This window comes from Bradyrhizobium sp. 134, assembly GCF_023074155.1.
Taxonomy (GTDB): domain Bacteria; phylum Pseudomonadota; class Alphaproteobacteria; order Rhizobiales; family Xanthobacteraceae; genus Bradyrhizobium.
In genome coordinates, this window is sequence record NZ_JADPKX010000073.1 from 113440 (window position 1) to 224370 (window position 110931).

At 64.4% G+C, this 110931-nt stretch carries 118 protein-coding genes, 1 tRNA gene and 1 riboswitch (2 of these 120 cut by a window edge); of the genes, 59 read left to right on the forward strand and 60 right to left on the reverse strand.

Annotated elements, in window-relative coordinates; translation table 11 throughout:
• Together IVA75_RS28425 and IVA75_RS28430 are read right to left on the reverse strand one after the other, a co-directional pair.
• Positions 1–573 carry the 5' portion of a LysE family translocator gene (locus IVA75_RS28425; RefSeq protein ID WP_027565292.1) on the reverse strand. It extends 39 nt beyond the left edge of the window, so 573 of the gene's 612 nt are visible here — the first part of the coding sequence; the start codon lies at positions 571–573; the stop codon falls past the left edge of the window.
• Between the two features lie 56 nt (positions 574–629).
• Positions 630–1004, reverse strand: a complete 375-nt coding sequence (locus IVA75_RS28430) for a response regulator (RefSeq protein WP_027520278.1) — start codon at positions 1002–1004, stop codon at positions 630–632.
• A 130-nt stretch (positions 1005–1134) separates the two neighbouring features.
• Here IVA75_RS28430 and IVA75_RS28435 point away from each other — a divergent pair, with 130 nt between their 5' ends.
• Positions 1135–1971 carry an SDR family oxidoreductase gene (locus tag IVA75_RS28435; protein ID WP_027565293.1) on the forward strand — a complete coding sequence of 279 codons (837 nt, stop codon included), beginning with the start codon at positions 1135–1137 and terminating at the stop codon, positions 1969–1971.
• Between the two features lie 129 nt (positions 1972–2100).
• Here IVA75_RS28435 and IVA75_RS28440 read toward each other — a convergent pair whose 3' ends face one another.
• Positions 2101–2907 (reverse strand): lytic murein transglycosylase, encoded by an 807-nt coding sequence (locus tag IVA75_RS28440; RefSeq protein WP_247282501.1) that lies wholly within the window; start codon positions 2905–2907, stop codon positions 2101–2103.
• Positions 2908–3082: 175 nt separating this feature from the next.
• Here IVA75_RS28440 and IVA75_RS28445 point away from each other — a divergent pair, with 175 nt between their 5' ends.
• Both IVA75_RS28445 and IVA75_RS28450 read left to right on the forward strand, forming a co-directional pair.
• Entirely contained in the window at positions 3083–4021 is a 939-nt protein-coding gene (locus tag IVA75_RS28445; RefSeq protein ID WP_247282562.1) for an OmpA family protein, read from the forward strand.
• 594 nt (positions 4022–4615) lie between these two features.
• Positions 4616–4852 carry a hypothetical protein gene (locus IVA75_RS28450; protein ID WP_007614643.1) on the forward strand — a complete coding sequence of 79 codons (237 nt, stop codon included), beginning with the start codon at positions 4616–4618 and terminating at the stop codon, positions 4850–4852.
• A gap of 166 nt (positions 4853–5018) precedes the next feature.
• Here the strand turns inward: IVA75_RS28450 and rpoD are convergent, their stop codons facing one another.
• On the reverse strand, positions 5019–7169 hold the full coding sequence (gene rpoD, locus IVA75_RS28455; protein WP_027565297.1) for an RNA polymerase sigma factor RpoD: 2151 nt from the start codon (positions 7167–7169) through the stop codon (positions 5019–5021).
• Positions 7170–7545: 376 nt separating this feature from the next.
• Positions 7546–9567: a DNA primase gene (gene dnaG, locus IVA75_RS28460; RefSeq protein ID WP_247282502.1), complete on the reverse strand. Its 2022-nt coding sequence runs from the start codon at positions 9565–9567 to the stop codon at positions 7546–7548.
• 191 nt (positions 9568–9758) lie between these two features.
• On the opposite strand from dnaG, the gene IVA75_RS28465 reads away from it, so the two are divergent.
• Positions 9759–10322, forward strand: a complete 564-nt coding sequence (locus IVA75_RS28465) for a chlorite dismutase family protein (RefSeq protein WP_247282503.1) — start codon at positions 9759–9761, stop codon at positions 10320–10322.
• On the opposite strand, the gene IVA75_RS28470 is transcribed toward IVA75_RS28465, so the two are convergent.
• Positions 10319–10717, reverse strand: a complete 399-nt coding sequence (locus IVA75_RS28470; RefSeq protein WP_247282504.1) for a gamma-glutamylcyclotransferase family protein — start codon at positions 10715–10717, stop codon at positions 10319–10321. The genes IVA75_RS28465 and IVA75_RS28470 overlap by 4 nt on opposite strands.
• A 45-nt stretch (positions 10718–10762) precedes the next feature.
• Positions 10763–11674, reverse strand: coding sequence for a transglutaminase family protein (locus IVA75_RS28475; protein WP_247282505.1), 912 nt, complete (start codon positions 11672–11674; stop codon positions 10763–10765).
• A gap of 91 nt (positions 11675–11765) precedes the next feature.
• On the opposite strand from IVA75_RS28475, the gene IVA75_RS28480 reads away from it, so the two are divergent.
• A complete protein-coding gene (locus IVA75_RS28480) occupies positions 11766–12572 on the forward strand; it encodes an N-formylglutamate amidohydrolase (protein WP_247282506.1) in 807 nt (268 codons plus the stop codon).
• 11 nt (positions 12573–12583) lie between these two features.
• Here IVA75_RS28480 and IVA75_RS28485 read toward each other — a convergent pair whose 3' ends face one another.
• Positions 12584–13204 carry a LysE family translocator gene (locus tag IVA75_RS28485; RefSeq protein WP_247282507.1) on the reverse strand — a complete coding sequence of 207 codons (621 nt, stop codon included), beginning with the start codon at positions 13202–13204 and terminating at the stop codon, positions 12584–12586.
• Between the two features lie 166 nt (positions 13205–13370).
• Here IVA75_RS28485 and IVA75_RS28490 point away from each other — a divergent pair, with 166 nt between their 5' ends.
• The 3 genes from IVA75_RS28490 to IVA75_RS28500 are packed head-to-tail and all read left to right on the forward strand — an operon-like array spanning position 13371 to position 14657.
• Entirely contained in the window at positions 13371–13685 is a 315-nt protein-coding gene (locus IVA75_RS28490) for a metalloregulator ArsR/SmtB family transcription factor (RefSeq protein WP_027565303.1), read from the forward strand.
• Positions 13678–14148, forward strand: coding sequence for an SRPBCC family protein (locus tag IVA75_RS28495; RefSeq protein WP_247282508.1), 471 nt, complete (start codon positions 13678–13680; stop codon positions 14146–14148). The genes IVA75_RS28490 and IVA75_RS28495 overlap by 8 nt, the downstream gene beginning before the upstream one ends.
• On the forward strand, positions 14145–14657 hold the full coding sequence (locus IVA75_RS28500; RefSeq protein WP_247282509.1) for an SRPBCC family protein: 513 nt from the start codon (positions 14145–14147) through the stop codon (positions 14655–14657). The genes IVA75_RS28495 and IVA75_RS28500 overlap by 4 nt, the downstream gene beginning before the upstream one ends.
• Before the next feature lie 18 nt (positions 14658–14675).
• Here IVA75_RS28500 and IVA75_RS28505 read toward each other — a convergent pair whose 3' ends face one another.
• The gene (locus IVA75_RS28505; RefSeq protein ID WP_027565306.1) at positions 14676–14867 is read right to left on the reverse strand and encodes a hypothetical protein; all 192 of its coding nucleotides are present in this window, start codon (positions 14865–14867) and stop codon (positions 14676–14678) included.
• Positions 14868–15261: 394 nt separating this feature from the next.
• Here IVA75_RS28505 and IVA75_RS28510 point away from each other — a divergent pair, with 394 nt between their 5' ends.
• Together IVA75_RS28510 and IVA75_RS28515 are read left to right on the forward strand one after the other, a co-directional pair.
• Positions 15262–16068, forward strand: a complete 807-nt coding sequence (locus IVA75_RS28510; protein WP_027565307.1) for a transglutaminase family protein — start codon at positions 15262–15264, stop codon at positions 16066–16068.
• On the forward strand, positions 16068–16259 hold the full coding sequence (locus IVA75_RS28515) for a hypothetical protein (protein WP_247282511.1): 192 nt from the start codon (positions 16068–16070) through the stop codon (positions 16257–16259). The genes IVA75_RS28510 and IVA75_RS28515 overlap by 1 nt, the downstream gene beginning before the upstream one ends.
• A 27-nt stretch (positions 16260–16286) precedes the next feature.
• On the opposite strand, the gene IVA75_RS28520 is transcribed toward IVA75_RS28515, so the two are convergent.
• Complete coding sequence (locus IVA75_RS28520) at positions 16287–17060, reverse strand: DUF2189 domain-containing protein (protein ID WP_247282512.1); 774 nt, start codon at positions 17058–17060, stop codon at positions 16287–16289.
• A 313-nt stretch (positions 17061–17373) separates the two neighbouring features.
• Between IVA75_RS28520 and IVA75_RS28525 the strand changes: the two genes are divergently transcribed.
• Complete coding sequence (locus IVA75_RS28525) at positions 17374–19602, forward strand: ATP-binding protein (RefSeq protein WP_247282513.1); 2229 nt, start codon at positions 17374–17376, stop codon at positions 19600–19602.
• Positions 19603–19616: 14 nt separating this feature from the next.
• On the opposite strand, the gene IVA75_RS28530 is transcribed toward IVA75_RS28525, so the two are convergent.
• From IVA75_RS28530 to IVA75_RS28545, 4 genes are all read right to left on the reverse strand, one after another.
• Complete coding sequence (locus IVA75_RS28530) at positions 19617–21227, reverse strand: acyl-CoA synthetase (RefSeq protein ID WP_247282514.1); 1611 nt, start codon at positions 21225–21227, stop codon at positions 19617–19619.
• A 119-nt stretch (positions 21228–21346) separates the two neighbouring features.
• Positions 21347–22483, reverse strand: coding sequence for an epoxide hydrolase family protein (locus tag IVA75_RS28535; RefSeq protein ID WP_247282515.1), 1137 nt, complete (start codon positions 22481–22483; stop codon positions 21347–21349).
• A gap of 205 nt (positions 22484–22688) precedes the next feature.
• Entirely contained in the window at positions 22689–23144 is a 456-nt protein-coding gene (locus tag IVA75_RS28540) for a GatB/YqeY domain-containing protein (RefSeq protein WP_247282516.1), read from the reverse strand.
• A gap of 33 nt (positions 23145–23177) precedes the next feature.
• On the reverse strand, positions 23178–24008 hold the full coding sequence (locus IVA75_RS28545) for an alpha/beta hydrolase (RefSeq protein ID WP_346658445.1): 831 nt from the start codon (positions 24006–24008) through the stop codon (positions 23178–23180).
• A gap of 44 nt (positions 24009–24052) precedes the next feature.
• On the opposite strand from IVA75_RS28545, the gene carA reads away from it, so the two are divergent.
• Positions 24053–25243, forward strand: coding sequence for a glutamine-hydrolyzing carbamoyl-phosphate synthase small subunit (carA, locus tag IVA75_RS28550; RefSeq protein WP_027565314.1), 1191 nt, complete (start codon positions 24053–24055; stop codon positions 25241–25243).
• A 128-nt stretch (positions 25244–25371) separates the two neighbouring features.
• Complete coding sequence (locus IVA75_RS28555; RefSeq protein ID WP_247282518.1) at positions 25372–25893, forward strand: hypothetical protein; 522 nt, start codon at positions 25372–25374, stop codon at positions 25891–25893.
• Between the two features lie 122 nt (positions 25894–26015).
• On the opposite strand, the gene IVA75_RS28560 is transcribed toward IVA75_RS28555, so the two are convergent.
• Complete coding sequence (locus tag IVA75_RS28560) at positions 26016–26540, reverse strand: DNA starvation/stationary phase protection protein (RefSeq protein WP_027565316.1); 525 nt, start codon at positions 26538–26540, stop codon at positions 26016–26018.
• Between the two features lie 113 nt (positions 26541–26653).
• Here IVA75_RS28560 and IVA75_RS28565 point away from each other — a divergent pair, with 113 nt between their 5' ends.
• The gene (locus tag IVA75_RS28565) at positions 26654–27355 is read left to right on the forward strand and encodes a class I SAM-dependent methyltransferase (RefSeq protein ID WP_247282519.1); all 702 of its coding nucleotides are present in this window, start codon (positions 26654–26656) and stop codon (positions 27353–27355) included.
• 280 nt (positions 27356–27635) lie between these two features.
• Here IVA75_RS28565 and IVA75_RS28570 read toward each other — a convergent pair whose 3' ends face one another.
• Positions 27636–28007, reverse strand: coding sequence for a helix-turn-helix transcriptional regulator (locus IVA75_RS28570; protein ID WP_247282520.1), 372 nt, complete (start codon positions 28005–28007; stop codon positions 27636–27638).
• Between the two features lie 111 nt (positions 28008–28118).
• On the opposite strand from IVA75_RS28570, the gene IVA75_RS28575 reads away from it, so the two are divergent.
• From IVA75_RS28575 to greA, 3 genes are all read left to right on the forward strand, one after another.
• Positions 28119–29288, forward strand: coding sequence for an MFS transporter (locus IVA75_RS28575; RefSeq protein ID WP_247282521.1), 1170 nt, complete (start codon positions 28119–28121; stop codon positions 29286–29288).
• A 144-nt stretch (positions 29289–29432) separates the two neighbouring features.
• The gene (gene carB / locus IVA75_RS28580) at positions 29433–32897 is read left to right on the forward strand and encodes a carbamoyl-phosphate synthase large subunit (protein WP_027565320.1); all 3465 of its coding nucleotides are present in this window, start codon (positions 29433–29435) and stop codon (positions 32895–32897) included.
• Positions 32898–33109: 212 nt separating this feature from the next.
• Positions 33110–33583: a transcription elongation factor GreA gene (greA, locus tag IVA75_RS28585; RefSeq protein ID WP_247282522.1), complete on the forward strand. Its 474-nt coding sequence runs from the start codon at positions 33110–33112 to the stop codon at positions 33581–33583.
• 89 nt (positions 33584–33672) lie between these two features.
• On the opposite strand, the gene IVA75_RS28590 is transcribed toward greA, so the two are convergent.
• Positions 33673–34152, reverse strand: a complete 480-nt coding sequence (locus IVA75_RS28590) for an Lrp/AsnC family transcriptional regulator (RefSeq protein ID WP_007596676.1) — start codon at positions 34150–34152, stop codon at positions 33673–33675.
• Positions 34153–34417: 265 nt separating this feature from the next.
• Between IVA75_RS28590 and trxB the strand changes: the two genes are divergently transcribed.
• From trxB to IVA75_RS28615, 5 genes are all read left to right on the forward strand, one after another.
• On the forward strand, positions 34418–35383 hold the full coding sequence (gene trxB, locus IVA75_RS28595; protein WP_247282523.1) for a thioredoxin-disulfide reductase: 966 nt from the start codon (positions 34418–34420) through the stop codon (positions 35381–35383).
• A 5-nt stretch (positions 35384–35388) separates the two neighbouring features.
• Positions 35389–36312 (forward strand): LysR family transcriptional regulator, encoded by a 924-nt coding sequence (locus IVA75_RS28600; RefSeq protein ID WP_007614700.1) that lies wholly within the window; start codon positions 35389–35391, stop codon positions 36310–36312.
• A 461-nt stretch (positions 36313–36773) separates the two neighbouring features.
• Positions 36774–37682 (forward strand): 4-hydroxy-tetrahydrodipicolinate synthase, encoded by a 909-nt coding sequence (locus tag IVA75_RS28605; RefSeq protein WP_247282524.1) that lies wholly within the window; start codon positions 36774–36776, stop codon positions 37680–37682.
• Positions 37683–37861: 179 nt separating this feature from the next.
• The gene (locus IVA75_RS28610; RefSeq protein ID WP_166517545.1) at positions 37862–38008 is read left to right on the forward strand and encodes a hypothetical protein; all 147 of its coding nucleotides are present in this window, start codon (positions 37862–37864) and stop codon (positions 38006–38008) included.
• A gap of 96 nt (positions 38009–38104) precedes the next feature.
• Positions 38105–38284, forward strand: coding sequence for a hypothetical protein (locus tag IVA75_RS28615; protein ID WP_247282525.1), 180 nt, complete (start codon positions 38105–38107; stop codon positions 38282–38284).
• Positions 38285–38414: 130 nt separating this feature from the next.
• On the opposite strand, the gene IVA75_RS28620 is transcribed toward IVA75_RS28615, so the two are convergent.
• Positions 38415–39092, reverse strand: coding sequence for a ParA family protein (locus tag IVA75_RS28620; protein WP_007596685.1), 678 nt, complete (start codon positions 39090–39092; stop codon positions 38415–38417).
• A 447-nt stretch (positions 39093–39539) separates the two neighbouring features.
• The gene (locus tag IVA75_RS28625) at positions 39540–39902 is read right to left on the reverse strand and encodes a hypothetical protein (RefSeq protein WP_027565324.1); all 363 of its coding nucleotides are present in this window, start codon (positions 39900–39902) and stop codon (positions 39540–39542) included.
• A gap of 320 nt (positions 39903–40222) precedes the next feature.
• Between IVA75_RS28625 and IVA75_RS28630 the strand changes: the two genes are divergently transcribed.
• The 3 genes from IVA75_RS28630 to IVA75_RS28640 are packed head-to-tail and all read left to right on the forward strand — an operon-like array spanning position 40223 to position 43224.
• Entirely contained in the window at positions 40223–41389 is a 1167-nt protein-coding gene (locus tag IVA75_RS28630; protein ID WP_247282526.1) for a CaiB/BaiF CoA-transferase family protein, read from the forward strand.
• A gap of 2 nt (positions 41390–41391) precedes the next feature.
• Positions 41392–42315 (forward strand): CoA ester lyase, encoded by a 924-nt coding sequence (locus IVA75_RS28635; protein ID WP_247282527.1) that lies wholly within the window; start codon positions 41392–41394, stop codon positions 42313–42315.
• A gap of 6 nt (positions 42316–42321) precedes the next feature.
• Positions 42322–43224 carry an AEC family transporter gene (locus IVA75_RS28640; RefSeq protein ID WP_247282528.1) on the forward strand — a complete coding sequence of 301 codons (903 nt, stop codon included), beginning with the start codon at positions 42322–42324 and terminating at the stop codon, positions 43222–43224.
• A 33-nt stretch (positions 43225–43257) separates the two neighbouring features.
• Here IVA75_RS28640 and IVA75_RS28645 read toward each other — a convergent pair whose 3' ends face one another.
• From IVA75_RS28645 to tenA, 3 genes are all read right to left on the reverse strand, one after another.
• Complete coding sequence (locus tag IVA75_RS28645) at positions 43258–43737, reverse strand: RES family NAD+ phosphorylase (RefSeq protein WP_247282529.1); 480 nt, start codon at positions 43735–43737, stop codon at positions 43258–43260.
• 9 nt (positions 43738–43746) lie between these two features.
• Positions 43747–44268, reverse strand: a complete 522-nt coding sequence (locus IVA75_RS28650; protein ID WP_247282530.1) for an antitoxin Xre/MbcA/ParS toxin-binding domain-containing protein — start codon at positions 44266–44268, stop codon at positions 43747–43749.
• Between the two features lie 321 nt (positions 44269–44589).
• The gene (gene tenA, locus IVA75_RS28655; RefSeq protein WP_247282531.1) at positions 44590–45285 is read right to left on the reverse strand and encodes a thiaminase II; all 696 of its coding nucleotides are present in this window, start codon (positions 45283–45285) and stop codon (positions 44590–44592) included.
• Positions 45286–45773: 488 nt separating this feature from the next.
• Between tenA and IVA75_RS28660 the strand changes: the two genes are divergently transcribed.
• The 3 genes from IVA75_RS28660 (at position 45774) to IVA75_RS28670 (ending at position 47892) form a co-directional block, all read left to right on the forward strand.
• A complete protein-coding gene (locus IVA75_RS28660) occupies positions 45774–46178 on the forward strand; it encodes a nuclear transport factor 2 family protein (protein WP_247282532.1) in 405 nt (134 codons plus the stop codon).
• 154 nt (positions 46179–46332) lie between these two features.
• Complete coding sequence (locus IVA75_RS28665) at positions 46333–46968, forward strand: hypothetical protein (RefSeq protein ID WP_247282533.1); 636 nt, start codon at positions 46333–46335, stop codon at positions 46966–46968.
• 183 nt (positions 46969–47151) lie between these two features.
• Complete coding sequence (locus IVA75_RS28670; RefSeq protein ID WP_247282534.1) at positions 47152–47892, forward strand: hypothetical protein; 741 nt, start codon at positions 47152–47154, stop codon at positions 47890–47892.
• Positions 47893–48127: 235 nt separating this feature from the next.
• Here IVA75_RS28670 and IVA75_RS28675 read toward each other — a convergent pair.
• Together IVA75_RS28675 and IVA75_RS28680 are read right to left on the reverse strand one after the other, a co-directional pair.
• A tRNA-His gene (locus tag IVA75_RS28675) sits at positions 48128–48204 on the reverse strand.
• 194 nt (positions 48205–48398) lie between these two features.
• Positions 48399–48833 (reverse strand): phasin, encoded by a 435-nt coding sequence (locus tag IVA75_RS28680; protein WP_247282535.1) that lies wholly within the window; start codon positions 48831–48833, stop codon positions 48399–48401.
• A gap of 513 nt (positions 48834–49346) precedes the next feature.
• On the opposite strand from IVA75_RS28680, the gene IVA75_RS28685 reads away from it, so the two are divergent.
• Both IVA75_RS28685 and IVA75_RS28690 read left to right on the forward strand, forming a co-directional pair.
• Positions 49347–52814 (forward strand): PAS domain-containing protein, encoded by a 3468-nt coding sequence (locus tag IVA75_RS28685; protein ID WP_247282536.1) that lies wholly within the window; start codon positions 49347–49349, stop codon positions 52812–52814.
• 220 nt (positions 52815–53034) lie between these two features.
• Positions 53035–54204 (forward strand): AI-2E family transporter, encoded by a 1170-nt coding sequence (locus IVA75_RS28690; protein WP_247282537.1) that lies wholly within the window; start codon positions 53035–53037, stop codon positions 54202–54204.
• A gap of 90 nt (positions 54205–54294) precedes the next feature.
• Here the strand turns inward: IVA75_RS28690 and IVA75_RS28695 are convergent, their stop codons facing one another.
• The 11 genes from IVA75_RS28695 to IVA75_RS28745 all read right to left on the reverse strand — a co-directional run bounded on the left by IVA75_RS28695 (position 54295) and on the right by IVA75_RS28745 (position 65390).
• Entirely contained in the window at positions 54295–55467 is a 1173-nt protein-coding gene (locus IVA75_RS28695) for an acetyl-CoA C-acyltransferase (protein ID WP_247282538.1), read from the reverse strand.
• Between the two features lie 153 nt (positions 55468–55620).
• Positions 55621–57210: a phosphoglycerate dehydrogenase gene (gene serA, locus IVA75_RS28700; RefSeq protein ID WP_027565337.1), complete on the reverse strand. Its 1590-nt coding sequence runs from the start codon at positions 57208–57210 to the stop codon at positions 55621–55623.
• Between the two features lie 133 nt (positions 57211–57343).
• Positions 57344–58516 (reverse strand): phosphoserine transaminase, encoded by a 1173-nt coding sequence (locus IVA75_RS28705; protein ID WP_106940732.1) that lies wholly within the window; start codon positions 58514–58516, stop codon positions 57344–57346.
• A gap of 79 nt (positions 58517–58595) precedes the next feature.
• Positions 58596–58787, reverse strand: a complete 192-nt coding sequence (locus tag IVA75_RS28710; protein WP_245286332.1) for a hypothetical protein — start codon at positions 58785–58787, stop codon at positions 58596–58598.
• A gap of 173 nt (positions 58788–58960) precedes the next feature.
• On the reverse strand, positions 58961–59425 hold the full coding sequence (locus tag IVA75_RS28715) for a GNAT family N-acetyltransferase (RefSeq protein ID WP_247282539.1): 465 nt from the start codon (positions 59423–59425) through the stop codon (positions 58961–58963).
• Positions 59426–59450: 25 nt separating this feature from the next.
• A complete protein-coding gene (locus IVA75_RS28720) occupies positions 59451–60041 on the reverse strand; it encodes a glutathione S-transferase family protein (protein ID WP_247282540.1) in 591 nt (196 codons plus the stop codon).
• Between the two features lie 75 nt (positions 60042–60116).
• Positions 60117–60944, reverse strand: a complete 828-nt coding sequence (locus IVA75_RS28725; protein ID WP_247282541.1) for an outer membrane beta-barrel protein — start codon at positions 60942–60944, stop codon at positions 60117–60119.
• Between the two features lie 167 nt (positions 60945–61111).
• Positions 61112–61939, reverse strand: coding sequence for an outer membrane beta-barrel protein (locus IVA75_RS28730; RefSeq protein ID WP_027565342.1), 828 nt, complete (start codon positions 61937–61939; stop codon positions 61112–61114).
• A 234-nt stretch (positions 61940–62173) separates the two neighbouring features.
• On the reverse strand, positions 62174–63421 hold the full coding sequence (locus IVA75_RS28735) for an MFS transporter (RefSeq protein ID WP_247282542.1): 1248 nt from the start codon (positions 63419–63421) through the stop codon (positions 62174–62176).
• A gap of 236 nt (positions 63422–63657) precedes the next feature.
• Positions 63658–65001: a phosphoglucosamine mutase gene (gene glmM, locus IVA75_RS28740; RefSeq protein ID WP_027565344.1), complete on the reverse strand. Its 1344-nt coding sequence runs from the start codon at positions 64999–65001 to the stop codon at positions 63658–63660.
• Positions 65002–65222: 221 nt separating this feature from the next.
• Positions 65223–65390, reverse strand: coding sequence for a hypothetical protein (locus IVA75_RS28745; RefSeq protein ID WP_007596725.1), 168 nt, complete (start codon positions 65388–65390; stop codon positions 65223–65225).
• A 145-nt stretch (positions 65391–65535) separates the two neighbouring features.
• Between IVA75_RS28745 and IVA75_RS28750 the strand changes: the two genes are divergently transcribed.
• Positions 65536–66672 (forward strand): alpha-hydroxy acid oxidase, encoded by a 1137-nt coding sequence (locus tag IVA75_RS28750; protein WP_027565345.1) that lies wholly within the window; start codon positions 65536–65538, stop codon positions 66670–66672.
• 210 nt (positions 66673–66882) lie between these two features.
• Here IVA75_RS28750 and IVA75_RS28755 read toward each other — a convergent pair whose 3' ends face one another.
• The 8 genes from IVA75_RS28755 to IVA75_RS28790 all read right to left on the reverse strand — a co-directional run bounded on the left by IVA75_RS28755 (position 66883) and on the right by IVA75_RS28790 (position 75483).
• Positions 66883–67506: a hypothetical protein gene (locus IVA75_RS28755; RefSeq protein ID WP_027565346.1), complete on the reverse strand. Its 624-nt coding sequence runs from the start codon at positions 67504–67506 to the stop codon at positions 66883–66885.
• 15 nt (positions 67507–67521) lie between these two features.
• Positions 67522–68148, reverse strand: coding sequence for a hypothetical protein (locus IVA75_RS28760; protein ID WP_007596731.1), 627 nt, complete (start codon positions 68146–68148; stop codon positions 67522–67524).
• A gap of 65 nt (positions 68149–68213) precedes the next feature.
• Positions 68214–69047 carry a shikimate dehydrogenase gene (locus IVA75_RS28765; protein WP_247282543.1) on the reverse strand — a complete coding sequence of 278 codons (834 nt, stop codon included), beginning with the start codon at positions 69045–69047 and terminating at the stop codon, positions 68214–68216.
• 93 nt (positions 69048–69140) lie between these two features.
• Positions 69141–70895 (reverse strand): SulP family inorganic anion transporter, encoded by a 1755-nt coding sequence (locus tag IVA75_RS28770; RefSeq protein ID WP_027565349.1) that lies wholly within the window; start codon positions 70893–70895, stop codon positions 69141–69143.
• Between the two features lie 110 nt (positions 70896–71005).
• Positions 71006–71278, reverse strand: coding sequence for a helix-turn-helix transcriptional regulator (locus IVA75_RS28775; RefSeq protein WP_007614761.1), 273 nt, complete (start codon positions 71276–71278; stop codon positions 71006–71008).
• Between the two features lie 176 nt (positions 71279–71454).
• Positions 71455–73503 (reverse strand): elongation factor G, encoded by a 2049-nt coding sequence (locus IVA75_RS28780; protein ID WP_027565350.1) that lies wholly within the window; start codon positions 73501–73503, stop codon positions 71455–71457.
• A 137-nt stretch (positions 73504–73640) separates the two neighbouring features.
• Complete coding sequence (locus IVA75_RS28785; protein WP_247282544.1) at positions 73641–74120, reverse strand: DUF992 domain-containing protein; 480 nt, start codon at positions 74118–74120, stop codon at positions 73641–73643.
• A gap of 160 nt (positions 74121–74280) precedes the next feature.
• On the reverse strand, positions 74281–75483 hold the full coding sequence (locus IVA75_RS28790; RefSeq protein WP_007596745.1) for a pyridoxal phosphate-dependent aminotransferase: 1203 nt from the start codon (positions 75481–75483) through the stop codon (positions 74281–74283).
• 611 nt (positions 75484–76094) lie between these two features.
• Here IVA75_RS28790 and IVA75_RS28795 point away from each other — a divergent pair.
• The 6 genes from IVA75_RS28795 to IVA75_RS28820 all read left to right on the forward strand — a co-directional run bounded on the left by IVA75_RS28795 (position 76095) and on the right by IVA75_RS28820 (position 79991).
• Complete coding sequence (locus IVA75_RS28795) at positions 76095–76745, forward strand: glutathione S-transferase family protein (RefSeq protein ID WP_007596746.1); 651 nt, start codon at positions 76095–76097, stop codon at positions 76743–76745.
• A 152-nt stretch (positions 76746–76897) separates the two neighbouring features.
• Positions 76898–77074 carry a hypothetical protein gene (locus tag IVA75_RS28800; protein WP_197031094.1) on the forward strand — a complete coding sequence of 59 codons (177 nt, stop codon included), beginning with the start codon at positions 76898–76900 and terminating at the stop codon, positions 77072–77074.
• Between the two features lie 37 nt (positions 77075–77111).
• The gene (locus IVA75_RS28805) at positions 77112–77306 is read left to right on the forward strand and encodes a hypothetical protein (protein ID WP_155809328.1); all 195 of its coding nucleotides are present in this window, start codon (positions 77112–77114) and stop codon (positions 77304–77306) included.
• 129 nt (positions 77307–77435) lie between these two features.
• A complete protein-coding gene (locus IVA75_RS28810; protein WP_247282545.1) occupies positions 77436–78251 on the forward strand; it encodes a PAS-domain containing protein in 816 nt (271 codons plus the stop codon).
• A gap of 65 nt (positions 78252–78316) precedes the next feature.
• On the forward strand, positions 78317–78772 hold the full coding sequence (locus tag IVA75_RS28815; RefSeq protein WP_247282546.1) for a GNAT family N-acetyltransferase: 456 nt from the start codon (positions 78317–78319) through the stop codon (positions 78770–78772).
• Positions 78773–79049: 277 nt separating this feature from the next.
• Positions 79050–79991, forward strand: a complete 942-nt coding sequence (locus IVA75_RS28820) for an aldo/keto reductase (RefSeq protein WP_027565354.1) — start codon at positions 79050–79052, stop codon at positions 79989–79991.
• Positions 79992–80009: 18 nt separating this feature from the next.
• Here the strand turns inward: IVA75_RS28820 and IVA75_RS28825 are convergent, their stop codons facing one another.
• The 3 genes from IVA75_RS28825 to IVA75_RS28835 form a co-directional block, all read right to left on the reverse strand.
• A complete protein-coding gene (locus IVA75_RS28825; protein WP_247282547.1) occupies positions 80010–80333 on the reverse strand; it encodes an antibiotic biosynthesis monooxygenase in 324 nt (107 codons plus the stop codon).
• Between the two features lie 77 nt (positions 80334–80410).
• A complete protein-coding gene (locus tag IVA75_RS28830) occupies positions 80411–81628 on the reverse strand; it encodes a DUF1501 domain-containing protein (protein WP_247282548.1) in 1218 nt (405 codons plus the stop codon).
• A gap of 2 nt (positions 81629–81630) precedes the next feature.
• A complete protein-coding gene (locus IVA75_RS28835) occupies positions 81631–83205 on the reverse strand; it encodes a DUF1800 family protein (protein WP_247282549.1) in 1575 nt (524 codons plus the stop codon).
• A gap of 114 nt (positions 83206–83319) precedes the next feature.
• Between IVA75_RS28835 and IVA75_RS28840 the strand changes: the two genes are divergently transcribed.
• Positions 83320–83532: a cysteine-rich CWC family protein gene (locus tag IVA75_RS28840; RefSeq protein WP_247282550.1), complete on the forward strand. Its 213-nt coding sequence runs from the start codon at positions 83320–83322 to the stop codon at positions 83530–83532.
• 64 nt (positions 83533–83596) lie between these two features.
• Here IVA75_RS28840 and IVA75_RS28845 read toward each other — a convergent pair whose 3' ends face one another.
• The gene (locus IVA75_RS28845) at positions 83597–84295 is read right to left on the reverse strand and encodes a glutathione S-transferase family protein (RefSeq protein WP_247282551.1); all 699 of its coding nucleotides are present in this window, start codon (positions 84293–84295) and stop codon (positions 83597–83599) included.
• Positions 84296–84494: 199 nt separating this feature from the next.
• On the opposite strand from IVA75_RS28845, the gene IVA75_RS28850 reads away from it, so the two are divergent.
• Together IVA75_RS28850 and IVA75_RS28855 are read left to right on the forward strand one after the other, a co-directional pair.
• On the forward strand, positions 84495–85610 hold the full coding sequence (locus IVA75_RS28850) for an MBL fold metallo-hydrolase (RefSeq protein WP_247282552.1): 1116 nt from the start codon (positions 84495–84497) through the stop codon (positions 85608–85610).
• Complete coding sequence (locus IVA75_RS28855; protein WP_247282553.1) at positions 85610–86215, forward strand: SCO family protein; 606 nt, start codon at positions 85610–85612, stop codon at positions 86213–86215. The genes IVA75_RS28850 and IVA75_RS28855 overlap by 1 nt, the downstream gene beginning before the upstream one ends.
• 33 nt (positions 86216–86248) lie before the next feature.
• On the opposite strand, the gene IVA75_RS28860 is transcribed toward IVA75_RS28855, so the two are convergent.
• Both IVA75_RS28860 and IVA75_RS28865 read right to left on the reverse strand, forming a co-directional pair.
• On the reverse strand, positions 86249–86479 hold the full coding sequence (locus tag IVA75_RS28860; protein WP_247282554.1) for a hypothetical protein: 231 nt from the start codon (positions 86477–86479) through the stop codon (positions 86249–86251).
• Entirely contained in the window at positions 86476–87258 is a 783-nt protein-coding gene (locus IVA75_RS28865) for a sulfite exporter TauE/SafE family protein (protein WP_247282555.1), read from the reverse strand. Before IVA75_RS28865 ends, IVA75_RS28860 begins: the two co-directional genes overlap by 4 nt.
• A gap of 23 nt (positions 87259–87281) precedes the next feature.
• Between IVA75_RS28865 and IVA75_RS28870 the strand changes: the two genes are divergently transcribed.
• The 4 genes from IVA75_RS28870 (at position 87282) to uvrB (ending at position 91926) form a co-directional block, all read left to right on the forward strand.
• Positions 87282–88199 carry a LysR substrate-binding domain-containing protein gene (locus tag IVA75_RS28870; protein WP_247282556.1) on the forward strand — a complete coding sequence of 306 codons (918 nt, stop codon included), beginning with the start codon at positions 87282–87284 and terminating at the stop codon, positions 88197–88199.
• A 124-nt stretch (positions 88200–88323) separates the two neighbouring features.
• Positions 88324–88551 (forward strand): hypothetical protein, encoded by a 228-nt coding sequence (locus IVA75_RS28875; protein ID WP_007614796.1) that lies wholly within the window; start codon positions 88324–88326, stop codon positions 88549–88551.
• 58 nt (positions 88552–88609) lie between these two features.
• Positions 88610–88840 (forward strand): hypothetical protein, encoded by a 231-nt coding sequence (locus tag IVA75_RS28880; RefSeq protein WP_027520348.1) that lies wholly within the window; start codon positions 88610–88612, stop codon positions 88838–88840.
• A 107-nt stretch (positions 88841–88947) separates the two neighbouring features.
• Positions 88948–91926 carry an excinuclease ABC subunit UvrB gene (gene uvrB, locus IVA75_RS28885; protein WP_247359549.1) on the forward strand — a complete coding sequence of 993 codons (2979 nt, stop codon included), beginning with the start codon at positions 88948–88950 and terminating at the stop codon, positions 91924–91926.
• Between the two features lie 64 nt (positions 91927–91990).
• Here uvrB and IVA75_RS28890 read toward each other — a convergent pair whose 3' ends face one another.
• The 3 genes from IVA75_RS28890 to IVA75_RS28900 all read right to left on the reverse strand — a co-directional run bounded on the left by IVA75_RS28890 (position 91991) and on the right by IVA75_RS28900 (position 93113).
• The gene (locus IVA75_RS28890; protein WP_247284281.1) at positions 91991–92356 is read right to left on the reverse strand and encodes a hypothetical protein; all 366 of its coding nucleotides are present in this window, start codon (positions 92354–92356) and stop codon (positions 91991–91993) included.
• Between the two features lie 7 nt (positions 92357–92363).
• Positions 92364–92750 carry a hypothetical protein gene (locus IVA75_RS28895; protein WP_247284283.1) on the reverse strand — a complete coding sequence of 129 codons (387 nt, stop codon included), beginning with the start codon at positions 92748–92750 and terminating at the stop codon, positions 92364–92366.
• A gap of 120 nt (positions 92751–92870) precedes the next feature.
• Entirely contained in the window at positions 92871–93113 is a 243-nt protein-coding gene (locus IVA75_RS28900) for a hypothetical protein (protein ID WP_027520351.1), read from the reverse strand.
• 262 nt (positions 93114–93375) lie between these two features.
• On the opposite strand from IVA75_RS28900, the gene IVA75_RS28905 reads away from it, so the two are divergent.
• From IVA75_RS28905 to IVA75_RS28925, 5 genes are all read left to right on the forward strand, one after another.
• A complete protein-coding gene (locus IVA75_RS28905) occupies positions 93376–93828 on the forward strand; it encodes a nuclear transport factor 2 family protein (RefSeq protein ID WP_247284317.1) in 453 nt (150 codons plus the stop codon).
• A gap of 217 nt (positions 93829–94045) precedes the next feature.
• Positions 94046–94486 carry a nuclear transport factor 2 family protein gene (locus tag IVA75_RS28910; RefSeq protein ID WP_247284320.1) on the forward strand — a complete coding sequence of 147 codons (441 nt, stop codon included), beginning with the start codon at positions 94046–94048 and terminating at the stop codon, positions 94484–94486.
• Between the two features lie 214 nt (positions 94487–94700).
• Positions 94701–95618, forward strand: coding sequence for a hypothetical protein (locus IVA75_RS28915; protein WP_247284322.1), 918 nt, complete (start codon positions 94701–94703; stop codon positions 95616–95618).
• Positions 95619–95954: 336 nt separating this feature from the next.
• Positions 95955–96377: a hypothetical protein gene (locus tag IVA75_RS28920; protein WP_007614810.1), complete on the forward strand. Its 423-nt coding sequence runs from the start codon at positions 95955–95957 to the stop codon at positions 96375–96377.
• A 284-nt stretch (positions 96378–96661) separates the two neighbouring features.
• Positions 96662–96799, forward strand: coding sequence for a hypothetical protein (locus tag IVA75_RS28925; protein ID WP_197031095.1), 138 nt, complete (start codon positions 96662–96664; stop codon positions 96797–96799).
• Between the two features lie 41 nt (positions 96800–96840).
• On the opposite strand, the gene IVA75_RS28930 is transcribed toward IVA75_RS28925, so the two are convergent.
• The 3 genes from IVA75_RS28930 to IVA75_RS28940 form a co-directional block, all read right to left on the reverse strand.
• A complete protein-coding gene (locus IVA75_RS28930; RefSeq protein WP_007596790.1) occupies positions 96841–96987 on the reverse strand; it encodes a hypothetical protein in 147 nt (48 codons plus the stop codon).
• A gap of 198 nt (positions 96988–97185) precedes the next feature.
• Positions 97186–97668, reverse strand: coding sequence for a MaoC family dehydratase (locus tag IVA75_RS28935; RefSeq protein WP_247284324.1), 483 nt, complete (start codon positions 97666–97668; stop codon positions 97186–97188).
• Positions 97668–98120, reverse strand: coding sequence for a MaoC family dehydratase (locus IVA75_RS28940; RefSeq protein ID WP_247284335.1), 453 nt, complete (start codon positions 98118–98120; stop codon positions 97668–97670). Before IVA75_RS28940 ends, IVA75_RS28935 begins: the two co-directional genes overlap by 1 nt.
• 177 nt (positions 98121–98297) lie before the next feature.
• Here IVA75_RS28940 and IVA75_RS28945 point away from each other — a divergent pair, with 177 nt between their 5' ends.
• The gene (locus tag IVA75_RS28945) at positions 98298–98594 is read left to right on the forward strand and encodes a DUF4282 domain-containing protein (RefSeq protein ID WP_007596805.1); all 297 of its coding nucleotides are present in this window, start codon (positions 98298–98300) and stop codon (positions 98592–98594) included.
• Between the two features lie 47 nt (positions 98595–98641).
• Here IVA75_RS28945 and ychF read toward each other — a convergent pair whose 3' ends face one another.
• The 4 genes from ychF to IVA75_RS28965 all read right to left on the reverse strand — a co-directional run bounded on the left by ychF (position 98642) and on the right by IVA75_RS28965 (position 101665).
• Positions 98642–99739 (reverse strand): redox-regulated ATPase YchF, encoded by a 1098-nt coding sequence (gene ychF / locus IVA75_RS28950; protein WP_027565368.1) that lies wholly within the window; start codon positions 99737–99739, stop codon positions 98642–98644.
• A gap of 5 nt (positions 99740–99744) precedes the next feature.
• Positions 99745–100350, reverse strand: a complete 606-nt coding sequence (gene pth / locus IVA75_RS28955; RefSeq protein ID WP_247284338.1) for an aminoacyl-tRNA hydrolase — start codon at positions 100348–100350, stop codon at positions 99745–99747.
• Between the two features lie 58 nt (positions 100351–100408).
• Positions 100409–101128, reverse strand: coding sequence for a 50S ribosomal protein L25/general stress protein Ctc (locus tag IVA75_RS28960; protein WP_027565369.1), 720 nt, complete (start codon positions 101126–101128; stop codon positions 100409–100411).
• A 285-nt stretch (positions 101129–101413) separates the two neighbouring features.
• Positions 101414–101665 carry an accessory factor UbiK family protein gene (locus IVA75_RS28965; RefSeq protein ID WP_011090176.1) on the reverse strand — a complete coding sequence of 84 codons (252 nt, stop codon included), beginning with the start codon at positions 101663–101665 and terminating at the stop codon, positions 101414–101416.
• A gap of 169 nt (positions 101666–101834) precedes the next feature.
• Here IVA75_RS28965 and IVA75_RS28970 point away from each other — a divergent pair, with 169 nt between their 5' ends.
• The 8 genes from IVA75_RS28970 (at position 101835) to IVA75_RS29005 (ending at position 109397) form a co-directional block, all read left to right on the forward strand.
• Positions 101835–102566 carry a dienelactone hydrolase family protein gene (locus IVA75_RS28970; RefSeq protein ID WP_247284340.1) on the forward strand — a complete coding sequence of 244 codons (732 nt, stop codon included), beginning with the start codon at positions 101835–101837 and terminating at the stop codon, positions 102564–102566.
• Between the two features lie 14 nt (positions 102567–102580).
• A complete protein-coding gene (lgt, locus tag IVA75_RS28975) occupies positions 102581–103426 on the forward strand; it encodes a prolipoprotein diacylglyceryl transferase (protein WP_247284358.1) in 846 nt (281 codons plus the stop codon).
• Between the two features lie 21 nt (positions 103427–103447).
• Complete coding sequence (locus IVA75_RS28980) at positions 103448–104566, forward strand: SAM-dependent methyltransferase (RefSeq protein ID WP_247284369.1); 1119 nt, start codon at positions 103448–103450, stop codon at positions 104564–104566.
• A complete protein-coding gene (gene pgeF, locus IVA75_RS28985) occupies positions 104563–105330 on the forward strand; it encodes a peptidoglycan editing factor PgeF (RefSeq protein WP_247284381.1) in 768 nt (255 codons plus the stop codon). The genes IVA75_RS28980 and pgeF overlap by 4 nt, the downstream gene beginning before the upstream one ends.
• Before the next feature lie 113 nt (positions 105331–105443).
• Positions 105444–106058 carry a hypothetical protein gene (locus IVA75_RS28990; RefSeq protein ID WP_247284383.1) on the forward strand — a complete coding sequence of 205 codons (615 nt, stop codon included), beginning with the start codon at positions 105444–105446 and terminating at the stop codon, positions 106056–106058.
• 193 nt (positions 106059–106251) lie between these two features.
• A complete protein-coding gene (locus tag IVA75_RS28995; RefSeq protein ID WP_007614838.1) occupies positions 106252–107205 on the forward strand; it encodes a ribose-phosphate pyrophosphokinase in 954 nt (317 codons plus the stop codon).
• Between the two features lie 132 nt (positions 107206–107337).
• Positions 107338–108366, forward strand: a complete 1029-nt coding sequence (locus IVA75_RS29000) for a putative zinc-binding metallopeptidase (protein WP_027565375.1) — start codon at positions 107338–107340, stop codon at positions 108364–108366.
• Complete coding sequence (locus IVA75_RS29005; protein WP_027565376.1) at positions 108363–109397, forward strand: ATP-grasp domain-containing protein; 1035 nt, start codon at positions 108363–108365, stop codon at positions 109395–109397. Before IVA75_RS29000 ends, IVA75_RS29005 begins: the two co-directional genes overlap by 4 nt.
• 76 nt (positions 109398–109473) lie before the next feature.
• On the opposite strand, the gene IVA75_RS29010 is transcribed toward IVA75_RS29005, so the two are convergent.
• Positions 109474–110052: a 6,7-dimethyl-8-ribityllumazine synthase gene (locus IVA75_RS29010; RefSeq protein WP_247284393.1), complete on the reverse strand. Its 579-nt coding sequence runs from the start codon at positions 110050–110052 to the stop codon at positions 109474–109476.
• A gap of 76 nt (positions 110053–110128) precedes the next feature.
• Positions 110129–110287, reverse strand: a riboswitch (FMN riboswitch).
• Positions 110288–110698: 411 nt separating this feature from the next.
• Here IVA75_RS29010 and IVA75_RS29015 point away from each other — a divergent pair.
• Positions 110699–110931 carry the 5' end (the start) of a YbjN domain-containing protein gene (locus IVA75_RS29015; protein ID WP_007614845.1) on the forward strand. 268 nt of this gene lie beyond the right edge of the window, so 233 of the gene's 501 nt are visible here — the first part of the coding sequence; it begins with the start codon at positions 110699–110701; the stop codon falls past the right edge of the window.

A 110931-nucleotide genomic window follows, 5' to 3' on the forward strand; every position in this document is an offset into this window, starting at 1 on the left:
GAAGCCGGCGGCAAAACTCCGGCGCAGCCAAGCCATGACGCGCGGGCGGGAGATGACGCGCTCGCGCACCGAGGCTGCGCAGAGTCCGTAGACCACGAACACCGCAAACGTCATCGCCATGAAGGCGCCGCTCAATTCCAGCATCCGCGCCAGCACATGGCCCTCGTCCGCGGCGATGAACTGCGGCAGGAAGGCGAGGAAGAAGATCGACAGCTTCGGATTGAGGATGTTGATCAGAAAGCCGGTCACGATCACCCGGCCGGCCGAACGCTCGCGGATCTCGCCGTCCACCGCCAGCGCCCCGGTCTCGCGCAGCGCCTGCCAGGACATGTAGAGCAGATAGGCGACGCCGCACCATTTCAGCGCGGCGAAGGCGAGCGCGCTGGTGTGGAGCACGGCGGCGAGCCCCAGCATCGCGGCCGTCATGTGCGGCACGATCCCGAGGGTGCAGCCGAAGGCAGCCGCGATGCTCGCGCGCGAGCCGCGGGTCAGCGCGGCGGCCAGCGTGTAGAGCACGCCGGTGCCGGGCGAGGCGACGACGATGAGCGAGGTGAGCAGGAAGGACAAGGTCATGGACCGACCTTATCACCGCGCTCCGGACCACGAAAGCCGGCCTGCCGGATCGACCGTCAGGACAGCTGCGCGATCTCGGCCTCGCGGAGCACGTCGAGCGGCGCCCAGGGCTTGGCCCAGAACTTTGCGCCGTTCGGCAAGGGCTGCATCAAGGGGCGGCCGGAGGTGACGACGATGTCGAGCTTGGGGTTGCGGTCCTTGGCGACATGCGCGAGCTCGACCCCATTCATGCGGCCGGCGAGTTGCACGTCGGTCATCATCAGGCAGAGCGCGCCGGCGCTCTTCTCCAGCACAAGCTCGGCCGCCTCGGCGCTCTCGCACTGAATGACGTCGTAGCCGCTTTCTTCGAGAAGAAGACTGAGCATCTCCCTCTGCATGAGGTCGTCTTCCACGATCAGTGCGGTGGCGCGAAATGGCTGTGCTTGTCCCATCGGCGGCTCCCAATGCTGCCTGTCTTCATGAAGTAACGTAGGTTAAGGTGGGAACCGCCATGCGGTTCGGTTCCAATATGAAAAAATGTAAATCATAGTTCCGCTGGAGAGCGCTCGACGGGGGATCATCATGACTGCAATCGGCGGCGCCGCCGCCATCACCGGAGCGGCAAGCGGCATCGGCCGCGCGCTGGCGACCGAGCTTGCGCGGCGCGGCTGCGATCTCGCGCTCGCCGATCGCGACGAGCCCGGGCTGAAGACGCTCGCGGCCGAGATCGGAGCCGCATGCAAGGTCAGCCTGCATCGCGTCGACGTCGGCGAGCCCGACGACATCGCGCAGTTCGCGCGTGAGGCGACCATCGCGCATCCCGCGCTCGGCATCGTCGTCAACAATGCCGGCGTGGCGCTGATGGGCTCGTTCGAGGAGATCGACCAGGCGCAGATGGACTGGCTGTTCGACATCAATTTCTGGGGCGTCGTGCACGGCACGCGCGCCTTCCTGCCGCATCTGAAGACGCTGGGCGAGGCGCACATCGTCAACCTGTCCTCGATCTTCGGCATCATCGCCCCGCCCGGACAGTCGGCCTATGCTGCGGCGAAATTCGCGGTGCGCGGCTTTTCCGAGAGCGTGCGGCACGAGCTTGCAGTCGCGGGCAGCCCTGTCAGGCTGTCGGTCGTGCATCCCGGCGGCGTCGCCACCGCCATCGCCCGCAATTCGCGCACCGGGGTCGGCGTTACCGACAACGCACGCCGGTCGCAATCGATCGAGCGGTTCGAGAACGCGGCAAAGACCACGCCGAGAGATGCCGCGCTGCGCATCATCAAGGGCATCGAAAGAAACGAGCCGCGCATCCTGATCGGCAACGACGCCCGCTTCATGGACCTCCTGCAGCGCTTCCGCCCGGCAACGTACTGGGCACCGTTGCAGCGCAAGCTGGAGAGGATGGCGAAGGGGCTGGCGAAGTAGGTCAGGGGCGCGGCACTGTCTCCGCTCGTCATTGCGAGGAGCGCAGCGACGAAGCATTCAGACCGTCTCCACGGAAAGATTCTGGATTGCTTCGCTGCGCTCGCAATGACGACTGTGGTTAGCTCCCCCTCACTGCCCCGCCAGCCGATCGGCAAAATACCCGATCGTCTTGCGATAGATCACCGCTCTATTCCATTCGCGCATGGCCTCGAAATTTGCGGTGCCTTCGCCGTAGGGCTGGCCCATCTTGAAGCCGCTGGTGTGGAGAAGGTTCGCGGTCGAGGCGAGCACGTCGGGGACGCTGTGGCGGAGATCGACGTGGCCGTCGCCGTCGAAATCGACGCCGTACTTGATGTAGGAGGACGGCAAGAACTGGGTCTGGCCGATCTCGCCGGCATAGGCGCCAATGAGGTCGCGCAGCGGCAGGTCACCGCGCTGCACGATCTTCAGCGCCGCAAGCAGCTCGCCCTGGAATAGCTCGGTCCGGCGGCAATCATGCGCCAGCGTCGCCAGCGTGCGGACCACCGGCAGCTTGCCGATGTCGCCCTTGCCGAAATCGCTCTCCAGCCCCCAGATCGCGACCAGGATATAGCGGGGCACGCCGAACTGCTGCTCGATGCGGGACAGCAGCGCGGCGTGGCGCTGCATCAGTGCCTTGCCGCCATTGATGCGGCCGGGGCCGACGCGGGTTGAGACGTACTGCTCGAAGCTCTTGTTGAAGGTGTAGCGCTGGCGCCGGTCGAAGGCGAGCACCGCGCCATCCTGCTGCACACCGCTGAGCGCCGCACTGGTCACGCTCGCCGAGACGCCGGCAGCTTGCGCTTCCGCGGTCATGCTGGCGACAAAGCTGTTGAAGTCGCCGCCGCAGCGCGCGGCTTGCGCCGATCCGCCGGCCAGACAGGCGATGAAGGCGATGGCCAAGGCGTATTTCGACATTCGGATGAATCCTACAGGGAATGGGCGGGGGAGCAGCGCGCGATCATGCCCGGGAACCGGATTCGCGTCAAAGCGGCAAATCCTCGCCAGAACCGATCGCTGCCTGCCTGCGACAAATCAAATGCGCTCGCCCCCTCCCCAACCGATCGAGATGACCATGACTATGCGGATCTCCATGCTCATGTCCATGTCGCGCCGGATGCTCGCCGTCCTCGCCTTGCTCTGCCTCACCGTGATGGCCGCTTCCGCGCAGACGCGCGATGTCGCCGGCAGCCGCGACTATCCCGGCATCGGCCGGTTCGCCGGCAGCATCATCACCGGCTATGTGATGAAGGATTTTGACGCGGTGCGGATGCAGGCGGCGGCCTTCAGGGACGGCCAGCCCGTCGACGCCCGGCGGCTCGAGGGACGCGTCTTTCGCATCGCCTATCGCACCAATCCCGGCCCCTCGATCCTGGAAGTGTCGCGCAATTTCGAGACGCAGCTTGCCAAAGCCGGCTTCGAGACCCTACTCGCCTGCGACACCGATGCCTGCGGCGCCATTCCCTTTACCGAAGCCGTCGACACGCTGCCGGTCCCGCAGATGTGGGTCGATGGTTTCAACTATCGTTACTACGCCGGCCGCAAGACCGAGGGCGGGCGCGAGACCTTTGCCAGCGTCCTGGTCAGCCAGAACAATCAGGACATCACCGCGCAGGTCACCGTCCCCGAGCTCGGCGCCATCGCGAACAAGATGGTGGACGCCGCCGCGATGGCGAAGGGGCTCGGCGAGACCGGCCACATCGCGCTCTACGGCATCTATTTCGACACCGACAAGGCCGTGCTCAAACCGGAGAGCCGCCCGATGCTGGAGCAGATCGCAAAACTGCTGACGAGCCAGCCGCAGCTCAACGTCTTCATCGTCGGCCACACCGACAGCCAAGGCGCCTATGAGTACAATCTCGACCTGTCGAAGCGCCGCGCCGAAGCCGTCGCAGCCGAGCTGGTGAAGAACTTTCGCATCGCGCCGACGCGATTGCGCACAGCCGGCGTTGGATTGCTGGCGCCGGTCGGCCCGAATGCAACGGACACCGGCCGCGCGCTCAATCGGCGCGTGGAGCTGGTGGCGCCGTGAGATTGGTGCATGCTGCGCGCGCAGCATGATGGGAACAATGTGAAGGCGAAAACGGATTAACATATGTTAGTCAGCGCAACTTCTGCACGCACGCGGAAATACGTGCAGGCAAACGCGTTTTCTAACAAGGCGCGCGCCGGTCTCATTGCGAGAGCAGGAAATATGAACAAAGTGATTTGGCCATCCAAACAATTGCTTTGGCGCTGATCGAAACGCGATGTCGCGACCGCTGCATATCTGATGCGTTCGCTACGACATCGCAGCGCCAACGATTTGCCTTGCCACGGCATGGCGCCGGTTATAAACTTCTATTCTAGGTTGTCGCCCCGCCAGCCCCGGGCGACACTGAAGACCAAAATAAACGGCGGGCTTCGCGGCCCGCCGTTTGTTGAGGCAAGGGTGAGACAAGGGTCTCCTCGAAGGAGCGCATCGGGTTTTACGAAGCTATGGACGTTCCACCCGACAGCCAGGCGCCTCGCAAACGGGCTCGTCGATCGATCGCAGGCGGTTCTGCCGCTGCAGGGCCGGGCACCGGCCTCCGGAAGCCTGCCAAAGTCATTTGACTATGGCCCCCTGATCGACGAAAAGCCGGCCATGGCCAAAAAACCCGGAACCAATCCCAAGGGCGAATTCGCCTTTTTCAACGTCTTCTATGAAGACGGCTCCCAACGCTCCAACCGGCGCGTCCCCGCCGAATTGCTCGGCGGCCTCGACGGCGACGAGCCGGCCCGCGCCTACATCATGGAGCAGGACCGCGAGATCGCCGAAAAATCCGGCCGTCCGGCGCTGGAGATCAAGAACCTCGAGCGGGTCGGCGCGAAGAAGAAGTAGGTTCAGCCCCATCCCCGCCATTGCGAGGGAAGCGAAGCAATCCACGTCTCCACATGCTGCGCGAATGGATTGCTTCGCTTCCCTCGCAATGACGGGGCGAGAGCGGAAGCTAAAACAAAAACGGCGGGCCTTGGCCCGCCGTTTTGCTTTGAATCGATGTTCGCGATCAATTGTCCAAGAAGCTCCGCAGCTTCCTTGACCGCGACGGATGCTTCAGCTTCCGCAGGGCCTTCGCCTCGATCTGGCGAATACGCTCGCGCGTCACGCTGAACTGCTGACCGACTTCTTCCAGCGTGTGGTCGGTGTTCATGCCGATGCCGAAGCGCATGCGCAGCACGCGCTCTTCGCGCGGGGTGAGCGAGGCCAGCACGCGCGTGGTGGTCTCGCGCAGGTTGGACTGGATCGCGGCGTCGATCGGGAGGATCGCGTTCTTGTCCTCGATGAAATCGCCGAGGTGTGAATCCTCTTCGTCACCGACGGGCGTCTCCAGCGAGAGCGGCTCCTTGGCGATCTTGAGGACTTTTCGCACTTTCTCCAGCGGCATGCCGAGCTTTTCGGCCAGCTCTTCCGGGGTCGGCTCGCGGCCGATCTCGTTGAGCATCTGGCGCGAGGTGCGCACGATCTTGTTGATCGTCTCGATCATGTGCACGGGGATGCGGATGGTGCGCGCCTGGTCCGCGATCGAGCGGGTGATCGCCTGCCGGATCCACCACGTGGCGTAGGTCGAGAACTTGTAGCCGCGGCGGTACTCGAACTTGTCGACCGCCTTCATCAGGCCGATGTTGCCTTCCTGGATCAGGTCGAGGAACTGCAGGCCGCGGTTGGTGTATTTCTTGGCGATCGAGATCACGAGACGGAGGTTGGCTTCCACCATCTCCTTCTTGGCCTGACGGGCCTCGCGTTCGCCCTTCTGCACCGAGTGCACGATCTTGCGGAACTCGATGATCTCCAAGCCGGTCAGCGCCGCGAGCTGATGCACCTCGTGGCGGAGGTCCTTGATGCGGTCCTTCTCGTGATGGACGAAGTTCTTCCAGCCCTTGGCCGACAGCTTCGAGACACGGTTAAGCCAGCGCGGATCGAGCTCCGAGCCGGTGTAGTTGCGCAGGAAGTCCTCGCGCGCGACGCCGTGGCTGTCGGCAAGGCGCATCAGGCGGCCCTCATGCGAGACGAGGCGCTTGTTGATGTCGTAGAGTTGCTCGACGAGTGAGTCGATACGCGCCTGGTTCAGGCGCAGCGACTTCACCTCGACGATGATCTCGTCCTTGAGCTTGCGGTACTTGCGCTCCTGGTGCGGCGAGAGCGAAGGGCCGTGCGAGGTGCTCTCGAGCTGGTTCTGGATGTCCTGCTCTTGCAGCTTGCGCAGCTTCTTGTAGCTGTCGGCGATCTTGTCGAAGATCTCGACGACCTTCGGCTTGAGCTCGGCCTCGATCGCCGCAAGCGACATCTGGTTCTCGAACTCGTCGTCCTCGTCCATGTCGGCTTCGGCGGCGGACTCCGCCGGATCCTTCGCGGCGTCGCCGGCATTGCCGGGCGCGGGCGCGGCGCGGAACGGGGTCGGCGCCGGCGGTGCGGCGGGCGGGGCGACATGCGCGGGCGCGGCACCGGTGGCCTGGCTGCCTTCGGCCGTCGCTTCACCGGTCTCGCCGTTCGGACCGGCGATCATCGCATTGTTCATGCCGGCCTTGGCATCGGGCCCGGCATAGGTGGCTTCGAGATCAATGATGTCACGAAGGAAGATCTTTCCTTCGTTGAGCTCGTCGCGCCAGATGATGATAGCCTGGAAGGTCAGCGGGCTTTCGCACAGCCCTGCGATCATCGCCTCGCGGCCGGCCTCGATGCGCTTGGCAATCGCGATTTCGCCTTCGCGCGACAGCAGCTCGACGGTGCCCATCTCGCGCAGATACATGCGCACGGGATCGTCAGTGCGCTCGCCCGGCTCGCTCTTCTTGACCTCGGTGACGGCCTTCTGGGTGACTTCGACGAGCTCGTTGTCGGTCTCGTCCTCGCCGCCCTCGTCCTTGTCCTCCTCGCCTTCGCTATCGTCGGCTTCGGTGACGTTGATGCCCATGTCCGAGAGCATGGACATGATGTCCTCGATCTGCTCGGGAGAGGTCTGGTCGGACGGCAAAACTTCGTTGAGCTGATCGAAGGTCACGAAGCCGCGCTTCTTGGCCTGCTTGATCATCTTCTTCACGGCCGCGTCGGACAGATCGAGCAACGGCGAGGGCGCGTCCTGGGAGTCCTTCTCCGGCGCGTCCGCTGCCTTGTCGTCTTTTTCCTTGTCCTTCGCCTGCAGCGTCTTTGCCTTGGTGGCCATCCATTGCTCCTAAACGCGTTTCACACAGACGTTCGCCGCGCCCGCGTGAAATCACTTGAACCTGTTGCTCGATGCTCTCGCTTCGTCATATCTCGACACGGAAAGGGCGGCGCGGACCTCTTGTCGCCACCCCCGACCTTTCACTCGCCGGATTTGCCTAACGCTTCGTAGAGCCTCTTTGTCGCAGCGGATGCAGGTGTAGTGCCAACAGCAATTGCGCGGATTCATTCCTGACGCGTCTGTTCTGCCTGCGGCCGCCTGGTGGCCAAAGTGCTACAAGACCGTTAAGCCTCGATTAACCCTGTTTTTGCGCCAAACCTCGGATTTGGCGAGTCTTTTAGCGGTTCAGGCCTCGGCCGTCCGCATGATTCTTTCATCACACGCTCTTCTGGAACCGGCCTGACAGCTCGCCAAAACCCTCGATCAGGGCCTCGGTGCCGTCGACTTCGCCTATCCGAGCCTTGACGTCGCGCAGCCACGCCATGTTGGCCTCGCTGGGATCATTCCCCAAGGCCAGCTCGGCGTCTTTCAGCTCTCTAAGTAGTGAATGGTACTGCCGATGCAAGGCGACCAGCTGATGCCAGGTGGAGAGAACGTCGTCCCGTGCGGCGCCCTCGCGGGCGCCCCACACCGCCGCCGTCGTGATGCCGCCCTCAACCCTTTGAAGAGCCTGCGAAAATCCGCCCTTCTCGAGGTCGCTGCGCATCTTCTCGGCCAGCTCGCCGGGGTCCGGCGAATGGTGATGGTCGTTGGCAAAAGCGGCGATGATGCCGGCCCTGAGCTTATGGACCTCGGGATGGGCGAGCTCCAGGGCCGCGACTTCCTCGAGGTGATCGTGCAGCAGCCAGGGGTGGTTGATCAGGATCTGCAGGATCAGGGCCTCCCGGCGAGAGATGGCGCTGCGCTGGCCGCGCATGATCGGGCTTGCCGCGAGCTGCGCGCTCGCCGCCTGATAGGGCCCCGAGGGCAGCTGGATCGGACCGGGCGGGCCGCGGCGGCCGCCAAATCCCTGGCCGAATCCTTGGCCGCCGAATCGATTCGCGCCTCCCCCACCGCGGGGCTGGAACTGACGGCCGGCCGAGCCGGGGCGGAAATTGCCACGGCCGCCAAAGCCGCCGCGCCCGCCTTCGGGGGCAAAGGCGCGCTGAAGCCGCTCGGCAAGATCCTGCCGATAATAGCGCCGCACCACCTCGTCGCGGATGCCGTTGGAGAGCTCCTTGATGCGCGCCTCCAGCGCGGCGCGGCGCTCGGGCGTGGCGAAATTGCCGCCTTCGAGCTCGCGCGACCAGATCATCTCGGCGAGCGGACGCGCCGCCGCGATCACCTCCTCGATCGCGCCGCGACCGCCGGAGCGCACGAGATCGTCGGGATCCTGCCCTTCCGGCAGCAGCGCAAAACGAAGACTCTTGCCTGGTGCGAGGAACGGCAAGGCGAGGTCCGCGGCACGATAAGCCGCCTTCTGGCCGGCGCGGTCGCCGTCGAAGCAGAGGATCGGCTCGTCCGCCATCTTCCAGAGCAGCGCGAGCTGGTTTTCGGTAAGCGCGGTGCCGAGCGGCGCCACGCTGCCGGCAAAGCCCGCGGTGACCATGGCGATGACGTCGACATAGCCCTCGACCACGATGAGGGCGCTCCCGTCATGGGTGGCTTTGCGCGCCGTCTGGTGGTTGTAGAGATTGTCGCCCTTGTGGAAGAGCGGCGTCTCCGGCGAATTCAGGTACTTGGCCGGAACGTCCTTCTCCAGCGCGCGGCCGCCGAAGGCGATGACGCGGCCGCGCAAATCCGTGATCGGAAACATCACGCGGTCGCGGAAGCGGTCATAGGGCACGGGGATGTCGTTGCCGGCCACCAGCATGCCGGTCTCGACCATGTCGTCGACGGAGACGCCGAGCTTACCGAGATGCTCTTTCAGCGCGAAACGATCTGGTGGCGCATAGCCCAGCCGAAAGTGCAATTGCGTCGCCGGCGAGATAGCACGGTCGGCGAGATAGCCCCGCGCCTTGGCGCCGACGCGCGAGGCCAGCGTCTCGGCAAAGAACTTGGCCGCGAGATCCATCACGTCGTGCAGCGAGCGGCGCCGCTGCTCCTGACGCGCCGCATCCGGCGTCACCGCCGGCAGCGGCAGGCCCGCCATATTGGCGAGTCGCTCCACGGCCTCCGTGAACGGCAGGCCATCGGTCTCCATCATGAAGCTGATGATGTCGCCGTGCTTGCCCGAGGAGAAGTCGTGGTAAAAGCCCTTCTGGTCGTTGACGTAGAAGGACGGCGTCTTTTCCTGCTGGAACGGCGACAGCCCCTTCCACTCCCGCCCCGCCTTCTTCAGCTTGACGCGCTTGCCCACGACTTCGGAGACCGAAAGCCTGGCACGCAGCTCGTCGAGGAATTGGGGCGTGAAGCGCATGGGCTCTGTGTAACGCGAAACCGTGTGAGTCGGGCGAAGGGATCAGGGATATAGGGACGGCCCGTCCAGAAGTCAGGTTTGTCAGGCTTATACGCGCTGTTCACAGCCCTTCGGTCATCCCGGGGCCCGCGGAGTGTGAGCCCGACTGCCAGAGGCCTTGAACCCGCCCCGGTTCCACGCTTCCATGGGCGATGTTCAGGACCTTCCGAGGCGGCCAGAGTGGGGGGTGGCGCATCACCTCGATTTCGCCTGTGACGGGCGAACCCCTCGCCTTCATGCCGGCGCTGTCGGTCACCGACAGTGAGGCCATCGCGTTGCCCCTGGTGCCCTCGCGCAATGCCTGGCGGCTGGTCGGCGCCGCGAGCAACTTGCGCTACACCGAGCGCGCCGAGAAGCAGCAGCTCGCGGCCGTGCAGGCCGGCCTCGGCCGGCTGGAAGCGACCAGCGCGGCGCTGATCCCGATCCGCAAGTCGCAGGCCTGGTGGGATCTGACCCAGGAAGAGCGCCGCAGGATCTTCGAGGACAAGTCGCACCACATCGCGAGCAGCCTGCGCTTCCTGCCTGCGATCGCGCGCCAGCTCTATCATTGCCGCGACCTCGGCGGGCCTTTCGATTTCCTGACCTGGTTCGAATTCGCGCCCGCGCACGCCTCGCTGTTCGAGGAGCTGGTTGCGATGCTGAGGCGGACGGAGGAGTGGACCTATGTCGAGCGCGAGGTCGACGTCCGCGCGGTGAAGGAAGTGCTGTCGGCCTAGTGATCGAGGAAGCGGCCGGATTCGATGCGCGGCAGATCGGTGACGGGCCAGTTGTAGATGTAGGTCCAGGCCGGTGCCGTCGCGCCGTCCGGGCCTGTCACGTCGACCAGCTGGCGCAGATATTCGGTCGGCTCCGGAAAGCCCTCGCCGCAGGCTTCGTACATGTCGAGCTCGCGCAACAGCTCGTCGGGCACGCCCAGGTGAAAGAGTTCGCCGTGGACGCGGTCGGACGGCACATCGGAGAGCAGCAGCCCCGGATAATGCTTCACCAGAACGAGCCGGCCGCGGCAAGTCGCTTCACCCAGAAAATCAGCGTGGCCCGCAAGCAACCGCGCCATCGGATGGTCGAAGCCGCGCATCAGCGTGCCGTAGACGAAAAGACGATCGGAGGTCATGGCCTTCTATAACCGTCAATCGGCAGCGTGCAAATCGCAGCAGATCTACGAAGCCTCAGCCTCGAGTTTCTCACCGCTGCGCTGCTCGTCCGACACCACCCTGATGGTGACGTCCATGGCGTCGAACGCGCCCGCAGCGCCGATATAGACGCCGTGCAGCGGGATCGCCTGGCGCGGATCGCGTGCGACCGCGACGCGGATGAGGTCGCGGGTGCCGACGATGCCGTTGGTCGGATCGAATTCAATCCAGCCCGCGCTCGGCAGGTAGACCTGCACCCAGGCATGCGTCGAACCACCGCCGACATGGCGCTGCTCGATATCCTCCGGCAGGAAGATATAGCCGGAGACGAATCGTGCGGCGATGCCGAGATGGCGTAGCGCCTCGATCATGAACAGCGCGTAGTCGCGGCAGGTTCCGCTACCGGACTGCAAGGTGTCGAGCGGATGCTGCGTGCCCAGCTCGTGGCGCTTGCGGTACTTGAACCGCTCGCGGATGCCGTGGGTCATGCCGCTCAGGATCTTGAAGGTCGGCGTCGGCGCGTCCTCGTCGAGAAAGCCGCGCGCCCATTCCGCGATCTCGCCGTCGGGATCGGTGTATTGCGGCGTGATGTAGTGGACGAGGTCGGGAAATTCCTCGTCATCATACGCGAACGGATAGAAATAGGCCGAGTCGTCCGGCGTCAGCGCGAACTCCTCGACCGGATTGTGCTCGACGGTGACGTGCCAATCGAAGACCAGCGTGTCCGCGCGCTCGTCGAAATTCGCGATCGCGACGGAATTGCCGAACACGTCGTGGATCCAGTGCAGCGACATCGGCTCGGGCGAGATCTCGAGCCTGGAGTCGAGCACGCGCAGATCATGCCCGTCGCGCGGACGCAGCATGATCCTGTGTTCGCCGAACGCCACCGGGCGGGTGTAGCGATATTCGGTCTTGTGATGAATCGTCAGCAGCGGCATCGTCAGGCAATCATGGTGAGGTCGGGCGGACCAATCTATAGCAATCCCGCCCGATTCTTCGGGGTGACTGCTGTTTCATTAGGCAATCAGGATGGCTTTAGACACAATCGAGGCGACCAATCAACTCCTCAGCGAGGGTGACGTCCCCCCAGTGCACGAGGTGAATGCGCAAGGGACATCGCCTTTTCTGCTCACCTCGGACCACTACGGACGGGTCCTGCCGCGTGCGCTCGGCGATCTCGGCGTCGCGGGAGGCGAGCTGACGCGGCATATCGCCTGGGACATCGGCATTGCGGGGGTCGCCGACCGGCTCGCAGAGATGCTGGGCGCACATCTGATCGCCCAGCGCTATTCGCGGCTGGTGATCGACTGCAACCGCCCGCCCGGCGCCGTGAGCTCTATCCCCCTGATTTCCGAAGCAACCGCGATCCCGCGCAACGAGGGAATTTCGGAGCAGGAGCGCAAAGCGCGCCGGCGCGAGATCTTCGAGCCCTACCACCGCCGTATCGAGGCCGCGATCGACCGCCGCGTGCACGACAAGTGGCCGACAGTGCTGGTTTCGCTGCACAGCTTCACCCCCGTTTACGCCGGCGTCGCGCGCCCCTGGCACATCGGCGCGCTCTACAATCGCGACACCGTGCTGCCGCAGCTGCTGCTCAGGCATCTGCGCAGAGAGAGCGATCTCGTCGTCGGCGACAACGAGCCCTACGCGGTCAACGACCTCACCGACTACACCATCCCCGTGCATGGCGAAGCCCGCGGCCTCGTCAACACCGGCATCGAGATCCGCCAGGATCTGATCGCCGACCAGTCCGGCCAGCAACAATGGGCCGAGCGTCTGGCGAGGATTTTTGCGGAGATCGAGCTGGAGCTGCGGGCGGAGAGGCTTATCGACTAGCCCGATGGCGGTTATTTTGCCCTGGTCAGCGCCAGCCAGATGCCGCCGCCGATCATGAAGCCGCCGGAGATGCGCGACATCATGCGGGTGCGGCGAGCCGAAAAGAACTTTCGGGCCCGCCCCGCGGCGATGGCGTAGAGCGCGTCCGTCATCACCGCAGTGACCATGAAGGTTGCACCCAGCAGCGCGACCTGCGGGAAGTGGTCGCGATCCATGTCCATGAACTGCGGGATGAAGGCGCCGAAGAACACCAGCACCTTCGGGTTCGACAGCAGCACCAGGAAACCTTGCAGGAAGAATCCGCCGCGCGGCGGCGCCGGCGGTTGGTCGACATTGACGCCCTCGACCGGTGCCCAGATCAGCTTGATGCCGAGCCAGACCAGATAGGCGGCGCCGGCAAAGCGCACCCAGTCGAACCAGTAGCCCATGGTCGCCATCAGCGAGGTCAGGCCAACCGCGACGATGCCGATGACGATTGCGAGACCGGCCTGTGCACCGGCCACATTGGTCAGCGCCGCACGCGTGCCGTGGCGCAGCCCGTTGGCGATGACGAGAGTGACGATCGGCCCCGGCAGCAGCGCCAGCGCGATGCAGGCGGCAAGGAAGGCGAAATAGGCTTGCAGAGACATCATGGGGAGGACTCGCTGAGAGCGGTTTGGGGCATTAATGCATGACACTCAATGTCCGTCCAGCGCCGCAGCTCCCACGTCTTCATCTCCGGTGTCTGCCGGAACACGAGCCGCGCGCGATGCATCACCGTCTTGACAGGCAACCGTTTGGTTGCATATGATCGTCGCCATGGATGAGGTCTTCAAAGCGCTCGCCGATGCGTCACGACGGTCGCTGCTCGACAGGCTTCACACCAGGAACGGCCAGACGCTGAACGAGCTCTGCGAAGGCCTCGCGATGACGCGCCAGGCGGTGACCAAGCACCTTGCGATTCTGGAACAGGCCAACCTGGTCACGACCATCAGGCACGGCCGCGAGAAGCTGCACTATCTCAATCCGGTTCCGATCCATCAGATCGGCGAGCGCTGGATCAAGAAATTCGAGCGCGGCAAGCTCGCCGCACTCGGCGAGTTGAAACGCCAGTTGGAGAAGCGTGATGAGTAAGCCGCAATTCGTCTATGTCACCTACATCGAGACCACGCCAACGAGGCTGTGGGAGGCGCTGACATCAAGCGAGTTCAGCAAGCAATACTGGTTTGGCGCCGAGGTCAGGTCCGACTGGAAAATCGGCTCCCCTTTCGCGCTGCTGCTGGACGGCGAGACCACCGATTCCGGCGAGATCCTCGAAGCCGATCCACCGCGGCGGTTATCCTACAGCTTCAAGCATCAGAAACACGAAGAGCTGCGCGGCGAACCGATCTCGCGCGTCGTGTTCACCATCGAACCGTTCGGCTCGCTCGTGCGTTTGACCGTGCTGCATGACGGATTCGTCGAAGGCGGCAGATATTTCGGCGCCGTTTCCAACGGCTGGCCGGCGATCCTGTCCGGGCTCAAGAGCCTGCTGGAAAGCGGCAAAGCGCTAGCCATTCCGCACGCGGCCCTCAACAAGGGATTCGATGCAAAATGAACCTCGATCAGTTCGAGCCGCTCACCGTCTACACGATTTACATCGCCGCGACGCCGGAGAAGGTGTGGGAGGCGCTGACCTCCGCCGAGTTCAGCCGCAAATACTTTTCCGGATTTGCGGTCGAGATGGAGCCAAGACTCGGCGGCAAATTCATCGTGCGCGCGCCTGACGGGTCGGAACACATCTCGGGCGATGTATTCGAATACGATCCGCCGAACAGGCTGACGGTGACGTGGAACGTCAACTGGCCCGACCTCGTCGCGAAGCTCGGCACCACGCTTGTCACTTATGAGATCGAACAAGCCGGCGAGGCCGTCCGCCTCACCATGAGCGAACGTCACGACCGCCCGCTCAGCGACGACATCCTTTCCGGCGGCCGCACCGGCTGGCCCGCAATCCTGTCGGGGCTGAAGAGCCTGCTGGAAACGGGCAAGGCGCCGCAGATCAAGATGGCGCCGCCGGCGCAGATGCTGGAAGCGTTGAGGGCGATGGGGATCAAGACGCCGTAGCGGACGAACCCTGCGCCGTCACCGCTTCTTCTTCACCGGCGGATTGATTTCGTCGATCTTGCGACTGCAATCCGCTTCCGAAACGTGCGGGCCCGAGACAAAGGTCCCGCTGACCTTGATCGCGTACCAGCCCGACTCGACGCCGAGCCGGAGCGCTTCTTCTGTCTTGACGTGCCGTGGCGAGAGAGCTTGCATCGGTTGAGTTTGCATCGGGTGCTTTCGGTTGGCGTTCGATCTCATGATAGAATCGCGGTGAAACCTTCAGGCGTCCGCGGCACGGGCGTGCCGCGTCCGCCTCACCGCTGGAGCGGGCAATATACGCAACGACCGCTGTTGCGACGTCGCGATGAGTCGGCTCCGCCAGTGCGAGGGAATGAGGCGCTTCACGTCGCGCGAATAGTCGTGGCGCTGCATATGCGCAGAGACGACAGGTTCTTTCCGACGTTGTCGGCACCGTGCGCGCAATCGCCGCAATTAGCTATCGTTTTCTCGCCCGTGCCGCGCTTTTGAAGCGCAAATTGCCGTTCGCGACCGAATAAGCCGTCGAAGCCTTGTGATCGGCCGCTTCGTAGCCATGTTGGGAGCTTAGCCAAGGGAAAAACGTATGAAGCTCCGCGTCGGGTTTGAGATGCTGTACGAATTCCCGCAGCCCACGCCTATGATCATGGTGTTGGGCACGCACTTCACCCGCGCCTCCGATGTCATCGTGCCCGACCTGGTGACCACCAGACCCTCGGTGCCGATCACTCCCTATCGCGACCTCTTCGGCAATTGGTGCAGCCGCATCGTAGCGCCGGCCGGCACCTTTCGCCTTGCCGGCGATGGGGTCGTGAGTGACAGCGGCCTGCCCGACCCGGCGTTCCCGAACGCAGTTCAGCACGCCGTCGAGGCGCTGCCGACCGACACGCTCGTCTATCTGCTCGGCAGTCGCTACTGCGAGACCGATCGCCTGTCGGATATCGCATGGAAATTGTTCGAGCACACGCCGCCCGGCTGGGCGCGGGTCCAGGCCATCTGCGATTTCGTTCATCGTCACATCGCCTTCGGCTATGAGCACGCGCGCGCAACCAAGACGGCTCGGGAAGTCTACGACGAAGGCAAGGGTGTGTGCCGCGACTATGCTCATCTTGCCATCGCGTTCTGCCGCTGCATGAACATCCCGGCGCGCTACTGCACCGGCTATCTCAGCGACATCGGCACGCCGAAGCCCTGGGCCGTGGGAGATTTCGCCGGATGGTTCGAGGCTTATCTCGGCGGAAGCTGGCACATGTTCGATCCCCGCAACAACACGCCGCGGATCGGCCGCGTGCTGATCGCGCAAGGACGCGATGCCGCGGACGTCCCGATCACCCAGACCTTCGGTCCGAATAAGCTGCTCAATTTCAAAGTATGGACCGACGAGGTTGCCTGATGACAGACAGCAGCGTTACGCTTAGCGCCGATGAATTTGCGTCGTTGGCCGAGATCGGCAAGGGCAAGGCGCAAGGCGAAATTCCGCAAGCGCACGGCGAGCGGCTGAACAACCTCGGTTATGCGATCAGGCGCCTCGGTGAACTCGAACTGACCTCATCAGGCGAGCGCCGGCTGGTAACGGGCGAATAGCTCGCTGCCGTTGCGTCCGGCTCGCTGTTACGCCACCGGCACCACGATCCGCCGATAAAGATGCCAGGTCGCGTGCCCGAGCACGGGCAGCGTCACCACCAGCCCCAGAAAATACGGCAGCGCCGAGACGATCAGGACCATCACGATCACCGCGGCCCAGCCAATCATCGGCAGCGGGCTGGCGACGACCGCGCGCACGCTTGTCACCATCGCCGTGACGAAATCGACCTCGCGGTCGAGCAGCAGCGGAAACGACACCACGGTCAGCGAAAACAGGATCAGCGACAGCACTGCGCCGACCGCGTTGCCGATGCCGAGGAACAGCAAGCCCTCGTTCGTGGTCAGCACCACCGTCATGAACTCCTGCAGGCTCGAGAACGAGGCATGCAGGCCAAGCAGCAGCGCGATCAGAAGCCGCACCTGGTACATCCAGACCACGAAGACGAACAGCGTGACGAAGGCCATCCAGCCGATCTCGCTGCGCGCGCGCACGGCCGACCAGATCGCGCCGGGCGAGACGGGCTCGCCGCGCTCGCGACGGCGGCTGACTTCATAGAGCCCGATCGCCACGAATGGCCCGAGCAGCGCGAAGCCGGCGGCCAGCGGATAGATCAGATAGACCATGCCGAACGCAGTGAAGCACAGCATGATGGCAATGCCGCCGGCGGCGTAGAGCACGCCGAAGCAAAGGCCGTAAAGCGGCAGCGCCTGGAAATCACGCAGGCCCTCGACCAGCGCCTCGGCGATGTCGGTCGCCGCGACGGGACGCACCACCGGATCGACCTTGCCCGAAATGGACATCAGCTCCCTCCTCCTTAGCCGGTGCGATCTCCGTCGCACGCGGATGACCTCGATCTTAGCGTCCCCGCGGCCGGCGCGCACGCGGGAGTTGACGGCCGGACGACGGTATCCCGAGGCCGCCGGCGCAGACCCGGGAAAGCCATCGCGCCGTCGGCGGCGCTCCTTTCGAGAAGCTCATCCGTGCTGCAACTAGCTCGAAATCTTTCCCCGTCGAGGACTTTTTCGGCCCGTTGCCTATGGACTGAGCGGAGGGTGGTGCCGCAAATTGGGTCCTTGAACGAGCGCGCGATGACCAGATTGGACCGTCCGACCGATGAGCTTGCGTACCCGGCTACTGATACTCGTCATCGCGGCCATGCTGGTGCCGGCGAGCCTCGTCGGGCTCCGTTTCGTGCAGAACCGGAGCAGTGAAATCAACGCCGCCCTGGCCAATCTCGCGGCCTCGGCCGACGACATTGCCAGCGATCTGAGTGAGAAGATTCAAGGAACCGCGCAGCTTCACTACGGTCTGGCCCGCGCGCGCGACCTCGACACGCGCGACAAGGCGGCGTGCTCGGCATTTCTATCGGACGTGCGCGAGGAATACCCTCAGTTCACGGGAATCCTGACCATCGACCCGGACGGCAGCCTGTTCTGCGACTCGCTGCGGACCAACCGCACCCTCGATCTGAGGGATCGCGCCTATTTCAAGCAGGCCCTGGTCTCGCGCAGCGTCGTGGTTGAGCCGGTATTCGGCCGGCTGACCGGAATATCGGTGCTCCAGATCGCATATCCGGTGCGATCGGAGGCGGGCGCTCTGAAGCTGGTGCTGCTCGCCTCGTTCAACCTGCGCAAATTCGCCGAGTATCACCACAAGCGGCTGCTCGCCGAGAAGGATGTCCTGCTCATCGACGCCAAGGGCACCGTTCTCGTCGCCCCCTCGACAGCCGGCTGGACCGCGCCCGTGGGCGCGTCGATTGCGGGATCCGACCTGCTCCGCTTCGCGACGGCTCCCGATCAAAAGGCATTTCAGGAAGTGACCGATCGCGACGGCCGCACGCAGGTCTGGGCCGTCGCCCACTCGCCTTCGATCCGTGATGCCGGCCTCTTCATCCTGGTCGGACGCTCCAAGGACGGACTGGTCGCGGCGGCGAATCGCCGGCTCTACGAGGACATGGCGATCCTCGCGGTGGCCTTGCTGCTGCTGCTGGCCGGCGTATGGATCCTCGCGACCGTGAGCGTCGGGCGCCAGGTCGGGCGACTCGCCAGCATGGCGAAGCGACTCGGGCTCGGCGATCTCAGCGCACGAATTCCCCCGCCCCATCCGCGCGGCGAACTGGGGGGATTGATGACCCTGCTCAATGGCACCGCCGAGTCGCTCGAGCAGCAACGCGCGGCCATCGCGGACCTCAACCAGAAGCTCAGCCAATCCCAGAAAATGGAGGCCATGGGCCAGCTCACCGGCGGGGTGGCACATGACTTCAACAACCTCCTCACCGTCATTCTCGGCAATTCGGAACACCTTGCCGACAGGCTGGCGGGGAACAAGGAGTTGCACCGGATCGCCGGCGACATCGCGACAGCCGCCGAGCGCGGCTCCGACCTGACGCGGAGCCTGCTCGCCTTCGCGCGCAAGCAGCCCCTGAGGCCGCGAGACATCGACATTAGCGGGAAGATTCAGGAGATGGAGGCGTTGTTGCGCCGGCCGCTGGGCGAGCACATCGAATGCGCCTTCGCGCTCGAACCGGATGTGGGGTTGACCAGCGTCGATCCCGGCCAGCTGACGACGGCCCTGCTCAATCTCGTGCTCAACGCGCGCGATGTCATGCAGTTGGGCGGCAGGCTGACCATCGAGGCGCGCAACGTCTCGCTCGGTGAATCCGACTTGGACATCAACGGCGAGCCGCGACCGGGCGACTATGTCATGGTGGCCGTGACCGACACCGGCAGCGGCATGACCGCCGAGGTGGCGAGCCGGGCGTTCGAGCCGTTCTTCACCACCAAGGAGGTCGGCAAGGGGACCGGGCTCGGCCTGAGCATGGTCTACGGGTTTGTTCGGCAGTCCGGCGGGCTGGTGCAGATGCAGTCCGCACCGAGACAAGGCAGCACCGTCAGGCTGTTCTTTCCCCGCCTGGCGGCAACGCCAAACGAGGACGCCTCACCCGCCGAAGGGATCGTCACGCGCGAAGGAAGCGAGACCATTCTCGTCGTCGAGGACGACGACATGGTTCGGACTTATGTCGAAAGCGAGCTGAAGGCGCTCGGCTACCGCGTCATCACGGCCGCAAGCGGCCCGGCGGCGCTCGACTTGTTGCGCCAGTCCGCGGACATCGACCTGCTGTTCACCGACGTCGTGATGCCCGGCGGCATGTTCGGGCCGGAGCTTGCCAGGCAAGCAATCCAGTTGCGGCCCGGGCTCAAGGTGCTCTTCACCTCCGGCTACAGCCAAAATCCGGTCAAGGCGCCCGACGGGATCGGCGATGCCCGCATCCTGACCAAGCCATTCCGGCGGCGAGACCTCGCCGCGATGCTGCGATCCGCGCTGTCGACGCCGCAGCGGTGAGATGACGATGTGCTCTACCCGAGCGCTCGCAGCTCGCGCCGCAGCACCTTTCCGGTGGCGGTCATCGGCAGTGTCTCCGCGAACTCCACGAAGCGCGGGTATTCGTGGGCGGCGAGTTGCACCTTGACGAACTCCTGGATCTCGCGCGCGAGTGCGTCGCCGGCGAAGAAGCCCGGGCGCAGCACGATCCAGGCCTTGATCGATTCAGTGCGGATCGGATCGGGAATGCCGACCACCGCCGCCATCGCCACCGCTGGGTGCTTCATCAGCGTGTGCTCGATCTCGGACGGACCGACGCGATAACCGGCGGTGGTGATGACGTCGTCCTCGCGGCCCACGTACCAGAAGTAACCGTCCTCGTCCTGCACGCCGAGATCGCCGGTGAGCAGGAACTCGCCGGCATATTTCTTCGCCGTCGCTTCCGGATTGCGCCAGTATTCCAGCATCGTGCAAGGACAGGGTTGGCGCACGCCGATGATGCCGCGCTGGCCACGTGGCTGCTCCTCGCCTCTGTCGTTGACGATGCGAACATCGAAACCCGGCGTCGCCTTGCCCATCGAACCGGGGCGGATCGGAAACAGATTCGCGTTGCTGCCGATCACGAGATTGCATTCGGTCTGGCCAAACACCTCGTGCGCGTCGACGCCGAAAGTCTCGCGCACCCAGCCGAGCAGCTCGCCGCCGAGGGACTCGCCGCCGGTAAAGATGCTGCGCAGCTTGACTCCGGAATGCGTCACGCCGGCCTGCCGCATCAGCTTCAGCGCGGTCGGCGGCAGGAAGACATTGCGCACGCCGAGATCGGCCATCATCTGCATCGCCGCTTGCGGCTCAAACTTTCGCGCGCGGTGGCCGACCAGGGGAATGCCGTGATACCAGAACGCGAACAGGCCGTTGATGAGGCCACCGATCCAGGCCCAATCCGCCGGCGTCCACATCAGATCGCCGGGGCGCGGCAGGAAGTTGTGGCACATCTCGACATTGGGGAGATGCCCGAGCACGACGCGGTGTGCGTGCAGCGCGCCCTTCGGATTGCCTGTCGTGCCCGAGGTGTAGATGATCAGCGCGGGATCGTCTGCAGACGTGTCCACCAGCCTGAAGTCGGGCGATGCCGCCTTGACCGAATCCCAGAACGATGTAGTGCCCGTCGGCGTTCGTTCGGCAACGATGTAGACATTCTTCAGCTCCGGCAGACGGTCGCGAATCTTCGAAAGCTTCTCCCAGCCCGCCTTGTCGGTGACGATCGCCTTGGCCTGCGAGTTCGACAGACGGAATTCCAGCGCGTCTTCGCCGAACAGCGCGAACAGCGGAACGGAGATCATCGCCGAACGGAACGCGGCCATGTGCGCGATCGGCAGCTCCAGCGACTGCGACAGGAACACCGCGACGAGGTCGCCGCGGGCAAGACCATCTGCCTTCAGCACATTGGCGAAGCGGCGCGACATCTCCGCGACCTCGTCGAAGGATGTGCGCGTGATGACGCCGTTCTCGTCGACATAGACCAACGCGAGCCGGCCGGTGCCGTCGGCGTGGCGATCACAGCAAGCCTCCGCCAGGTTGAAGCGCGCCGGGATCTCCCAGCGGAAATTGCTGTAGAGTTCGTCATAGGTGTTGGCTTCGGTGAGCATGATCGTTTCCCGGCAGCGTCGTCTTGACCGGACTTGTCCCGGCCATCCACGTTCTTGTTTGACCTGACTTTAAGGACGTGGATGCCCGGGACAAGCCCGGGCCTGACGGAGAATGCGTCTCAGCGCACCGTCCGGAAGAACTTTCTGACCTCGCCGACATACAGCTCCGGCTGCTCGAATGCGGCGAAATGGCCTCCCTTCTCCATCTCGCTCCAATGCGTGATGTTGTGAAAGTTCGGCTCCATCCAGCGCCGCACCGGCGTGATGATCTCCTTGGGGAAGACAGCCACGCCCGTCGGCACCTTGACGACGGGCGAGGTCCGGCGCTTGCCGAAGCTTTCCCAATAGAGCCGCGCAGACGAGGTCGCCGTCTCCGTCGCCCAATAGAGCATGACGTTGTCGAGCAGTTCGTCCTTGGTGAAGATGTTTTCGGGATGACCGTTGCAATCGGTCCAGGCCCAGAATTTTTCCAAAATCCAGGCCGCCTGTCCGCTCGGCGAATCGGTCAGAGCGTAACCGAGTGTCTGCGGCCGCGTCGATTGCTGCTTCGAATAGCCGGAGTCGAGGTCGACATAATGCTTGAGGCCGGCGAGCGCGCGCTTCTCTTCCGGCGTCGGTTCGCCCTCGACTTTCGGCGCGGCGTTGAAGGCGAGCGTGACGTGGATGCCGGCGCAATGCTCGCCGTCCTGCATGCCAAGCGAGGTCGTCACCGCCGAGCCCCAGTCGCCGCCCTGCGCGCCATAACTGATATAGCCGAGCCGGTCCATCAGCTTGGCCCAGGTCGCGGCGATACGATCGACGCCCCAGCCGGTGGTGTTCGGCTTGCCGGAGAACCCAAAGCCCGGCAGCGACGGACAGACGACGTGGAAAGCATCGGCGGGATTGCCGCCATGCGCGACAGGATCGACCAGCGGCGCGATCACCTTCTGGAATTCGACGATCGAGCCGGGCCAGCCATGGGTGATGATCAGCGGCAGCGCCGACGGCTCCTTCGAGCGCGCATGCAGGAAGTGGATGTCGAGCCCGTCGATCTCGGTGGTGAACTGCTCGAAGCGGTTGAGTTTTGCCTCGCGCGCGCGCCAGTCATAGCCATCGGCCCAATAGGCGCAGATCTCCTGGATCCATTTCAGCGGCGCACCTTGGCTCCAGTCGTCGACCAGCTCCGCCTCCGGCCAGCGCGTGCGGGCGAGGCGCGATTTGAGGTCGGTGAGAATGTCGTCGCTGATGGCGATGCGAAACGGCTTGATGGCAGTCATCGGTTGCTCCCGATTTGTCTATCGGGAGAGAGTAGACCGAACGGGCGCCGCATCAAAGGTGCACCCTTCTCCCCTTGTGGGAGAAGGTGGAGCGAAGCGCCGGATGAGGGGTTTCTGTGAGAGTGGCACACGCCGAGCGAGACCCCTCACCCGTCTCACCGCTACGCGGCGATCCCCCCTCTCCCACAAGGGGAGAGGGCAAGAACTAGCCCGTCAGAGCAGCCTTCACCAAACCGGAAGCCTTCCCGAAATCCATCTGGCCTGCGTACTTCGTCTTCAACACGGCGATCACCTTGCCCATGTCCTTCATGCCGGCCGCGCCGGTCTCGGCGATCGCGTCCGAGATCGCCTTCTTGACGTCATCGTCCGACATCTGCTTCGGCAGGTACGCCGAGATCACCGCGATCTCCTCGCGCTCCTGCGCGGCGAGCTCGGCACGGCCGCCCTTCTCGTAGAGCTCGACCGATTCCTGGCGCTGCTTGATCATCTTCTGAAACACGCCGAGCAGGTCCGCGTCCGAGAGCGGCGGCTTGCCGCTGCCGCGCGCCTCGATGTCGGCGTTCTTGATGGTCGAATTGACCATGCGCAGCGTGGACAGCTTGCGCTCGTTCTTGGCCTTCATGGCCTCCTTGACCGCATTGTTGATGTCGTCGCGCAGCATGATCGTGCTCCCCTAGCATATCCGAGGCCTGATCTAGGCCGTTCGCGGCCCTGAGACAACCGGGGGGCCCAGCCATTCGACCAGCGCGCGCACCGTCGCCGCGGGCTGCTCCGGCTGCGGCAGGTGTCCGCAATCCTCCAAAACGACGAGCCTTGCACCGGCAATGCCCTCCGCCATCTCCTTCGAGAGTGCGTTGGGAATCGTGTTGTCCACATCGCCCGTCAGCACCAATGTCGGGCATTTGATCGTCGCAAGCGTCGGCCGTGAATCCACCCGCGCGATGATCGCGGTCTGCTGTCGCAGATAGCCTTCGACGCCGACGTCCTCGCCCTGCTCATGCACGAGCTGGCGAATACCGGCATCGTCGCGGCGCGACGGATGCACCAGTTCGGGAAACATCTCCTCGCGCGCGGCACGCAGCTCGCCGCGCCTGGCCCGCTCCATCAGGCCGCGGCGGCGCGCGGTCGCCTCCTCCGTGTCGGGCCGCGCCTGAGTGTTGATCAATGCCAGCCTGGCCACCCGCTCGGGCGCCTGGCGCATGATCTCGAGCGCGATATAGCCGCCCATGGAATGGCCGGCGAGCGCGAAGCGCGGCGGCGCCTCGCTCAGCACCCGCCGGGCGATTGCCGCCATGTTATTGTCGCGAAAATGGTTGGCGACCATCACCGGGCCGAACCGCCAGAGCGACGGGATGACCGGCGCATAAATCCGGGCCGAGGAAGCTAATCCCGGAACCAGCAGAATCGGCATCGTCTGGTCCATTATTGCCTCCCAAGCCCCCGAATTTGCCGGAAATTGTGCCGCGGAGCTTAGGGGCCCAAGGCGACCTGTCAAATATGCAAAAACGCATGTGAATCGGCGCATCTCCGCTTTGACGCCGGCGCCCGCGGGGACTATGAACCGGGCTCATGACACAACATGATAACGATCACGCCTGGCCGGACCACAAACCGACCGCGCTGTTGGTGCTTGCCGATGGCACGGTGCTGGAAGGCTTTGGCCTCGGCGCCGAAGGCCAAGCCGTCGGTGAGGTCTGCTTCAACACCGCGATGACCGGCTACGAGGAGATCCTCACCGATCCCTCCTATGCCGGCCAGCTCATCACCTTCACGTTCCCGCATATCGGCAATGTCGGCACCAACGACGACGACATCGAGACGGTGAACATGGCCGCGACGCCCGGCGCGCGCGGCGTGATCCTGCGCACCGCGATCACCGATCCCTCGAACTACCGCGCCACCAAGCACCTCGACCAGTGGCTGAAGGCCCGCGGCATCATCGGCCTGTCCGGCATCGACACCCGCGCGCTGACCGCGCTGATCCGCAACAAGGGCATGCCCAACGCCGTGATCGCACACGCCAGGGATGGCGAGTTCGACCTGCACGGCCTGAAGGAAGAAGCGCGCGAATGGCCCGGCCTCGAGGGCATGGACCTCGTGCCGATGGTCACCTCTGGCCAGCGCTTCACCTGGGACGAGACGCCTTGGCTCTGGGACAAGGGCTTTGGCCGTCAGGACAAGCCTGAGTTCAACGTGGTCGCCATCGATTACGGCATCAAGCGCAACATTCTGCGCCTGCTCGCCGGCGTCGGTTGCAAGGTGACGGTGGTGCCGGCAACGACGTCATCCGAGGACATCCTGGCGATGAAACCGGACGGCGTGTTCCTGTCGAACGGTCCCGGCGATCCGGCCGCGACCGGCAAATATGCCGTGCCGGTGATCCAGGACGTGATCAAGTCGGGCACGCCGACATTCGGAATTTGTCTCGGCCATCAGATGCTCGGCCTCGCCGTCGGCGCCAAGACCAAGAAGATGCACCAGGGCCATCACGGCGCCAATCATCCCGTGAAGGACGAGACCACCGGCAAGGTCGAGATCACCTCGATGAACCACGGCTTTGCCGTGGACGAGAGCACCCTGCCGACCGGCGCGACGCAGACCCACATCTCGCTGTTCGACGGCTCCAATTGCGGCATCCAGCTCGACGGCAAGCCGGTGTTCTCGGTGCAGTACCACCCCGAGGCCTCGCCGGGTCCGCGCGACTCGCACTATCTGTTCCAGCGTTTTGCGGATCTGATGCGGCAGAACAAGAGCGCGTAAGGCGCGCGCGCTCTTTCGCAATTAACGTCATGACAAAGAGCCCGGGCCTGGTCCCGGGCTTTTTTCGTGAAAGGAACGCCGCTTAGCTCCCTTCGTTGATCCCTGCTACGCTCACGCAGGAGCCCCTTATGTCCGTCGTCCGCGACAATGCCGAGCCGCTCGCCATCGTGTTTGAGGATGACGGGCTCGTGCCGAACAATATCCTCCCCTTCCTGGTCTACCAGGCCGCGGTGAAGCTCGATTCCAGACAACCGGAAGAGACGATCGAACGCTTGTTCGAAGCGAACGGCTGGGGCGGCACGTGGCGCAATGGCGTCTTCGATTATCTGCATTATCACGCGACGGTGCACGAGGTGCTCGGCGTTGCGCGTGGCAGCGCGCGCGTCCGCTTCGGCGGCGACCATGGCCAGGAGCTGGAGATCAAGGCCGGCGACGTCGCGATCCTGCCCGCCGGCACAGGTCACCAGCGCATCAAGGCGAGCGAGGATTTCTGCGTGATCGGCGCTTATCCGCCGGGTGCGAAGATGGAGATCACCTGCGCAACGCCGGAGAACCACGCCAAGGCGCTGAAGACGATTCCAAACGTCGCGCTGCCGCCGGCCGATCCGGTGACGGGGAAGGATGGGGCGTTGATGCGGTTGTGGCGGTAGCTACAAAGACGGTGCAGTAGGGTGGGCAAAGCGAAGCGTGCCACCAAACAGTTTGAACTGCGGATAGATGGTGGGCACGGCGCGCGAAGAGCGCGCCTTTGCCCACCCTACGACAGCGTCACCTACGCTTCGTTCGCACCTTCCTGTCTTGTGGCTTCGAACAGGAACCAGGTACGGCGTTCGGTCTCGTCGATGAAGTTTTCGAGGATGCTGGCGCTGGCGACGTCACCGGCGTCGTCGCAGACCTCGTGTGCCTTGCGCATTGCGGCGGCGACATGCTTGTTGTCCTGCATCAACTCGCGCAGCATCTCGCGCGGCGGGACATAGTCTTCGTTGTTGTCCTTGATGGTCTGAAGCTTGGCGATCTGCCCGATCGACTTCAGCGTGACGCCGCCGATCTTGCGGACGCGCTCGGCGAGCTGGTCGGTGGTGGCGAATATCTGGTCGGACTGCTCGTCAAGCAGCAGATGATAATCGCGGAAATGCCGGCCGCTGATGTGCCAGTGGAAATTCTTGGTCTTCAGATACAGCGCGAACGCGTCGGCCAGAAGCACGTTGAGCGCCTCCGAAACCTTGTTGACCGCCTGGGACGACAGATCGGTGGGTGTATCGAGGTCGGGCGAGACCTTTTGTGGGGCTTTGCTCACGGGAAACCTTCCTGTTAGGACGCAGACATTGACGGCGCGCCGCCGCACCCCTAACGCAGGCGGGCAGCGCCGGTTCCTTCAGCGGAACCGTTTGGCCGGGGCCCTCGACGACCATGGACGATTGGATCGATTACTACGACTCGACGCACACGATCTATGTCAGCAAGCTGCATCGCGACTTGCACTTCCAGATCATCGCGCGGGACATCATCGGCTACATTTCTTCGCCCGAGGCGACCGTGCTCGACTATGCCTGCGGCGAGGCGCTGTCGGCGAGCCAGGTCGCGGCTGTCTGCGGCAAGCTGATCCTCGCCGAGCCCGCGCCCGGCGTGCGCGGCCGGTTGATCGCGCGGTTTGCCCCGAACACGAAAATCCGCGTCCGCTCGCTCGATGACGTCCACAACATGCAGGAGCAGTCGATCGATCTCGTCGTGATGAACTCGGTCGCGCAATACATGGCGCCGGACGAGCTCGACGCCGCGCTCCTCAACTTCCGCCGCATCCTGAAGCCCTCCGGCAAGCTGGTGCTCGGCGACATCCTCCAGCCCAATGTCGGCATGTTCAGGGACGTCACAGCGCTACTCAGCTTCGGCCTTCGTCACGGCTTTTTGAAAGATGCCCTGATCGGGCTGATCAGCACCGCATTGTCGGATTACCGTCAGCTGCGCACGCGCATCGGGCTGCAGCGCTACAGTGAGGAGGAGATCACCGCCAAGCTCAAGACCGCCGGCTTCACGGTCCAGCGCGCTCACCGCAATATCGGCCACAATAGCTGGCGCATGACGTTCGTCGCGCGGCCGCCATTAGTTCGGTAAACCTCTCGGATTCGGTAAGCTTCCTGAGTTCGTTAAGCATAACGTCTGCCTGAGGTGGCTTGTCGCACCCCGATCAGTAATGATCGCCGCGGCCCGGTGGCGGAAGTGTCTACGCGAGGGCGATGCATCGCTCTTTATCCTGGTTCAAATCCAGGCCGGGTCTCCACGCTTCGCCCCTGCGGGGCTACGCGTGGCGCAGCCACGCGAGACCCGAAGGGGCGAAGCGTGTCCGGCGTAGCTGGAGCGAAGCGCAAGCGAAGACGGACTGGCCGCCCAATCCTCAATCAGCCTCAACCAGATCGTGCTCCGACAGCAGCCGCAGCCGGTCGGCATCCTTTGCCGCGGACGTGATGACTGCATCGAGCAGGCCCGGAAAGCGTGCGTCCAGATCCGCGCGGCGCAGCCGCACGAACCGGTTGGTGCCGGCGACGCGGGTCTGCATCAGGCCGCATTCGCGTAGCTTGGCGAAGTGATAGGCAAGATTCGACTTGCCGCTGAGCGCGCTGAAGTCGCCGCAGCACAGCTCGCCGCTGACAGGTTCCTGCTGGGCGAGCTGATACACAATCGCCAATCTGATCGGATCGCTCAGGCAATCCAGGACCATCGGCAGTTCGATCTGCTCGCGGGTGGGGTGAGGAGGCGTGCGGCTCATGGTCTGAGATCATAGCGAAATGGCCTCAATGTTCAATAGTTCTTGAACCAATTGACTCCCGACCCGGTCCCACCCATAGTTCAATAAACGTTGAACATAGGGATTTTCCTGATGGGCGTATTCTGGCTGGCCTTGGCGGCCTTTGCGATCGGCACGGAAGGCTTTGTCATTGCTGGGCTTTTGCCGTCTATCGCAACCGACTTGGCGATTTCCGTCCCCGCCGCCGGCCAGTTGGTCACGGCCTACGCCCTCACCTACGCGGTCGGCTCGCCGATCCTGGCGGTGACGCTGAACAATATCGACCGCCGCACCGTGCTGGCCCTGGCGCTATCGACTTTCATTGCCGGAAACCTCGCGGCCATGGTGGCGTCGAATTACGCCCTGTTGCTGGCCTCGCGCATGCTGATGGCGCTGGGCTCCGGGCTGTGCATGCCGACCGCGCTGGCCGTATCCGTGGCCGTCGCCGCGCCGGAGCGGCGCGGCCGCGCGGTGGCACTCGTCACCTCGGGCCTCACGGTTGCGACCGTCATCGGCGTTCCGCTCGGCAATCTCGTCGGCAGCCTGCTCGGCTGGCGCGCGACCTTTGCCATGGTCGCCCTGATCGGCGCCGGTGCGCTCGCCGGCCTCCTGCTCGGCCTGCCCCGCGGCCTGCCGCGCAACACAGCCTCGCTCAGCGATCGGCTGGCGGTGGCGCGTCACCGCAATGTCCTGACGGCGCTTCTGATCACGATTTTATGGGCGCTCGGCGGCTTCACCGTGTTTACCTATTTCGCGGTCCCGCTGCACGGCCTTGGATTCGATGCCTCGCAGGTCAGCCTCGCGCTGCTGGTGTTCGGCGGCGCCGCCGCGATCGGTAACATGCTCGGCGGCGTCCTGGCCGACCGACTCGGCACGCTCGCCACAGCAGGTCTCGGGCTTGCCGGCATGGCCAGCGCGCTGATCCTGCATTCGCTGGTCCTGAAGCTGATGCCGGGACAGGCGCATTATGCGGTGCTGGGCGCGATCTTCCTCTGGGGCATCTCGGGATGGGCGTTCTACCCGGCTCAGGTCGCCAGCATCATCCGGATCGAGCCGCAGGCCTCGATGATCGCGCTCTCGCTCAACGCCTCGGCCATGTATCTCGGCTTTGCGATCGGCGGAGCCTTGGGCGGCGCCGTGCTTGCGGCGTGGAGCCCGGCGGATCTGGGCTGGGTCGGCGGATTGAGCGTTTCGGCGGCTCTTCTGGTCCATCTCGCCCGCGGCTGGCAGGCCCGGCCAAAACCCGTCAAAATTGCCGGTTGATGGGCGTTTTTCGGGGTTTCGCCGCCCTGAAAACTGGTCTAAGACCCACCCCGCGCGCGAGGGGGACCAACGCGCTCTCGGCCAAAGGGACGCGCAGCAGGCGCGCCCTTTTTTTGTGCCCAAATTCCACTTCGGCGAGAGTTGATGCCCAAACGTACAGACATCACCACCATCCTGATCATCGGCGCCGGTCCCATCGTGATCGGCCAAGCCTGCGAGTTCGACTATTCGGGCACCCAGGCGGTGAAGACGCTGAAGGAAGAGGGCTATCGCATCGTCCTCGTCAATTCCAATCCGGCCACCATCATGACCGACCCGGAATTGGCCGATGCGACCTATATCGAGCCGATCACGCCCGAGATCGTCGCGAAAATCATCGAGAAAGAACGTCACGTCATTCCCGGCGGCTTCGCGCTGCTGCCGACCATGGGCGGACAGACCGCGCTGAACTGCGCGCTGTCGCTGCGCCAGCAAGGCACGCTCGACAAGTTCGACGTCGAGATGATCGGCGCCACCGCGGACGCGATCGACAAGGCCGAGGACCGCCAGTTGTTCCGCGAGGCCATGACCAAGATCGGGCTCGAGACGCCGAAGTCGCGGCTCGCCAACGCCTCCGCCCTGAAGAAGTCCTTCCGCGACAAGTACCAGGCCGATCGCGCAAAGGCATCGGGCGCTGCGCTCGAAGAACTCGAGCGGCAGTGGACGCTCGGCGAGAGCGACCGCCGCAAGCGCTATCAGGAATATGCGCTCGGCCAGGCGCTGATGGCGCTCTCCGAGATCGGCCTGCCCGCGATCATCCGCCCGTCCTTCACCATGGGCGGCACCGGCGGCGGCATTGCCTACAACAAGGAAGAGTTCCTCGATATCATCGAGCGCGGCCTGGATGCGTCTCCCACCAACGAAGTGCTGATCGAAGAATCCGTGCTCGGCTGGAAAGAGTACGAGATGGAGGTGGTGCGCGACAAGAAAGACAATTGCATCATCGTCTGCTCGATCGAGAACCTCGATCCGATGGGCGTGCACACCGGCGATTCCATCACGGTGGCGCCGGCGCTGACGCTGACCGACAAGGAATACCAGATCATGCGCGACGCCTCGCTGGCGGTGCTGCGCGAGATCGGCGTCGAGACCGGCGGCTCCAACGTGCAGTTCGGCGTCAATCCCGAAGACGGCCGCATGGTCGTCATCGAGATGAATCCGCGCGTGTCGCGTTCCTCCGCCCTGGCTTCGAAAGCCACCGGCTTTCCGATCGCAAAGGTCGCCGCCAAGCTTGCGGTCGGCTACACGCTCGACGAAATCGCCAACGACATCACCGGCGGCGCCACGCCAGCCTCGTTCGAGCCGACGATCGACTACGTCGTCACCAAGGTGCCGCGTTTCGCGTTCGAGAAATTCCCCGGCGCCTCCACCACGCTGACCACGTCGATGAAGTCGGTCGGCGAAGTCATGGCGATCGGCCGCACCTTCCAGGAAAGCCTTCAGAAGGCATTGCGCGGGCTCGAGACCGGCCTCACCGGACTCGACGAGATCGAGATCGAAGGTCTCGGCCGCGACGACGACAAGAATGCGATCCGCGCCGCGCTCGGCACGCCGACGCCGAACCGACTGCTCCAGGTCGCGCAGGCGATGCGGCTCGGCTGGTCGGACGAGGAGATCTTCAATTCCTGCAAGATCGATCCGTGGTTCCTCGGTGAGATGCGCGGCATCGTCGATATGGAAGCGAAGGTCCGCAAGAACGGCCTGCCGGGCAACGCCTTCGGCATGCGCACGCTCAAGGCCATGGGCTTCTCCGATGCCCGGCTTGCGGTGATCGCGGAGACGACGGAGGCGGAGGTCACGGCGAAGCGCCACGCGCTCGGCGTTCGCCCCGTCTACAAGCGCATCGACACCTGCGCGGCCGAGTTCGCTTCGCCCACGGCCTACATGTACTCGACCTATGAGGCGCCGTTCGCGGGCGCGCCTGCGGACGAGAGCTCGCCGTCCGACAAGAAGAAGGTCATCATCCTCGGCGGCGGCCCGAACCGAATCGGCCAAGGCATTGAATTCGACTATTGCTGCTGTCACGCCTGCTTCGCGCTGCACGACGCCGGCTACGAATCCATCATGGTCAACTGCAACCCGGAGACGGTATCGACCGACTACGACACTGCGGACCGGCTCTATTTCGAGCCGCTCACCGCCGAGGACGTGCTGGAGATCATCGCAAAGGAACGCACGAACGGGACGCTGCATGGCGTAATCGTGCAGTTCGGCGGCCAGACCCCGCTCAAGCTCGCGCGCGCGCTGGAAGCCGCCGAAGTGCCGATCCTCGGCACCTCGCCCGACGCCATCGACCTTGCGGAAGACCGCGACCGCTTCAAGCGGGTGCTCGACAAGCTGCGGCTGAAGCAGCCGAAGAACGGCATCGCGTATTCGGTCGAGCAAGCGCGCCTGGTCGCAACCGATCTCGGCCTGCCGCTGGTGGTGCGCCCGTCCTACGTGCTCGGCGGCCGCGCGATGCAAATCATCCGCGAGGAGAACCAGCTCAGCGATTACTTGCTCGGCACGCTGCCGGAGCTGGTGCCGGGGGACGTCAAGGCGCGCTACCCGAACGACAAGACCGGCCAGATCAACACCGTGCTCGGCAAGAATCCGCTGCTGTTCGACCGCTATCTGTCCGATGCGACTGAGATCGACGTCGACTGCCTCTGCGACGGCAAGGACACCTTCATCGTCGGCATCATGGAGCACATCGAGGAAGCCGGCATCCATTCCGGCGACAGCGCCTGCTCGCTGCCGCCGCACTCGCTGGACGACAAGATGATCGAGGAGCTGGAGCGGCAGACCCGCGAGCTGGCGCTCGGCCTCGACGTCGTCGGCCTCATGAATGTGCAATACGCCATCAAGGACGGCGAGATCTACGTGCTCGAAGTCAATCCGCGCGCCTCGCGCACGGTGCCCTTTGTCGCCAAGGTGGTCGGTACGCCGGTCGCGAAGATCGCGGCGCGTATCATGGCCGGCGAAAAGCTTGCCGATTTCAAGCTGAAGAAGGCGAAATTCGACCATGTCGGCGTGAAGGAATCGGTGTTTCCGTTCGCCCGCTTCCCCGGCGTCGATACCGTGCTCGGCCCCGAGATGCGCTCGACCGGCGAGGTCATGGGCATCGATCGCTCCTTCGCGGTGGCGTTCGCCAAGAGCCAGCTCGGCGGCGGCACACGAGTGCCGCGCAAGGGCACGGTGTTTGTCTCGGTTCGCGAGAGCGACAAGACGCGCATCACCGAGGCCGTTCGCGAGCTGCATTCGCTCGGCTTCAAGGTGCTGGCGACATCGGGCACGGCCCGCTTCCTGACCGACCAGGGCATCCCGACCGAGAAGGTGAACAAGGTGCTGGAGGGCCGGCCGCACATCGTCGACGCCATCACCAATGGCGAGGTCCAGCTCGTCTTCAACACCACCGAAGGCCCGCAGGCGCTCGCCGACAGCCGTTCTCTGCGGCGCGCGGCCCTCTTGCATAAAGTGCCGTATTACACCACTCTTTCCGGGGCCGTGGCGGCCGCGCAGGGCATCCACGCCTATCTGGGCGGGGACCTTGAGGTTCGGACCCTGCAGAGCTACTTTTCGGAAACCTGATCGCGAGCGGGAGGCCCAACCTTCCGCTAAGTGATTGGCGATGAAGCCACTATGGCCGGAGGAACTGTCCGGCCATATGGTTGTTCTGTTCCGGCGCCAAGCCCATATGAACGTTCGGCGGCACGCGCGTTGAGCCCCCGGACAGACTGACGAATCAAGTTGCGTGCGCGTTGACATGTCAGGGCGCGCGCGACCGAAGGACGAGAGAAGAGATGGAAAAGGTACCGATGACTGCGGGCGGCTTTGCCGCGCTCGGGGAAGAACTGAAGAAGCGCCAGTCGGAGGACCGTCCGCGGATCATCGAGCATATCGCCGAGGCGCGCTCGCACGGAGACCTGTCGGAGAACGCGGAATACCACGCCGCGAAGGAAGAGCAGTCCCACAATGAAGGCCGCATCGCCGAGCTCGAGGACAAGCTCGCGCGCGCCGACATCATCGACATCTCGAAGCTGTCCGGCGACACCATCAAGTTCGGCGCGACCGTGACACTGGTCGACGAGGACACCGAAAAGAAGACGGTGTGGCAGATCGTCGGCGAGGTCGAGGCCGACGCCAAGAAGGGCCGCATCTCCATCACCTCGCCGCTCGCGCGCGCGCTGATCGGCAAGAGGAAGGGTTCAACCGTCGAGGTCAACGCACCCGGCGGCGCCAAGGCTTATGAGATCACCAAGGTGGAGTGGCGGTAGCGATTTGCCGTTGCGTGTGATTTGAAAAAGGCCGCGCACTGCGCGGCCTTTTCTGTATCTGCGTGTTGCTCGCAATGACGGAGGAGACGCTACCTTCGTCCCCTCACGTCGAGCGGCACGGCCGCCTCGTATTTCGAATTGTGCAGCACCAGCGAGGTCCGCACGTTGCGGACGTGCGGGGCGGCGGTCAAATGGGTGACGAAGTCCTGGAAGGTGGCCATGTCGGGTGCGACGCATTTCAGGATGAAATCGACTTCACCCGACAGCATCCAGCACTCGCGCACCAGCGGCTCGGCGCGGACGAACTCCTCGAAGGCGCGCAAATCGGCCTCGGCCTGGCTGGAGAGGTGCACTGCGGCAAACACCGTGACGTCGAAGCCGAGCTTGCGCGCGTCCAGGAGCCCGCGATAGCCATGGATATATCCCTCCTCCTCCAGCGCCCGGACACGGCGCAGGCAGGGCGGTGGCGAAATGCCGACGCGCTTGGCCAGCTCGACATTCGTGATTCGACCGTCGGCCTGAATCTCGGTGAGAATTTTCAGGTCGATCTCGTCTAGGTTCCGCGACACGTGATTGGAACTCCTGGCCTTTGCGGCGGTATTGGTGGCTCTGTCGCAATCCTCATAGCGCAGACCACGCACTCGGCGCAATTTTATTGCGCGTGCAGCGCAATCGACTTTTGTTCCTTGTTGGAAAAATCCGCCGACAGGGAATGCAATTCTTGCATAGCTCACCAGAAAGCTTAGATTACCTCTGATATTTCAGCGCCTCCGCGAGGCCTCCCGGCACGTTCCGCGCCCGCGCTGCAGTCCCCCGTGAAAGGCATCTGTCGAAATGTCCGCCGCTGTCCATGCAAAGGTCATCATCATCGGCTCCGGCCCCGCCGGCTACACGGCGGCGATCTACGCCGCGCGCGCGATGCTGGAGCCGATCCTGATCCAGGGCATCCAGGCGGGCGGCCAGCTCACCATCACCACCGACGTCGAGAACTATCCGGGCTTCGCCGATGTGATCCAAGGCCCCTGGCTGATGGAGCAGATGGAGAAGCAGGCGCTGCATGTGGGCACCCAGATCAAGACTGATCTGGTGACCAAGCTCGACACCTCGCAACGCCCCTTTCGCCTCACCTGCGACAGCGGTGACGTCTATCTCGCCGACACCGTCATCCTCGCCACCGGCGCCCAGGCGCGCTGGCTCGGGTTGCCGTCCGAAGCGAAATTCCAGGGTGGCGGCGTGTCGGCCTGTGCCACCTGTGACGGCTTCTTCTACCGCAACAAGCAAGTCGTAGTGGTCGGCGGCGGCAATACGGCGGTCGAGGAAGCGCTGTACCTCACCAACCATGCCTCGCAGGTCACCATCGTGCATCGTCGCGATCACTTCCGCGCCGAACGCATCCTGCAGGAGCGTCTGTTCAAGCACCCTAAGATCAAGGTGATCTGGGACTCAGCCGTCGACGAGATCTGCGGTACCGAGAACCCGAACAAGGTCACCCATGTGCGACTGAAGAACTTCAAGACCGGCGCGTTGACCGATGTGCCGACCGACGGCGTCTTCGTCGCCATCGGGCATGCCCCGGCGACCGAGCTCGTGGCCGGCCAGATCAAGCTGAAACCGTCGGGCTATGTCGAGGTCGCCCCGAACTCGACCGCCACCTCGGTGCCCGGACTGTTCGCCGCCGGCGACGTCGCCGACGAGACCTATCGTCAAGCGGTGACGGCGGCCGGCCTCGGCTGCATGGCGGCGCTCGAGGCGGAACGATTTTTGGCCCTGCGCGCCAGCGAGCGCGCGGCAGCGGAATAGACATCATGGCAAGAACACGCGACGGATTTACGGATATGGACTGGGACAAGCTGAAGGTGTTTCACGCCGCGGCGGAAGCGGGCAGCTTCACGCACGCGGGCGAGCAGCTCGGCCTGTCGCAATCGGCAGTGTCACGCCAGGTCTCGGCACTGGAGCAGGAGCTCTCGGTCTCGCTGTTCCACCGCCACGCCCGCGGCCTGATCCTCACCGAACAGGGCGACCTCCTGTTCCGCACCGCCCATGACGTGTTCATGCAGCTGCAGGCGGCGCGCGCGAAGCTGACCGACAGCCGCGAGCGGCCGAGCGGCGATCTCAAGATCACCACCACGCCCGGCGTCGGCATCAACTGGCTGATCCCCCGGCTTGGCGAATTCACCGCGCTCTATCCGGAGATCCGGATCTCGCTGATCGTCACCGACGAGGAGCTCGACCTGTCAATGCGTGAGGCCGACGTCGCGATCCGCACTCGCAAGCCGACGCAGCCGGATCTCATCCAGCGCAAGCTGTTCGCGATGGGCTTCCACGCTTATTGCTCGCCCGATTACATCAAGCGCTTCGGCACGCCGCGCACGCTGGAGGAGCTCGACTCCCACCGCATCATCACGCTCTCCGACGGCAACTTCGCGCCGCATCTTCAGAACCGCAACTGGCTGGTCGAAGCGGGGCGCAACGGCTCGGGTCCGCGCGAAGCCTATTTCAGGGTCAACAACATTCTCGGCCTCGTCCGCGCCTGTCAGCAGGGTCTCGGCATCGCCGCGTTGCCGGACTATCTGATCGAAGAACAGAGCCGCCTCGTGCAGCTGTTCGGCGAATCGGATTCGATCCAGCTCGATACGTATTTTGTCTATCCGGAAGAGCTGAAGACGGTCGCGCGCGTGCAAGTGTTCCGCGACTTCGTGGTGAGCAAGGCGCAGCGCTGGCCGTCCTGATTTCCGCATGTCTGACATGCGGCTTGGACGCTTGATGCATGGCGCGAAGCTAGCCCATAATCTCTTCACGCTGAGCCTTCGCGTTGCGCATTTGTCCCCCTCCTCCAGTGGCGCGGGAGTTCAGTAATCCCTCTTGGAAGGTGATTGTGTCGGCCTCACGTGGCCAATACCTTAAGCCGGGCTCGATCGAGCCCGGCTTTTTTTTGCGGATCCGGCCATCGCCCTCCGCGTGTATTGACAGTTCCATGCTTACCCCGCATCATTTGCGAATGATCACGAAGTCGTGCGCAATCTCGTCGCAGGCAGTCGCCTCGAAAAAAGGCCCCCATCTGGGGACCTCGGATTTTTGCGCGCGCTAACAGCCTTCGTCATCGCGAGCCGAAACTTCGAAAACCCCGCCGCCTGGACGGGGTTTTTTCATGTGCCCCGTCTCAGGATTTTTCCCGAGAAGGAGATGGAACATGACCGGACTACAGGAACAATTGCACGGGCTCTGGCTGCCGCTGGTGACGCCGTTTCGCGACGGCGCCCTCGACGAGAGGTCGCTGCGGCGGCTGACACGGCATTACAGCGGACAGGCCGTCGACGGCTTCATCCTGGGGGCGACCTCCGGTGAAGGCATGACGCTACGCGACGCCGAGCTCGAACGCCTCGTCGCCATCGTGCGCGACGAGCTGGCCACCGGCCACAGCAAGATTCCGATCTGCCTTGGACTTTCAGGTGCGGACACTTCGCGGCTGAAGGAGCGTCTCGACGCGACCGCGGACTGGCCGATCGATGGCTATCTGATCGCGAGCCCGTATTATGTGCGGCCGTCGCAACGCGGGCTCCTAGCGCATTTCGAGGCGCTCGCCGATCACGCCGCCTGGCCACTCGCACTCTACAACATCCCCTATCGCACCTCGGTCAACATCACCAACCAGACGCTGCTGCGGCTTGCCGGGCATCCGAACATCATCGGCCTGAAGGATTGCGGCGCGAGCCGCGAGCAGTCCATTGCGCTGCTGCGCGACAGGCCCGCGGACTTTCGCGTGCTGACCGGCGAGGATGCGAATTATTTCGAGGCGCTCAGCGACGGTGCCGACGGCGGCATCGTGCTGTCAGCCCATCTCGAGACCGCGACGTTTGCGGCCGTCCATGCCGAGCTGAAGCGCGGCAATCACGATGCGGCGCTGGCGCGCTGGCAGGAGGTCGCGGACCTGACGCGCCTGTTGTTCACCGAGCCCAGTCCCGCGCCGGCAAAATACTGGCTGTGGCGCACGGGTCTGATCGACAGCCCCGAAGTGCGCCTGCCGATGGTGGAGGTCGGCAGCGAACTCGCCGTCCAGCTCGACCGCGAGATCGAGCGACGCATGCAAGTCGCGGCGTAGCTGATAGCCCCTCACCCCACCCTCTCCCCGTAAGAACGAGGAGAGGGAGTGAGAGAGCGGAGTGCTTGGTTAACCGCGCGCGAACGGCCTTCGCTGCTGCCACATGGCGCGTCCACGGCTCGTTTACGCAATCGCGCCTATCGTCTTCATTCAAAGTCTTTTCAAATGGGGGAATGATCATGGGGCAACGCATCCGCCCGACGGCGGCAGACATGTTCGCGTCCGCTGATTTCTTGCGGGGAATTGTTGTGGTGTCGTCGTTCGGCTTCTGGGCGGTGATGCTCGGCCTGATGCCGGTGCTGGTGTTTCGGGTCTGGCTGGCCTGACGCAAGCACGTCCGGATGGTTAATCCGTGGTAGCACCTATGTTCGAAAGCGCGCGAAACTGCGACCCGGAATTTTAAAATATCTCACGTAGCGTTCATGCCCATAAGCGAAGAAATCGCGGGGGCGTTTGTGAATAATCATAGCGAAGTGGCGTCGCATTACGACGCTGGACAGCAGGGCTTCACCACCGAGGACATTCTCTGGGCCGCCGGCATCTGGTCGGTGATCCTCACTCTGTCGCCGGTGATCGTGTTCTACATGCTGATGGTGGCGTAACTTCCAGCCACTTTCTTGACCACGATCTTATCGGAAAACCGCTTCACCCTTTTCCGGATCGTGCTCGCCCGAAAACGCAAAACGCGCGGAGGTCCGCGCGTTTTTCGTCGGGGGAATGATTTATGAAAAATTACGCCGCCTGCTTGTGCATTGCGCCGGAAGCCGACGCCGTGCCGCGAATAGCCTTCACCGAACGTTCGATCGCCGCCCACAGCCTTGCGATTTCCTGAGCCGCACGACTCTCGGCCTGATATTCCCGCGCGCCCTCGCCGTGGCTCAACGCCATCAGCAGATCCGAACGGTTGGTGATCTGGCCGCCCCACACCGGAGCACGGAATTTCGCCAGCGCCTCGCGGGCGATGGTGACGATCGGGCTTTCGGACTCGTCGCGGCGCGCCGGCGCACCGTTGAGCACGACCGCGTAGGGCTTGCGCGCCGCACGGCACATCTGGATGGTTTCCTGCACCGCGTTGACGTCGAACACGCCGGGACGGGCGGGAATCACCACCATGGTGGCATTGCGGATGGCGTCGTCGACGACGGCCGACAGGTTCGGCGGCGTGTCGATCAACACCCATTCATAACCGTCGCGCTTGGCAGCGGAGACGATGCCGCTGACCGAGTTCACCGCGGACTTGATCGGCGGCTCGTTGGTGCCACGCAGCTTGTGCCACAGCGTGAGCGAGCCTTGCGGATCCGCATCGACGAGCAGGATCGGCTTGGTCGCCTTGATCTGCGCGGCAAGATGCGCGGCCAGCGTACTCTTGCCCGAGCCACCTTTACGCGATGCAAAAACAATAACGTTCATACCTCTGCCTCCAGATTGACCCCAGGCAGCGAAAATGAATCACCGCGGTGATTCGGGAAAGAAAAATTTATCATAAGTTATGCTGGCGCCATGAAATAACAAAGCGCGTTGGCTTTTGAGTCACACTGCTGCGTGCGACGACGGCCTCACGCCAGCAATCGTGCGTTTTTTGAGCAGTGCGGCGGGAAAAAACGGAATGCAACCTCGCCGGGCAAACCGTTCCACGACTCGTTTCCATCCCCGCGCGGTCGTAATTGTCGCAAGCATCCGCACGCGAAGGCGAACAAAACGAGTCCGGTGGCTGGTGTGGGGCTGACGCCTGGGTCAGTTTGACTCAAGGGGACAGCAAACGAGAAGTCGGACACGCAGATGCCCGGGACTTCAAACGCACTGCGCGCTGTGGCCCGGGCATGGTCGAGTTTCAAAAAGGGAACGTCGTGCTCGCGCTCAGCCTTCGCTGGCTTTCTTCTTCTTGGCCGGCTTGGTGCTCTTCTTCGCCGTCCGGGCCGAGCTCTTGGGCGCGATGCTGGTCGGCTTGCCGGCGCGGGGCGCCGCCGCCATGCCCGGCTCCGGTCCCGGCCGGAAGAAGGCCCGGCACTGCGGCGAGAGCTGCGACTTCTTCTGGATCATGCAGGCGGTGATGGCGTCGACGTTCGGAACGAAGTCGCCGCACAGCCGCATCGCGTCGGGGGTGCAGGCCTGCTGCTCCTCCTGGGAGTAGGCAAAGCCTTCACCCGGGTGGATCAGGACGGCCAGAGCCATCCCCGTGATCGCAGCAGCGAAAGATTTCTTAAAGCGGAACGCCGGCATCGATCCCCCCAAATGTCGAGTCGGAGACGATAGTGGGTGAACGGGGGTTCGTTGGCAACCGAGGCGAGATGCGAAAGGCGGGACGTGTGCGGTCTCGGCAACAGGGCCCCTAAAACAAAAACCGCGAAAACAACCCCATGCACAGTAGCCAAGTCCATGTGCCGATTGGACTTTGCGGATCGCAATTTGCGGATTTTACGAAATGAAGTTTGACTCGTCGGGCAAAACAGGGGCATCATGCCATCGTCACAGAACGTGCGTGGGGTGGTCGGCTTGTCTCCTGCGCTGGTCAAAGCGTGAGCGGGAGCGGAGACGATTGCATGGAGCGGAATGAGGCGGACCTGCCGCTGTCGGGGGTGACGGTGGTCTCGCTCGAGCAGGCGATTGCGGCTCCTCTTGCCAGCCGGCATCTTGCGGACTGGGGCGCACGGGTCATCAAGATCGAGCGGCCGGGCGATGGCGATTTCTGCCGCGACTACGATCACGCGATGAACGGGATGTCGAGCCAGTTCGTCTGGACCAACAGGTCGAAGGAAAGCCTCGCCATCGATATCAAAAGCCCCGAGGGCCAGAAGGTGCTCGAGGCCCTGCTGCCGCAGGCCGACGTCTTCATCCAGAACCTGGCGCCCGGCGCGGCGGAGCGGCTCGGCCTCGATGCCGCATCGCTGCTGCGAAAGTTTCCCCGCATCATCGCCTGCGACGTTTCGGGCTATGGCGCAGGCGGACCCTACAGCAACAAGAAGGCTTACGATCTCCTGGTCCAGTGCGAGGCCGGCGTGCTCGCCATCAACGGCACCGAGGCGGAGCCCGCCAAGGTCGGACTTTCCGTGGTCGATATCGCCACCGGGATGTACATCCTCAACGGCGTGCTGATGGCGCTGTATCGCCGCGAGCGCACCGGCAAGGGCACTGCCTTCCAGGCCTCGCTGTTCGATTCCATCACGGACTGGATGAGCTATCCCGCCTTCTACACGCAGAGTACCGGCCGGCCGCTGCCGCGCACCGGGGCCAAGCATGCAACCATAGCGCCGTATGGGCCTTTCCGCGTCGGAGACGGCAACACCATCTTCTTCGGCATCCAGAACGACCGGGAATGGCGATCGCTGTGCGCGATCGTGCTTGGCGACGCGGCCTTTGCCGACCACCCCCGCTTCCGCACCAATCCGCTGCGCATGGAAAACAGGGACGATCTGCAGGTCCATATCGAGCAGCGTTTTGCGGCGATGAGCAGTGACGAGGTGCTGCGGCTGCTCGACGAGGCCTCGATCGCCAACGCGCATCTGAATTCGGTCGAGGCGTTCCTGGAGCACGAGCAGCTCCGCTCCCGCGCCCGGGTGCAAACGGTGGGCTCTCCATGCGGACCGGTGATGAGCTTCCTGCCCGCTCTCACCATTCCGGGCCTGTCGCCGCGGATGGATCCGGTGCCCGACGTCGGGCAGCACAATCAATCCATCCTCGGCGAACTCGGTCTCGCAAAGGAGACATGACGATGGCCCCTCAGCGGCCGACGCGGGTCTATCTGGCCGTTCCCGCCCATCGCTCCCGTCTCGTCGCCAAGGCCGCTGCCTCGGCGGCGGATGCGGTGTTCATGGACCTCGAGGACGCGGTGCCGCCGTCCGAGAAGAGCGTGGCACTGGAAGAGGCTGCGCGGGCGCTGTCCGCGCTGGACTGGGGCAGCAAGGTCGTCGCGGTCAGGCTCAACGCCGTCGACAGCCCCTTCATCGCGCAGGAAATCCGCAAGCTCGCTGCGCTGCCCAGGCTGGATTCTGTGATCGTGCCGAAGGCGGAGCGCCCGAGCGACATCGCCGCCATTGCCGATCAGCTGCGCGCGGCCGCGCCGAATCGCCCCACGCCTGTCGCGCTCGACCTGCTGATCGAGACCGCGCTCGGTCTCGTCAATGTCGACGCGCTCGCCGCCGCGCACGACAGCGTCGCCGCCCTTCATCTCGGTGTCGGCGATTTCGCGGCGTCGATCGGCGCCCGCTCCTCGGAAATCGGCGCCTCGCCGGACGGCTACCGGCACGTGGGCTCCGCCCAGAGCGGCTATGCCTCCGCGCCGCTCGATCTGTTCGCCTATCCAATGATGCGCCTGCTGGTGGCCGCGCGCGCCTTCGGCCTGCGCGCCATCGACGGTCCGTGCGGCGCGTTTCGCGACGCCAGACTGACTGAAAGCAGCGCGCTCAAGGCGGCCGCAATGGGTTTTGACGGCAAGCAGGTGATCCATCCCGACCAGATCGAGCCGACGCTGCGGGCGTTCGTCCCGTCCGACACTGAGCTGGCGCACGCGCGGCGGGTGGTCGCGGCCATGGAGCAGGCCGAGGCGCAGGGCCAGGGCGCGGTGACGCTCGACGGCAAGATGATCGACTATGCCAATGTCCGCATGGCGCGCCGGATCATCGAGATGGGATCGTAGCGGCGCATGGCCACAGTGCTGATCGTCGCGCCGGTATTCGCGCTGATCGCGGCCGGCTATGCCGCGGTGCTGTTTCGCTTCGTCAGCGAGAGCGCGCACAAGGGCATCTCCGAATTCGCCTTCAGCATCGCCATTCCGGCGCTGCTGTTCCGCACCATCGTGGTGTCGGAATTCCCCGATGTCAGTCCCTACAGGATGTGGGGCGCCTATTACGGCGCGCTGGCCATCACCTGGCTCGCGGCGCTGGCGCTGTCGGCCCTGCTGCGCGCGCGGCGCGAAGACCGCGAGGACGGCGTCGTGTTCGCAATCGGCTCGGTCTACGGCAACATCGTGATGCTCGGCATTCCGCTGACGCTCTCGGCGCTGGGCAACGAAGCGGCGGGACCGATTGCGCTGATCCTGTCGGTGAACACGCCGCTGCTCTGGCTCTGCGGCATCCTGCAGATGGAGCTTGTCAGCCGCAAGCAGGCCGGCTCGCCCTTGTCGGTGATCCGGCCCGTGCTCGCCGATCTCGCGCGCAACCCGCTGATGCTGGGAATCGGTTTTGGCGTGGTCTGGCGTTTCACCGGCCTCGGTCTCAATCCCGTCGTCGACAGGACCATCGAGCTGCTGGCGCAGGCGGGATCGCCGGCGGCGCTGATCGCGCTCGGCATCAATCTGTTCCGGTTCGAGGTCAAGGGCGAGATGTTGAGCGTCGTCATGATGTGCGCGCTCAAGCTGATGGCTATGCCGGCGGCAGCGTTCGTGCTGGCCAAGCTGCTCGGTTTGCCGCCGATCGCGGCCGGCGTGATCGTGCTGTTCGCGGCGATGCCGACCGGCGCGAACGCCTACATCTTTGCGGCGCAATACAAGCGGCTGGTGAATCCGGTGTCGGGCGCGGTGGCGCTGGGCCGCTGCTGGCGGCGGTGACGTTGCCGGTGGTGGTGATGATCGTGGCGGGGGTTAGGTAGCGTTGGCCGGCCATTGGCCGAACAGCCTGAGGTCATGGGGATAGCGCGCGACATGCGCCACGCGGATGCGCGCCGCGTCCTTGTGCCTGGGATTGATGAGGTAGTTTTGCGCGAACGGCACGATGGCCGAAGGCACGGACACTATTGCCGTGCGCGCCTCACCGAACCAGGTCCGCAACATATCGCGGCTCACCCTGGGATCGTCAGCCCAATCCGGCGATATACGCTCGATGTCGGCCCGGCTCACCATCTCGACGGCGAGGTCGTCCGGCACGTCGATGCCGAGCAGTTGGTAGCTCGTCGGCAGGTCCTCGAAATCGATTTCCAGATGCACCATCACTTCGAGCAGCGCCGACGCCGGATGATCCGCTGCGTAGACCGCGTGCCGGCCGCGATCATGCCAGCGGCCGTCGGCCTTGAGGCCGCCCACGCCGGACAGATCGTCGAAGTTGGAGATCCGCCATATCCTCACGCCAAATCCTTACGCAAGGATGCCGTGATCGATCCGGTGCAGCATCTCTTCGACCACGCGCGCGCCCGCCTCCGTCGCGAGGTAAGCCAGCGGCGTTTCCCCGCGAAGCAGCTTCTTGGGCTTGCGCAACCAGCGATGCGCCTTCGCAGGCTCGCCGAACACGTTGGCGGCCAATCGGTCAACCCGCGCCAGCCGCACGGCTTTGTCGGTCTCCTCGACCGTCAGCGGCTCGCCCTCCGAAAGCCGCCGCGCCAGTGTGCGCTTCGGCACGACAAGCGCGTGAATTTCGTCGTCGCTGTAATTGGCAAGACGCTTCAGCGCCGCGGGCTCAATGCGAAACAGACTGTTGGCGTCGATGACGACATTGAACAGCTCGGCGGACGGCTGCGATTCACCCGCCCCGCCCCCGCCAAGCCCGAGCGAAGGCGCGTCGGTGACGGTGGAGAGCCCCGTGACCGCATCGAAATGCCCCTGCACGACAATGGCGCCGGCTTGCGGTTGATAGGTGTGGTCCTGCTCGGCGGCGAACAAGCGTTTCCTTGCCGCCCCGCGCGATTTGTCGGGTGGAGGTTTGTGCGTCGGCATCGGGGACGGCTTGCGGTCAGGCCGCTGGGTCAGGGCTGCCGCCGCGATCGTCTTGATCTGTTTGTTGGTCAGCGAGCCGGGGACACGAAGCCCGCGGGAGGTTGAACCAACGCCTTTGCCAGTCCGCTCGTTCTTTGCCATTGGGTCCGTCGTAATGCCAAATGCCTAAACAATAGAGCCAAGTGGCATTTAAGCACATGGGCTGCCGGATTCAAGCGCGGCCCGTGGATCGGCAACGTTTCCCCGGGGAGTTTCATGCACTGTCACCTAGCGGAGAAGGCCGACAGACGTGGTTTCGGTTAGGCCCGCGCGCCAAGCCATCTGCCAGAAGTCCGCCTCGAGTCGGGTGGCTTCCTTGAAGATCGCCATCAGCTCTGCCTCGCGGGCCGGCGTGGCGTAGAGATCGGCGAGATGCTCCATGTGCGCCCGCGCTCTGGCCGCAACCTCCTGGTACGGCGCGCCGGCGTACTCGGCGATCCAGACACGGTAGGCGTTCGTCGCAGCGTCCGCGAGGGGGAGCGCGGCGAGCCGCGTCGCGATCTCCGCGTATCCGATCACGCAAGGGGCAAGCGCCACCTTGAGTGCCAGCAGATCGCCGCGCATTCCCGCGTCGAGCGCGTAGCGTGTATAGGCCAGCATCTCGGCCGCCGGAGGGGCCTGTTCAAGGTCGGCCGGGGACAGACCCCAATCGGCACAGAGCTTCACATGCAGGTTCATCTCGACATCGAGGATGGCCGAAAGGCCGGCCGCTGCTTCACGCATGTCGGCAAGTCTGGGCGACTTGTAGACCGCGAGCGCGTAGGCGCGCGCAAACTCGATCAGGAACAAATAGTCCTGACCGAGGTAGTGACGAAACGCCGCTTCGGGGAGCGAGCCGTCCGCCAATCCGTTCGTGAAGGGATGCTCGGTGTAAGCCCGCCACTCGACGGATGCGGCTGTCTTGAGACGATCGAAGAAACTCACGATGTTTTTCGCCTGGCTTGCTTATCCATGAACGTCTATGGCAAGCTACCGATAGCCCATTGCGGACCGAGGAGCTACGGTGACCGCGGACAAAGCTGGCTTTGAGCAACGTTGCGGACACTCCCCGCGTCGAGAGTTTTGTACACTGTCACCGTAATGCTGGAGAGTGCGCCGCACCACCTGCCAAATATCCAATCAGCGCAGGCCCAGGAACGAGAGCACCACACCAATCACGACGACGAGTCCGACCAGATAGATAATTCCGTTCATGTCTCAGCTCCTCAGCGTTGTCAGTCCTGCCGCAACACAAACACCCAAGGTCGTGAAAAGGTTCGGCGTAGCCCGACGCCGTTTTCTCCTGAACTCGGGGAACGAAAGCGAACGCCCCTGTTCGTGGCGTGCTGAGCCCTCGCCCCTCATCTCGATGATTTTGCGTTTACACGCAAAGGTCGCTAGGCTGCCCTGATACGTCCTGCAGGGAGGCAGACATGGGACAGCGTGAAGAGATGCTGGCGTTGATCAGACGCGCTTACGCGGCACGCGACGGCGGTGACGCCGAGGGCTTGGTGACCGCTTTTCACCCCGAGGGCCTGTTCACCTTGATGGGCGACAAGAGCGCGCTCGAACTGACAGGGAGTATGCAGGGACATCAGACCCTGCGTGGAGCCTTCAGTAAACTGATCGATGAATTCGGCTTCGAAGGTCGCGAAATCCTGGCTGAGTTGGTTGACGGAGATCGCGTTGCTGTCCATTCCCGCGTCGTCGTTCGGTACCGCCCGACCGGGCAAGCTTCCAGTACCGAGATCCTGGACCTGTTCAGATTTCAGGACGGCAAGATCGTTGAACTGATTGAGTTCGCGGACACTGCGCAGATCAAGGCGATGATCAGCTGATGCGCGATGGGGTTCTATTGGGTCGTTCTCTCTCAGAATTACGGTGACAGTGCTGGACTGCACTAATTGGTATCTAACGTTATTGGATTTGGTGCACTGTCACCACAAGGACGAGACAACATACAAGTTCTTAGATACCGGGAGGGACGAATCCTTGGTGCGGATCGCTGCAATTACTATTATGCTCGCTACCCTGTCGAACTTTATGCCCGCATCAGCGGCTTCCCTGAACTCGTGCGCCAACCTCGACATCATCGGTACTTACGACCGAAGCGGTCTCCAAGAGAGCGACTATGGCATCTCGGCGGCCGGGACGTTCAGGATACAGAACGAGCCGGACGAAAACTCGCAGCCCAACTTCAACCTCACCATGGTCAACTGCGACAAGCAGACTGACGAGAACGGCCGACAGTCCCTTACATGCCACGTCGTGAAGGCCGTCACATGGGCCAAGGATGAGAAGCCCAGTACCGACAATCCCAACTGCTCCCTCGATCTGGACATGACCGACTACACCATGCATCAGCTCCAGAAAGGTGTGTTGGTCGGCGCAGAGGATTCCACCAACTGCTTTCAAAGCATGCTCACGATCGACAGGAACACAAAGCGCGCGTACCAGAACTTCACGCGAACCAAGTACGCGGACAACTTCGATAAGATAAAACCCGACACGTGCGGACAACCGCCACGAACGCAAGTCTTGATGAACTGCACCTATTGGGCAAAGTCCCGCAAGAACGGCGCGACACCCTCACGCTATTGCGACTTCAGCGGAGCGGCAGACAAGTAAATGCCAACACTATCCTCTTCTATGGATTGCAGGATGCTGTTGGAATTCCGCGTGAAACAGGCATGAACCGCTTTGACCATTGGCTGCGTGAAGTCACCTTTCGCGCCATGCAGGCACTGGCGAGCCTTGCTGTCCGGCTCATGTTAAGCGCAATTGCTTAAAGGCCAAGAGGTTAGGAAATCAATGACGGGCGTATTTATAAGCAAAGGCATCAAAGTGGGCATTCCGGTCGGTGGATTGCAAATGTCAATTGATCCTTCCGGTAACTTGCAGTGCGGCAAGATCCAATTGCAGGTGCACTTTGACGTAGTGCCTTCTTGGACAACACTCGCTCTAAAGCATCTGGCGGATACGCAAAACGATAAGCTGGCTCGACACAAAGCTTGGAGCGCCGCTGTAGAGGAGGACAAGGGGCTTACTCTGGAACGCGAATTTCAATCTTCAATGCAAGCAATTATGTCGGCTGCCATCGCGCTCGACGCGTTCTACGCGGCACTTCAGGACAAAATCAAAATCGACCAGGAACTGCGAGACAAGTGGCGTGCCAATCGAACCGCGAGATATGCTCAGATTGCGGAAGTGATCCGCATGGCTTTTCAGCTGAAGCCGAAAGGAAGCGCGTTATTGCGCAACAATCTGAAGGACATCTACAGATTACGAGACTTGGCTGTCCACCCTTCGGCCACCTTGAAGGACCCTATCCTTCATCCCGAGCTTGGCGTTGGTGTCGAATGGCGATTTTTCTACTTTCGGTTTGATCACGCATTGCTCGTTGTTCGCAGCGCTGTTGAAACCATCCACGAGTTAGTAGCCCAAGGAGTGGCCGCAAACGAAGCGATCAAGGAATACTCGGCAACGCTCAAACCTCAGTTCGACATATTCAGCGACGCAAACGTTCTGAAGCAGGTCTCCGCCACCCCCTAAGTAGTCGTGATACTGCGTCCACAACGCGAGCCATGCAATTCGGAATCCCTGCGATTCCAAAACGCCCGTCTTAAAAATCATAATTGGGGATGGACGGGCTTTCTCGGCCAGTGACGAGGCGGAAACCGATGACGAGGTGAGCAAAATTACCCCACCACTCACATTCTTGGACCGGGGGCTGAGAGCGGCTAAATTTGACCGCCGGGTGCTTTGCAACCTTGCATGCTGCCACCGCTGGTACAGTTGGGTGGGCTCGAACCACCGACCTCCTGTTCCACAGACAGGCGCTCTAACCAACTGAGCTACAACTGCATCCTTGCGAGCCGCGCCTCTGGGCGCCTCGAACGGGCCGAGAACCAAGGGGGGCTGGACGGGGCGGAAACTAGGTGCAACGGCCGTTTTTGGCAAGGCCGCAAAACCCTGAAATCGCGCCTCGGACAACGTTATTTCCAAAGCAAAACCCGGGCTCTAGGCCCGGGTTTCTTAATCTAGACAGCCCGATCCGCTCAGGCGGCAGGCGTGTAGAGCTTGGCGGCGGAGGCCTTGATCGGCTCGGCGGCGGCAGTGGCCGCGCGCTGGGTGATCTCGGCGAGCTCCCGGGCCTGGGCCTGGAAGGTCTCGAGCTGCGCCTTGGAATGGTTGGTCCACAGCGCGAACGCATCCTGCGGCGCCTTCACGCTGAACAGCTCCTGGGTGAAGTCGAGATGGGCCTTGGTGTTGGCCTTCGCGAACTCCATCAGCTTGGCGGTGTATTCGCTGACGCCCTTGTGGGCGGACGCGAACACGGCCTCGACCGTGCCGTTGTGGGTTTCGGCGGCGTCCTTGAACTTGGCATAGCTCTCGCGGGCCTGCGACACGCCCTTTTCGGCGAACGCACGCATCTGCTCCGGAACTTCGAACGGAATGACGGAGGCGGAGAATGGATCAGTCGTACCTGTCATTGGGTATCCCTCACACTAAATGGAAAAACGGAGTGAGCCTTTTCGGCCGCGCCCGCCGGCCAATTGGGTGACGGAAGCGAAGACTGGAAACATAAAACGAATGATGGCTCGCCCAGCGCGGCGACCATGCCTGCCTAAAATGTCAACATTGTGCAACGCAACGGGTTTTGGGGTGCATTGCGCAAATTAATCGCGGCGAGGATGAGGTTCCCGGGCAGGGGAACCGGTGGTTGAGGTAATGGGGTGGCCTCTGAGCACCCGCCTTGGCCTGGAGACGCCCGCTGCGCGGATTGGCTGGGCGGCATAGGTGCTGCCCGACGCGGCATCTGAAGGATGGGGATGCGACCGGGCTACGGCTTGCGGGCCTCGCCACATTAAGGTTATCGCGGCTTTAGGCCTTGCCCCGTAGGCTGGGGCCGTGGACCTGCCCGCGGCTGCGGGCGATACTAACCCTTTCTTAAGGCTGTCATTCCGGCAGCCTGATGCGCACAAGTGGGACGCGAAGCCGGTCGGATGACGAGTTCGGATTTCCAGTTGCGAGGCGTGGGCGATCCCCGGCTGGCCGTGCACGCGACCTCGCCGCTGCCCGTCTGGCTCTGGTCGATCGACGGCACGCGCGTGCTCTGGGCCAATCCGGTCGGGGCAAGGCTGTTCGGCGCGGCCCATGCCACGGCGCTGGCAGAGAAGACCTTCGGCCCCACCGACGGCCACCGCCGTCAGATCATCCGGCTGGCCGGCCGGTTGCCCGCGAACGGCGCCATCCGGCTCGAACGGTTGCGCGGCTTCGGCGCCCGGCTCGGCGCGCTGATGACCTGCGCCTGTGCCCGGCTCGACTTCGCCGATGGCGGCCAATTCTTCCAAGGATCTGCCGTGCTCGTCACGGCGATGGATCCGATGCTGCGCTCGATGCCCCTGGTCGAACGCCTGCTTCGTCTCGTCGACGGCGCCAAGACGCCGATGGCGGCGTTCGCGCCCGACGGCCTGTTCGTCGGCGCCAGCGAAACGGCCCGCACCCTGCTCGGCTTCCGCGATCTCAGCGAGGGCGGACTCGAACAGGCGCGCAGCGATGCGCTTCGCCAAGGCCGCGCCGAGACGCCGATCGGCATCGGCCAGATGGTGCTGCAGCGGGTCGGCAGCGGGGCCGATGTCGGCCTGGTCGCGCTGATCGAGCCGGCCGTGCAGCAGGCGGCGGCTGCGACTGACGAGGTTAAAGCCGAGGCCGCTGAAGAGGTCGCGCGCGAAGACGTCGCCCGAGAAGACATCGTTCAGCGTGAGCCTGCCCCGCCCCCTCCTCCGCCTCCCGCGCCGGAGCATGTGCAAGCAGCGCCGCCGCACGAGGCGCCATCCGAGATCGCGCTGTTCGACGCCTTTGCCGAGCCGGTCGACGCGCCGGAAGCAACGATCGCGCACGAACCGCCCGCGCGCGAGCCGGCGACCGAGATCGTGACGATCCAGCAAGCCGTCGAGGAGGCGGCCGAAGCCGCGCCAGAAACTCCGGTTGAAAACTCGGCCGAAGCCATGGTGTCGCCGCAGGCCGCGCCGACCGTAACAGGCATGGTCGAGCCGCCGTCGGGCCATGAAGAGCCGCCCGCACCGCGTCAGCATCCGCTGCGCTTCCTCTGGAAGGTGGATGCAGAGGGCCGCTTTGCGCTGCTCTCCGACGAATTCATCCACCTGATCGGTCCGCGCACCGCCGCCGGCTTCGGCCGCTCCTGGCGCGAGATCGCCGACGCCTTCGCGCTCGATCCTGAGGGACGCGTGGCGCAGGCGCTTGCGAGCAAGGACACCTGGGCCGGGATCACCGTGAACTGGCCAGCCGACGGCGGCGAGCATCTGCCGGTCGAGCTTGCCGGGCTTCCGGTTTATGATGGCGAGCGCAATTTCGTGGGCTTCAGGGGTTTTGGCGTCTGCCGCGATCTCGATGGCCTCAACCGGCTCGATGCGCTCAGGCGCTTTGAGTTGTTGGCCGAACCGGCGGCACCGCAAAGCCTGTCTGCCGATGTGGTCGAGCCGGAGCCCGAACCCGAGCCCCAGCCAGTGCTGGAGGCGCCGCCGCCTCCGCCGATCGAGCCGCCCGCACCTGAGCCTGAGCCTGAGCCCGCACCTGAGCCTGAAGCCGAACTGCCCGAACCCACAACCGACGCGAATTCACATCCAACCGATCCGGAAACGCCAGTGGAAACGCCTCCCAATGTCCTGCCGTTCCGCGCGCCCGGCGACACGCGATCGCCGACGCTGACGCCGGTCGAGAACAGCGCGTTCAACGAGCTCGCCCGGCAATTGTCCGAGCGCCTCGAACGCGACAAGGAAACCATCGCGGCATCGGCCGAACCGCTGGGTGCCGAGATCACGCCCGAGGCGCCAACGCCGGAGCCTGAGACGCCGCACGCGCCGGCCGAATGGCTGAGCGAGCCCGCGCCGCCCGCACATGGCCACAGCACGCGCGACCGCGCGCTGCTCGACCTGCTGCCGACCGGCATCCTGATCTACCGGCTCGACCGCCTGCTCTACGCCAATTCCGCGTTTCTCGCGCGCATGGGCTATGCCAGCCTGAGCGCGCTGGAGAACGCCGGCGGGCTGGATGCGCTCTATGTCGAGCCGGGCGTATCCGCGGCCAGCAGCACATCGCAAGCAGGCACGCCTGTCACGATCAGCGCCACGCTCGCCAATGGCGAAGCGCCGCTGCCGACCACCGAGGCGCATCTGCACGCGATCGACTGGGACGGCGAGAGCGCGCATGCGCTGATCTGCGCGCTGCCGCAGGCAGCACCCGCTGCGCCCGTCGTCGCCGAGACCGTCGTCGCCGAGACTATTGTCCCGGAGACCATTGTCCCCGAGACCTTCCCCACCGCGCCCGAGCCCGACGCCGGCGAGGCGGCCGCGGAAGATCTCGCTGCGATCCTCGACACCACGGCCGAGGGCATCGTCATGTTCGATGCCGAAGGCAACATCCACGCCTGCAACCGCAGCGCCGAGGCGCTGTTCGGCTATGACGGCGAGACGCTGATGCAGCAGAATCTGGTGACGCTGTTCGCGCCGGAGAGCCAGCATGTCGTGATCGACTATCTGGAAAACCTCAAGAGCCAGGACATCGCGAGCCTGCTCGACCACGGCCGCGAGGTGCTGGGACGCGAGAAGAAGGGCGGCGTCATTCCGCTCGCCATGATCATGGGCCGCACCAGGCCTGACGGCCCGAACTTCTTCGCCGTATTCCGCGACCTCTCGCACAGCAAGCAGGGCGAGAGCGAGCTGACGCAGGCGCGACGTCTGGTCGAAGGCACGGCGAACGCCAAGGCCGACATGCTGGCGCGGATCAGCCACGAGATCCGCACGCCGCTCAACGCCATCATCGGATTCTCGGAGGTGATGATCTCGGAGCGCTTCGGCACGCTCGGCAACGAGCGCTACGGCGAGTACATGAAGGACATCCGCGCCTCCGGCGAGCGCGTCATCGCCATCATCGACGACCTGCTGGAGCTGTCGCGGATCGAGACCGGCAAGCTCGACCTCAACTTCGCCAACCTCAACCTCAACGACCTCGTCGAGGCCTGCGTGGTGGTGATGCAGCCGCAGGCCAATCGCGAGCGCATCATCATCCGCACCTCGCTCGGCCATGCGCTGCCACAGGTGAGCGCGGATGCGCGCGCGATGCGGCAGATCACCATGAACCTGATCTCGAACTCGATCCGGCTCGCCAGCGCCGGCGGCCAGGTGATCGTCTCCACCGCGCTTACCGACCGCGGCGAGGTCGCACTTCGCATCCGCGACACCGGCCACGGCCTCAGCGAGCGCGAAGTCGCCGCCGCGATGGAGCCGTTCCGGACGCCACCGCCCGGCGACGCCGAGGACAATTCGGCGCTGAGCCTGTCGCTGACCAAGGCCCTGGTCGAAGCCAACCGCGCCCGGTTCAACATCAAGAGCGCGGCGAACGCCGGCTCGCTGATCGAGGTGGTGTTCGCACCGGCGCTGGCGCAGGCGTAAGCGGCGAACGCGATTTCCTGCCCGCGGTGCACGCCCGCGGCCGCGCTGCGGGCCTCGTGCCGGGCGGCTTCGGCCGAGCCGCGCCCGACGAAGGGCGCCACCTCACCGCAACTTCTTCCCGGGCGGAACTGAAGCCCCTTGTTGCGGCTTGAAGCCGGGACCCAGCGTTTCTCCTGCTGATCAGTTCGACACTGCAGCTCCCGCACCCCAGTGATATCAAATGGCCGAACGAGCGAAATCCGTGGCACCGAAGCAGCGTTCGCCCAAGCGGAGCGACGCCGTGCGGAGCGAAGGCGGCCCGAACACGACCGAGCGAAAGCCGCTGCCCACGGGTGCGGGCGCACGCATGAACGCACGGGTCGTGCTTGCCCTCGCGCTCGTCGCACTGGCGTTGTGGACGGCGGCGGGATTTCTCCCCGCATTGATCTGGGCCGCGATTCTCGCAACCAGCCTGTGGCCGCTCTACACCAAGTTTGCGGCACGCGTGAGCTCCGGCCGGTCCAGCCTGGCCCCGCTGGTCTTCACGCTCGTCGTCGCCCTCATCCTGTTTACGCCGATGTCGCTTGCCGTCTATCAGATCGCGCAACAAGGCGATCTGCTCGTGGGCTGGATGAAACAGGCCGGAGAGAGCGGGATCGAAGTGCCCGATTGGCTCGCGCGGCTTCCGATCGCCGCAGGGAGCATGGAGCAGTGGTGGCGCAGCAATCTTTCCGATCCCAAAGCCGCGACCGCATGGCTGAAAAGCGTCAATGCAGACAACGCATCGGAACTGTTTCGAACGTTCGGCGGACAGCTGCTTCACCGCCTGTTTCTTCTGTTCTTTTCGCTGGTGGCCTTGTTCGTCCTGCTGCGCAACGGCCGGTCGATCTCGGGCCGCGTGCTGGAAACCTGCGATCGACTTTTCGGTGAGGCGGGAGAGGGTCTCGCGGAGCAAATGGTCGATGCGATCCGCGGCACGGTGAACGGCACGGTGCTGGTCGCCGCGGGCGAGGGATTATTGATCGGCGTGGCCTATTTCGTCGCGGGCGTGCCGCATGCCATCGTATTCACGATCTTGACCACGGCCTTCGCCATGCTTCCGTTCGGCGCCTGGCTGGCCTTCACCGCCGCGGCGCTGGTCCTGATCTCCGGCGGAGGCAGCGGCTTCGCAGCCGCGGGCGTCTTCTTCTGGGGCGCGATCATCATGTTGGCCGGCGATCATTTCGTATGGCCGACCCTGGTCGGCGACTCGGCGCGGCTACCGTTTCTGTTCGCGTTCGTCGGGATCTTTGGAGGCCTGGCTGCCTTCGGCCTCCTGGGCTTGTTTTTAGGCCCGGTGATCATGTCAGCCTTGCTGGTGGTCTGGCGGGAATGGGTGTTCCGACCTGTCGCAACCGAGAAGAACGGTTGAGTTGCCGCGGGCGAATCCCCAAGCACGCCAGAAAGCAAAAGGCACGGCGTTTGCGGCGCCGTGCCCTTCGCATTCAATGAGGCGATCGCCTCAGCCGTAGATCTCGAACAGTCCCGCGCCGCCCTGGCCGCCGCCGATGCACATCGTCACGACGCCCCACTTGGCCTTGCGGCGCTTGCCTTCCTGGAGGATGTGGCCGGTGAGGCGCGCGCCGGTCATGCCAAAGGGATGGCCGATCGCGATCGAGCCGCCGTTGACGTTGTACTTGGCGGGATCGATGCCGAGCTTGTCGCGCGAATAGAGGCACTGGCTGGCGAAGGCTTCGTTGAGCTCCCACAGATCGATGTCGTCGATCTTCAGGCCGTGACGCTTCAACAGCTTCGGCACGGCAAAGATCGGGCCGATGCCCATCTCGTCCGGCTCGCACCCCGCGGCCGCCCAGGCGACGAAGCGGCCCATGGGATTGAGGCCGCGCTTCTCCGCGTCCTTGGCTTCCATCAGCACCACGGCCGCGGCACCGTCCGACAGCTGGCTGGCGTTGCCCGCCGTAACGAACTTGCCGGGACCCCTGACGGGCTCGAGCTTGGCGAGACCTTCCAGCGTGGTCTCGGGCCGGTTGCACTCGTCGCGGTCGACGACGTAGTCGACGATCGACTCGGCCTTGGTCGCCTTGTCGACCACTTTCATCTTGGTCTTCATCGGGACGATTTCGTCCTTGAACTTGCCCGCCTGCTGCGCGGCGGCCATGCGGCGCTGCGACTCCAGCGAATATTCGTCCTGATATTCACGGCTGAGATTGTAGCGCTCTGCGACGATATCGGCGGTGTCGATCATCGCCATGAAGATCGCCGGCGCCGTCTTGAGCAGCTCGGGATCGATCGATTCCTTCGGGGTGCCGCCGCCCGGCATCGAGATGCTCTCGACCCCGCCTGCGACGATGCAGTCGGAACCGTCCGAGCGGATCGAGTTGGCGGCCATCGCAATGGTCTGGAGACCGGACGAGCAGAACCGGTTCACCGAGACGCCCCCGGTCGATTTCGGCATTCCCGCCAGCAGCGCGGCCTGGCGGCCGATGTTCGGCGCGCCATGGGCGCAATTGCCGAGATAGCAATCCTCGACATAGTCCTTCTCGACGCCGGCGCGGTCGACCGCGTGGTGAATGGCGTGGGCCGCGAGCGACATCGGCGGGGTGATGTTGAACCCGCCGCGGCCGGACTTCGCGAGGCCCGTGCGTGCATAGGAAACGATGACGGCTTCACGCATTGTTTTCTCCCTTTTCGAACGATTTTGAACGGAGCGTCGGTCGACGTCTTCTCGGCGCCATTGGTACACAAAGTGCAGCGGTCGCGGGAGAAATAAAAACGCCGCCCTCGCGAGAGGGCGGCGTTGTTCCGCGGGTCGGAATATGTCGGCGTGTCAGAACGTCAGCGCCTTGACCTGCTTGACCTGCGGCAGGGCCTGCACCTTGGCGAGCAGATCGGCCGGCACCGCCCCGTCGACCTCGATCAGCGCGATGGCATCGGAGCCCGGCGCGACGCGGCCGAGATGGAAGGTCGCGATGTTGATCTTGGCATCGCCGAGCAGGCTCGCGAACTTGCCGATGAAGCCCGGCTTGTCCTCGTTGGTCACGTAGATCATCGACTTGCCAAATTCAGCGTCGACGCGGATCCCCTTGATGTCGACCAGGCGCGGCTTGCCGTCGGCATAGACCGTGCCGGAGACTGACCGCTCCTGCCGCTCGGTGGTGACGGTGACGGTGATCAGGCTTTCATAGTCGCTCTGGGCAGCGCGCACGATCTCGTCCACCACCATGCCGCGCTCCTTGGCGACGACGGGCGCGGAGACGACGTTGACCTCGCCCAGCATCGGCCGCAGCAGGCCGGACAGCACGGCGGAGGTGATCGCCTTGATCTTCATCTCGGCGACGTGGCCCTCATAGGTGATCTCGACCTTGAGAATGCCGCTCTCGGTGAGCTGTCCCGCGAACGAGCCGAGCTTTTCGGCCAGCGCGATGAACGGCTTCAGCTTCGGCGCCTCTTCCGCCGTGATCGAGGGGAAGTTGACGGCATTCGAGATCGCGCCGGTGAGCAGGTAATCCGACATCTGCTCGGCGACCTGAAGCGCGACGTTCTCCTGCGCTTCGGTGGTGGACGCGCCGAGATGCGGCGTGCAGATCACGTTGGGATGGCCGAACAGCACGTTCGCAGTGGCGGGCTCCTCGACAAAGACGTCGAAGGCGGCGCCTGCGATGTGCTTGGAATTCAAGGCGTCGACCACGGCCTGCTCGTCGACGAGGCCGCCGCGGGCGCAGTTGATCAGGCGCACGCCCTTCTTCATCTTGGCGATCGCGGCTGCGTCGATGATGTTCTTGGTCTTCTCGGTCAGCGGCGTATGCAGCGTGATGAAGTCGGCGCGCTTGAAGAGGTCGTCGAGCTCGACCTTCTCGACGCCGATGTCCCTGGCGCGCTCCGGCGACAGGAACGGATCGAACGCGATCACCTTCATGCGCAGGCCGAGCGCGCGGTCGGCGACGATCGAGCCGATGTTGCCGCAGCCGACGACGCCGAGCACCTTGCCGGTGATCTCGACGCCCATGAAGCGGTTCTTCTCCCACTTGCCGGCCTGGGTCGAAGCGTCCGCCTGCGGAATCTCGCGCGCCAGCGCCAGCATCAGGGTGATGGCGTGCTCGGCGGTCGTGATCGAATTGCCGAACGGCGTGTTCATCACGATGATGCCCTTGGCCGTGGCGGCGGGAATCTCGACGTTGTCAACGCCGATGCCGGCGCGGCCGATCACCTTGAGATTGGTCGCCTTCTCGAGGATCTTCGCGGTCGCCTTGGTCGCCGAGCGGATCGCGAGGCCGTCGTAATTGCCGATGATCTCGGCGAGCTTGTCCTTGTCCTTGCCGAGATTGGGCTGAAAGTCGACCTCGACGCCGCGGTCCTTGAAGATCTGAACGGCGGCGGGAGAGAGCGCGTCGGAAATGAGAACTTTGGGTTTGGTCATGGGAATGATCCCTGATGGTCGATAAATCTGAGACCGTCATCCGCGGCTTGACCCGCAGAACCATTCTCTTCGATGGATGGCCGGGTCACGCCCGGCCATGACGAGATGAGATAACGCGACGAGCGAAGCCTGCTTAAGCCGCCTTGGCGAGCGTGGCCTTGGTCTCGGCGAAGGCCCAATCGATCCACTGGGTCAGCAGCGCGACATCGCTGGCCTCGACGGTGGCGCCGCACCAGATGCGCAGGCCGGCGGGCGCATCGCGGTAGTAGGCGAAGTCGTAGCCCGCGCCCTCCTTCTCGACCAGCGCCACCAGCTTCTTGGAGAAGTCGGCCTGCGCGTCCTCGGAGAGCGAGGTGATCGCGGGATCGGTGAACTTCAGGCACACCGAAGTGTTGGAGCGGATCGCGGCGTCCTTGGCGAGGAAGTCGATCCAGGGCGTCTTCGCCTTCCAGTCGGCGAGCACCTTGGTGTTGGCGTCGGCGCGCGCGATCAGCGCCTTGAGGCCACCGATCGACTTGGCCCAGTTCAGCGCGTCGAGATAATCCTCGACGCAAAGCATCGACGGCGTGTTGATGGTCTCGCCGACGAAAATGCCTTCGTTGATCTTGCCGCCCTTGGTCATGCGGAAAATCTTCGGCAGCGGCCAGGCCGGCTTGTAGGTTTCGAGCCGCTCCACGGCGCGGGGCGACAGGATCAGCATGCCGTGCGCGGCTTCGCCGCCGAGCGCCTTCTGCCAGGAGAAGGTGACGACGTCGAGCTTGGCCCAGTCGAGGGCTTGCGCGAACGCAGCCGAGGTGGCGTCGCAGATGGTCAGGCCTTCGCGAGTGGCGCTGATCCAGTCGGCGTTAGGCACGCGCACGCCTGAGGTGGTGCCGTTCCAGGTGAAGACGACGTCGGACTTCGGATCGACCTTGGAGAGGTCGGGGATCTCACCGTAAGCCGCGTTGAGCTTGGTGACGTCCTTGAGCTTCAATTCCTTGACGATGTCGCTGACCCAGCCCTCGCCGAAGGATTCCCAGGCGAGCGTGGTGACGGGCCGCGCCCCCAGCATCGACCACAGCGCCATCTCGACAGCGCCGGTATCGGAGGCCGGCACGATGCCGATGCGATAATCGGCGGGCACTTCGAGCACCTCGCGCGTCAAATCGATCGCGAGCTTGAGCTTGGTCTTGCCGACCTTCGCACGATGCGAACGGCCGAGCGCTGCGTCCTTGAGATTTTGGGCATTCCATCCGGGGCGCTTGGCGCAGGGGCCGGAAGAAAAATGCGGCACGTTCGGCCGCGAAGCGGGCTTCGCTACAGTCATCGTCTACCCTTCCAGATAGTAAGCCTCCCGTTGGGGGGAGATGTCCCGCCGCGGCAGATACGGGAATCGGGAAGACCAGTCAAGGAAGTTCCGGAGCCTCACGCGCGAGTGATGGCGCCTCCGGTGCGATTTTGGGGGATTCGACCACGGCCAGCGCGTTCAGCAAGTCCGTGGCATCGTTGATCAATTGCGCGGCGCGGCGGCGGCTGCCGACTTTCAAAATGCATTTGTCATTGGCCTGCACGACGTAGTCGTTGCCGACCTTGATCATCGAATAGCTTGTCATCGAAATCCCCGAACCGATCGAGCCCGGTTTCAGACGCTCGCGTAGCACCGTTCGTTCCTGGTTCCATGTGAACGTCGAACGGGTAGTTTATCAGCTCTTAACATGAACGTATGCGCGATCCGATTTCGCTGATCGCGCAAGGCTCATGGCGCGCTGCGTCAAAAGCGGACAGTCATGCCGACGTGACTCGCGGTGAACCCAAGCCGCTTGTAGAAGCGCTGCGCATCCGTTCGCGTCTGATGTGTGAGCAGTTCGACCAGATTGCAGCCGCGCGCTTTCGCTTCCGTCACCGCCCATTGCACCAATTGCTCGCCGATGCCGCGGCTGCGGCAATCGGAAGCAACGCGGACGTCTTCGAGCAGACCCCGCCGGCCGCCTTGCGAGCTGAGACCCGGAAGGATCGCGAGCTGCAGGCAGCCGACCACCCTGCCCTCGCTCTCCGCAACCACGAGCTGGATATTTTGATCGCGCTCGACCCGCGCGAATGCCTCGTAATAGGACGCAGGCAACGGGTCTTCCACGCGCTCGCGTGCGCGCCCGAGATGATCGTCGGCGAGCATCGTCACAATCGCAGCAACATCCTCGCGGCGCGCGGGACGAATGGAGACGGATTCGGCGTTCATGAAGTTACTCCTGCCTCAGCGCGCCTTAGCGCGCCTTGGGAAGCCCGAGAAAGGTCTCGGCTTCGCCGATCCAGCTGCGGATGGCGGCATAACGACCGAGATCGAAGCCGCCTTCATGCGCAACGCGGGTATAGGCGAGCAGTGACACCTCGGCGAGCGAGACCGCATCGCCGGCGAGGAAACGGCTGCCGGCGAGATGCTGCTCCATGCGGTCAAGCGCCGCATAGCCGCGCTTGACCTTTTCAGGATCGAGCTCGGAGGCGTCCTTGCCGAGATAGACGAGCTGGAAGCGGCACACCGCGATGTAGGGCTCGTGGCTGTATTGTTCCCAGAACAGCCATTCGTCCATCTTGGCGGCGGTGAAAGCATCGCGCGGAATGAGCACGCTGTCGCGCGCGAGATAGCGGATGATGGCATTGGATTGCGCCAGCGTGCGGCCGTCGTCGAAAGCGACGGTGGGCACCTGGCCGGCACCATTCATCTCGAGGAATTGCGCCGTGCGGCTTTCGCCCTTGCGAGTGTCGATCTCGATCCACTGGTAGGGCAGCGCGAGCTTGTCGCAGACCCACTTCACCTTCAGACAATTGCCGGAATTGGTATCGCCGTAGATCCGCATCGCTGCCCCCCGCGCATTCGGCGACAGAGCATCAGGACGGAGGCGGCCTGTCAATCGGCGCCGCGCGCCGGCGCGTCAGAACTTGTAGCCGAGACCGGCGCGAACGGTGTTGATGCTGGTGTCGACCGCCGAGCTGAAGCGGATGTATTCGTATTCACCGCGGAAGAACAGGCCACCAACCAGATTGACGTCGACGCCAAGACCGGCGGTGTAGCCGTAGATCAAATGGTTATGCTGGGCATCCGTCGAGCTCAGCAGCGCGAGTGGAGTATAGGTGCCGAGTTGGGTCGCGCTGATGCGGTCCTGCGCACTGACCGTGCGGATGATGTCGGCATTCCCAAGTGCGAGACCCGCGAACATGTAGGGCAGAAAGCATCCCCAGGCGTAAGCTGCGCGGCCGCGGAATGTCGCCATGTCGCTGATGTTGATCGATGACGTGGAGGTCGCCGTGACGTCGTGAAAATTGCCGTCGGACAGGGCGACGGGGCTCACGCGCCGCTCCGACGCTGACGCCGTTCCACCAAACTTGCCGTGCAGGTAGCTGAATTCAAGGCCGAGTACGACATCGTCCCACTGGCCATTGTAGCCGACGAAAGCGCCGTAGCCGCTGGTACGCTGCGAAGCCTTGCCAAGTCCGAGGTTCCACTGCGATACACCCATCGAACTTTCGATCAAGGTATCGGCCAGCAACGCCGCCATCATGTTGCGGGTCGAGCCGTTGAAGTTCTCGTCCGACGAGCCATAGCCGCCCTGGGCGCCGATATAGCTGCCCTGCCAGTTGACGTTGGACTTGCTCAAACCGTCGGTGAAGCCACCGCGCAGGATGGGAAGATCGGAGAGATCGGCCGCATGCGCCGCAGAGACCGTCCCCAACATCGCCGCCGCCAACAAAAGCCTACGCATCGAACGCTCCATCGAACTCGAACTTTCAGCCGTGATCATGGCTCGTTAACCTTAACCAATGGTTGCGTCGCAGCCTTTCGTCGCCGCTCGCCATGAAAAATACGCAAAGCGAAACGGCGCGGGATGATCCCGCGCCGTTAAGAAGTCCTAACCGATGAGGCTGTCGATCAGCCCTTGGTGACGAGCGGCGGCATGTAGGCCGGCGGGCTGTTGAGATCCCAGCGCACGCCGAGCTTGACGTCGTGCGAGGTGAGCTCCTTGATCTTGATCGTTGACGGACCCGAGGCGCTGTTGTCGAACAAGCGATAGTTGCCGGGCGCCGCGTCGCCGAGGTTCATGTAGCTGTAGGCCAGTTCGACGGTGAACCCGGGATTGACCTTGTAGGCGAGACCGGCGTGGGCGGCCCAGGCGAGGTTCCACTTTCCGTTGTCGGCGAAGTAAGCGACGCTGTTGTTGAGCCCCGGGCTGTACGACACGCCGTCGTCGCGGAAGCCGCTGATCTTGTTGTAGGAGCCGCCGACACCGGCGCCGATGAACGGGGTGATGCACCACCAGGTGCCGAGATCGACATAGGCATTCGCCATGACGACCCACTCGGATTTGCTGCCGCTGTAATTGTTGACGCCGACGAAGCCGGGTCCAATGACGTTGTCGCTGCCGTGCAGATTGGCCCTGCCCCGGTACTGGCCGATCACGTCGCCACGGAACCAGTTGTTGAAGCGGTAGCCGACGCCGAGATCGAACAGCGTCGCCGAGTCGAAGCCGAGTCCCTCCGTCGTCTTCGTAAACCCAGGCGCTACGGCGCCCTCGATGCTCTTGGCGCGCTGGTTGGTCATGCCGACGTCGCCGCGCAGATACCAGCCGCCGAAGTCGGCGGGCGGTGCCGGGGGCGCGTACATCGGAGGGGGCGCCGCGATCGGCATATCGGCGGCGAACGCCATCGAGGAGATCAGGGTTGCCGCACCCGCGGCAAGGAGAGACTTAACGCTACGCATTGGCTTCGTCCTTTTGGCCGGTGAGGCAATACGGCGCCTCACGTTCTGGAAACTCACGGCCCGGACGATGCCAGCAAATGTTTAAGCGCCACTTAACCCTAATTTTTAAGGTTGATTTTTTCTAACCGCATACGCGCATGCGGCGCAAGCGTTGCAAAAATGCAGCGCAAATGCGACGCCGTCGCCGCATGTCCTAACGATGTATGAAGCCGCGCTGCAGCAAGACAGGATATGTTAACGCGCGTGCCGCGGTAGCTTGGGCAGGAACACCGCAAGCAGGCCGATCGCCGGCAGATAGGCGCAGACCTGGTAGACGAATTCGATCGAGGTGTGGTCGGCGAGCTTGCCGAGCACGGCGGCGCCCAAGCCGCCGATGCCGAACGCGACACCGAAGAACACGCCGGAGATCATACCGAAGCGATGCGGGACCAACTCCTGCGCGAACACGATGATCGACGACGTCGTCGAGGAGATGATCAGGCCGATGATCACGGACAGCACCGCGCTCGCATAGAGCCCGGCATAGGGCAGCGCCAGCGTGAACGGCAGCGCCCCCAGGATCGAGATCCAGATCACGATCTTGCGGCCGAAGCGATCGCCCAGGGGACCACCGAGAAAAGCCCCGACCGCATTCGCCGCGAGGAAAATGAAGAGATACATCTGCGCGGCTTGCGTCGACACGCCGAACCGGTCGATCAGATAGAAAATGTAGTAGCTCGACAGGCTCGAGACGTAGAGCTGTTTCGAGAACAGCAGCGCGACCAGCACGAGGAGCGCAACGACGACGCGACGCGAGCTCGGCGCGTCGGGATGGGCTTGAGCCACCGCGGTCTTCTTCGCCTTGATCTGCGGTTCGTACCAGCGGCCGATGCGCCAGAGGATGAGGATCGCGAGGAAGGCGATCGAGGAGAACCAGGCGATGCTGCCCTGCCCGAACGGCACGACGATGAGCGCGGCCAGCACCGGTCCCATCGAGGTGCCAAAACTGCCGCCGAGCTGGAATACCGATTGCGCAAAACCGTAGCGGCCGCCGGAGGCCAGCCGCGCGATGCGCGCCGACTCCGGATGAAACACCGCCGAGCCGAGACCGACCAGCGCGGCGGCGACGAGGATGACGAGATATTCGTGGGCGGCACTGAGCAGCAACAGACCGAAGAAGGTCGAGGCCATGCCGATCGACAGCGAATAAGGCTGCGCCTTCTTGTCGGTGTAGTGGCCGACCACCGGCTGGAGCAGCGAGGCCGTGAACTGGAAGGCCAGCGTGATCATGCCGATCTGCGCGAAGTCGAGCGCGTAGGTGTCCTTCAGGATCGGATACACCGAGGCGATCAGCGACTGCATGGTGTCGTTGAGGAAGTGCGAGAAGCTGATGCCGGCCAGCACGACATAGGCCGGCCCTGCGGCCTTGGCTGCTTGTGCCACGTCGCTGACGATGACGGGTTCGGTCAGCGCTTCCTCTGAGACGACGACAGGCTTGTTCACTGGAGCATCCCGGCGGGCGCGGCAGATTGCCGCGACAAGCTCATTACGATGCGGGGAGTGGTGGAACCACCGCCAATCGCAAATGGCTGCGATGCATCTCTTACCTCTCCGCGAGTCCGGAATCGTAGGGTGGGCAAAGGCGCACTTGCGCCGTGCCCACCATCGACCGACAGCGCACAGAAGCGGTGGGCACGCTTCGCTTTGCCCAGCCTACGATACTGTGGTCGAGGAAGAGCTTACGCCGCGGCCTGCCCGAGCGCCGAGACGATGGTATCGACGACGTCCTCGACCAGGATGCGATCCTCGCCCTCGCCCATGACGCGGATCACCGGCTCGGTGCCGGAGGAGCGGATCAGCAGGCGGCCGTGGCCGTTGAGCCGCTGCTCGCCATCGGAAATCGCCGATTTGACATCGGAATTGTCGAGCGGCTTGCCGCCCTTGTGACGAACGTTCTTCAGGATCTGCGGCAGCGGATCGAAGCGGTGGCAAACTTCCGACACCGGGCGACGCAGCTTCTGCACCACGGCAAGCACCTGCAACGCGGCAACGAAGCCGTCGCCCGTGGTGGCGTAGTCGGACAGGATGATGTGGCCGGACTGCTCGCCGCCGAGATTGTAGCCGCCGTTCAGCATCTGCTCGAGCACGTAGCGATCGCCGACCGGCGTGCGCACGAGATCGAGGCCCTGCGCATTGAGGAAGCGCTCGAGCCCGAGGTTCGACATTACGGTGGCGACGATGCCCGATCGCGACAGCCGGCCGTCTTCCTTCCAGCTCTGCGCGATCACCGCGAGCAGCTGGTCGCCGTCGACGATGTGACCGCGCTCGTCGACCAGGATGACGCGATCGGCGTCACCGTCGAGCGCGATGCCGATGTCGGCGCGCATCTCGCGGACCTTCTTCGACAGCGCTTCCGGCGAGGTGGAGCCGCATTCCTTGTTGATGTTGAAGCCGTCGGGCTCGACCCCGATCGGAATCACGTCGGCGCCCAGCTCCCACAGCGCTTCCGGCACCACCTTGTAGGCGGCGCCATTGGCGCAATCGACCACGACGCGCAAGCCGTCGAGCGACAGATCGCGCGGCAGCGTGCGCTTGGCGAATTCGATGTAGCGGTCATGCACGCCGTCGATGCGGCGGGCGCGGCCGAGACTGGCGCTCTGGGCGAGACGCTTGTCGATGGGCTCGTCGAGCAGCTGCTCGATCTGCTTCTCGACGTCGTCGGAGAGCTTGAAGCCCTGCGGGCCGAACAACTTGATGCCGTTATCCTCGAACAGATTGTGCGAGGCGGAGATCATCACGCCGAGATCGGCGCGCATCGACTTGGTCAGCATCGCGACCGCCGGCGTCGGCATCGGGCCGACCAGCAGCACGTCCATGCCGACCGAGGTGAAGCCCGCCACCATGGCGTATTCGATCATGTAGCCGGACAGGCGGGTATCCTTGCCGATCACGACCCTGTGGCGGTGATCACCGCGCTGAAACGCCAGGCCTGCGGCCTGGCCGACCTTGAGCGCGAGCTCCGGCGTGATCAGTCCGTTGGCGCGGCCCCGGATCCCGTCCGTCCCGAAATATTTGCGGCTCATATCGTCCCCCACGCGACAACCAGGGATCCCCAATACAACCTGCGAGTGCCCTGGCGGGACCCGCATCCCTGATTTGCTGAGGTTCTTATAAAGCCATCGCGGCTAACTTGGCTTCAAAAAATATGATCAATCATTACGGAACCGGGCAGGCCCCGACGCTGATAACGTCTTGTTAACATTATATTTCCAGCGCGGTCGCCGGAACAGGGCGGAACCCGCGCCTAGTCCGAGCGCTTCACATGGCCGTCCCCGCGGCTCGGCGCCGGCTGGGTGACATTGACGGGATCGGAGCCCGGAAAGGTCTCTTCCAGACCTTCCTCCAGCGCTTCCTCGAGATCATGCTTCTCCTTGATCTCCTCCGGCGTCGGTCCGGTGTGCGGCCTGGTCATGGCGCCCTCCTCTCCACAAAGGATTTGCAAACGATTTGGCTGTGCATCCAACCATGCTAGATGACCCCTCGATCTTCCGATGCAAGACTCATCCGCTACTTCCGATGCAGACTCTTCCGATACAAGACGGGCCGGGGAAACGTTCATGAAGCACATCACCTGTATCGACGATCTTCGCACACTGCATCAGCGCCGCGTGCCGAAGGCGTTTTTCGATTATTGCGACCGCGGCTCCTACGCCGAGGAAACGCTGCGCGCCAACCGCGACGACATGCAGGCGATCAAGTTCCGCCAGCGTATCCTGGTCGACGTCTCCAAACGCGACACCGCCACCACGATCCTCGGCGAGCCCTCGACCATGCCGCTGATGCTCGCGCCGGTGGGCCTGCTCGGCATGCAGCATGGCGACGGCGAGATCCATGCCTGCCGCGCCGCGCAAGCCGCCGGTATCCCGTTCACGCAGTCGACGATGTCGATCTGCTCGATCGAGGACATCGCGGCCAGTGTCGAGAAGCCGTTCTGGTTCCAGCTCTACGTGATGAAGGACCGCGGCTTCATCAAGGAATTGATCCAGCGCGCGATCGCGGCGAAATGCTCCGCGCTGGTGCTGACCGTCGATCTCCAGGTGATCGGCCAGCGCCACCAGGACATCAAGAACGGCATGACAGTCCCGCCGGAATGGTCGCTCTCGAAGCTATTGGATTTCGCCAGCAAGCCCGCCTGGGTCTCCGGCGTGCTGCAAGGCAAGCGCCGCACCTTCGGTAACATCGCCGGCCATGTGAAGAACACCGGGGACCTCAATCGCCTCGCGGAGTGGACGGCCTCGCAATTCGATACGTCCCTGAACTGGAAGGACGTCGAGTGGGTCCGCAGCATCTGGCCGGGCAAGCTGATCATCAAGGGCATTCTGGACGTCGAGGACGCCGAGGAGGCAGCCAAGACCGGCGCGCAGGCGCTCGTCGTCTCGAACCACGGCGGCCGTCAGCTCGACGGCGCGCCGTCATCGATCGAGGTGCTGCCCGAGATCGCCGAGGCGGTCGGTGACAGGATGGAGATCATGTTCGACGGCGGCATTCGTTCCGGCCAGGACGTGATGCGCGCGCTCGCGCTCGGCGCAAAGTCCTGCATGATCGGCCGCGCCTACGCCTATGGCCTCGGCGCCGGCGGCCAGGCGGGCGTCGCCAAGGCGATCGACATCATCCAGAAGGAGTTGCTCACCACCATGGGCCTGTGCGGCGTCAACAGGATCGACGAGATCGACGAACATATCATTGCGATGTGAACCGCAGCGATGTGGCAAAAAGCAACCGCTTCAAACTCAGCCGTCGTCCCGGCGAAGGCCGGGACCCATAGCCACAGCGAGTAGTTTGGCGAAGATTGGTAGTTATTCAACCTTCGCGCGGTACTGAGACCTGCGCCCAACGATAGATCACGCGGTATGGGTCCCGGCCTCAGCCGGGACGACACTGAAGATGCCGCCGCAGCAGCACCCTTACATCGGCGGCGTCACTCCGTCGCGGCCGACGTTGACCCGGTTGGCTTCCAGCGAACCATCGTCCTTCTTCACCGCACCGAAAATGATCAGCTTGGCGCCGGGCTTGAGCTCGGATTTGTCGCTGGCCACGAAGGTGACGATCGGCGTGTCCGGGGGCACCACGACTTTCTTCTCGCCGTCCTTGTACTTGACCGTGATGTTCTGGCCGTCGGTGCCCTTCACCGTCTGCGCCACGGTGGCGTTGGTCATGGTCGAGTTGGCGCGCGCATCCCAGGGACGAAAACCTTCGGCCGCGCCGCGCTGGTTTTCAGGGAAGATGTGCACCGCGATCGCCTTCTGGGTGCCGTCGGGCTCGGGCATTCCGGTGACGCCGATATAGGAACCGTCCTTGATCTCCGACAACGACGTCTTCACCACCGCGAAGACCGCGACGTTGTCGGTCATGCGCACCTTCACGTCGCTGCCTTCGCGGGTCTTGATGCCGAGCGTGTTGCCGTCGACGCTCTCGATGGTGCCGCGGATGCGGACCGTCGGCGTCTGCTGCGCCAGGGCGGATGACGTGACGATGCAGGCGGCGAATGCAGCCACGCCAACGCGTGATATCCAGCTTCTCTTCGACATGTTGTTATTCTCCATTTACATCGGCGGCGTCAGGCCGTCGCGGCCGACGCTGACGCGGTTGGTTTCGAACGAGCCGTCCGGCAGCTGCTTCATGAAGGCGATCACCTTGGCGCCGGCCTTCAGATCGGATTTGTCGCCGGGCACGAAGGTCACCACCGGGGTATTGTCGGCGACGAACACCTTCTTCTCGCCGTCCTTGTACTTGACCAGCAGCGTATGGCCGTCATTGCCGACCACGCTCTCCGACACGGTCGCATTAGTCATGCTGGAGTTGGGCTTGAGGTCATAGGGGCGCGAGCCCTCGCCGGTGCCGCGCATGCTCTCCGGAAACACGTGGACCTCGACCGCGTTCGCGCCGCCGTCCGGTCCCGGCACGGTGGTGGCGCCGACGAAGGAGCCGGGCTTGATGTCGGCAAGTGAAATCCTGGTAATGCCCGACACGTTCACGTCGGAGGCGATGTGCAGCTTGACGTCCTCGCCGCTGCGCGCCTTGACCTGCATCGTGTCACCATTGACGCTTTCGATCGTGCCGCGCACGCGCGTCGGCACCGGCGCCCTTTGCGCAAGTGCTGAAAGGGTCGAGACGGCCACCATCGCGACGGCGATGAGCGGACGTGTGAAAGTTGCACGTTGAACAGACATGATGGTCTCCGATTGTCCCTATCGCCCTTACGGACATAGAACTCCGGAGGTTACGCGCTATTCTCTCAAGTCTTTGTGAGATCGGCCTCGACCAGCGCGCGCAGCTCGGCCGTGACCTGCGGCCGCTGGCCGAACCACAGCTCGAAGCCGCGGATCGCCTGATGCAGCAGCATGCCGAGCCCGTCGGCGGTTTTCAGCCCGCGCGCCTGTGCGGCCGCGAGCAGCGGCGTCACCAGCGGGACATAGACGAGATCGGCGACCACGGCGCCATCCGCCAGGCGCGCCACGTCAAGGTCGAGTGAAGGCTGGCCGTCCATGCCGAGCGAGGTCGTGTTCACGAGAAGTTTTGCACGCGGCAGGATGTCGTCGATGCCGTCCCAGGCAACAGGATGCACGTTCGGCCCGAACTGCCCTGCAAGCATCTCGGCCCGGGCGATGGTGCGATTGGCGAGATGCACGCAGCTGATGCCGCGTTCGAGCAACCCGAACACGATGGCGCGCGAGGAGCCGCCGGCGCCCAGCACCAGCGCCTCTTCGGCTGCGTCCCAGCCGGGCGCGCTGGCATCGAGATTGCTGATAAAGCCCTCGACGTCGGTGTTGGTCGAGTGCAGCTCGCCGTCCGCAAACCACAGCGTGTTGGCCGCACCGACCGCCCGCGCGCGGGCATCGGGCGTCGAGAGCTCAAGCACGCCCTCCTTGTGCGGGATGGTGACGTTGGCGCCGACGAAGCCGCGCAGCGACAGCCGCAGCACGAAGTCGCGCAGATTATCAGGTGGAACCGCCTCGATGACATAGCCGCCCTCGATATCGAGCGTGCGCAGCCAGTAACGATGGATCAGCGGCGAGCGCGAATGCGCGGCCGGCCATCCGATCAGACAGGCTGCGGGAGCCTTGGTCACGGTCGTCCTCCCCTGGGGTCGTTTCGGAGGCGATCCATTTCGCGTCCCGCAAGCCCTGTCAAGCGCGCGGGCCGTCTCGGGAGAGGCTCGACGTCAGGTCGTGCCCGCCTCACCGGCCGCGGGCTGCGCCGCGCCACCCTTGATGTCGGCGACCGCACGCGCGATGGTCTCGCGATAGCGGGCGCGTGGCGGCGTGACGCCATGGGTGAGCAGCGCGCGGCGCACCGCAGGCGACGCCCCCGTGATGAACAGCCGGATGCCCTGGCGGTGAGCCTTGGCGGCGACGCGGCCGAGCACGTTGGCCGCGGTCGAATCCAAAAACGGCACCGCGGCGAAATCGACCACGAATCCCTTGCGCTTGTCGGCGATGCCGTCGAGCACGCTGCCGATCGCCGAGGCCGCGCCGAAGAAGAACGCGCCGGTGATGCGATAGACCAGCACGTCGCGATCGACCGCGAGCGCGGGGTCGTAAGGCACGCGCTCGCCATTTTCGTCGTCGGGACGATCGGCGGCCACCATCGGCGAACGTTCCTCGATGCCGGTCATTTCCGCCATACGATGGATGAACAGCACCGCGCCGAGCGCGAAGCCGACCAGAATCCCTTCGGTCAGATCGCGGAAGATGGTGAGCAGGAAGGTTGCGAGCAGCACCACGGCATCGCCCCATGATGAGCGAAGGAGCGTCGCGAATTCGTGCTTCTCCGCCATGGTCCAAGCCACCACGACGAGCACGGCGGCGAGCGCGGCCAGCGGGATGTAGCTCGCGAGCGGCGCTGCGATCAGCATGAACAGCAGCAGGAAGACCGAATGCAGCATGCCCGCGAGCGGCCCCCGCGCGCCGGCGCGGATGTTGGTCGCGGTACGCGCGATCAGCCCCGTGACACAGATGCCGCCGAACAGCGCCGCGCCGACATTGGCAGCGCCTTGCGCCACCAGCTCGCAATTGGAGCGGTGACGGCGACCGGTCATGCCGTCGGCCACCACCGCCGACAGCAGCGATTCGATGGCGGCGAGCAGCGCGAAGGAGATCGCATCCGGCAGCACGGCGGTCGCCTTTGCGAGCGAGAACGCAGGCAAGGCCGGCGAGGGCAGTTCGCGCGGAATGCCGCCGAAGCGCGAGCCGACGGTCTCGACCGGCAGCGACAGCACGGCACATGCGACCGCCGCGAGCACGACCGCGATCAGGATGCCCGGCCAGGACGGCAGCCAACGTCGCAGTCCGGCGATGATGGCAATGCTGACGATCGCGACCGCGACGGCCGACGGATTGACGGTGTGCAGGCCGCCGGCAAGCGCGACCAGTTTCGGAACGAACTCGCTCGGCTCCTTCGCGAGGAGCGTGATCCCGCCGAGATCGCGCAGCTGGCTGGCGAAGATGATGACGGCGATGCCGGCGGTGAAGCCGACCGTCACCGGATACGGAATGAACTTGATATAGGTGCCGATCCGCAGGAAGCCCGCAGCGATCAGGAACAGGCCCGCCATCAGCGTCGCCAGGATCACGCCGTCGACCCCGTGACGGTCGGCGGTCGCCGCAACCAGCACAATGAAGGCGCCGGCAGGACCGCCGATCTGGAACCGGCTGCCGCCGAGCAGTGAGGCAATGAAGCCGCCGACAACAGCGGTGTAAAGTCCGCGGTCCGGCGTCACACCGGAGGCGATCGCTATCGCCATCGACAGCGGCAGCGCGACGATCGCAACTGTGAGGCCCGCAAACACATCGGCGCGGAAATCCGACCAGCCGTAGCCCTCGCGCCATACGGTGACGAGCTTTGGCAGATAGAGTTCGGTGAAGGTCGGCCGACGAAGCTGGTGCAGCTTGCCTGCGTGTTCGCCTGTGATGCTCATTTCAGCAAAATGCTCCGCTGCCCACGACGCTCCGATGCATCGTGCGGCCGCGTATCGGGGCGCGACGGTGCGTTAGTTAAGACTGCTTCCGAGCATGATCATTTGCGGGATCACGCCCCCACCCGACGCGGCGGCCCCGGCTCCTTGAGCCGAACGCCACGTCCGCCGCCTTCGCTGCGCGCCTGTTCGCCGATCAGCTCGACGCCGGCCCGATCAAAGGCTTCGACCACCTTCATCAAGGTCTCGACCACGCCACGGACGTTGCCGGTGCTCGCCTCCATCCGCTGAATGGTCGGCAGCGATACGCCTGCAAGCTCCGCCAAGGCCCTCTGGTCAATGCCGAGCAGCGCGCGCGCTGCCCGCATCTGGAACGACGTGATCACCTTGGCCTCACGTATGAACGATTATAAATGATGTCTGGAGCATGCACAATGATGTAAAATACATCAAGTTGAGCCGAACGCAAGAGGGCCCTCGCCGCCACGTGTTCCGCGTCGCCCTCTCCCCGTACGAACGGAGAGAGGGCGAGAGCAGTACGTGCCTCACTGCGAGAGGCAGCTCACGCCGCGTGCTGATGCGCAGCGATGATCTGGTCGGCGGCGCGCCCCGTGACTTCGGCCATGTGGTCGAACTGGCGGGTGAAGCTGCCGGCGCCTGCCGTGGCCGAGCGCAGCTCGACGATCAACTCGCCGATCTCGGCTTCCGGCATCATGGCGCGGACGCAGTCCCATCCGCTCCAGCCGTCGCGGGTGTCGAAGCCGAGGATCTGGCCGCGACGCGCCGACAGGATCGCGTTGATCTTGGCGGTGGCGTCGGTCGGGCAGACGATCTCGACCACGTGGATCGGCTCCAGCAGCACCGACTGGCATTGCGGCAGGCCTTCGTTGAGCCCGACCCGCGCCGCCGTGCGAAAGGCGAGGTCGGAGGAATCGACGCTGTGATAGGAGCCGTCGGTCAGCGTCACCTGCAAATCGGTGACCGGGAAACCGAGCGGGCCACGCGCAAGCCCGTCCACGACGCCCTCTTCCACCGCGCCGATATAGTTGCGGGGCACCGCACCGCCGACCACCTTCTCGGCGAACCTGAAGCCCTCGCCGCGCGGCAGCGGCCTGATGTCGAGCACGACATCGCCGAACTGGCCATGCCCACCGGACTGTTTCTTGTGGCGGCCGCGCTGGACGATCGGCTTGCGGATGGTTTCCTGATAGCCGATCGCGGGTGGATGCGAGGCGACCTTGACGCCGAAACGGTCGCGTAGCCGCTCGCTCGCGACGCGCAGATGCATCTCGCCCTGCCCCCACAGCACGGTGTCGTGAGTCTGCGCGTTCATCACGAAGACGAGCGAGGGATCCTCCTCGTGCAGCCGCATCAGCGCCTGGCCGAGCTTGACGTCGTCCTTGCGGTCGGTGGCCGCAACCGAGATCGCGAGCACCGGCGGAGTGGGTTCGCTGGCGGCGAGCGCTGCCGGCTGGGTCTTGCCGTTCGAGACCGTGTCGCCGGTCTTGATCGGGTCGAGCTTGGCGAGCGCCACCGTGTCGCCGGCTTCCGCCGCGGCACGCTTGGTGTCGTAGGCTCCGGTGACGGCGAGGATGCCGGAGATGCGGCTGGCTCCGCCGGAGGAGGATTGCAGGGTGGCACCGTCGTCGAGGTGGCCGGCGAGCATCCGTGTCAGCGACAGCTTTCCGCCGTGCTGCGAGTGCAGCGTCTTAAAGACGAAGCCGAGGGCGTCCCTGGTCTCGGGAACGCCGAGTCGTTTTGCGGTCTCCGCGATACCTGGCGCCTCGTGGCGCAATGCTTTCATCAAGCGCAGCACGCCGTTTTCGCGGGCGGCGGCGCCGAGCAGCACGGGGCAGATCAGCCCGTCGCGCAGTTCGCGGGCGAGATCGTCGAACACGGCATCGCGCGGTGGCGGAATGTCCTCGAGCAGCTGCTCCATCAGCGCATCGTCGTGATCGGCGAGCTTCTCCAGCATCGAGAAGCGGGCCTCCTTCTCGCGATCGAGATCACCGCCTTGAAGCGCGACCACTTCGGAGGCCTTGTGCTCGCGGTAAATGAACGCGCGCTCCAGCGCGAGATCGACGAAGCCCTCGATCAGCTCGTCCTTCCAGATCGGGATCTGGCGCAGCACAAGCGGCACGCGAGAGGCGGGCTGGAGCATCTCGAGCGTCTCGCGGATGCGCTTGTTGGCGCGGTCGATCTTGTTGAGGAACAGGAAACGCGGGATCTTCAGCTCCTCCAGCTCGCGCAGAATGATCTGAAGCTGCGGCAGCTTCTTCTCGTCGGCTTCGCAGACCACGATTGCGGCATCGACCGCGGGCAGCGCGGCGCGCATGTCGTGGGCAAATTCGACGGAACCGGGACAATCGAGGAAGGTGTAGCTGTCGCCCATGAAACTCGTGGTGACGGCAGTCAACCCGACGGTCATCTTGTGATGACGGGCCTCTGGCGTGGCGTCGCCGACGGAGGTTCCGGCATCGACGCTGCCGGCGCGAGGGATTGCGCCGGTTCGTGCCATGATCGCTTCGAGAAGTGTGGTTTTACCGCTTTGGAAAGGGCCCACCAGCGCGATGCACCGTGGACCTCGGGGACTTCTGACGTCTTGTCCCATTCGCCGCCTCCTTGGTGTGGAGCTCGGCCCATGATTGGGTCGGCAAACGCCGATGCTCTGCCCGTCCCCGAGATTTGGCAAGCATCAAACGTCGCTGCGGTGCGTCGTCGGTGAGATCAGGTCTTAACGGCCAGCTCTTAACGACCGGGGCGAAGTTCCAGGCTCTCGAGCCCGGCCGCGACGTTGAGGCCGACCTGACCCTGCACGCTGAGCGGCTGGAGCGCGATCGAATTGTTGGAGCCGCCGACCAGCACGTTGCCGCCGAGGCCGACACCAACGGAGGCGCTTCCCTGCGCACCGGCGTAGTTGCCGGCGAGGTCGCCCGGTCCGAGCCGGTTCACCGGCGCGAACACGCCCCACGCCAAAGCCGTCTCCTGGGTAATGCCGATATCCAGGCCGACCTTGCGGATGGTCGCGACGTAACGGTCGTCCAGCAAACCATCGACTCGCAGCACGCAGCCGAGATGGGTCACCGATCCCACGATGAAGCCCACGCTGGCGCCGCCGCGGCATTCGAGCACGCCCACCTGCACCATCCGCGATTGCGCGCTGGCGCCCGCAACGGAGGCAACGAGGCTCGCAGCGGCAAGCCCGGCGAGGAGGAGTGAACGGCGCATGAAAATCTCCGGCGATGAATGCGATGCGAGCATGGGGGCGCGGCACACGCCGCGCGATGGTCTATGCCACAACAGTTCCCGTGGCGCCAGATCGTGCAGACTTGAAAGAAAAAGGGCCCGCATTGCGCGGGCCCTTTGATGTTACTTCATGTCTGCGAGTTCAGCGCAGATTTCCGCAGAAGCGCTGGATGCGCTTGCAGGCGTCTTCGAGGTCCGAGGTCTTGGTTGCGTAGGAAATGCGGAACGCGGGTCCGAGGCCGAAGGCCGAACCCTGCACCACGGCGACGCCTTCGGTCTCGAGCAGCTCGGTCACGAACGTCTCGTCATTGTCGATCACCTTGCCCGACGGCGCGGTCTTGCCGATGGTGCCGGCGCAGGACGGATAGACGTAGAAGGCACCCTCGGGACGCGGGCACTCGATGCCCTTGGCCTGGTTGAGCATGGAGACGACGAGGTCGCGGCGCTCCTTGAAGACCTTATTGTTGGCGGGGATGAAGTCCTGCGGACCGTTCAGCGCCTCAACCGCGGCCCATTGCGCAATCGACGACGGGTTCGAGGTCGACTGCGACTGGATCGTCGACATCGCCTTGATCAGCTGCGCCGGGCCGCCGGCATAGCCGATACGCCAGCCGGTCATGCAATAGGCCTTCGACACGCCGTTCACGGTAAGCGTGCGGTCGTAGAGTTTCGGCTCGACCTGCGCGACCGTGGTGAACTGGAAGTCGTCATAGACGAGATGCTCATACATGTCGTCGGTCATCACCCAGACGTGGGGATGCTTGACCAGCACGTCGGTGAGCGCCTTGAGCTCGGTCCTGGTGTAGGCAGCTCCCGTCGGATTCGACGGCGAGCACAGGATCACCCATTTGGTCTTCGGCGTGATCGCGCGCTCGAGCGCCTCGGCCTGGAGCTTGAAGCCGGTCGCGGCGGTGCAGACCACCGGCACCGGCTCGCCACCGGCCAGCGCCACCATCTCGGGATAGCTGACCCAGTACGGCGCGGGGATGATCACCTCGTCGCCCGGATTGATGGTTGCCATCAGCGCGTTGTAGAGCACCTGCTTGCCGCCGGTGCCGACGATGATCTGGTTCGCCTTGTAGACGACGCCGTTCTCGCGCTGAAACTTGGCGATGATGGCTTCCTTCAACTCGGGAATGCCGTCGACCGCGGTGTACTTGGTCTTGCCCGCTTCGATGGCGTGGATCGCGGCCAGCTTGATGTTGGCGGGCGTGTCGAAGTCGGGCTCGCCGGCACCTAAGCCGATGACGTTGCGGCCCGCCGCTTTCAGCGCACGTGCTTTATCCGTGACCGCGATGGTCGCGGACGGCTTCACACGGTCGAGCGCAGCGGCAAGGAAGGACATCGTCATCTCCTGACAAGCGTCGTGAACCCTTTGGCTTCACGACTCCGATTGTGGGAATGACCCACCCTAAAACGAGTGCCGTTGCACCGCAAGAAACTTCGGTCCGATCCCGCAAAAGTTTACGTGTCTGGCGCGCATCAAGTCGTAATTTTCCGCAATTTTCCGCAACTTTGCCAGGCAAATCCCACATATCCGACAAGGCGTGTCCTCGGAGCAATCTTGGCGGGCTGATCGCCGCGAAATCCAGACCGTCGTCATGCCCGGGCTTGTCCCGCCTGCGCGGCAAAAGCCGCTTCGGCGCGGCGAAGGCCCGGGCATCCGTTCTTCTGCTGCGTAGCTCAGACGTGGATGGCCGGGTCAAGCCCGGCCACGACGAAACGCGAGCGCTTGCGCTACACCAATGCAGGCGCCTTGCATCCCGCGTGGTGACGCAAGCGTGAACTGAGTTGGATGGTCGCACGGAAATGATCTTCCGCCGCATTGCAATGCGGTAGGGTTTTCGAGTTTTTCTATTGGCCGGGTCTTGCGGCGGATTCGCATCGGCATCATTGTTTAGCCGCGTTGCGAGGCAACAAGCGCCGCGCCCTCCCGTCTTCCGGAATCTCCTCAGAATGTACAAGCTCTATTCGATGCAGCGCTCGGGCAACAGCTACAAGGTCCGCCTTGCGCTGGCGCTGCTGAACTTGCCTTACGAAGCGGTCGAGGTGGACATTCTGCGCGGCGAGAGCCGCACCCCGGATTTCCTGGCCAAGAACCCGTCCGGCCAGGTGCCGCTGCTCGAGGTCGGCGACGATCGCTATCTCGCCGAGTCGAACGCCATTCTCTGGTACGTCGCCGTCGGCACGCCGCTCGCGCCGGAGAACCGCATCGATCGCGCCGACGCGCTGCAATGGATGTTCTTCGAGCAGCACGCGCTGGAGCCGAACATCGGCGCGGCCTATTTCTGGCTGTCGCTGGTAAGGGGTGGCCGCGACCTGCAGACTCATTCGCTGGAGGACTGGATGGAGCGCGGCTATGGCGCGCTCCAGGTGATGGAGAATCACCTCAAGACCAACGCCTATTTTGCGGCCCGGCAGCTCACGGTCGCCGACATCGCGCTGTACGGCTATACCCACCTCGCCGACCGCTGCGACTTCGACCTCTCGACCTTCCCGGCGATCCGTGACTGGCTCAAGCGCGTGGAAGCGGCGCCCGGCTTCGTCGCAATGGACTGGCGGCCGGCCGACATCGAGGATCCCGCCAGCATCGCCGCTGGCGCCTGAGGGATCGCGCTCTGGCGAATAGCGGGCATAAGGGTCACCATTGCCGCAATCTCGCCATTTTCCCTCGATTGGCCGCCGCAATATTGCCGATTGCAACAGTGAAATTGTTCGATGTCGCGGGTGATTCGCTCGCGCGTTGAAGGATTTAGACCATGATTCGGGTGTCCGGCACGGCAGGCTTTCAGGGCCCACCCGCTACCGTTTCGTCTTCCCGGCTGACCAATGCGGTCGCGGCCTCGCTCGCCGTCGCCGCACTCTCGCTGTGCCTGATCGTCACCCTGACGGTGCTGTCGACCAAGGCGACCATGGCGATGGGCCTGCCGGTCTGATTCCCGCTTCATCCTGGACCCGCCTTCAAGGCGCCGCGTGGCCCGCACCGACCGGCATCGCGACAGGATTTCGATGAAATCACCTGTGGTCATCGTTGCAATCACCCTGACCGCGGCCATCCTCGTCGCGGCATCGCTGTTGATCTTCGTCGGCACACGCAAGGGCCAAGGGACGTCGACGCTGAATGCGCCCGCGCTGCAACAACGTCTCAGGCACGCGCATTTGGTCTAAAATCATCCGAAAGCTTTGCGCGTGAGCCAAAGCGCACCTTAAGCACACCGCGCGAAACCGCATCGCAATGGCGCAATGTTCGGTCAGTGTTGCCGCCTTACCTCGTTCAGGAAGGAGCGAGACAGGCCCATGCGGTTGGGATGGCGTGCGATCTCCGGTCCGGCGCTGACGGCAGCGACTTTGCTGCTGGCGATGTTTTTCGATCGTTTCGTCCCCACTCCCTCGCCTGCGCCGCTGCTCGTCTGCATCGTGGCGCTCGCCGGCGCGCTCTCGGGTCCCGCTTCCGCCGTCGCCAGCGCAGCCATCGCCGTCACCGGCGCGGCACTGCTGCTCCTCAGCCAGCACGGCGTTTCAGGCCTGACCACGGCGGCGGATATGATCCGGCTCGGCCTTCTGGCGGCGGCCGCCGCGGGCACCGCAGGCATCACCGGCCTGATGCGCCAGCGGCTGCTCGGCACGTTTGCCGCCGAGCGTCGGAGCCACGCCATCGCCGCGCGGCTGTCGGCCGCACTCGACCAGGTCGATATCGGCATCGTGCTGCTCGACGCCGAGACGCGCGCCGAATTCATCAACCGCGCGTTCCGCCATTATTTTGCGGTGCCGAACGACATCGCCGACGGCAAGCCGCCGTTCATCGCGCTGATGTATCACGGCCGCGACACCGGCGCGTTCGAATTGCCCCAGGACGAGCTCGGCACCTTCATCGCACAGCGCATGGAGATGGTGCGGATCGGCGATGCCACGCCGATCAACATCGCCTTGCGCAATGGCGAGGTGTTGCGCTTCGTCTGTGCCGCGCTGCCCGATGGCGGGCGCATGCTGAGCTACACGCCCGTGACCGACCTCGTGCGCCACACCGATGCGCCGTCCCGCGCCGACTACTACCGCTCACTGCGCGATCCCGCAGGCCGCAAGCTGATCCGTTATCTGCGCGTCGCGGAGTGATGCGCGATTGATCGACGCATCCATCATCACGTATGAAGGACGCCTCATCGATTGCGGGAATTCATATGTCGCTCACCATTCGCCCCGTCACCAGGCAGGACTACGATCAATGGCTGCCGCTCTGGGACGGCTACAACGCCTTCTACGGCCGCTCCGGCCCGACCGCGCTCTCGCCCGAAATCACGCGCGTGACGTGGCAGCGCTTTTTCGATGCCTATGAGCCGGTGCACGGATTGGTCGCCGAGAGCGACGGCCGCCTGCTCGGGATGACGAATTACCTGTTTCACCGCAGCACCACCGCGATCGAGCCGTCCTGCTATCTGCAGGACTTGTTCACGACCGAGGACGCACGCGGCAAAGGTGTCGGCTCGGCGCTGATCCACGGCGTCTACGAGCGCGCGAAGCTCGCAGGCTCCCCGCGCGTGTACTGGCAAACGCATGAGACCAACGTCACGGCGCAGGGTCTGTACGACAAGGTCGCCGAGCGTTCCGGGTTCATCGTCTATCGCAAGATCTTCTGATCGTCGCGACGCGGGGCCTGTGGATAACTTTGCCTGTCACCCGCGCGTAACATAGCGGGACTAGGCTGCAGCTGCGTCTGATCAGCCCCCCCGTCACCGATCAAGCGCCCCAAAGCGGTCCCCCGTCAGTCGCCGCGTCTGACAGGGGCCGCATTTTTTTGTCGGCAGTCGTTGTCCGCAGTTCCTTGTCAGCATGGCAGCAACGCGGCGCGCGGCTTGCTGCAGCGGCGCAGCGCAGTCACAATGCGCCCCTGCCTATCTCCGACAGGGATCTCCCATGGAAATTCGTAATCTCGGCGCCTCCGGCCTACGCGTGTCTGCGGTCGGGCTCGGCTGCAACAATTTCGGCCAGCGCACGGATTTGGAGACCTCGCGCAAGGTGATCCATCGCGCGCTCGATCTCGGCATTACGCTGTTCGACACCGCCGACATCTATGCCGGCATGGGCGGTTCGGAAACGGTGCTCGGCACCGTGCTCGGCGACCGCCGCAAGGAGATCGTGCTCGCCACCAAATACTCAAAGCCGATGGCGACCGACGGAACCAAGCAGGGCGCTTCGCGCCGCTACATCATGAACGCAGTCGAGGCGAGCCTGACGCGGCTCAAGACCGACTATATCGATCTCTATCAGCAGCACGATTACGACCCGCTGACGCCGATGGAGGAGACGCTGCGCGCGCTCGACGATCTCATCCGTCAGGGCAAGGTGCGCTACATCGGCAATTCCAACTTTCCGGCCTGGCGCATGGCGGAAGCCGAATTCACCGCGCGCGCGATGAATGTCAGCCGCTTCGTGTCCTGCCAGGATGAATACAGCCTGCTGGTGCGCGACATCGAAAAGGACCTGCTGCCGGCCGCACAGGAGTACAAGCTCGGCCTCCTGCCGTTCTTCCCGCTTGCAAGTGGGCTCCTCACCGGCAAGTACCAGCGCGGCGCGGCGGCCCCGACCGATACGCGCTTCGGCAAGGTACCGGCGTTACGCGACCGCTACGTCACGCCGCGCAACGAGGACATCGTCGAGAAGCTCACGGCCTTCGCGAAAGCGCGCGGCCACAGCATGCTCGAGCTCGCCTTCTCCTGGCTCGCCGCGCGCCCGCAAGTGTCGAGCGTGATTGCCGGCGCCACCCGCGTCGAGCAGGTCGAGGAGAACGTGAGGGCGATTGCGTGGAAGCTCGGTGCGGAGGAGATGGCGGAGATCGATAAGATCACGCTGGGCTGATCGTTGCGAAGTGGCGCGCTACTTGGCGCCATGTCCGACCGTCTGGATCACCTCGAAGCCCTCGAACTGGGGATGGCCGAGATAGGTCGGCTTGGTGTCGCCGGCCCGCGCATGCGCGGCACGAAAAGCATCCGATTTGGTCCAGGCTTCGAAAGCGGCATGGTTGGCCCAGATCGTGTGCGAGGCGTACAGCGTGTGGTCCTCGAGCTCGGGCCCACGCAGCAGATGAAATTCGACGAAACCCTGTACCTTGTCCAAATGGGTATCGCGCGAAAGCCAGACCTGCTCGAAGGCGGCCTCGGAGCCCTTGACGACGCGGAAGCGGTTCATGGCGATGTACATGGGGATGGTCTCCTGATGTTCGGCTAATCATGTCGTCATTCCGGGACGCGCCGCAAGGCGCGAGCCCGGAATCGCAGTCAGGTAACCAGCCCCTTCATCGGACGTGCGCTTGCGCTATCCGGAAACACCGTCTCGGCCAGCACGCGATCCGAGAGGCCGAACTGGCCCTGCAGCACGCCCTTGATCACGGAGCGCAGGTCTGTGGTGGGCTTGAGATCGCGGGCCTCAAAGAGGTTGGCGGGCTTGAGGCCGGGCCAGTCGGCGATGACGCGGCCGCCCTTCACCGCGCCGCCGGCGAGGAGCGCGATCGTTCCCGTGCCGTGATCGGTGCCGTCGGTGCCGTTGATGCGCGCGGTGCGGCCGAATTCAGTGGCGACCACGACGACGGTGTCGCGCCAGCGTTCCCCTAAGCCGCTTTCGAATTCGGCGAGCGCACCGTCGAGCCCGCCGAGCAGGAAGGCGAGGCGACCGATCGGCCCGCCTTCATTGGCGTGCGTGTCCCAGCCGTCGAAAGCGAGCGCTGCGATGCGCGGGCCGTCGTCGGACGCCATCAGTTTTGCGGCGCCGCGCGCGACTTGCCGCATCTGCGCGACCGCATTGCCGGGCTTCGGCTTCATGTCGTCGCCGCTTGCGGCCTTTTCCAGCGCAAGGCCCTGCGACAGCACGGCGGCCAGCGCGGGATCGCGGTGACGATAGAGCTCGACCAGACGCATCGCGGTGTCGTCATCGGCTTGCGGAAGCGCTACCGGCGCCCAGCCGACGGTCGGCGCATTGCCGCGCAGCACCAGCGGCGTGGTCGGGCCGACGGCAAGAGCGCTCGACACCCGCTCGCCGCGCGGCAGCGCTTCCAGCGCGCGGTTGAGCCAGCCGGATTGCACGCGCCCCGGGCCGGTGTAGCCGCTTTCGAGCACGTCCTGACCGTCGAAATGCGAGCGGTCGCGATAGGGCGTCGCCACCGCGTGGATCACCGCGGCGTGCCTATCGCGATACATGCGTGCGAACTCGGGCATCGCCGGATGCAGCGCGAAGAAAGTATCAAGCATGATCGCGGGATGGGCACCGTCCGCCGTCAGCGCGATCGCCCCGTGCAAGCCGGCATAATCGGGATCGCCGACCGGCGCGACGGTCGAAAGCCCGTCAAGTGCGCCGCGCAGGATCACCACGATCAGCCGGGGATCCCGGCCATCAGCCGCGCGGGCGAATTTCGGCAAATAAGCCCACGCCGCAAAAGAGGCACCGCCGAGCAGGAGGCCGCGGCGCGAGGTGAGGAGCCGGTTCTCGACGCAGTCGATCATCATCATCTCCTCTGCATTTCCGGCGACATCAACAGCAGCGCCAGCGCCTGCTGCCGCGACTCCGCCCGCTCGATAGTGCGCCGCGTTTCGATCGAGGCCGCATCTGCGGCGGCAAATTCCAACAAATCGAGCGGATCGATGTTGGGCCCAAGCCGCGCGCCCATTTGCGCGGCAATGTCGAGCCGGAGCTTGATGCCTTCGGGCGCCGCCCACGCGGCGCTGGTATCGGCGAAACCATTCGGTCCCGCCGGCGACCACAGCGGCTGGCCCAGCAGATTGAGGTTGTTGAGATAGGCGCCGGGATCCTCCGGCACGCGCGCGAGCAGCCGGCCGCTCGCGACCAGGAAATCATAGGGGCTCCGCATCTTCGTCAGCGGCGCCTTCCACGCCTCGTCGGAATCGACCAGTGCGGTTGCGAGCGCCTTGAGATCCCCGTCGGTCTTGATGAAGACATCGCGCAATCGCGCCACCAGCGCCGGCGGCGGATCGTCGACGACGAAATGGCGAACGAATTTGGTGGCGATGAAGTTCGCGGTCGAGGGATGGTGCGCGATGTCGGCAAGGGCGGCTTCGCCCTGCGCAAGGCCGGTCGGCTCGTAGGTCTTGCCGAGCAGCATTTGCGGCCCGGGCTGGTGCGCATTGACGTTGAATACGAACGAACCGGGCGCCCCCAGCTGTCCCTGCCGGCCGGCAAAGGTCCAGCCGGTGATGATGCGCGCGAGCGAGGTGACGTCGTCCTGCGTGTAGCCGCCGCCGACGCCGAGCGTATGCAGCTCCATGATCTCGCGCGCGAGATTTTCGTTCAGCCCGCGCTTGCGGTTCTGGCCCGCGCGCGAATCCGGTCCGAGCGATTGCTGGTTGTCGAGGAAGAACAGCATCGCCGGATGCTGCTCCACCGCTTTCAGCATGTCGGCGAAACGCCCGAGCACATGCGGCCTGATCGCCTCGCGCTCGAACGCGCCGGCCCATATCCGCGCCAGTTCGCCCTTGCTGGCGGAGATGCAGAAATGGTTGGACCAGAACACGACCAGGCGTTCGGTGAAGCCGCACTCGACCAGGGTCGCGCGCTGCAACCGCGCCAGCGCCTCGGCGCGAAAGGTCTTTTGGATGACGTTGAGCGGCTGCGGGGCGGGTTTTGCGGCAGGCGGCGCGGCCGCGTTGGGCTGCATGATGTCCGGCTTCGCCGCGTTGTCCGCCGGCTTATTGTCAGTAGGCTTGACCTCGGCCATCTGGCCGGCGATCTCGGTTGCCACGGCGTTCAGCGAGAGATTGCGGCGCGGTCCGGACTTCTGATCGGCCGGCGCTTGCGACGGCGTTTCGGTCGGCGCGCCGGCTTTGGCGGCGGCCTCGCGCGCCTGCTTGACCTGATCCTGATAGGCGAACACCGCCTGCCCGAGCTGCGGCGTGGATTGCAGGCCCGGCGCCTCCAGCAGCACAGCGTTGGGACGCGCGAGTTCCGCCTTCACAAAACCGCGAGGATCGGAGGCCGCGTTGATGAGATCGCCGGATGCGCCGCCGCGGGCGCCGAAGCCGAAACGGTTGAGCGCGACGAGCGCGGCTTGCGAATCGCGGGCCATCGATGTGTCCTTCGCGCCTTGCCGACCGCTTTCCTGATACGTGCGCGAGGCGTAATATACCGCAGCGGGAGATGAACCCGGCATGAAAATGACAGCACGGCTTTTGCGCAAATCATGACAAATCCGCAAGAAATGCCGGTGCAGGAACCGCGCCGCCTCGCCTGCTCCCGTTGCGGCGCCGAATTCGGCTGCGACCTCTCAGGCACCTGCTGGTGCGCGGAAGAAACGGCGCGGTTGCCAATGCCGATCAAGGGCGAGGATTGTTTGTGCCGGGCGTGCTTGCGCGAAGCGGCGGCGATGCGTAGCCCGGATGGAGCGCAAGCGTAATCCGGGTTCGTGCCACGCATTGCGACCTTCCCGGATTGCGCTGCGCTCCATGCGGCTACGAAGCTTAGACAGCGTGCCCCGGCGATTTCCGCGCCATGCCGTCGAACGCATCCAGCAGCTTTTCGCGCCAGACGTAGACCGGGTCATCCGCTTCCAGCAGCTTGAACGGGCTCGTCACGCGCGCCCACTGAAAACCGCCGAACACGATGTAGTCGGCATAGTTCGGTGCGGCGCCGCCGATGAAGGGCTGCTTCTTTAGGGTCTGCCGCATCACCTCGAGCGATTTGCGGAAGGCGACCACGCCGGCATCGCGGCTGGCCATCACCTCTTCCAGCGTCTTGCCGCCGAAACGCGCCTCGCGCGATTGGCGGAAATAGGCGGCGTCCACCGCGTCCAGATTGTTCGGAATGTCGGCGACGATCAGCGGAAAGATGCCGCCGACGATGGCGATGTCGCCCCAGGCATTGAGCATGCGCGCCATGGCGCGACCGCCCTCGCCGACGAACAGCGAGGGACGGTCCGGAAACTTGTCTTCGAGATAGGTCGCGATCGTCCAGGAATCCACCACCGGCTGGTCGTGATGCAGCAGCACCGGAACCTTCTCCGAGCCGTGCGGCGCGATCGCGCTCTTCTCGGTGAAGCGCCAGGGCAGCGATTCCGCCGCGAGGCCCTTGTGCGCCAGCGCCATCCGCGTGCGCCAGCAGAAAGGGCTGAACGGTCGCGAGGCGTCGGTGCCGACGAGTTCGTAAAGTTTGAGTGACATGGCTGGTCCCGTTGCTGCGGTTTGCGAACAGAGTAGCCGTCATAGCTACGAGCGCAAGAAAGCGGTCTTGCCGCCATGGCCTGGGTGTGACCGGCAACCAGTTACCTCGCCCGCGCCGGCGCCGAATCTGCTCGCAGCTTGTTGAGCTGGCACCGGATTGGACCTAAGCTCGGGCATTTCAAGCTTTGGGAGGCATTGCATGACCACAACCATTCCACGGCGCGATTTCCTTCTCGGCTCGGCAGCGCTTGCCGGCGCCGCAGCCGCCAATGCCTTCACTTGTGTCGAGATCGCGAGCGCAGCGCCGATCACCGTCCCGACCGTCGACAAGCTTTCGATGCGCGTACTGGTGGATTCGAGCTTCGATCTGTTCTTCCGTCCCAAGCAAATCAACGGCGTCTCGATCACGCCGGCCGCGCGCGGCAGCGACTTCCGCAAATCGCTGCACAACGAATGGGGCCTGTCGCTCTGGTTGGAATCTGAAGGCGGCGGCAACCAGCGCACGCTGATGCTGGACTACGGATACACGCCCGAGGTGCTGCTCAATAACATGGCGTTGATCGGCGTCGATCCGGCCAAGCTCAACGCGCTGATCGTCAGCCACGGTCACTACGATCATTTCGGCGGTCTGAACGGCTTTCTCGATAAATTTCGCGACAAGCTGCCCGCCGACATTAAGCTCTATGCGGGCGGCGAGGATAATTTCTGCCATCGAGTCAATCCGACGCCGACGCAGGGGCAATTCGCCGATTTCGGCACCCTCGATCGCCGGTCGCTCGCGGCGCAGAAAGTGACGACCGTGCTATGCGAGACGCCAACAGTAGTCGCGGACCACGCTTTCACCACGGGCAAGATCACCCGCCGCAGCAGTGAACGCGTACTGCCAAACACCCTGGTCGAGTTTGGCATCAAGGATGGGCTGGGCTGCAACGTCGGGCATTACCTGCCGGCAGAGATGGAAGGCAAGATCGTGCCGGACGAGCACATCCACGAGCACGCCACCTGCTTCAATGTGCGGGATCTCGGTCTCGTCGTGATCTCGTCCTGCGGCCATGTCGGCATCGTTAACTCGGTGAAGCAGGCGCAGGAAGTGTCGGGCATCCAGAAAGTGCACGCCGTCGTCGGCGGGTTTCACCTCGGTCCCGCGCCCAAGGACTACCTCGCGCAGGTCGTGAGCGAGATCAAGGCGCTCAACCCTGACGTCGTAGTGCCCATGCATTGCAGCGGGCTCAACTTCGCACAGGAAGCCAATGCCCAGATGGAGGGCAAGGTGGTGGTGACGACGACAGGCAGCCGCCTCACCTTCGGGCTGTGATGCAACCTGCCGGCGCCTGGCTGTACGTGACGCTGGCGCTTGCCTGCGCGGGAGCGGCGCAGGCGCGCTCGGCCGCGGAGACCATGGACATCCTGATGTGGAATCGGGAGCCGGTCGGCGGCCCGTTCGAGCTGATCGACCAGACCGGCAAGCCGCGCAGCGACCGCGACTTCCGCGGACGACTGATGCTGGTCTATTTCGGCTTCACCTATTGCCCTGACGTCTGCCCCACCGACCTGATGGCGATCGGACAGGCGCTCGAGCAGCTCGGGCCGGACGCCGAAGCCGTCCAGCCGGTCTTCATCACCCTCGACCCCGAACGCGACACGGCCCAGCATCTTGCCGAATATGTGCCGCTATTCCATCCGCGGCTGCTCGGGCTGACGGGCGGCCTCGACGCGATCGGGGCAGCGGCAGAGGCCTACAAGGTCTATTTTGCCAGGATCCCGATCGGCAAGGACACCGGCGACTACACAATCGACCACACTTCCTTCATCTACCTCATGGACGGCTACGGGAAATATCTCGGCTTCTTTCCGCCGGGCACCTCGGCCGAGCGCATGGTCGAGATCATCCGGCCACGCCTTGCGGCGCCTTCGCGGTAGCGCTCGGGTGAGAGCTAGCATGAAGCAACATGCTCACCGCCCGTTCATCCGCAGCAACCTCTCGCCACCTTCCGTCACCGCGATGATCAGTCCTATTCCGGGCCGGGTTTCGCGGGCGACGTAGCCGCGGTCGGCGGCGTCTTCCCAGATGGTGAGGCGCGGGCACGAGGTCTTCCAGGTCGCGATCACCTCGGCATAGGCGCGGGGCTCGCGCGCAACCCATTCGACGAAGTCCAGCACCAGCGGGTCGGCGGTCTCGCTCATTGCAAACCTCCCTTGTCGAAGGCTGCCAGCACGGGCGTGCGGACCAGCAGCCAGCTGCCATAGGCGATGTAGTAGCAGGCAATGGTGGTGATCAGCTTCATCGACCAGGCTACGAATTGCTGGTCGGTCATGGCTTCGAGGATGCGCCGCGCCAGCGTGGTGCCGAGCATGGACGCTGCGATCGCGACGGCCGCGAGCACGGGATCGAGCGTCGCGGCCTGGTCGATCACGCCGCCGAAATAGATCAGCTTGGTGAAATGGCTGACGAGCTGGCACATCGCCTTGGTCGCCACCTTCTCGCGCCGGCCGAAATCGCCGCCGAGGAAGAAGGTGTCGAGCAGCGGTCCCGATACGCCGGTCATCAGCATGAGGCCCATGCAGATCGTGCCGTAGACGGTGCCCTGCCAGAGACGGTCGGGATCCGGCTTGATGTTGGCGGGCAGCAGCCGCGCCATGAACGGGGTGATGCCGAGCAGCAGCAGCGCGACCGGCTTGTCCGGCACGTAGCGCGTGAGCGACCACGCCGCGAGTGCGACAGCCGCGCCGACCATATAGTTCGCCACCGGCCGCCAGCGGATATGCGCGCGCCAGAGAAAGGCCCGCCAGCCGTTCGAGGCCATCTGCGTGATCGCATGCAACACCATCGCGGTCGGCAGCGGCATCAGGGCCAGCAGCACGCCGATCAGGATCAGCCCGCCCGCCATCCCGAACAGCCCCGACAGAAACGAACGTGCCCCGCTTGCCGCCAGCGCGCAAACTGAGTTATCTTGGCCTGGCATCAGCTTTCCTGAGGGTCGGTCATTTGCGACGCTTGCTGTTTCTCAACGGCATCAAGGCATTCGAAGCCGCGGCGCGGGCCGGCAGCTTTGCCGCGGCCGGCCTCGAGCTGAGCGTATCGGCAGCGGCGGTCAGCCGCATGGTGCATATCCTGGAAGAACGGCTCGGCGTCGCGCTGTTCGAGCGCAAGGCCAACAAGCTGCTGCTCACGCAGGCGGGCCGCGCCTATCAGAGCGGGCTGACCCCGATCTTCGACGCGCTCGCAAGCCTCACCGCCCAGGTGACGGCGCCCTCGAGCGTCCGCGTGCTCACCATCGGCATCGGCCACACCTTCGCGATGCGCTGGCTGATCCCGCGCCTGTCGGAGTTTCGCAACGAGGAGCCCGACATCGAGGTGCGCTTCACCACCGGCGGCGCGTCGGTGCCGTTCGGCGAAGACTGGAGCTGCGGCATCCAGCTCGGGACCGGCGACTGGCCCGGGCTGGTGGCCGAGCCGCTGTTCGCCGGCGACCTCACGCCGGTCTGCGTGCCTCGCCTGGCTTCCTCGCTGAAGCGCCCGGCCGATCTTAGGGGACCGAGCCTGATCCGCGTCGCGCATTCGCCCGAGGACTGGCCGATCTGGCTCAAGGCCGCGAACCTCGCGCGCATCAACGCGCGGGGGCCGGAGTTCCAGTTCTACGGCCAGGCGCTTCAGGCTGCCGCCGACGGGCTCGGCATCGCCATGGGCATCCGGCCCTATATCGACGACGATCTCGCCGCCGGCCGACTGGTCGCGCCATTCGACCTCTCCGTGCCCAAGGGCATGCGCTGGTACCTGCTCTATCGCAGCTTCCAGACCGAGCAGCGCGACTTTGCAGCGTTCCGCCGCTGGATCATGCGCGCGGCGTCGGAACCCGCCGCCCGTCCGGTCCGGCGGACCGGCCGCACCAGCGCGCGGAACTGACGCTGCAGCCGCCCTTTGGGCAAAAAAGCCCGCCGCTTGTGAACGGCTTCACATCCTGAAATCCGCAAATGTGGTCCCCTGACCCTCCAACAAGGCGCTCGAACAAAACATTTTGGGGACTGCAATGACGACCCTCTACGACGGCTTTGACATTGAATCCTTCGAAGCGGGCAAGGGACTTTGGCACGCCCGGATCCGGCGTGCCGATTTCAGCCCGGTTGCCATCGACGGCGTGCTGTTTCCGGCCATGGAAGTCGGCTTCGCCTGGCCCGATCCCGATGCCGCGATTGCCCATGCCAAGCATCACATCGATCGATTCCGCCGGCGGGCCGACGACAGCGACGACGAATAGGCGAGCGGGACTGCAAGCGAACCAAGGAACGGCGCAGGGTCAAAGGGGGAAACCGGTCATGTCAGTCATCGAATTCGAAGACACGTCGCGGCCGAGGATTTACACCCGCAATGTGCTGTCCAGCTGCCCGGAATGCGACGGCGATCTCACGGTGCTCCGCGTGATCGGCGGCCGTGCCGGATGCGAGTATTGGGCCATGCGCTGCACCGATTGCGGCGGCATCCACCTCGACATCCTCGAGCCACGTCAGGCGGCCGGGGACGACGAGGGACCGTCGCCGGCGGCCTGATCGCAAGATCCGGCGATCCAATCCTGCTGCCAACCTGCTGTCAGCAGTCTGACCCGGGAAGGGCATTCGCCCTTTCCTGAGAGCCGGACTCGCCCCATATTCGGAGCATGGCGAAGAAACCTGCATCCTCCGAAAAATCCGGGAAATCCCCCAAGACCAAGGCTCCGAACGCGAAGGCGCCCAATTCCAAGGCGTCTCGCCCCGACGTGCAGCCGATCGGGCCGGCGCTGGCCGAGTTGCTCAATCCCGCGATCAATCGCGGCGATGCCGGGCTCGGATCGGGCACCGGCCTGCAGCCGCCGCCGGACAATTCGCGCGACCGCCGCTCCGGGGGCGAGGCCGCCGCGCATCGCGCGCGGGCCTCGACGCCGAAGGAGTTTCCGCAAGACAATACACGGCCGATGCCGCTGCGGCCCAATCCGCAGCCGCCCGGCGCCCGCAACGCGGGCTTCGACGAGGCACCGCAGGCCAATTACGGAACTGCGGCCACGATCCCGACACTCGATCCGGAACTGGCCCGTCAGCTCGGTCTTCCGACGGAAGAGGACGATGCCGAAGCCCTGGCGCGCCCGCCGCGCAGCAAGATGGAGGCGCTCGGCGTCAAGGCGACCGCCGACGCGCTGGAATCGCTGATCCGCGAGGGCCGACCGGAGTTCCGCAAGGACGACGGCTCCACCAGGGTGTGGACCCCGCATCGGCCGCCGCGTCCGGAAAAGTCCGAAGGCGGCGTGCGCTTCGAGATCAAGTCGCATTACGAGCCGCGCGGCGACCAGCCGACCGCGATCGCCGAGCTGGTCGAGGGCATCAATCGCAATGACCGCTCTCAGGTGCTGCTCGGCGTCACCGGCTCCGGCAAGACCTACACGATGGCCAAGGTGATCGAGGCAACGCAGCGCCCCGCCATCATCCTTGCGCCGAACAAGACGCTCGCCGCCCAGCTCTATGGCGAGTTCAAGAGCTTCTTCCCCGACAACGCGGTCGAATATTTCGTCAGCTATTACGACTACTACCAGCCGGAAGCGTATGTCCCTCGTACCGACACGTACATAGAAAAGGACTCTTCGATCAACGAGCAGATCGACCGCATGCGCCACTCGGCGACGCGCGCGCTGCTCGAACGCGACGACGTCATCATCGTCGCGTCGGTGTCGTGCATCTACGGTATCGGCTCGGTCGAAACCTACACCGCGATGACCTTTGCCCTGAAGAAGGGCGAGCGCATCGACCAGCGCCAGCTCATCGCCGACCTCGTCGCCCTGCAATACAAGCGCACCCAGGCCGATTTTACCCGCGGCACCTTCCGTGTCAGGGGCGACGTCATCGACATCTTCCCGGCGCATTATGAAGACCGCGCCTGGCGCGTGAACCTGTTCGGCGACACCGTCGAGACCATCGAGGAGTTCGACCCGCTCACCGGCCACAAGCAGGACGAGCTCGAATTCATCAAGATCTACGCCAACTCGCACTATGTGACGCCGCGCCCGACGCTGGTGCAGGCGATCAAGTCGATCAAATCCGAATTGAAGATGCGGCTCGACCAGCTCCACGACCAGGGCCGCCTGCTGGAAGCGCAACGGCTGGAGCAGCGCACCACCTTCGACCTCGAGATGATGGAGGCGACCGGAAGCTGCGCCGGCATCGAGAACTATTCGCGCTATCTCACCGGGCGCCTGCCCGGCGAGCCGCCGCCGACGCTGTTCGAATATGTGCCCGACAACGCGCTGGTGTTCGCCGACGAGAGCCACGTCACCGTTCCCCAGATCGGCGGCATGTTCCGCGGCGACTTCCGCCGCAAGGCGACGCTCGCCGAATATGGCTTCCGCCTGCCCTCCTGCATGGACAACCGTCCGCTGCGCTTCGAGGAATGGGACATGATGCGGCCGCAGACGGTCGCGGTCTCCGCCACGCCCAGCGCCTGGGAGATCAACGAGAGCGGCGGCGTGTTCGTCGAGCAGGTGATCCGCCCGACCGGGCTCATTGATCCTCCGGTCAACATCCGTCCGGCCCGCACCCAGGTCGACGATCTCGTCGGCGAGGTCCGCGCCACGGCCCAGGCCGGCTACCGCTCGCTGATCACGGTGCTGACCAAGCGCATGGCGGAGGACCTCACCGAATATCTGCATGAGCAGGGCATTCGCGTCCGCTACATGCACAGCGATATCGACACCATCGAGCGCATCGAGATCATCCGCGATTTGCGCCTCGGCGCGTTCGACGCGCTGGTCGGCATCAATTTGCTCCGCGAAGGCCTCGACATTCCCGAATGCGCGCTGGTCGCGATCCTCGACGCCGACAAGGAAGGCTTCTTGCGCAGCGAGACCTCGCTGATCCAGACCATCGGCCGCGCCGCGCGCAACGTCGACGGCAAGGTGATCCTCTATGCCGACCAGATGACGGGCTCGATGGAGCGCGCCATCGCCGAGACCGATCGGCGGCGCGAGAAGCAGGTCGAGTACAACACGGCGCATGGCATCACGCCGGAGAGCATCAAGAAGTCGATCGGCGACATCATGAACAGCGTCTACGAGCGCGATCATGTGCTGGTCGAGATCGGCGGCCACGACATGACCGACGACGTCATCTCGATCGGCCACAATTTCGAAGCCGTGCTGGGCGATCTCGAAACAAGGATGCGCGAGGCCGCAGCCGATTTGAACTTCGAGGAAGCCGCCCGCCTGCGCGACGAGGTCAAGCGCCTGCGCGCCACCGAGCTCGCGGTGGTCGACGACCCCACCGTCAAGCAACGCACCGTGCAGGGCAAGGCGGGCGCCTATGCGGGAGCGAAGAAATACGGCGACGCCGCCAATTTGCCGGTCAGCGCGATGAAGAAAAAGACCGTGAGCTCCGCGCTGAAGGCGAGCGGCGGCGGCAGCGGCTCAAAGGTGCACAAGCCGCATCTCGACGAGATGCACGGCCCGGAATCCCTGCCCTATCGCGCCGACCGCGCGCTGCCGTCAAAGCCGTTCGGCGGCGAAAGCCGCATCATCCAGCCGACGGACTCAAGGCAGTCGGGGCCGGAGTTCGGGCCATCGCCGCGGTCGAGCGGAGGGGCGCCGGGGCATAGGGGTGGGTGGAAGAAGAGGTAGGGGGCGCAGAGCGCCGGCGCCGCCGATGGTTGTTCATGGCGGCGAGAATGATGAGAACGCGAGCTCACCCCACGCTTGCCGCCAGCAGCGACAACAGCAGCACTGAGGCCACCAATTGCATCGACGTCGCGGGCTTGGCGCGCCAGCGGGCGATCTTGTCGGAGAAGGACAGGCTGGCGTCGAAGAACAGCGGTTCGTAGGCGTTCTTTGCAAATCCCGGGAATGTCGATCCTGCCCAGATGGAGAGGAAGCTGTAGAAGGTCGTCGCCATGGTGATGGTGAGCATGGGATTGCCGCCATGATGGTTGCCCAGGAGCTTCACCATCAGGGACGCCGCGGCAAAGATTGGAAATCCCTGCAGGATCGCGGTGAGCGCAAAGCCTTCGAGCCAGTTGAGCGGGCCCGATTTCGACGCGGTAATGAAGGGCATGATGCGATCACCCCACGCTCGCCGTCACCACGGCCATCACGGACAGCAGCAGCACGATGGTCATGAGTTGCAACGAGGCAACCGGTTGGGTTCGCCATGCCGTGATCTTGTCGGTGAGCGACAGATGGGCCTCGAAGAACTTTGGTTCGTAGACGGTCTTGAAGAAGGTCGGGAAGCTCGGCCCGAAGGTCACCGCAAGCAGCGCATGGGCGAGCGAAGCGATGACGACGAAGATGGCGACGCCGGGATCGCCGACCAGGTCGTGATTGCCGACCAGCTTGAGCAGGAAGGCGGCCGCGGCGAAGGTTGGGAAGCTTTGCAGCGTCGCGGTCAGCGCGAGGCCTTCGAGCGCGTTATGCAGGCTGGACTTTCTGACTCTGGCGATGGCGGCCATGGCACGTCTCCCTGAGGACATGCGGATGAATCTAGCCGCCATCAGGAGGGCCTGATGTGAGATGCGTCACGCCCATTTCCTCTGCGGGAACAAGGCGCGCGCGCCCCGAATGACCAGCGGTTACAGCTTGCCCTGCCCGTTCACCTGGCTCTGCTGTTGCCGCTGTCTCTCCTGCTCTTGCTGCTCCTTGGCATGATGGCGGCCGTAGAGGCAGCCGGCGGCGGCGCCGAGGACGCCGTGATGGCCGGCATAGTGGCCGGCGACACCGCCGACGACGGCGCCCTTGATGCAGCCCTTGGCGTTGGCGGCGGAAGTCGCGCCACAGATGAGAAGTACGGCGGCGATGGCGGCGAGGGATTTCATAGATCGATGTCTCCGGATGCGGTGTTGCGACCTCAACGGGCACGAGCCCGTCCCGGTTCCGCGTTCGCTTCCTGCGTCCACGCCAGCCACGCGAATTCGTGCAGGCGCCCGGTCGCTCAATCCTTAATTGCAGCCATGAACCTGGCATTGCGCTTGCGCGTCATATGGTCTGCAATATCCCCTGTGGTTTTGCGGATTGCCGGTATCCGAGGCCGCGCGTTAGCTCGGCGCAAGCTCCACACGGCCAATGAGAACGGGCGGAATGACGTTCGAGAAGCTCAATCGCCAGCGTGTGCTGCATCTGCTCGACGCGATCGCGCGCAGCGATCTCGAGGCGGCGCTGTCGTGCTGCACCGACGACGTCGACTTCCTCACCCACGCGCCGATCGACGTGCTGCCCCACATGGGCCCCTGCCACGGCAAGCAGGAGCTCGGCGAATTCTGGCGCACCGTGCAGGAGCGATACGCCGAGGTCCGCTACGAGGTGCCGCAGATCATCGCCGAAGGCGACGCGGTCGCGGCCTATCTGCGCGTGTTCTTCAGGAAGCGCAGCAACGACCGCGTCATTCAGGTCGACATGGCCATATTCTACACTTTCCGCAACGGCCAGGTGGCGCAGATCCGCGAGATCATCGATTCCTACGACCTGGTGCAGCAGGTGCTGGAACGTGAGATCGGCCCGCTGATCGTGGGCGAGCGGGTGGACGGGGCTTAGCTCTCTCCAAACCGGCCCGGACCGGGAAAATACGGGGTTCTATTGTAAATCTCACACGCCGCGATCAATTGTGCATTGCGAAAACGTGAATTGCGTTTTGGCTGAATTGGCGTATTTTGTTCGTATACAAATGAGTTGAGCGACCCCGCGGCACCTATCCTGTGCGCTTGGGGTTGTTTTTTCGTTTTTTCGCAAGCCAGCTTCAGGACTGCCCAAAATGACAGAGCACAGCCTCTGGCGTTTCTCGCGCGCATTGCACCGCGCGATCAACGACCGGCATTTCGAGGACATCGAGGCCCTGATCGACGAGGACGTCGAGTGGGCGCTCTACGGCCCGATCGACATGTTTCCGTTCCTCGGCGCGCGCCAGGGCAAGGACGCCGTGCTCGACGTCATCCGCCAGTTCGCCGACAACTTCCAGGTCCGCCGCTTCGACCGCGAGAGCATCATGCTCGGCGTCGATTCCGCCGCCTCGATGCTGCGCTATTCGCTGACCGCGCTGGATTCCAGCAAGCCGATCAGCTTGCGGGTGGCGCAGTTCGCCCAGTTCAAGGCGGGCAAGCTCACCAGCATGCGCGTGCTGATCGACACGTTTGATCTGGTCGAGCAGGCACTCGGCCGCGCCATTCATCTGCCGAAGATGACCAGCGTCGGCTGAACGGAACACCAACGGGCCCCGCTGTTCGGGACCGATGGCTGATGCTCTCCGCGACGCGTCCTGGCCTCCAGCCCCGCCGGATGCAATCGTGGAGAAGCTCGCCATCGGGCGCGCGCCTTTCGCGCGGCCCGTTGGTTCGCATTCGATGGAACCGCCACAATTTCGCAACGATGGTTCCGCATCCTCGGCGGGAATTGGGCTGACGGGCAGGACGATGGAATTCGCGACAGGGTTTGGCTGGACCAGGCTGCCGATGCTGGCGGCCGCTTTGATCTTGGGCTCGGTGCTGACGGTGTCGGCGCAGATCATTCCGCCCTTCTCCCCCGGCCCGGCCGCAGCGCCCGACGACGAGGCCGAGACGGCGGAGGCCCCCGACGTTAACGACCCCGACGTGCTGAGCGGCATCGACGTCGACAAGCTCGACTGGGGCCAGCTCGCGATCGACGCCGGCACGCTCAACGACATCATCGCCGCCAAGAAGCGCGCCCAGGCCGCCGCCAAGGACGGGCTGAACTGGGCGACGAACGCCAACGCCAACGGCTCCTCGGCGGTGACTGTGAAGCAGTCGGTATCCTCATTCTGGGACGCCCGCATCGGCGCCGACATGACGGTGACGAGCGAGCCGCGGACGATGTCCGAGCTGCTGGCGCAGAAGGCCACCAATGGCGGCAGCGTGCCTCAGTCGTCCGGCAGCGCCTGGGCGGCCGCGACCGCGCCCGGCGCGGGCGCGATCTGGGACAAGACCGCTGTGGAGGCCCGCGTCGATCCCGGCGCCGAACAGAGCAAGCTCGGGGCCTCGCTGACCAAGTCGGTGCCGCTGATGGGCGACACGTCGCTGACGCTGCAGAACGGCTACAGCGTCAACCAGCAGGGCACCACGGCGCTCCCCGGCGTCGGTGGTCGCGTCACGCGCAATTACGAGACCGACCAGTCGGCCAAGGTTACCCTCACCGACACCGGCACCAGCATCACCGCGGGCCAGTCGCTGTCGACCACCGACGACAAATGGCTGCGCAAGGTCGGCGCCGAACAAAAGCTCTTCGACAACGTCACCGTCTCCGGCTCGGTCGGCGAAACCTCGCAAGGGGCGATCAACAAGAGCCTGACGGCGGGTTTCAAGAAGAGCTGGTAGGTCGGCGCGAATCTTTCTCCTCATCCTGAGGAGCGCGCTTGCGCGCGTCTCGAAGGATCGAGGCCCTCGCGGCGACAGCCGGGCCTGCATGGTTCTCGCGGCGGTGCGCAGCGCCGTCCGCCGCGCGCTTCGCGCTCCTCACCATGAGGAGATTGGTTCCTTCTCCGCGGACAGCATTCAGACTCCCGTAACCATACGCCACGGCAAAGCCCACGAATGGACCGCCCTTGCCGCACCTCGGCCAAGTTGCGGCCAAAATCCGACGCCCTAGTCCCAGACTGACGTCGTCGTGCGGGGGACACTCGCGCTGCGCTCAACGCGAACAGGGGAATAACGATGAACGCCATGCGTCCGGAAAAGACCGAAGGCACCGAGACCGAGACCATCGACACCAACCTCGCCGCAGTGACGGAAGTCGAAGCCGGCATCCGTGACTTCGTCCGCAACGACATCGCCTATCTGCGCCGTCCGGCAGCGACCGCCACGGACGCGCCGCCGCTCGACCCGAGCGCGGAGGCCACCGTCACCAACGTCAACTCGCTGATCCAGCGCGTCGCCGGCACCTCCCTCGCCGAGATCGAGAATTTGATCTCCGAGCTCGAGAGCCTGCGCGACCTGCTCCACGCCGAAGGCCAGCGTGTCCAGCGCGAGATCTCCGGCTACGCCCAGCTCAGCCAGGCCGCGATGAAGTCGACCCGCATGATCGCCGACAACGTCTCGCAGTGGAAGCGCGCCGCCGACGGCCTGCGCAATAGCTGATCGCTGACATCACGCATCACCAGCCGCCGCGTTCCGAAAGGGGCGCGGCGGTTTTGATTCGTGGGATGTGCGACGGTGCGCACGCGCCCCATGAAAAGTGTCATCACCCGCCAAAGCGGGTGATCCAGTATTCCAGAGACAGCGAGGCTAGAACCGAGAGCCCCCGGCGTACTGGATGCCCCGCTTTCGCGGGGCACGACAGCGGAGGATTTTGAACTTCCCGCATCCCCGCGACGACTAACGCCAAGCGCTCTTGCCATCGCGGCCGGGCCTGGGGACATGTCATGGAAAGCATTCGGCCCGACACCACGGACCCGATACCGCTACAGCCCGCGCCGAACCAGTTCGGCACGATCATGTTGCGTTTTGTCGGATTGCTGGCGGTTGCGATCGCGATCTTGGCGTTCGTCTATAGCCGCTGAAGGCGGAGGCCGCGTTGCGGCCCCGCGGAGTTAACGAAGTCTTACCGGGCGGCTTCCACGGTCGAGGCTTCCAGGGTGTAGGCACCGTCGGCATAGCCCTTCACCACCATGCCCGCGACCAGCATCACGGCCAGCGTCGCGGTAGCAAAGATGAATCCGACCAGCTTGAGTGCGCCGCGGTCTGCCATGGTCCTCGTCCCCTGTACTCTGCCCAGTTCGTTCAAATAGACAGCGACAGGTTCATAATTGGTTAGCAACTCGATGGTTCCCCCAACTGCTTCGCGGGAAAACCATGTTGCGCAGGCTTATGGCAGCCACCCGGAATCGCGTCCATAGCGCGGGGGCAACACTCGCGCGCTGTTTTTGCCGTTCATCCTGGAACGAATCTAACCGCCGTTCGCACGCATCGGCACGAAAGCACTGGCGGTGATGGCGTAGACGTCCTCGCCGCGCTGGTTGGTGCCGGTGGTGCGCGCGGTCAGGATGCCCCAGCCGGGTCGCGAGGCGGAGCTGCGCTTGTCGATGGCGACGTTGACGTAGGTGACGATGTCGCCGGCGAGCACCGGCCTGATCCAGCGCAGGTCGCGAAAGCCCGGCGACGGACCCCACACCGCGACCTCCTCGCCGCGCGAGGCGGCTTCCCGCGCCAGACGCTGGCCGTCGGCGACAAGCAGGCTCATGCAGGCTGAGCCGACATGCCAGCCCGAGGCCGCGAGCCCGCCAAACAGCGAGTTCTTGCCCTCCTCCTCGTCGAGGTGAAAACGCTGCGGATCGAACTTTGCGGCGAATGTCTTGATCGACTCGGCCGTGAACGTATAGGCGCCGATCTCGCGGCGATGCCCAATCTCGATCTCCTCGAAAAACGGCATCAGACCGCCCCCTCGCGCCGCTTGATCAGGATCGGCGACGTCATCTCGCACAGCGCCTGCCCCGCCGCGTTACGCACGGTGCATTTGAACTTGATGATGCCGAGCTCCGGCCGGCTCTTCGAGGTGCGGGCGTCCACGACGTCGACGTCGAGCATGAGGTCGTCGCCGGGTCTGAGCGGTGACAGCCAGCGCACCTCATCGACGCCGGGAGATCCCAGCGACGCGGCGCGGGTAATGAAACCGTCGGCCATCATCCGCATCATCAGCGAACAGAGATGCCAGCCCGAGCCGGACAGGCCGCGCAGCATGCTTTTGCCGGCGGCCTCCTCGTCGAGGTGCATCGGCTGCGGATCGAACTCGGCGGCAAAGGCCAAGATCTCGTCGCGCGTGACATGGCGCGGGCCGAATGTTCCGAACCGGCCGGGCGGGAAATCTTCGAAGGTCAGGGTCATCTTGGGAAAGGTTTGAGGGAATGACAGATTGTGGCCGCACTTTGCGGCAATCTCAACCCGCCGGCCCGCATGGCTCGTGCTACATTCGGCGCACGGCGTTGGTCTTGAGTCGGATCGAGCAGGGGCCACGATCCATTTGCAAGGCCCGACAACACCTGAATTGCCCTGGGGAGAGCAATGTTTTCATTCAGCGACCTGTTTCAATGGGACCGCTTCATCACGCCGACGATCATCAAGACCTTCTACTGGCTGGTGATCGCGCTGATCTGCCTGTTCGGCCTCTCCGGCATCTTCTCCGGCCTCGCGATGATGGCGATCAGCCCGTTCGGCGGCTTCCTGATGCTGCTGTCGTCGATCGCGAGCGTCGTCGTCGGGATCGTGTTCTCGCGCATCATCGCGGAGCTGATCCTGATCATCTTCCGCATCAACGAGCATCTCGGCGCGATCAGGGATCAGGGCGGCGGGGTACGGTGAGGCTTCCGTGTCCCGGACGGTGCGTCCGGGGCACGAACTCCGGAATCTTACGTGTTGAACCTGAAATGCATCACGTCGCCGTCGGCGACGACGTATTCCTTGCCTTCAAGGCGGAGCTTGCCGGCATCGCGGGCGCCGGCTTCGCCGCCGAGCGTGATGTAGTCCTCATACGCGATGGTCTCGGCGCGGATAAACCCCTTCTCGAAGTCGGTGTGGATCACACCGGCCGCGCCCGGCGCCTTGGTGCCGCGATAGATGGTCCAGGCACGTGCTTCCTTCGGGCCCACCGTGAAATAGGTGATGAGGTCGAGCAGCGTGTAGCCGGCGCGGATCAGGCGATCGAGGCCGGCCTCTTCGAGACCCAGCGTCTCCAGGAAGTCGGCGCGTTCGTCACGCGAGATGGTGGCGATCTCGGACTCGATTTTTGCCGAGATGACGACGGCAATGGCGCCTTCCTTGGCAGCCTGGTCCTGCACCGCCTTCGAGAACGAATTGCCTGATGCGGCCGAGCCTTCCTCGACGTTGCAGACGTAGAGCACGGGCTTGGACGACAGCAGGCCGAGCATCCCGAAGGCGCGCTCCTCCTCCGCCTTGCGCTCGACCAGGCGCGCGGGCTTGCCCTCGCGCAGCAGCACCAGGGTGCGATTGACGAGGTCGAGCTGCTCCTTGGCGTCCTTGTCGTTGCCCTTGGCCTTCTTGGACAGATTGTCGACGCGCTTCTCGAGGCTGTCGAGATCGGCGAGCATCAGCTCGGTCTCGATGGTCTCGATGTCGGCGAGCGGGGCGATCTTGCCCTCGACATGGGTGATGTCGGAATCCTCGAAGCAGCGCACGACATGCGCGATGGCGTCGACCTCGCGGATGTTGGCGAGGAACTGGTTGCCGAGGCCTTCACCCTTGGACGCGCCGCGCACGAGGCCGGCGATATCCACGAAGGTCAGCCGGGTCGGGATGATCTGACCCGACTTGGCGATCGCTGCGAGCTTGTCGAGCCGCGGATCCGGTACCGCGACCTCGCCGACATTCGGCTCGATGGTGCAGAACGGATAGTTCGCCGCCTGCGCCGCGGCCGTCTCGGTCAGCGCGTTGAACAAGGTCGATTTGCCGACATTGGGCAACCCGACGATCCCGCATTTAAATCCCACGAGCGTTATTCCTTGCCGTTGTCGTCCTTGGTCAAAAATCCCTTCGCCTGCATGGCGAGGTGCACCCTGTTGGCGAAAGTCGCGTCGGTGCCTTTGGCAACCAGTCCCGCGTGCTCGGCCACCGCGTCGCAGAGCGTCGCCACCCAGTCGTTGTCGGCTTTGGCGAAGTCCGACAGCACGTGGCCGTGCACCAATTCCTTGACGCCGGGGTGACCGATGCCGAGCCGCACCCGGCGGTACTCGTTGCCGATATGGGCGGAGATCGAACGCAGGCCGTTGTGGCCGGCGATGCCGCCGCCGATCTTCACCCGCACCTTGCCCGGCGGCAGTTCGAGCTCGTCATGGAATACGGTGACGTCGCCCGGCGCGATCTTGAAGAAGCTTGCCGCTTCCTGAACGCTGCGGCCGGACTCATTCATGTAGGTCATCGGCTTGAGCAGGATCACGCGCTCGGTGCTGAGCGTGCCTTCCGAGGTCTCGCCCTGAAACCTGCGGCGCCAAGGCGCGAAACCATGACGCCGCGCGATCTCATCGACGGCCATGAAGCCGACATTGTGCCGGTTACGTGCGAATTTCGGGCCGGGATTGCCGAGCCCAACAAACAGTCGCATGACGCGGCGCGCCCCTCGCTCGGCGCGCGGTCAGGGACCGCGCGCCAGCTTTGAGAGATTACTTCTTCTTGTCGCCGCCGGCGGGAGCCTTGGCAGCCGGGGCCTTGGCAGCCGCTGCCGGAGCAGCAGCACCCGCAGCCGGAGCAGCACCAGCCGCCGGAGCAGCAGCACCCGCCGCCGGAGCAGCAGCCGCGGCCTTCTGCTCTTCGGCGTAGCCGGACGGCGGCACGATGGTGACGAGGGTCGCGTCCTCGGCGGTCAGCGCCTTCACGCCGGCCGGCAGCTTGATGTCGGAGAGATGCAGCGAGTGGCCGATTTCGAGCGACCCGACGTCGGCCTCGATGAACTGCGGGATGTTCTCCACGCCGCACTCGAGCTCGATCGCGTGCGCAACGATGTTCACGGCGCCGCCGCGCTTCACGCCGGGCGAACCTTCAGCCTTCACCACGTGCAAGGGAACGCTGATGCGGATGGTGGCGCCTTCGCCGAGCCGCATGAAGTCGACGTGGATCGGGAAGTCCTTGACCGGATCGAGGTGGTAGTCGCGCGGAATCACGCGGTGCTTGTTGCCTTCGAGGTCGATGTCGACCAGCGTGGTCAGGAACCGGCCGGCGAGGATGCGCGAGCGCAGTTCGCGATCGTCAACCGAGATGGTCAGCGGGGGCTGGTTGTTGCCGTAGATCACTCCGGGCACTCTCCCGGCGCGACGCTCAGCCCGGGCGGCCCCCTTGCCGCTCTTCGGACGTGCGGTCGCCTTCAATTCCTTGACGGTCGCCATAACGTTAAGTCCTTGTTTTTGCAAAAGTTAATGGGCCGCAACGCGGCCCATGGCATACGCCGCAGCAAGCCTCCAGGGGTGCGGGGGCTGCGGACGTGGCGGGCTTTTACCCGGAAGACGCGGAAATGACAAGGAGAATGGGCTGCCGGAAGGTATCGGTGGCCCGGACGGAGCGCAGCGTGATCCGGGACCTACGCCGCTGGAACACCCCGGATTGCGCGAAGCCTGTCATCGGGCGGCGCTTCGCGCCGACCCGTTGGCTCCATCCGGGCTACGACTCCCTGCCTACCCGCCGAGCTTGGCCTCCAGCGCCGTGATGCGCGCCTTCAGAGCCTCGTTCTCCTCACGCGCCAGGCGCGCCATGTCCTTGACCGCCTCGAACTCCTCGCGCTTGACCAGGTCCATGTCGCGCAGGAATTTTTCGGCCTGGGTGCGCATCACCGTGTCGAACTCGCGCTTGACGCCCTGCGCGGCACCGGCGGCATCGTTCATCAGGCGGCCGATCTCGTCGAAAAACCGGTTGTTGGTCTGGGTCATGTCGGTCTCCTGGCGGCTTTCGATGAACTCTGCGCGAACGCGCGGGAAGACAATGGCAATCCGTTTGGGCCGGTTCAAGGGCCGATCGGCGGTATCCTTGTCATGCCCCGGTTTCCTTGCAATCGTATTCAACGTCCCTGCATAAGAAGAATCACAAAAGGCGCTCGAGATGATCGACCAGCAGATCGCGATCCCCACCAAGGACGGTCACACCGCAACCTTCATCAGCCATCCCGAACGCGGCGGGCCGTTTCCGCTCATCCTGTTCTACATGGACGCGCCGGCGATCCGCGAAGAGCTGCGCGACATGGCGCGCCGGCTCGCGACATCGGGCTATTACGTGATGCTGCCGAACCTCTATTACCGCTCCGGGGTGATGGAGCTCGGCGCGCTGCCGGCCGATCCGAACGCGCCGGAGCGGAAGCGCATGTTCGCACTGATGGGATCGCTCACGATCCCCATGATCATGGATGACACGCGCGCGCTGCTGACCTATGCCGAGGGCCAGGCGGCCGCGAACACCAAATTGATCGGCACCGTCGGCTACTGCATGAGCGGCCGCTACGCCGTCAACGCCGCCACGCATTTCCCCGATCGCGTCAAGGCCGCCGCCTCGGTCTACGGTACGCAGCTCGCAACCGACCAGGACGACAGCCCGCATCTCGCGGCAGCCAAGACCAAGGCCGAGCTCTACTTCGCCTGCGCCGAGACCGACATCTACGCGCCCGCCGAGATCATCGAGAAGGTGAAGCAGGGCATGAGCGGCGCCAAAGCCGAAGTCGAGATCTATCCCGGCACCCATCACGGCTTCGCCTTCCCCAAGCGTCCGGTCTATGACCGCGACGCCGCCGAGCGGCATTGGGAGCGTCTGCTGGCGCTCTATCGCCGCAATCTCGTCTAGACATAGAAGGCGCGATGCCCTTTCTGCTCATCGACTTCCCCGCCTTCAAGCCGATCGCGATCGAGATCGGTCCGTTCGCGATCCGCTGGTATGCGCTCGCCTATATCTGCGGCATCGTGTTCGGCTGGCTCTATGCGCGCTCGCTCCTGAAGAAGGAGCGGCTGTGGGGCGGCCCGGCGCCGATGTCGCTGGTGCAGATCGACGACTTCATCCTCTGGGTCACGCTCGGCATCATCCTCGGCGGCCGCACCGGCTATGTGCTGTTCTACAATCTGCCCTTCTTCATCGACCACCCCGCCGCGATCTTCAGGCTGTGGGAAGGCGGCATGTCCTTCCACGGCGGCTTCCTCGGCTGCGTCGTCGCGGTGATGTGGTTCGCTTATCGCAACCGCATTTCGATCCTGTCGCTCGGCGACATCACCACCGCCGTTGCTCCGGTCGGGCTGCTGCTCGGTCGCATCGCCAATTTCATCAACGGCGAATTGTGGGGCCGCGCCACCGACCCGGAGCTGCCCTGGGCGATGATCTTCCCCAATGATCCCACCCAGCTGCCGCGCCATCCGAGCCAGCTCTACGAAGCCGGCATGGAGGGCATTTTGCTGTTCACGGTGCTTGCAATCATGATCCGCTTCGGCGCCCTGAAGCGGTCGGGCATGATCCTCGGCGCCTTCATCCTGATCTATGGTCTGAGCCGGATCGCCGGCGAGCATTTCCGCGAACCGGACGTCCAGCTCGGCTTCCTCTGGGGCGGATTAACCATGGGCATGCTGTTGTCGATCCCGATGCTTATTGTCGGCCTCGTACTTATTGTATTGGCAGTGAGGCGCGGTGCGCCCGAGCCCGCAGGGGCTATTCGTTAATTCCTTTTGAGAAGATAGGCCGTGACCGACCAGCCGTTACTCGACGAGATCAAGGCGCTGATCAAATCCTCAGGCCCCATGCCGGTCTGGCGGTACATGGAACTGTGCCTGATGCATCCGCGCTATGGCTATTACGTCTCGCGCGATCCGTTGGGACGAGAAGGCGACTTCACCACCGCGCCCGAGGTCAGCCAGATGTTCGGCGAGCTCTTGGGCCTGTGGACCGCCTCGGTGTGGAAGCAGATGGGGTCACCGCAATTCCTGCGGCTGATCGAGCTCGGCCCCGGCCGCGGCACCATGATGGCCGATGCGCTGCGTGCGCTCCGCGTGCTGCCGCCGCTCTATCAGGCACTCCACATCCACATGGTCGAGGTCAATCCGGTCCTGCGCGAGCGGCAGAGTGCGACGCTGTCGGGCGTGCGCAACATCGCCTGGCATGACAGCATCGACGACGTGCCGGACGGACCGAGCATCATCCTCGCCAACGAATATTTCGACGTGCTGCCGATCCACCAGATGGTCCGTCACGAGAACGGCTGGCACGAGCGCGTGATCGAGGTCGACGCCAACGGAAAACTTCAATTCGGCGCGGCGGCCGAGCCGACGCCGCGCTTCGAGGTGCTGCTGCCGCCTCTGGTACGCGCCGCGCCCGTCGGGGCCGTGTTCGAATGGCGGCCAGATGCGGAGATCATGAAGCTCGCCAGCCGCGTGCGCGACCAGGACGGCGCGGCGCTGATCATCGATTACGGTCATCTGCGCAGCGATGCCGGCGACACCTTCCAGGCGATCGCGCGCCACACCTTCACCGATCCCCTGAAGGCGCCGGGCCAGGCCGACGTCACGGCCCATGTCGACTTCCAGGCGCTCGCGCGCGGGGCGGAGGACGTCGGCGCCCGCGTGCACGGGCCGGTGACCCAGGGCGATTTCCTCAAACGCGTCGGCATCGAGACCCGTGCAGGCGCGTTGATGCAGAAGGCGGCGCCCGACGTCGCCACCGACATTTCAATCGCGCTCAAGCGACTGACCGAAACCGGGCGCAGCGGCATGGGTTCGATGTTCAAGGTGCTCGGCATCTCCGAGCCGCGGTTGGCGGGCCTTGCGGGACTCAGCGATCTCGAACGCGCCGGAGACGGTTCATGACGGTTGCCTCCTCGTTGCTGTCGGCGGTGCCGGGCCTGCGCCACGCCTTCTTCACCCGCGAGGGCGGCGTCTCGGGCGGCATCTATTCCGCGCTGAACGGCGGGCTCGGCTCCAACGACGATCAGGCCCTTGTCGCGGAGAACCGCCGCCGTATGGCCGAGCATGTCGGCGTCGCACCGGAACGCTTTCTCAGCCTGCACCAGATCCATTCGCCCGACGTGCTCGTGGCCGACGCTCCGTGGCCGAGCGGGCCGCGGCCGAAGGGCGATGCGCTGGTGACGAAGGTGCCCGGCATCGCGCTCGGCGTCTCCACCGCCGATTGCGGACCCGTGCTGTTCGTCGATCCCGAGGCGGGCGTGATCGGCGGCGCCCATGCCGGCTGGAAGGGCGCGCTCACCGGCGTGCTGGAGCAGACCATTTCGGCGATGGAAAAACTCGGCGCCTCGCGCAGCGGCATCATCGCAGCGATCGGCCCGCTGATCCGCCAGGACAGTTATGAAGTCGGCGACGAGTTCGTGGCGCGCTTCATCGAGGCGGATGCGGACAACGCCATGTTCTTCATCCCGTCGACGCGCGAGGGACACGCGATGTTCGACCTCGCCGGCTTCATCCGCAGGCGTCTGGAAGCCGCGGGCATCCTAATGATCGACGATCTCGGTCTGGACACCTACGCCGACGAACGCTTCTTCAGCTACCGCCGCTCGGTGCATCGCAAGGAGCCGGATTACGGCCGCCACGTTCACGCGATCGCGCTCGAAGCGTGAACACAAGGGCAACCCCGTGTCATTCCGGGGCGATGCCTGCGCGCGATGACAGTGGCCTGTGGCGCCCCCGCCCTAGACGTTAATGCGTTTTAACGATATCGCTGCCTTCCATAATGAGGGACGCGTCATTCATCTTGCGCCGCGCGGGTTCGCGCGTGCTGGCGGTCATGCTGCTGACGGCTGCGGCCGCGCTTGGCGGCTGTGCCGGTGGCGGTGGTGCCGCGAACTCCTATGCGATGGCGCCGAGCGCCGGCTCGGGGGCCACAGTCGCGTTCGAATCGATCGACGGGCCGCCGCCGCAAGTGTTCGACCGCATGGTCGGCGTGCTCGACACCGAATCCAAGCTGCGCAGCCTGTCCGTGGTCTCCCGCGAGGGGACGGCTGCCTACCGCGTGCGCAGCTACCTCTCCGCCCAGATCGTGCGCGGCAAGACCGTGATCGCCTGGGTCTGGGACGTCTACGACGCCAACCAGCAGCGGGCGCTGCGGCTTTCCGGCGAGGAACCGACCGCGGCCAAGGGCAGCCGGGATCCCTGGAGCGCGGCCGACGACCTCGTGCTGCGGAAGATCGCCCAGGCCGGATTCAGCGGACTTTCCAACATGATCAACGGCACGCCCGATGCGCCGAACTCGGCTCCCGGCTTGCGCGGGCCGGCCGTGGCAAGCGTGATCCCGGAGGCTCCGGCGGCGGAGATGCCGGCCTCGGCGCTGGGCTATGCCGAGCGATAACCCCCGCGAAACCACGGCCCCAATTTCCGGCCAAACCGTTGGCCGGACTCGGGATTTCGCAGGGAAAACGTAGCGTCCCGGGTTGCCATTGCAGCCCCCGGCCTGATATTTCCTCGCCCGTCGTAACCGTGCTTCCAGTGGGTATTGTTTGATGTTGAACATCGTGTCCAGCAAAGCGCGGGAGGAAGCGTCCATGTCGGCCAAGAACGGCTCCATCAAGCTCGTCGCCGGCAACTCCAATCCGGCTCTCGCGCAGGCCATCGCGCAAGGTCTCGACCTGCCGCTGACCAAAGCGGTGGTACGGCGCTTCGCCGACATGGAGATCTTCGTCGAGATCCAGGAGAACGTGCGCGGCTCGGATGCCTTCGTCATCCAGTCGACCTCGTTCCCGGCGAACGACCATTTGATGGAATTGCTGATCATCACCGACGCACTGCGCCGCTCCTCGGCGCGCCGCATCACCGCGGTGCTGCCCTATTTCGGCTACGCCCGGCAGGACCGCAAATCGGGCTCGCGCACGCCGATCTCGGCAAAACTCGTCGCCAATTTGATCACGCAGGCCGGCGTCGACCGCGTCATGACGCTCGACCTGCATGCCGGCCAGATCCAGGGCTTCTTCGACATCCCGACCGACAACCTCTACGCCGCGCCGCTGATGGTGCGCGACATCAAGGACAAGTTCGACCTCTCCAGGACGATGGTGATCTCGCCCGACGTCGGCGGCGTGGCGCGCGCACGCGGCCTCGCCAAGCGCATCAACACCCCGCTCGCGATCGTCGACAAGCGCCGCGAGAGGGCGGGTGAATCCGAGGTCATGAACGTGATCGGTGACGTCGCCGGCTACACCTGCATCCTGATCGACGACATCGTGGACTCCGGCGGCACGCTGGTGAACGCCGCCGACGCGCTGATCGCCAAGGGCGCCAAGGACGTCTACGCCTACATCACCCACGGCGTGCTCTCCGGCGGCGCCGCCGCCCGGATCACAAACTCCAGGCTGAAGGAGCTGGTGATCACCGATTCGATCCTGCCGACGGATGCGGTGAGCAAGGCGCCGAACATCCGCACGCTGCCGATCGCCAGCCTGATCTCCGACGCGATCGCGCGCACCGCGGCGGAGGAGTCGGTGTCGAGCCTGTTCGACTGAGGTTTCTTACCTCGCCCCGCTTGCAGGGACAGGGAGCGTCTACGTCCCTCACGAGGCAGCCCCCGGGTTGTTGCCAACGACCGCCCATGACATCATCCGAATCCCGAGTCATCTCTGCCCTCTGGATGCCCGATGCCACGCCGGAAATTTGCCTGGGAGAAGCTGTCGGATGACGAGTTGCTCAAGCAACGCCTCTCCAGCCTGAGGGTTACGGTCGAAGGCACCTGGCTCGAGGATTGCGTCAGCACGCTCTATGAGGAGCTGGAAGAACGGGATATCCGGCTGCGGCCGCACACCTGGATGTCGAGCGAATGGTTCAGTCCGGGCGGCGTTCCCGGCATCGCCATTCCGTTCTATCTCGCTCATCCCCGCCTGATGAAGCTCGAGAAGAAGATGATGTTCGACGTCGAGGGCGGAACATGGCGCGAGTGCATGGCCATCCTCCGTCACGAAGCGGGCCACGCGATCCAGCACGGTTACCAGCTGCAGCGCCGGCGGCGCTGGCAGCAGCTGTTCGGCCCGTCGTCGAAACACTACCCGCGCTACTACCGGCCCAATCCGGCGAGCAGGCGTTACGTCCAGCATCTGCGGCTGTGGTATGCGCAGAGCCATCCGGACGAGGATTTCGCCGAGACCTTTGCGGTGTGGCTGCGGCCCCGTTCGAACTGGCGGACGCGATATGCTGGTTGGCCGGCGCTGAAGAAGCTCGAATATGTCGACGAGCTGATGGGCGAGATCGCGGGAAAGCGGCCGCCGATCGCGACGCGGGAGCGTGTCGATACGCTGGGTCGGCTCAGCCAGACGCTCGAAGAGCACTACAAGAAGAAGCAGGCGTTCTACGCCTTCACACCCCCCAAGACCTACGACCGCGATCTCTCCCGGCTGTTTTCAGCCGATCCACGGCATCACCGCTCAAAGCCGGCTTCGGCCCTGATCAGGCGCCACCGCTCCCAGATCAGGCAATTGGTCGCGCGATGGACCGGCGAGAATCAGCTTACGCTCGATGCCGTGCTTGACGAGATGATCTCCCGTTGTCGCGAGCTCGATCTGCGTGCCGTCGGCCCTGAACAGAAGCTCGTTCTCGACTTCATCGTCCTCGTGACCGCGAAGACGATGCACACGATGTTTGGCCCGTCTCGACGAAAATGGATCGCGCTATGAGACGTCTGCGCATTCTGGTTCTCATGCATCCGGACTTCCTGCCTCCGGACTCCTCCGACGGATACAGCCCGCAGGAGATCAATGCGTGGAAAACCGAGTACGACGTGGTGAGCACCTTGCGTGCAGCCGGCCACGAGGTTCGACCGCTCGGCGCGCAGGAGGAAATCAGGCCGGTGCGCGAGGCGATCGAGGAGTTCAAGCCGCACGTGGTTTTCACGTTGCTGGAGGAATTCCACAACAACGTCGCCTTCGACCAGCACATCGCGAGCTATCTCGAGCTGATGAAGGTCCCTTATACCGGGTGCAATCCGCGCGGCCTGACCCTGGCCCGCGGCAAGGATCTGTCCAAGACGCTGGTGCATCACCGCCGGATCGCCGCGCCGGCCTTCGCTGTCTTCCCGATGCGCCGCAAAGTGAAACGCCCGACGCGTCTTGCGCTGCCGCTGATCGTCAAGAGCCTGAACATGGATGGCTCGTTCGGCATCTCGCAAGCCTCGATCGTCGACACCGACGAAAAGCTGGCCGAGCGGGTTGCCTTCATCCACGAGCGGGTCGAATCCGCCGCCATCGCCGAGCAGTTCATCGAGGGGCGAGAGCTTTACGTCGGCGTGCTCGGCAACAACCGCTTACGTGTTCTGCCGATCTGGGAGTTGAAATTCGGCAGCATGGGCGGCCGCTCGTCACGGCATATCGCCACTGAGAAGGCCAAGCACGACACCGACTATCAGGAGAAGGTCGGCATCGTCGACGGGCCTGCGAAGGATCTGGCGCCGGAAGTGACCGCCAGGATCCAGCGAGCCGCGAAACGCATCTACCGGGCGCTTGGCCTCGACGGCTACGCGCGCATCGATTTTCGTCTCACCGCCGACGGCACGCCGTATTTCATCGAAGCCAATCCCAATCCCGAGATCGCCAAGAGCCAGGAGTTCGCGACGGCGGCTCTACATGACGGGCTCAAATATCCGGCTCTCCTGCAGCGCATCCTGGCCCTCGGGATCAGCCGCGCCAAAGCGGGGGTGTCATTGGGGTGATGACGGCGACGATCGCCCCTCATCCTTCGAGACGCGCTTCGCGCTCCTCGGGATGAGGGATGGTCGTTGCGCTGCGTTACACGATTCCCGCGGCGACCTGGCCGCGCAGGCGTTCGAGCCCGAGCAACGTCTCCGCGCAGGCGGCCGCCACCTCGACGCCCTTGATCGCAAAATGCCTGCGGAAGAAATCGTAGTGCACCTCGGTCTCGTGGAATTGCTGCGGCGTCAGCACCGCGGAGAACACGGGCACCTCCGTGCGCAGCTGCACGTCCATCAACGCCTTGATCACGGTGTCGGCCACGAACTCATGGCGGTAGATGCCGCCGTCGACGACGAGGCCGGCCGCGACGATCGCGGTGTAGCGCCGTGTCTTGGCGAGGATCTGCGCATGCAGCGGGATCTCGAACGAGCCCGGCACCTCGAACACGTCGACGTGATTGAGGTGGCGCGCTTCTGCCTCCTTCACGAAGGCGATACGGGCCTCCTCGACCACGTCGCGGTGCCAGCAGGCCTGCACGAAGGCCACCCGCTGCGGTTTCGCGAAGCGCGGATGGTCGGGTACCGGATCCTGTGGAACCGGCGGTGGCGTTTGGGTTGGTTGGGAAGTTTCGGCTTTGGAAGTTTGGACTTGGGTATCTTGCAACATCTGATTCATGGCTTTCCTCAGTTAAGGACCAGAATCAGGGCACACGGAACGACAAACAGCCGCATCCTGCGATGCGTCTGCCACCGACCGTTCTCTTTCATCCGGACTTTAACCGTCGGCTTCGGAGTTGCACCGAATCTGCTGACCCTTCCCCTCAGCAACACACTTTGGGAAGGCGCTCGCGGGCTTAGGCCTTTCGGCCCTTACCGCCGGTGGGGACTTTCACCCCGCCCTGAGAACATCGGCCGCCCGGAATGAACGGCCTGACCGGAAATATGACGCCGGTTCGGGGCCGCGGCAAGCGGGTTCCGCATGGGAAAACCGCATGGTCCCATGCCGCTATCGTGGTCCAGCCGCCACGCGGTGGAATTAACGATTGGCGTGCCATCGGCGAATCCGATTCCGGTTTGTTCTTCTCCGTCCGGTTCGGCCTCCCCGGCGTTAATAATTGTGGCGGAGATGAGCTGTGGACGAACGAGTCCTGACTTGTGGACGGACTCGGCAGCTAGTTGCGCAGATTCCGCAAATCACATCAGTTGATCCGCGACAAGCCCGCGCTGATCCGAACGGATCGCCTTAACGAAATTAGGGGAGCGCGCGCCGGACCAACCGCGTGCGTATCAAAGACAACAAAAAGGCAAGAGGTCGAGACGGCATGTCCCTGCTCGAAGGCACCATCGATTCCAAAAACCATCCGCTCGCGGTGGTCGAGGATATCGCTGCCAGCAACAACTGGCCGTTCGAACGCTCCGGCGAAGACGAACTTACGATTGTCTCCAAGGGACAATGGACCGACTACCAGATCTCCTTCACCTGGATGGGCGAGATCGAGGCGCTGCATCTGGCCTGCGCTTTCGACATGAAGATTCCGGTTGCGCGGCGATCGGA

Coding starts and splice junctions, on each gene's coding strand:
- IVA75_RS28440 (WP_247282501.1), bottom strand. CDS start 2,907: ATGTCGAAATACGCCTTGGCCATCGCCTTCATCGCCTGTCTGGCCGGC.
- uvrB (WP_247359549.1), top strand. CDS start 88,948: ATGGCGAAGAAACCTGCATCCTCCGAAAAATCCGGGAAATCCCCCAAG.
- IVA75_RS28565 (WP_247282519.1), top strand. CDS start 26,654: ATGGACGATTGGATCGATTACTACGACTCGACGCACACGATCTATGTC.
- IVA75_RS28820 (WP_027565354.1), top strand. CDS start 79,050: ATGGAAATTCGTAATCTCGGCGCCTCCGGCCTACGCGTGTCTGCGGTC.
- IVA75_RS28510 (WP_027565307.1), top strand. CDS start 15,262: ATGAAGCTCCGCGTCGGGTTTGAGATGCTGTACGAATTCCCGCAGCCC.
- IVA75_RS29010 (WP_247284393.1), bottom strand. CDS start 110,052: ATGAATCAGATGTTGCAAGATACCCAAGTCCAAACTTCCAAAGCCGAA.
- IVA75_RS28895 (WP_247284283.1), bottom strand. CDS start 92,750: ATGGCCGCCATCGCCAGAGTCAGAAAGTCCAGCCTGCATAACGCGCTC.
- IVA75_RS28445 (WP_247282562.1), top strand. CDS start 3,083: ATGCTCATGTCCATGTCGCGCCGGATGCTCGCCGTCCTCGCCTTGCTC.
- IVA75_RS28845 (WP_247282551.1), bottom strand. CDS start 84,295: ATGTCACTCAAACTTTACGAACTCGTCGGCACCGACGCCTCGCGACCG.
- IVA75_RS28610 (WP_166517545.1), top strand. CDS start 37,862: ATGGGGCAACGCATCCGCCCGACGGCGGCAGACATGTTCGCGTCCGCT.
- IVA75_RS28785 (WP_247282544.1), bottom strand. CDS start 74,120: ATGCGCCGTTCACTCCTCCTCGCCGGGCTTGCCGCTGCGAGCCTCGTT.
- IVA75_RS28660 (WP_247282532.1), top strand. CDS start 45,774: ATGGGACAGCGTGAAGAGATGCTGGCGTTGATCAGACGCGCTTACGCG.
- IVA75_RS28525 (WP_247282513.1), top strand. CDS start 17,374: ATGAGCTTGCGTACCCGGCTACTGATACTCGTCATCGCGGCCATGCTG.
- IVA75_RS28965 (WP_011090176.1), bottom strand. CDS start 101,665: ATGACCCAGACCAACAACCGGTTTTTCGACGAGATCGGCCGCCTGATG.
- trxB (WP_247282523.1), top strand. CDS start 34,418: ATGTCCGCCGCTGTCCATGCAAAGGTCATCATCATCGGCTCCGGCCCC.
- carA (WP_027565314.1), top strand. CDS start 24,053: ATGACACAACATGATAACGATCACGCCTGGCCGGACCACAAACCGACC.
- carB (WP_027565320.1), top strand. CDS start 29,433: ATGCCCAAACGTACAGACATCACCACCATCCTGATCATCGGCGCCGGT.
- IVA75_RS28520 (WP_247282512.1), bottom strand. CDS start 17,060: ATGTCCATTTCGGGCAAGGTCGATCCGGTGGTGCGTCCCGTCGCGGCG.
- IVA75_RS28670 (WP_247282534.1), top strand. CDS start 47,152: ATGACGGGCGTATTTATAAGCAAAGGCATCAAAGTGGGCATTCCGGTC.
- IVA75_RS28435 (WP_027565293.1), top strand. CDS start 1,135: ATGACTGCAATCGGCGGCGCCGCCGCCATCACCGGAGCGGCAAGCGGC.
- IVA75_RS28800 (WP_197031094.1), top strand. CDS start 76,898: ATGATTCGGGTGTCCGGCACGGCAGGCTTTCAGGGCCCACCCGCTACC.
- IVA75_RS28540 (WP_247282516.1), bottom strand. CDS start 23,144: ATGCTGCGCGACGACATCAACAATGCGGTCAAGGAGGCCATGAAGGCC.
- IVA75_RS28680 (WP_247282535.1), bottom strand. CDS start 48,833: ATGACAGGTACGACTGATCCATTCTCCGCCTCCGTCATTCCGTTCGAA.
- IVA75_RS28695 (WP_247282538.1), bottom strand. CDS start 55,467: ATGCGTGAAGCCGTCATCGTTTCCTATGCACGCACGGGCCTCGCGAAG.
- IVA75_RS28925 (WP_197031095.1), top strand. CDS start 96,662: ATGGAAAGCATTCGGCCCGACACCACGGACCCGATACCGCTACAGCCC.
- IVA75_RS28875 (WP_007614796.1), top strand. CDS start 88,324: ATGACGACCCTCTACGACGGCTTTGACATTGAATCCTTCGAAGCGGGC.
- IVA75_RS28535 (WP_247282515.1), bottom strand. CDS start 22,483: ATGACTGCCATCAAGCCGTTTCGCATCGCCATCAGCGACGACATTCTC.
- IVA75_RS28840 (WP_247282550.1), top strand. CDS start 83,320: ATGACAAATCCGCAAGAAATGCCGGTGCAGGAACCGCGCCGCCTCGCC.
- IVA75_RS28490 (WP_027565303.1), top strand. CDS start 13,371: ATGGATGAGGTCTTCAAAGCGCTCGCCGATGCGTCACGACGGTCGCTG.
- IVA75_RS28480 (WP_247282506.1), top strand. CDS start 11,766: ATGGCTTTAGACACAATCGAGGCGACCAATCAACTCCTCAGCGAGGGT.
- IVA75_RS28690 (WP_247282537.1), top strand. CDS start 53,035: ATGGCCGAACGAGCGAAATCCGTGGCACCGAAGCAGCGTTCGCCCAAG.
- IVA75_RS28910 (WP_247284320.1), top strand. CDS start 94,046: ATGACAGAGCACAGCCTCTGGCGTTTCTCGCGCGCATTGCACCGCGCG.
- IVA75_RS28880 (WP_027520348.1), top strand. CDS start 88,610: ATGTCAGTCATCGAATTCGAAGACACGTCGCGGCCGAGGATTTACACC.
- IVA75_RS28810 (WP_247282545.1), top strand. CDS start 77,436: ATGCGGTTGGGATGGCGTGCGATCTCCGGTCCGGCGCTGACGGCAGCG.
- IVA75_RS28625 (WP_027565324.1), bottom strand. CDS start 39,902: ATGCCGGCGTTCCGCTTTAAGAAATCTTTCGCTGCTGCGATCACGGGG.
- rpoD (WP_027565297.1), bottom strand. CDS start 7,169: ATGGCCACCAAGGCAAAGACGCTGCAGGCGAAGGACAAGGAAAAAGAC.
- IVA75_RS28990 (WP_247284383.1), top strand. CDS start 105,444: ATGAGGGACGCGTCATTCATCTTGCGCCGCGCGGGTTCGCGCGTGCTG.
- IVA75_RS28730 (WP_027565342.1), bottom strand. CDS start 61,939: ATGCGTAGCGTTAAGTCTCTCCTTGCCGCGGGTGCGGCAACCCTGATC.
- greA (WP_247282522.1), top strand. CDS start 33,110: ATGGAAAAGGTACCGATGACTGCGGGCGGCTTTGCCGCGCTCGGGGAA.
- IVA75_RS28855 (WP_247282553.1), top strand. CDS start 85,610: ATGCAACCTGCCGGCGCCTGGCTGTACGTGACGCTGGCGCTTGCCTGC.
- IVA75_RS28715 (WP_247282539.1), bottom strand. CDS start 59,425: ATGAACGCCGAATCCGTCTCCATTCGTCCCGCGCGCCGCGAGGATGTT.
- serA (WP_027565337.1), bottom strand. CDS start 57,210: ATGACCAAACCCAAAGTTCTCATTTCCGACGCGCTCTCTCCCGCCGCC.
- IVA75_RS28515 (WP_247282511.1), top strand. CDS start 16,068: ATGACAGACAGCAGCGTTACGCTTAGCGCCGATGAATTTGCGTCGTTG.
- IVA75_RS28850 (WP_247282552.1), top strand. CDS start 84,495: ATGACCACAACCATTCCACGGCGCGATTTCCTTCTCGGCTCGGCAGCG.
- IVA75_RS28960 (WP_027565369.1), bottom strand. CDS start 101,128: ATGGCGACCGTCAAGGAATTGAAGGCGACCGCACGTCCGAAGAGCGGC.
- IVA75_RS28475 (WP_247282505.1), bottom strand. CDS start 11,674: ATGCCGCTGCTGACGATTCATCACAAGACCGAATATCGCTACACCCGC.
- IVA75_RS28600 (WP_007614700.1), top strand. CDS start 35,389: ATGGCAAGAACACGCGACGGATTTACGGATATGGACTGGGACAAGCTG.
- glmM (WP_027565344.1), bottom strand. CDS start 65,001: ATGAGCCGCAAATATTTCGGGACGGACGGGATCCGGGGCCGCGCCAAC.
- IVA75_RS29005 (WP_027565376.1), top strand. CDS start 108,363: ATGAGACGTCTGCGCATTCTGGTTCTCATGCATCCGGACTTCCTGCCT.
- IVA75_RS28750 (WP_027565345.1), top strand. CDS start 65,536: ATGAAGCACATCACCTGTATCGACGATCTTCGCACACTGCATCAGCGC.
- IVA75_RS28470 (WP_247282504.1), bottom strand. CDS start 10,717: ATGACCTCCGATCGTCTTTTCGTCTACGGCACGCTGATGCGCGGCTTC.
- IVA75_RS28530 (WP_247282514.1), bottom strand. CDS start 21,227: ATGCTCACCGAAGCCAACACCTATGACGAACTCTACAGCAATTTCCGC.
- IVA75_RS28605 (WP_247282524.1), top strand. CDS start 36,774: ATGACCGGACTACAGGAACAATTGCACGGGCTCTGGCTGCCGCTGGTG.
- IVA75_RS28725 (WP_247282541.1), bottom strand. CDS start 60,944: ATGCGTAGGCTTTTGTTGGCGGCGGCGATGTTGGGGACGGTCTCTGCG.
- IVA75_RS28485 (WP_247282507.1), bottom strand. CDS start 13,204: ATGATGTCTCTGCAAGCCTATTTCGCCTTCCTTGCCGCCTGCATCGCG.
- IVA75_RS28450 (WP_007614643.1), top strand. CDS start 4,616: ATGGCCAAAAAACCCGGAACCAATCCCAAGGGCGAATTCGCCTTTTTC.
- IVA75_RS28635 (WP_247282527.1), top strand. CDS start 41,392: ATGGCCCCTCAGCGGCCGACGCGGGTCTATCTGGCCGTTCCCGCCCAT.
- IVA75_RS28890 (WP_247284281.1), bottom strand. CDS start 92,356: ATGCCCTTCATTACCGCGTCGAAATCGGGCCCGCTCAACTGGCTCGAA.
- IVA75_RS28545 (WP_346658445.1), bottom strand. CDS start 24,008: ATGCGCCGATTCACATGCGTTTTTGCATATTTGACAGGTCGCCTTGGG.
- IVA75_RS28915 (WP_247284322.1), top strand. CDS start 94,701: ATGGAATTCGCGACAGGGTTTGGCTGGACCAGGCTGCCGATGCTGGCG.
- IVA75_RS28465 (WP_247282503.1), top strand. CDS start 9,759: ATGTTCAGGACCTTCCGAGGCGGCCAGAGTGGGGGGTGGCGCATCACC.
- IVA75_RS28835 (WP_247282549.1), bottom strand. CDS start 83,205: ATGGCCCGCGATTCGCAAGCCGCGCTCGTCGCGCTCAACCGTTTCGGC.
- IVA75_RS28615 (WP_247282525.1), top strand. CDS start 38,105: ATGCCCATAAGCGAAGAAATCGCGGGGGCGTTTGTGAATAATCATAGC.
- IVA75_RS28920 (WP_007614810.1), top strand. CDS start 95,955: ATGAACGCCATGCGTCCGGAAAAGACCGAAGGCACCGAGACCGAGACC.
- IVA75_RS28995 (WP_007614838.1), top strand. CDS start 106,252: ATGTCGGCCAAGAACGGCTCCATCAAGCTCGTCGCCGGCAACTCCAAT.
- IVA75_RS28780 (WP_027565350.1), bottom strand. CDS start 73,503: ATGGGACAAGACGTCAGAAGTCCCCGAGGTCCACGGTGCATCGCGCTG.
- IVA75_RS28710 (WP_245286332.1), bottom strand. CDS start 58,787: ATGATCAAGGTCGGCAACGACTACGTCGTGCAGGCCAATGACAAATGC.
- IVA75_RS28825 (WP_247282547.1), bottom strand. CDS start 80,333: ATGTACATCGCCATGAACCGCTTCCGCGTCGTCAAGGGCTCCGAGGCC.
- IVA75_RS28970 (WP_247284340.1), top strand. CDS start 101,835: ATGATCGACCAGCAGATCGCGATCCCCACCAAGGACGGTCACACCGCA.
- IVA75_RS28430 (WP_027520278.1), bottom strand. CDS start 1,004: ATGGGACAAGCACAGCCATTTCGCGCCACCGCACTGATCGTGGAAGAC.
- IVA75_RS28575 (WP_247282521.1), top strand. CDS start 28,119: ATGGGCGTATTCTGGCTGGCCTTGGCGGCCTTTGCGATCGGCACGGAA.
- IVA75_RS29000 (WP_027565375.1), top strand. CDS start 107,338: ATGCCACGCCGGAAATTTGCCTGGGAGAAGCTGTCGGATGACGAGTTG.
- IVA75_RS28685 (WP_247282536.1), top strand. CDS start 49,347: ATGACGAGTTCGGATTTCCAGTTGCGAGGCGTGGGCGATCCCCGGCTG.
- IVA75_RS28795 (WP_007596746.1), top strand. CDS start 76,095: ATGTACAAGCTCTATTCGATGCAGCGCTCGGGCAACAGCTACAAGGTC.
- IVA75_RS28745 (WP_007596725.1), bottom strand. CDS start 65,390: ATGACCAGGCCGCACACCGGACCGACGCCGGAGGAGATCAAGGAGAAG.
- IVA75_RS28570 (WP_247282520.1), bottom strand. CDS start 28,007: ATGAGCCGCACGCCTCCTCACCCCACCCGCGAGCAGATCGAACTGCCG.
- IVA75_RS28630 (WP_247282526.1), top strand. CDS start 40,223: ATGGAGCGGAATGAGGCGGACCTGCCGCTGTCGGGGGTGACGGTGGTC.
- IVA75_RS28555 (WP_247282518.1), top strand. CDS start 25,372: ATGTCCGTCGTCCGCGACAATGCCGAGCCGCTCGCCATCGTGTTTGAG.
- dnaG (WP_247282502.1), bottom strand. CDS start 9,567: ATGCGCTTCACGCCCCAATTCCTCGACGAGCTGCGTGCCAGGCTTTCG.
- IVA75_RS28705 (WP_106940732.1), bottom strand. CDS start 58,516: ATGACTGTAGCGAAGCCCGCTTCGCGGCCGAACGTGCCGCATTTTTCT.
- IVA75_RS28640 (WP_247282528.1), top strand. CDS start 42,322: ATGGCCACAGTGCTGATCGTCGCGCCGGTATTCGCGCTGATCGCGGCC.
- IVA75_RS28770 (WP_027565349.1), bottom strand. CDS start 70,895: ATGAGCATCACAGGCGAACACGCAGGCAAGCTGCACCAGCTTCGTCGG.
- pgeF (WP_247284381.1), top strand. CDS start 104,563: ATGACGGTTGCCTCCTCGTTGCTGTCGGCGGTGCCGGGCCTGCGCCAC.
- IVA75_RS28830 (WP_247282548.1), bottom strand. CDS start 81,628: ATGATCGACTGCGTCGAGAACCGGCTCCTCACCTCGCGCCGCGGCCTC.
- IVA75_RS28935 (WP_247284324.1), bottom strand. CDS start 97,668: ATGCCGTTTTTCGAGGAGATCGAGATTGGGCATCGCCGCGAGATCGGC.
- IVA75_RS28940 (WP_247284335.1), bottom strand. CDS start 98,120: ATGACCCTGACCTTCGAAGATTTCCCGCCCGGCCGGTTCGGAACATTC.
- IVA75_RS28815 (WP_247282546.1), top strand. CDS start 78,317: ATGTCGCTCACCATTCGCCCCGTCACCAGGCAGGACTACGATCAATGG.
- pth (WP_247284338.1), bottom strand. CDS start 100,350: ATGCGACTGTTTGTTGGGCTCGGCAATCCCGGCCCGAAATTCGCACGT.
- IVA75_RS28720 (WP_247282540.1), bottom strand. CDS start 60,041: ATGCGGATCTACGGCGATACCAATTCCGGCAATTGTCTGAAGGTGAAG.
- IVA75_RS28905 (WP_247284317.1), top strand. CDS start 93,376: ATGACGTTCGAGAAGCTCAATCGCCAGCGTGTGCTGCATCTGCTCGAC.
- IVA75_RS28500 (WP_247282509.1), top strand. CDS start 14,145: ATGAACCTCGATCAGTTCGAGCCGCTCACCGTCTACACGATTTACATC.
- IVA75_RS28945 (WP_007596805.1), top strand. CDS start 98,298: ATGTTTTCATTCAGCGACCTGTTTCAATGGGACCGCTTCATCACGCCG.
- IVA75_RS28620 (WP_007596685.1), bottom strand. CDS start 39,092: ATGAACGTTATTGTTTTTGCATCGCGTAAAGGTGGCTCGGGCAAGAGT.
- IVA75_RS28755 (WP_027565346.1), bottom strand. CDS start 67,506: ATGTCGAAGAGAAGCTGGATATCACGCGTTGGCGTGGCTGCATTCGCC.
- IVA75_RS28865 (WP_247282555.1), bottom strand. CDS start 87,258: ATGCCAGGCCAAGATAACTCAGTTTGCGCGCTGGCGGCAAGCGGGGCA.
- IVA75_RS28760 (WP_007596731.1), bottom strand. CDS start 68,148: ATGTCTGTTCAACGTGCAACTTTCACACGTCCGCTCATCGCCGTCGCG.
- IVA75_RS28930 (WP_007596790.1), bottom strand. CDS start 96,987: ATGGCAGACCGCGGCGCACTCAAGCTGGTCGGATTCATCTTTGCTACC.
- lgt (WP_247284358.1), top strand. CDS start 102,581: ATGCCCTTTCTGCTCATCGACTTCCCCGCCTTCAAGCCGATCGCGATC.
- IVA75_RS28495 (WP_247282508.1), top strand. CDS start 13,678: ATGAGTAAGCCGCAATTCGTCTATGTCACCTACATCGAGACCACGCCA.
- IVA75_RS28860 (WP_247282554.1), bottom strand. CDS start 86,479: ATGAGCGAGACCGCCGACCCGCTGGTGCTGGACTTCGTCGAATGGGTT.
- IVA75_RS28505 (WP_027565306.1), bottom strand. CDS start 14,867: ATGCAAACTCAACCGATGCAAGCTCTCTCGCCACGGCACGTCAAGACA.
- IVA75_RS28790 (WP_007596745.1), bottom strand. CDS start 75,483: ATGTCCTTCCTTGCCGCTGCGCTCGACCGTGTGAAGCCGTCCGCGACC.
- IVA75_RS28900 (WP_027520351.1), bottom strand. CDS start 93,113: ATGAAATCCCTCGCCGCCATCGCCGCCGTACTTCTCATCTGTGGCGCG.